This window comes from Flavobacterium sp. 25HG05S-40, assembly GCF_052654735.1.
Window position 1 is genome coordinate 3,286,930 of the sequence record NZ_CP199750.1, and the last position, 115,343, is coordinate 3,402,272.

Annotated in this window: 108 protein-coding genes (2 of these 108 only partly in view); 61 read left to right on the forward strand and 47 right to left on the reverse strand. The window is 36.5% G+C overall.

What is annotated here, in order from left to right; all coding sequences use genetic code 11:
- The 3 genes from ACULEU_RS14365 to ACULEU_RS14375 form a co-directional block, all read left to right on the forward strand.
- A protein-coding gene (locus tag ACULEU_RS14365; protein ID WP_445453256.1) for an outer membrane beta-barrel protein crosses the window boundary here: on the forward strand, positions 1 to 219 show its 3' portion. 429 nt of this gene lie to the left of the window's left edge; only the last 219 of its 648 coding nucleotides appear in the window; its start codon lies off the left edge, out of view; it ends in the stop codon at positions 217 to 219.
- Between the two features lie 45 nt (positions 220 to 264).
- The gene (locus tag ACULEU_RS14370) at positions 265 to 879 is read left to right on the forward strand and encodes a hypothetical protein (protein WP_445453257.1); all 615 of its coding nucleotides are present in this window, start codon (positions 265 to 267) and stop codon (positions 877 to 879) included.
- Between the two features lie 74 nt (positions 880 to 953).
- Complete coding sequence (locus tag ACULEU_RS14375) at positions 954 to 4,148, forward strand: T9SS type A sorting domain-containing protein (protein ID WP_445453258.1); 3,195 nt, start codon at positions 954 to 956, stop codon at positions 4,146 to 4,148.
- A gap of 59 nt (positions 4,149 to 4,207) precedes the next feature.
- Here ACULEU_RS14375 and ACULEU_RS14380 read toward each other — a convergent pair whose 3' ends face one another.
- Positions 4,208 to 5,356, reverse strand: a complete 1,149-nt coding sequence (locus tag ACULEU_RS14380; RefSeq protein ID WP_445453259.1) for a sensor histidine kinase — start codon at positions 5,354 to 5,356, stop codon at positions 4,208 to 4,210.
- A gap of 185 nt (positions 5,357 to 5,541) precedes the next feature.
- Here ACULEU_RS14380 and ACULEU_RS14385 point away from each other — a divergent pair, with 185 nt between their 5' ends.
- The 3 genes from ACULEU_RS14385 to aat all read left to right on the forward strand — a co-directional run bounded on the left by ACULEU_RS14385 (position 5,542) and on the right by aat (position 7,599).
- Entirely contained in the window at positions 5,542 to 6,417 is an 876-nt protein-coding gene (locus ACULEU_RS14385; protein WP_445453260.1) for a flavin reductase family protein, read from the forward strand.
- 2 nt (positions 6,418 to 6,419) lie between these two features.
- Positions 6,420 to 6,794: a DUF3127 domain-containing protein gene (locus ACULEU_RS14390; protein WP_445453261.1), complete on the forward strand. Its 375-nt coding sequence runs from the start codon at positions 6,420 to 6,422 to the stop codon at positions 6,792 to 6,794.
- A 127-nt stretch (positions 6,795 to 6,921) separates the two neighbouring features.
- Complete coding sequence (aat, locus tag ACULEU_RS14395; RefSeq protein WP_445453262.1) at positions 6,922 to 7,599, forward strand: leucyl/phenylalanyl-tRNA--protein transferase; 678 nt, start codon at positions 6,922 to 6,924, stop codon at positions 7,597 to 7,599.
- Here the strand turns inward: aat and ACULEU_RS14400 are convergent.
- Positions 7,562 to 8,122, reverse strand: a complete 561-nt coding sequence (locus ACULEU_RS14400) for a DNA-3-methyladenine glycosylase I (protein WP_445453263.1) — start codon at positions 8,120 to 8,122, stop codon at positions 7,562 to 7,564. The two genes, aat and ACULEU_RS14400, sit on opposite strands and share 38 nt — an antisense overlap.
- Complete coding sequence (locus ACULEU_RS14405) at positions 8,112 to 8,780, reverse strand: queuosine precursor transporter (RefSeq protein WP_445453264.1); 669 nt, start codon at positions 8,778 to 8,780, stop codon at positions 8,112 to 8,114. Before ACULEU_RS14405 ends, ACULEU_RS14400 begins: the two co-directional genes overlap by 11 nt.
- A gap of 104 nt (positions 8,781 to 8,884) precedes the next feature.
- On the opposite strand from ACULEU_RS14405, the gene ACULEU_RS14410 reads away from it, so the two are divergent.
- The 3 genes from ACULEU_RS14410 (at position 8,885) to mfd (ending at position 15,090) form a co-directional block, all read left to right on the forward strand.
- Entirely contained in the window at positions 8,885 to 11,005 is a 2,121-nt protein-coding gene (locus ACULEU_RS14410; protein ID WP_445453265.1) for a M3 family metallopeptidase, read from the forward strand.
- A 128-nt stretch (positions 11,006 to 11,133) separates the two neighbouring features.
- A complete protein-coding gene (locus tag ACULEU_RS14415; protein ID WP_445453266.1) occupies positions 11,134 to 11,724 on the forward strand; it encodes a hypothetical protein in 591 nt (196 codons plus the stop codon).
- Positions 11,725 to 11,727: 3 nt separating this feature from the next.
- On the forward strand, positions 11,728 to 15,090 hold the full coding sequence (gene mfd / locus ACULEU_RS14420; RefSeq protein ID WP_445453267.1) for a transcription-repair coupling factor: 3,363 nt from the start codon (positions 11,728 to 11,730) through the stop codon (positions 15,088 to 15,090).
- Between the two features lie 54 nt (positions 15,091 to 15,144).
- Here mfd and ACULEU_RS14425 read toward each other — a convergent pair whose 3' ends face one another.
- From ACULEU_RS14425 to ACULEU_RS14435, 3 genes are all read right to left on the reverse strand, one after another.
- Positions 15,145 to 17,313, reverse strand: a complete 2,169-nt coding sequence (locus ACULEU_RS14425; protein ID WP_445453268.1) for a M12 family metallo-peptidase — start codon at positions 17,311 to 17,313, stop codon at positions 15,145 to 15,147.
- 81 nt (positions 17,314 to 17,394) lie between these two features.
- Positions 17,395 to 17,754 carry a YraN family protein gene (locus tag ACULEU_RS14430; RefSeq protein ID WP_445453269.1) on the reverse strand — a complete coding sequence of 120 codons (360 nt, stop codon included), beginning with the start codon at positions 17,752 to 17,754 and terminating at the stop codon, positions 17,395 to 17,397.
- Positions 17,755 to 17,817: 63 nt separating this feature from the next.
- On the reverse strand, positions 17,818 to 18,714 hold the full coding sequence (locus ACULEU_RS14435) for a S66 peptidase family protein (protein WP_445453270.1): 897 nt from the start codon (positions 18,712 to 18,714) through the stop codon (positions 17,818 to 17,820).
- 288 nt (positions 18,715 to 19,002) lie between these two features.
- On the opposite strand from ACULEU_RS14435, the gene metG reads away from it, so the two are divergent.
- The 5 genes from metG (at position 19,003) to ACULEU_RS14460 (ending at position 24,621) form a co-directional block, all read left to right on the forward strand.
- The gene (gene metG, locus ACULEU_RS14440; RefSeq protein ID WP_445453271.1) at positions 19,003 to 21,060 is read left to right on the forward strand and encodes a methionine--tRNA ligase; all 2,058 of its coding nucleotides are present in this window, start codon (positions 19,003 to 19,005) and stop codon (positions 21,058 to 21,060) included.
- 7 nt (positions 21,061 to 21,067) lie between these two features.
- Positions 21,068 to 22,498 (forward strand): hypothetical protein, encoded by a 1,431-nt coding sequence (locus ACULEU_RS14445; protein WP_445453272.1) that lies wholly within the window; start codon positions 21,068 to 21,070, stop codon positions 22,496 to 22,498.
- Between the two features lie 62 nt (positions 22,499 to 22,560).
- Positions 22,561 to 23,079, forward strand: a complete 519-nt coding sequence (locus tag ACULEU_RS14450) for a ferritin (protein ID WP_445453273.1) — start codon at positions 22,561 to 22,563, stop codon at positions 23,077 to 23,079.
- Between the two features lie 227 nt (positions 23,080 to 23,306).
- On the forward strand, positions 23,307 to 23,996 hold the full coding sequence (locus ACULEU_RS14455) for an HAD family hydrolase (protein WP_445453274.1): 690 nt from the start codon (positions 23,307 to 23,309) through the stop codon (positions 23,994 to 23,996).
- Between the two features lies 1 nt (position 23,997).
- Positions 23,998 to 24,621: a CatA-like O-acetyltransferase gene (locus tag ACULEU_RS14460; RefSeq protein WP_445453275.1), complete on the forward strand. Its 624-nt coding sequence runs from the start codon at positions 23,998 to 24,000 to the stop codon at positions 24,619 to 24,621.
- Here ACULEU_RS14460 and ACULEU_RS14465 read toward each other — a convergent pair.
- The 3 genes from ACULEU_RS14465 to ACULEU_RS14475 form a co-directional block, all read right to left on the reverse strand.
- On the reverse strand, positions 24,618 to 25,049 hold the full coding sequence (locus ACULEU_RS14465) for a hypothetical protein (RefSeq protein WP_445453276.1): 432 nt from the start codon (positions 25,047 to 25,049) through the stop codon (positions 24,618 to 24,620). The genes ACULEU_RS14460 and ACULEU_RS14465 overlap by 4 nt on opposite strands.
- 190 nt (positions 25,050 to 25,239) lie before the next feature.
- Positions 25,240 to 25,680 carry an HRDC domain-containing protein gene (locus ACULEU_RS14470; RefSeq protein WP_445453277.1) on the reverse strand — a complete coding sequence of 147 codons (441 nt, stop codon included), beginning with the start codon at positions 25,678 to 25,680 and terminating at the stop codon, positions 25,240 to 25,242.
- Positions 25,681 to 25,697: 17 nt separating this feature from the next.
- Complete coding sequence (locus tag ACULEU_RS14475) at positions 25,698 to 26,030, reverse strand: single-stranded DNA-binding protein (RefSeq protein ID WP_445453278.1); 333 nt, start codon at positions 26,028 to 26,030, stop codon at positions 25,698 to 25,700.
- A 394-nt stretch (positions 26,031 to 26,424) separates the two neighbouring features.
- Between ACULEU_RS14475 and ACULEU_RS14480 the strand changes: the two genes are divergently transcribed.
- Genes ACULEU_RS14480 through ACULEU_RS14495 form a run of 4 tightly spaced genes read left to right on the forward strand, consistent with a single transcriptional unit; the run spans position 26,425 to position 30,270 of the window.
- Positions 26,425 to 26,775 (forward strand): hypothetical protein, encoded by a 351-nt coding sequence (locus ACULEU_RS14480; protein ID WP_445453279.1) that lies wholly within the window; start codon positions 26,425 to 26,427, stop codon positions 26,773 to 26,775.
- A gap of 11 nt (positions 26,776 to 26,786) precedes the next feature.
- Positions 26,787 to 29,171, forward strand: coding sequence for a M28 family peptidase (locus tag ACULEU_RS14485; RefSeq protein ID WP_445453280.1), 2,385 nt, complete (start codon positions 26,787 to 26,789; stop codon positions 29,169 to 29,171).
- Between the two features lie 41 nt (positions 29,172 to 29,212).
- Positions 29,213 to 30,028, forward strand: coding sequence for an SDR family oxidoreductase (locus tag ACULEU_RS14490; protein WP_445453281.1), 816 nt, complete (start codon positions 29,213 to 29,215; stop codon positions 30,026 to 30,028).
- Entirely contained in the window at positions 30,025 to 30,270 is a 246-nt protein-coding gene (locus ACULEU_RS14495) for a CBU_0592 family membrane protein (protein WP_445453282.1), read from the forward strand. The genes ACULEU_RS14490 and ACULEU_RS14495 overlap by 4 nt, the downstream gene beginning before the upstream one ends.
- A 29-nt stretch (positions 30,271 to 30,299) precedes the next feature.
- On the opposite strand, the gene ACULEU_RS14500 is transcribed toward ACULEU_RS14495, so the two are convergent.
- Positions 30,300 to 32,354, reverse strand: coding sequence for a M13 family metallopeptidase (locus tag ACULEU_RS14500; protein WP_445453283.1), 2,055 nt, complete (start codon positions 32,352 to 32,354; stop codon positions 30,300 to 30,302).
- A gap of 164 nt (positions 32,355 to 32,518) precedes the next feature.
- Here ACULEU_RS14500 and ACULEU_RS14505 point away from each other — a divergent pair, with 164 nt between their 5' ends.
- The 4 genes from ACULEU_RS14505 to ACULEU_RS14520 all read left to right on the forward strand — a co-directional run bounded on the left by ACULEU_RS14505 (position 32,519) and on the right by ACULEU_RS14520 (position 35,729).
- Complete coding sequence (locus ACULEU_RS14505; RefSeq protein WP_445453284.1) at positions 32,519 to 33,193, forward strand: SCO family protein; 675 nt, start codon at positions 32,519 to 32,521, stop codon at positions 33,191 to 33,193.
- 73 nt (positions 33,194 to 33,266) lie between these two features.
- Positions 33,267 to 33,503 (forward strand): FeoA family protein, encoded by a 237-nt coding sequence (locus ACULEU_RS14510; protein WP_445453285.1) that lies wholly within the window; start codon positions 33,267 to 33,269, stop codon positions 33,501 to 33,503.
- A 6-nt stretch (positions 33,504 to 33,509) separates the two neighbouring features.
- Positions 33,510 to 35,603, forward strand: coding sequence for a ferrous iron transport protein B (feoB, locus tag ACULEU_RS14515; RefSeq protein ID WP_445453286.1), 2,094 nt, complete (start codon positions 33,510 to 33,512; stop codon positions 35,601 to 35,603).
- A complete protein-coding gene (locus ACULEU_RS14520; RefSeq protein ID WP_445453287.1) occupies positions 35,604 to 35,729 on the forward strand; it encodes a FeoB-associated Cys-rich membrane protein in 126 nt (41 codons plus the stop codon).
- Here the strand turns inward: ACULEU_RS14520 and ACULEU_RS14525 are convergent.
- Together ACULEU_RS14525 and ACULEU_RS14530 are read right to left on the reverse strand one after the other, a co-directional pair.
- Positions 35,726 to 36,379: a metal-dependent transcriptional regulator gene (locus ACULEU_RS14525; protein ID WP_445453288.1), complete on the reverse strand. Its 654-nt coding sequence runs from the start codon at positions 36,377 to 36,379 to the stop codon at positions 35,726 to 35,728. The genes ACULEU_RS14520 and ACULEU_RS14525 overlap by 4 nt on opposite strands.
- Positions 36,380 to 36,382: 3 nt before the next feature.
- Positions 36,383 to 38,254, reverse strand: coding sequence for an Nramp family divalent metal transporter (locus ACULEU_RS14530; RefSeq protein ID WP_445453289.1), 1,872 nt, complete (start codon positions 38,252 to 38,254; stop codon positions 36,383 to 36,385).
- A gap of 90 nt (positions 38,255 to 38,344) precedes the next feature.
- On the opposite strand from ACULEU_RS14530, the gene ACULEU_RS14535 reads away from it, so the two are divergent.
- From ACULEU_RS14535 to trhO, 19 genes are all read left to right on the forward strand, one after another.
- A complete protein-coding gene (locus ACULEU_RS14535) occupies positions 38,345 to 40,393 on the forward strand; it encodes a TonB-dependent receptor plug domain-containing protein (protein ID WP_445453290.1) in 2,049 nt (682 codons plus the stop codon).
- A 19-nt stretch (positions 40,394 to 40,412) separates the two neighbouring features.
- Positions 40,413 to 41,549 (forward strand): lycopene cyclase family protein, encoded by a 1,137-nt coding sequence (locus ACULEU_RS14540; RefSeq protein WP_445453291.1) that lies wholly within the window; start codon positions 40,413 to 40,415, stop codon positions 41,547 to 41,549.
- A 262-nt stretch (positions 41,550 to 41,811) separates the two neighbouring features.
- Complete coding sequence (gene hisG, locus ACULEU_RS14545) at positions 41,812 to 42,669, forward strand: ATP phosphoribosyltransferase (protein ID WP_445453292.1); 858 nt, start codon at positions 41,812 to 41,814, stop codon at positions 42,667 to 42,669.
- 13 nt (positions 42,670 to 42,682) lie between these two features.
- Positions 42,683 to 43,972: a histidinol dehydrogenase gene (gene hisD, locus ACULEU_RS14550; RefSeq protein ID WP_445453293.1), complete on the forward strand. Its 1,290-nt coding sequence runs from the start codon at positions 42,683 to 42,685 to the stop codon at positions 43,970 to 43,972.
- Positions 43,965 to 44,978, forward strand: a complete 1,014-nt coding sequence (hisC, locus tag ACULEU_RS14555) for a histidinol-phosphate transaminase (protein WP_445453294.1) — start codon at positions 43,965 to 43,967, stop codon at positions 44,976 to 44,978. The genes hisD and hisC overlap by 8 nt, the downstream gene beginning before the upstream one ends.
- A complete protein-coding gene (gene hisB / locus ACULEU_RS14560) occupies positions 44,975 to 46,066 on the forward strand; it encodes a bifunctional histidinol-phosphatase/imidazoleglycerol-phosphate dehydratase HisB (protein ID WP_445453295.1) in 1,092 nt (363 codons plus the stop codon). The genes hisC and hisB overlap by 4 nt, the downstream gene beginning before the upstream one ends.
- Positions 46,063 to 46,641, forward strand: a complete 579-nt coding sequence (gene hisH, locus ACULEU_RS14565; RefSeq protein WP_445453296.1) for an imidazole glycerol phosphate synthase subunit HisH — start codon at positions 46,063 to 46,065, stop codon at positions 46,639 to 46,641. Before hisB ends, hisH begins: the two co-directional genes overlap by 4 nt.
- Positions 46,638 to 47,351 (forward strand): 1-(5-phosphoribosyl)-5-[(5-phosphoribosylamino)methylideneamino]imidazole-4-carboxamide isomerase, encoded by a 714-nt coding sequence (gene hisA, locus ACULEU_RS14570; protein WP_445453297.1) that lies wholly within the window; start codon positions 46,638 to 46,640, stop codon positions 47,349 to 47,351. Before hisH ends, hisA begins: the two co-directional genes overlap by 4 nt.
- A complete protein-coding gene (hisF, locus tag ACULEU_RS14575) occupies positions 47,345 to 48,097 on the forward strand; it encodes an imidazole glycerol phosphate synthase subunit HisF (protein WP_445453298.1) in 753 nt (250 codons plus the stop codon). Before hisA ends, hisF begins: the two co-directional genes overlap by 7 nt.
- On the forward strand, positions 48,094 to 48,684 hold the full coding sequence (gene hisIE / locus ACULEU_RS14580) for a bifunctional phosphoribosyl-AMP cyclohydrolase/phosphoribosyl-ATP diphosphatase HisIE (protein WP_445453299.1): 591 nt from the start codon (positions 48,094 to 48,096) through the stop codon (positions 48,682 to 48,684). Before hisF ends, hisIE begins: the two co-directional genes overlap by 4 nt.
- Before the next feature lie 231 nt (positions 48,685 to 48,915).
- The gene (locus ACULEU_RS14585; protein ID WP_445453300.1) at positions 48,916 to 50,307 is read left to right on the forward strand and encodes an anthranilate synthase component I family protein; all 1,392 of its coding nucleotides are present in this window, start codon (positions 48,916 to 48,918) and stop codon (positions 50,305 to 50,307) included.
- Positions 50,308 to 50,310: 3 nt separating this feature from the next.
- Complete coding sequence (locus ACULEU_RS14590; protein WP_445453301.1) at positions 50,311 to 50,874, forward strand: anthranilate synthase component II; 564 nt, start codon at positions 50,311 to 50,313, stop codon at positions 50,872 to 50,874.
- Between the two features lies 1 nt (position 50,875).
- Positions 50,876 to 51,868, forward strand: coding sequence for an anthranilate phosphoribosyltransferase (gene trpD, locus ACULEU_RS14595; RefSeq protein ID WP_445453302.1), 993 nt, complete (start codon positions 50,876 to 50,878; stop codon positions 51,866 to 51,868).
- Positions 51,865 to 52,656, forward strand: coding sequence for an indole-3-glycerol phosphate synthase TrpC (locus tag ACULEU_RS14600; RefSeq protein ID WP_445453303.1), 792 nt, complete (start codon positions 51,865 to 51,867; stop codon positions 52,654 to 52,656). The genes trpD and ACULEU_RS14600 overlap by 4 nt, the downstream gene beginning before the upstream one ends.
- An 11-nt stretch (positions 52,657 to 52,667) precedes the next feature.
- Entirely contained in the window at positions 52,668 to 53,273 is a 606-nt protein-coding gene (locus ACULEU_RS14605; RefSeq protein WP_445453304.1) for a phosphoribosylanthranilate isomerase, read from the forward strand.
- Complete coding sequence (gene trpB, locus ACULEU_RS14610) at positions 53,270 to 54,463, forward strand: tryptophan synthase subunit beta (protein ID WP_445453305.1); 1,194 nt, start codon at positions 53,270 to 53,272, stop codon at positions 54,461 to 54,463. Before ACULEU_RS14605 ends, trpB begins: the two co-directional genes overlap by 4 nt.
- Positions 54,453 to 55,229, forward strand: coding sequence for a tryptophan synthase subunit alpha (gene trpA, locus ACULEU_RS14615; RefSeq protein WP_445453306.1), 777 nt, complete (start codon positions 54,453 to 54,455; stop codon positions 55,227 to 55,229). The genes trpB and trpA overlap by 11 nt, the downstream gene beginning before the upstream one ends.
- 124 nt (positions 55,230 to 55,353) lie before the next feature.
- Positions 55,354 to 55,764, forward strand: a complete 411-nt coding sequence (locus ACULEU_RS14620) for a BrxA/BrxB family bacilliredoxin (RefSeq protein ID WP_445453307.1) — start codon at positions 55,354 to 55,356, stop codon at positions 55,762 to 55,764.
- A gap of 155 nt (positions 55,765 to 55,919) precedes the next feature.
- Positions 55,920 to 57,278: an oxygen-dependent tRNA uridine(34) hydroxylase TrhO gene (trhO, locus tag ACULEU_RS14625; protein ID WP_445453308.1), complete on the forward strand. Its 1,359-nt coding sequence runs from the start codon at positions 55,920 to 55,922 to the stop codon at positions 57,276 to 57,278.
- 94 nt (positions 57,279 to 57,372) lie between these two features.
- Here the strand turns inward: trhO and ACULEU_RS14630 are convergent, their stop codons facing one another.
- The gene (locus tag ACULEU_RS14630) at positions 57,373 to 57,786 is read right to left on the reverse strand and encodes a lipocalin family protein (protein WP_445453309.1); all 414 of its coding nucleotides are present in this window, start codon (positions 57,784 to 57,786) and stop codon (positions 57,373 to 57,375) included.
- A gap of 178 nt (positions 57,787 to 57,964) precedes the next feature.
- On the opposite strand from ACULEU_RS14630, the gene ACULEU_RS14635 reads away from it, so the two are divergent.
- The 5 genes from ACULEU_RS14635 to ACULEU_RS14655 all read left to right on the forward strand — a co-directional run bounded on the left by ACULEU_RS14635 (position 57,965) and on the right by ACULEU_RS14655 (position 63,599).
- Positions 57,965 to 59,272, forward strand: a complete 1,308-nt coding sequence (locus ACULEU_RS14635) for a PSP1 domain-containing protein (RefSeq protein WP_445453310.1) — start codon at positions 57,965 to 57,967, stop codon at positions 59,270 to 59,272.
- Complete coding sequence (locus ACULEU_RS14640) at positions 59,256 to 59,741, forward strand: gliding motility lipoprotein GldH (protein ID WP_445453311.1); 486 nt, start codon at positions 59,256 to 59,258, stop codon at positions 59,739 to 59,741. The genes ACULEU_RS14635 and ACULEU_RS14640 overlap by 17 nt, the downstream gene beginning before the upstream one ends.
- A 4-nt stretch (positions 59,742 to 59,745) precedes the next feature.
- Positions 59,746 to 62,061 carry a penicillin-binding protein 1A gene (locus tag ACULEU_RS14645; protein WP_445453312.1) on the forward strand — a complete coding sequence of 772 codons (2,316 nt, stop codon included), beginning with the start codon at positions 59,746 to 59,748 and terminating at the stop codon, positions 62,059 to 62,061.
- Positions 62,062 to 62,155: 94 nt separating this feature from the next.
- Positions 62,156 to 62,854 carry a CoA transferase subunit A gene (locus ACULEU_RS14650; RefSeq protein ID WP_445453313.1) on the forward strand — a complete coding sequence of 233 codons (699 nt, stop codon included), beginning with the start codon at positions 62,156 to 62,158 and terminating at the stop codon, positions 62,852 to 62,854.
- 88 nt (positions 62,855 to 62,942) lie between these two features.
- Entirely contained in the window at positions 62,943 to 63,599 is a 657-nt protein-coding gene (locus ACULEU_RS14655; RefSeq protein WP_445453314.1) for a 3-oxoacid CoA-transferase subunit B, read from the forward strand.
- On the opposite strand, the gene ACULEU_RS14660 is transcribed toward ACULEU_RS14655, so the two are convergent.
- Together ACULEU_RS14660 and ACULEU_RS14665 are read right to left on the reverse strand one after the other, a co-directional pair.
- A complete protein-coding gene (locus ACULEU_RS14660; protein ID WP_445453315.1) occupies positions 63,589 to 63,978 on the reverse strand; it encodes a hypothetical protein in 390 nt (129 codons plus the stop codon). The genes ACULEU_RS14655 and ACULEU_RS14660 overlap by 11 nt on opposite strands.
- 12 nt (positions 63,979 to 63,990) lie before the next feature.
- The gene (locus ACULEU_RS14665) at positions 63,991 to 65,430 is read right to left on the reverse strand and encodes a nucleoside recognition domain-containing protein (protein WP_445453316.1); all 1,440 of its coding nucleotides are present in this window, start codon (positions 65,428 to 65,430) and stop codon (positions 63,991 to 63,993) included.
- Positions 65,431 to 65,613: 183 nt separating this feature from the next.
- On the opposite strand from ACULEU_RS14665, the gene ACULEU_RS14670 reads away from it, so the two are divergent.
- Complete coding sequence (locus tag ACULEU_RS14670) at positions 65,614 to 68,562, forward strand: S8 family serine peptidase (RefSeq protein WP_445453317.1); 2,949 nt, start codon at positions 65,614 to 65,616, stop codon at positions 68,560 to 68,562.
- Positions 68,563 to 68,600: 38 nt separating this feature from the next.
- Here ACULEU_RS14670 and ACULEU_RS14675 read toward each other — a convergent pair whose 3' ends face one another.
- The 11 genes from ACULEU_RS14675 to hemA all read right to left on the reverse strand — a co-directional run bounded on the left by ACULEU_RS14675 (position 68,601) and on the right by hemA (position 77,792).
- The gene (locus ACULEU_RS14675) at positions 68,601 to 69,314 is read right to left on the reverse strand and encodes a 3'-5' exonuclease (protein WP_445453318.1); all 714 of its coding nucleotides are present in this window, start codon (positions 69,312 to 69,314) and stop codon (positions 68,601 to 68,603) included.
- Between the two features lie 66 nt (positions 69,315 to 69,380).
- Positions 69,381 to 69,851, reverse strand: coding sequence for a methylated-DNA--[protein]-cysteine S-methyltransferase (locus tag ACULEU_RS14680; RefSeq protein ID WP_445453319.1), 471 nt, complete (start codon positions 69,849 to 69,851; stop codon positions 69,381 to 69,383).
- A 61-nt stretch (positions 69,852 to 69,912) separates the two neighbouring features.
- Positions 69,913 to 70,293, reverse strand: coding sequence for a c-type cytochrome (locus tag ACULEU_RS14685; RefSeq protein ID WP_445453320.1), 381 nt, complete (start codon positions 70,291 to 70,293; stop codon positions 69,913 to 69,915).
- A 135-nt stretch (positions 70,294 to 70,428) separates the two neighbouring features.
- Positions 70,429 to 71,424 (reverse strand): porphobilinogen synthase, encoded by a 996-nt coding sequence (gene hemB, locus ACULEU_RS14690; RefSeq protein WP_445453321.1) that lies wholly within the window; start codon positions 71,422 to 71,424, stop codon positions 70,429 to 70,431.
- A 12-nt stretch (positions 71,425 to 71,436) separates the two neighbouring features.
- The gene (locus tag ACULEU_RS14695) at positions 71,437 to 72,378 is read right to left on the reverse strand and encodes a DUF4421 family protein (RefSeq protein WP_445453322.1); all 942 of its coding nucleotides are present in this window, start codon (positions 72,376 to 72,378) and stop codon (positions 71,437 to 71,439) included.
- Positions 72,369 to 73,271 carry an oxygen-dependent coproporphyrinogen oxidase gene (gene hemF / locus ACULEU_RS14700; protein ID WP_445453323.1) on the reverse strand — a complete coding sequence of 301 codons (903 nt, stop codon included), beginning with the start codon at positions 73,269 to 73,271 and terminating at the stop codon, positions 72,369 to 72,371. Before hemF ends, ACULEU_RS14695 begins: the two co-directional genes overlap by 10 nt.
- Positions 73,261 to 73,797, reverse strand: coding sequence for a GNAT family N-acetyltransferase (locus ACULEU_RS14705; protein WP_445453324.1), 537 nt, complete (start codon positions 73,795 to 73,797; stop codon positions 73,261 to 73,263). Before ACULEU_RS14705 ends, hemF begins: the two co-directional genes overlap by 11 nt.
- The gene (hemE, locus tag ACULEU_RS14710; RefSeq protein WP_445453325.1) at positions 73,798 to 74,823 is read right to left on the reverse strand and encodes a uroporphyrinogen decarboxylase; all 1,026 of its coding nucleotides are present in this window, start codon (positions 74,821 to 74,823) and stop codon (positions 73,798 to 73,800) included. It abuts the gene before it with no gap.
- Between the two features lie 76 nt (positions 74,824 to 74,899).
- Positions 74,900 to 75,574, reverse strand: a complete 675-nt coding sequence (locus tag ACULEU_RS14715) for a uroporphyrinogen-III synthase (RefSeq protein ID WP_445453326.1) — start codon at positions 75,572 to 75,574, stop codon at positions 74,900 to 74,902.
- The gene (gene hemC, locus ACULEU_RS14720) at positions 75,574 to 76,500 is read right to left on the reverse strand and encodes a hydroxymethylbilane synthase (protein WP_445453327.1); all 927 of its coding nucleotides are present in this window, start codon (positions 76,498 to 76,500) and stop codon (positions 75,574 to 75,576) included. The genes ACULEU_RS14715 and hemC overlap by 1 nt, the downstream gene beginning before the upstream one ends.
- A gap of 29 nt (positions 76,501 to 76,529) precedes the next feature.
- On the reverse strand, positions 76,530 to 77,792 hold the full coding sequence (hemA, locus tag ACULEU_RS14725; protein ID WP_445453328.1) for a glutamyl-tRNA reductase: 1,263 nt from the start codon (positions 77,790 to 77,792) through the stop codon (positions 76,530 to 76,532).
- Positions 77,793 to 78,021: 229 nt separating this feature from the next.
- Between hemA and ACULEU_RS14730 the strand changes: the two genes are divergently transcribed.
- From ACULEU_RS14730 to ACULEU_RS14750, 5 genes are all read left to right on the forward strand, one after another.
- Positions 78,022 to 78,894 carry a helix-turn-helix domain-containing protein gene (locus ACULEU_RS14730; protein WP_445453329.1) on the forward strand — a complete coding sequence of 291 codons (873 nt, stop codon included), beginning with the start codon at positions 78,022 to 78,024 and terminating at the stop codon, positions 78,892 to 78,894.
- Between the two features lie 62 nt (positions 78,895 to 78,956).
- Entirely contained in the window at positions 78,957 to 79,970 is a 1,014-nt protein-coding gene (hemH, locus tag ACULEU_RS14735) for a ferrochelatase (RefSeq protein WP_445453330.1), read from the forward strand.
- A 79-nt stretch (positions 79,971 to 80,049) separates the two neighbouring features.
- On the forward strand, positions 80,050 to 80,589 hold the full coding sequence (locus tag ACULEU_RS14740; protein WP_445453331.1) for a CopD family protein: 540 nt from the start codon (positions 80,050 to 80,052) through the stop codon (positions 80,587 to 80,589).
- Positions 80,590 to 80,716: 127 nt separating this feature from the next.
- Positions 80,717 to 82,129 (forward strand): sensor histidine kinase, encoded by a 1,413-nt coding sequence (locus tag ACULEU_RS14745; protein ID WP_445453332.1) that lies wholly within the window; start codon positions 80,717 to 80,719, stop codon positions 82,127 to 82,129.
- Between the two features lie 135 nt (positions 82,130 to 82,264).
- Positions 82,265 to 83,047, forward strand: a complete 783-nt coding sequence (locus ACULEU_RS14750; protein ID WP_445453333.1) for an enoyl-CoA hydratase/isomerase family protein — start codon at positions 82,265 to 82,267, stop codon at positions 83,045 to 83,047.
- A 26-nt stretch (positions 83,048 to 83,073) separates the two neighbouring features.
- Here ACULEU_RS14750 and ACULEU_RS14755 read toward each other — a convergent pair whose 3' ends face one another.
- The 3 genes from ACULEU_RS14755 to ACULEU_RS14765 form a co-directional block, all read right to left on the reverse strand.
- On the reverse strand, positions 83,074 to 83,727 hold the full coding sequence (locus tag ACULEU_RS14755) for an HD domain-containing protein (protein ID WP_445453334.1): 654 nt from the start codon (positions 83,725 to 83,727) through the stop codon (positions 83,074 to 83,076).
- A 76-nt stretch (positions 83,728 to 83,803) separates the two neighbouring features.
- A complete protein-coding gene (locus ACULEU_RS14760; protein WP_445453335.1) occupies positions 83,804 to 84,793 on the reverse strand; it encodes an acyl-ACP desaturase in 990 nt (329 codons plus the stop codon).
- A 10-nt stretch (positions 84,794 to 84,803) separates the two neighbouring features.
- Positions 84,804 to 85,538, reverse strand: coding sequence for a lysophospholipid acyltransferase family protein (locus ACULEU_RS14765; protein WP_445453336.1), 735 nt, complete (start codon positions 85,536 to 85,538; stop codon positions 84,804 to 84,806).
- A gap of 235 nt (positions 85,539 to 85,773) precedes the next feature.
- Between ACULEU_RS14765 and recA the strand changes: the two genes are divergently transcribed.
- The 4 genes from recA to ACULEU_RS14785 all read left to right on the forward strand — a co-directional run bounded on the left by recA (position 85,774) and on the right by ACULEU_RS14785 (position 89,480).
- Positions 85,774 to 86,778 (forward strand): recombinase RecA, encoded by a 1,005-nt coding sequence (gene recA, locus ACULEU_RS14770; protein ID WP_445453337.1) that lies wholly within the window; start codon positions 85,774 to 85,776, stop codon positions 86,776 to 86,778.
- A 93-nt stretch (positions 86,779 to 86,871) separates the two neighbouring features.
- Positions 86,872 to 87,285, forward strand: coding sequence for a hypothetical protein (locus ACULEU_RS14775; RefSeq protein ID WP_445453338.1), 414 nt, complete (start codon positions 86,872 to 86,874; stop codon positions 87,283 to 87,285).
- A 24-nt stretch (positions 87,286 to 87,309) separates the two neighbouring features.
- Positions 87,310 to 87,861, forward strand: a complete 552-nt coding sequence (locus ACULEU_RS14780) for an RNA polymerase sigma factor (RefSeq protein WP_445453339.1) — start codon at positions 87,310 to 87,312, stop codon at positions 87,859 to 87,861.
- The gene (locus ACULEU_RS14785) at positions 87,858 to 89,480 is read left to right on the forward strand and encodes a hypothetical protein (RefSeq protein WP_445453340.1); all 1,623 of its coding nucleotides are present in this window, start codon (positions 87,858 to 87,860) and stop codon (positions 89,478 to 89,480) included. The genes ACULEU_RS14780 and ACULEU_RS14785 overlap by 4 nt, the downstream gene beginning before the upstream one ends.
- Positions 89,481 to 89,565: 85 nt before the next feature.
- Here ACULEU_RS14785 and ACULEU_RS14790 read toward each other — a convergent pair whose 3' ends face one another.
- Positions 89,566 to 90,306, reverse strand: coding sequence for a lysophospholipid acyltransferase family protein (locus tag ACULEU_RS14790; RefSeq protein ID WP_445453341.1), 741 nt, complete (start codon positions 90,304 to 90,306; stop codon positions 89,566 to 89,568).
- A 73-nt stretch (positions 90,307 to 90,379) separates the two neighbouring features.
- Between ACULEU_RS14790 and trpS the strand changes: the two genes are divergently transcribed.
- The gene (trpS, locus tag ACULEU_RS14795; RefSeq protein ID WP_445453342.1) at positions 90,380 to 91,357 is read left to right on the forward strand and encodes a tryptophan--tRNA ligase; all 978 of its coding nucleotides are present in this window, start codon (positions 90,380 to 90,382) and stop codon (positions 91,355 to 91,357) included.
- A 1-nt stretch (position 91,358) separates the two neighbouring features.
- Here trpS and ACULEU_RS14800 read toward each other — a convergent pair whose 3' ends face one another.
- Both ACULEU_RS14800 and dprA read right to left on the reverse strand, forming a co-directional pair.
- Complete coding sequence (locus ACULEU_RS14800; RefSeq protein ID WP_445453343.1) at positions 91,359 to 92,819, reverse strand: hypothetical protein; 1,461 nt, start codon at positions 92,817 to 92,819, stop codon at positions 91,359 to 91,361.
- A 48-nt stretch (positions 92,820 to 92,867) separates the two neighbouring features.
- A complete protein-coding gene (gene dprA, locus ACULEU_RS14805) occupies positions 92,868 to 93,971 on the reverse strand; it encodes a DNA-processing protein DprA (protein ID WP_445453344.1) in 1,104 nt (367 codons plus the stop codon).
- 103 nt (positions 93,972 to 94,074) lie between these two features.
- On the opposite strand from dprA, the gene ACULEU_RS14810 reads away from it, so the two are divergent.
- The 4 genes from ACULEU_RS14810 (at position 94,075) to ACULEU_RS14825 (ending at position 99,714) form a co-directional block, all read left to right on the forward strand.
- The gene (locus ACULEU_RS14810) at positions 94,075 to 95,013 is read left to right on the forward strand and encodes an HU domain-containing protein (protein ID WP_445453345.1); all 939 of its coding nucleotides are present in this window, start codon (positions 94,075 to 94,077) and stop codon (positions 95,011 to 95,013) included.
- Positions 95,014 to 95,088: 75 nt separating this feature from the next.
- The gene (locus tag ACULEU_RS14815) at positions 95,089 to 95,598 is read left to right on the forward strand and encodes an acyl-CoA thioesterase (RefSeq protein WP_445453346.1); all 510 of its coding nucleotides are present in this window, start codon (positions 95,089 to 95,091) and stop codon (positions 95,596 to 95,598) included.
- A 49-nt stretch (positions 95,599 to 95,647) separates the two neighbouring features.
- The gene (locus ACULEU_RS14820; RefSeq protein ID WP_445453347.1) at positions 95,648 to 97,561 is read left to right on the forward strand and encodes a transglutaminase-like domain-containing protein; all 1,914 of its coding nucleotides are present in this window, start codon (positions 95,648 to 95,650) and stop codon (positions 97,559 to 97,561) included.
- Positions 97,561 to 99,714 (forward strand): hypothetical protein, encoded by a 2,154-nt coding sequence (locus ACULEU_RS14825; protein ID WP_445453348.1) that lies wholly within the window; start codon positions 97,561 to 97,563, stop codon positions 99,712 to 99,714. Before ACULEU_RS14820 ends, ACULEU_RS14825 begins: the two co-directional genes overlap by 1 nt.
- 50 nt (positions 99,715 to 99,764) lie before the next feature.
- Here the strand turns inward: ACULEU_RS14825 and ACULEU_RS14830 are convergent, their stop codons facing one another.
- From ACULEU_RS14830 to atpA, 15 genes are all read right to left on the reverse strand, one after another.
- On the reverse strand, positions 99,765 to 101,024 hold the full coding sequence (locus ACULEU_RS14830) for a murein hydrolase activator EnvC family protein (protein ID WP_445453349.1): 1,260 nt from the start codon (positions 101,022 to 101,024) through the stop codon (positions 99,765 to 99,767).
- Positions 101,025 to 101,045: 21 nt separating this feature from the next.
- Positions 101,046 to 101,831 carry a DUF4292 domain-containing protein gene (locus tag ACULEU_RS14835; RefSeq protein WP_445453350.1) on the reverse strand — a complete coding sequence of 262 codons (786 nt, stop codon included), beginning with the start codon at positions 101,829 to 101,831 and terminating at the stop codon, positions 101,046 to 101,048.
- On the reverse strand, positions 101,831 to 103,186 hold the full coding sequence (locus ACULEU_RS14840) for a tetratricopeptide repeat protein (RefSeq protein ID WP_445453351.1): 1,356 nt from the start codon (positions 103,184 to 103,186) through the stop codon (positions 101,831 to 101,833). Before ACULEU_RS14840 ends, ACULEU_RS14835 begins: the two co-directional genes overlap by 1 nt.
- 28 nt (positions 103,187 to 103,214) lie before the next feature.
- The gene (locus ACULEU_RS14845) at positions 103,215 to 104,225 is read right to left on the reverse strand and encodes a sugar phosphate nucleotidyltransferase (protein WP_445453352.1); all 1,011 of its coding nucleotides are present in this window, start codon (positions 104,223 to 104,225) and stop codon (positions 103,215 to 103,217) included.
- A gap of 66 nt (positions 104,226 to 104,291) precedes the next feature.
- A complete protein-coding gene (locus ACULEU_RS14850; RefSeq protein ID WP_445453353.1) occupies positions 104,292 to 104,585 on the reverse strand; it encodes a GIY-YIG nuclease family protein in 294 nt (97 codons plus the stop codon).
- Positions 104,586 to 104,643: 58 nt separating this feature from the next.
- Positions 104,644 to 105,078, reverse strand: coding sequence for a dUTP diphosphatase (gene dut, locus ACULEU_RS14855; protein ID WP_445453354.1), 435 nt, complete (start codon positions 105,076 to 105,078; stop codon positions 104,644 to 104,646).
- A 2-nt stretch (positions 105,079 to 105,080) separates the two neighbouring features.
- Positions 105,081 to 106,547, reverse strand: coding sequence for an oligosaccharide flippase family protein (locus ACULEU_RS14860; RefSeq protein ID WP_445453355.1), 1,467 nt, complete (start codon positions 106,545 to 106,547; stop codon positions 105,081 to 105,083).
- Between the two features lie 271 nt (positions 106,548 to 106,818).
- The gene (locus ACULEU_RS14865) at positions 106,819 to 108,315 is read right to left on the reverse strand and encodes an AAA family ATPase (protein WP_445453356.1); all 1,497 of its coding nucleotides are present in this window, start codon (positions 108,313 to 108,315) and stop codon (positions 106,819 to 106,821) included.
- A 42-nt stretch (positions 108,316 to 108,357) separates the two neighbouring features.
- Positions 108,358 to 109,188 carry an ATP-binding cassette domain-containing protein gene (locus ACULEU_RS14870; RefSeq protein WP_445453357.1) on the reverse strand — a complete coding sequence of 277 codons (831 nt, stop codon included), beginning with the start codon at positions 109,186 to 109,188 and terminating at the stop codon, positions 108,358 to 108,360.
- Between the two features lie 2 nt (positions 109,189 to 109,190).
- On the reverse strand, positions 109,191 to 109,961 hold the full coding sequence (locus ACULEU_RS14875; RefSeq protein ID WP_445453358.1) for an ABC transporter permease: 771 nt from the start codon (positions 109,959 to 109,961) through the stop codon (positions 109,191 to 109,193).
- Between the two features lie 47 nt (positions 109,962 to 110,008).
- Positions 110,009 to 111,823 (reverse strand): OmpA family protein, encoded by a 1,815-nt coding sequence (locus tag ACULEU_RS14880; RefSeq protein WP_445453359.1) that lies wholly within the window; start codon positions 111,821 to 111,823, stop codon positions 110,009 to 110,011.
- Positions 111,824 to 111,847: 24 nt separating this feature from the next.
- Positions 111,848 to 112,969: a hypothetical protein gene (locus ACULEU_RS14885; RefSeq protein ID WP_445453360.1), complete on the reverse strand. Its 1,122-nt coding sequence runs from the start codon at positions 112,967 to 112,969 to the stop codon at positions 111,848 to 111,850.
- A gap of 1 nt (position 112,970) precedes the next feature.
- The gene (locus ACULEU_RS14890; RefSeq protein WP_445453361.1) at positions 112,971 to 113,633 is read right to left on the reverse strand and encodes a hypothetical protein; all 663 of its coding nucleotides are present in this window, start codon (positions 113,631 to 113,633) and stop codon (positions 112,971 to 112,973) included.
- Between the two features lie 171 nt (positions 113,634 to 113,804).
- Positions 113,805 to 114,665 carry an ATP synthase F1 subunit gamma gene (gene atpG, locus ACULEU_RS14895; RefSeq protein ID WP_445453362.1) on the reverse strand — a complete coding sequence of 287 codons (861 nt, stop codon included), beginning with the start codon at positions 114,663 to 114,665 and terminating at the stop codon, positions 113,805 to 113,807.
- A 96-nt stretch (positions 114,666 to 114,761) separates the two neighbouring features.
- A protein-coding gene (atpA, locus tag ACULEU_RS14900) for a F0F1 ATP synthase subunit alpha (protein ID WP_445453363.1) crosses the window boundary here: on the reverse strand, positions 114,762 to 115,343 show its 3' end. Its footprint extends 996 nt past the window's final position; 582 of the gene's 1,578 nt are visible here — the last part of the coding sequence; its start codon lies off the right edge, out of view; its stop codon occupies positions 114,762 to 114,764.

The window sequence follows — 115,343 nt, forward strand, 5'->3', positions numbered from 1 at the left end:
GCTCCTGAAATTACCGACAACTTCAAGAGTTATTACCTAAATTTTAATTTAGGCTACGGAATAACTTATTTTCTTAACAAGAATAATGCATTATATCTTGATACCGAAATATTTGCAGGAGGCTCAAAAGGAAAGCAAGATGGACTGTATATTTTTGGCGATGGAAGCAAAGTATTAGTTAATGAGATGATAAACTTAGGATATAAACACAACTTTTAAAATATAGGAATTAAACAAATTTAGGAACCACTAATCACCAACATTATGAAACAAACATTTACACTAGCTGTACTCCTATTACTTATAGGATGCAGCAGCGACTCCAACCCGGAGGATGGTTTACCAAAAGAAACACAAACTGGCGCCAATACGTTTGGTTGTTTGATTGATGGGAAACTTTACAAACCCCGATGCGAAGAACCCAGTATCGTTTTTCCTCAATGGGGAATGTCTTTATGGGGCGGTATACCAAATGTTTTTGATTATAACGAAATTGAAGTAAGGGATTTAAAAAGTAAAAACTATTTTGAAATGCTAATTCATATTGATAAATTACATGCAAACGGAATTGGAGAGTTTATTATTAATGAATCAAATGGAGAAAGTAATGTAGATGGATTTAACCAAACCTATTTGCATTGTATAGTGTATGACAAAAAAAGTAGTGGCTATAAAAAATATGTTTCCTATGAAAACTCTGGAATTATTACTATCACTAGATATTCACAAGGTTCCAATAGTCCTTTAACTGGCGCTATTTTTAGTGGGGTGTTTTCAGGTAAATTAAAAAATATAAATGACCCTGATGACGAAATAGAAATTACCAAAGGAAGATTTGATATTAACAGTTTAACCTGTTCATACCAAGGATTTCCATAAAAAAATAGGGTTACCTCGGCAAAGGCAACCCTATAACGTCAATAAATTAATATTAACTAAAATCAAACAAATTTATGAAAAAAAATCTTTTCATGGCTATAGTTGCGTTGTTTTTTACCAGCGCCGTAGCACAAAAAAATCCTGATTCAGACTATGATGAATTGGACAAAATGCTGGGTACTATTGATACTTCGAAAATCAATACCGGTATTTTATATGAGCGAACGCTCCAATTGGCCAACTTGTACAACTTTAACTTGTCAGACAGTTTAAATACAGCGGATTACAGTTATTTTAAACAGGCAATTTTGGAACTCTGTAATGCCAGTAAAAGCAAGAAGTTTATTCATTCCAAAAAATTAGAAGAAGATGTAGAAAGCAAACCATATTTTAACCAAAGTAATGCCGTTCAATTTGGTATTATCAATACTGATTTTAATATCCTTGCTTCTTGGGAAGGAAGCGAATATCAAGGAGTTCAATTGGATTCAGTAACACAAAAGTATAGTCAAGTACCTAACAAAGCTCCTTTTTATATGTTGCATACTACTGTAATTGCACCATTAAAAAATGCCATAGAAGGGGAAAGTGCAGAGTTCATTTTTAATAATGATTTTATGTATTCCTATGGTGAAAAGCCCATAAAGTCATTAACCGCATTTTTTGATTACGGAAAAATCCAACCTCTTATCATCGACGGCGTTTTTAGTCCTGTTACGGTTAATATGAATTATGAAACTACTGGGACAAAATTGATAAGATTTGAAATAGTATATAACGATGGTAGTTCAGTAATCACGAATTCATCAATTTATTTCAGAAACTCAAATATGGCAAATAATGTATTGAGCACTTGCAATCCATCAGATGTTTTGAGGGAAGATTTCTCCACAACTTCTTCTAGTGATTTTAAAGGATATAGAACTAATGACCCGAAAATTATACCAAAGTTTGACTACAGAGTATATTACAGCACCGGAAATACACTCAAAAAATTAATGAAGCCTATCGTCATTATTGACGGATTTGATCCTGGAGATAAACGCCGAATTGAAGATTGTGATTGTGAAGAGGACGTCAACTGTGCCGTGAAGTTTCGGGGTGCAGATGGACAGTTTGATCCAGAATTACACCGATCTATAACCGATATGATAGTTTACTATCAGCAGCAAACAAAAACTCCATTACTAGGAATTTTAAGAAATTTAGGTTACGATGTTATGATTGTTAACTTCCCAAAATATACAACAACTAATATAGAAAATGGGCAACAAGTCACTATTGATGGTGGTGCTTATTATATTGAGAGTAATGCCTTAACTTTGATACAATTTATAAATGAAACAAATGCTAAGCTGGCTATCAATGGCAGTACCAACCACATTGCAATAATTGCTCCTAGTATGGCAGGGCAAATTTCAAGATATGCTCTTTCAACGATGGAAAAAAATAATATCCCTCACAATGTGAATTTATGGGTTAGTATTGATAGTCCGCATCTTGGAGCTAACATTCCAATGGGTGACCAAGGGTTAATTTATCGATTCCAAACTAGTTCTGACCAAGCAATAGATTTTTATCAAAAGGAATTAAGTTCGCCTGCATCTCAACAACAATTAATTGAGTTTCACCGCCAAGTTGGAAATAACGCCAATCCAGATTTTCAAGATGCACAAACCATTTCCCAAGGTATGCCACAAAATAGAGGAAATTCATTTTATCAGGAACATTACAATAAACAAAATAATAATGGTTTGCCTAACTCGCACGGATGGCCTCAAAATTTACGAAAAATAGCAATTGTTAATGGGTCTTTAACGGGTTCAAAAGAAGCCCAAAATAGTAATGGTGAACCACTTGCAGATTTTGCATCTGATGGCGAATTGGTTTTAAGTATTAGAGGCTTTCAAAAAATTAGAGTGTTTGGAATTAGCGTAGGAACTGTTCATGTCGCTTCAATTGAATCAAGATTTTTGCCAAACAGCAGCACACCAATAAAAATTTCTAGATTTCACAAAACCGACAAAGACAGACCTGTTTTTGCAGGAAATATTAATAGTAGAGGGAATATGGATAATGTGCCTGGCGGCTATTTTGATGCTCAAGATCAATTACGAAAATCCGTTTTTAAAGTTAATGAGTTTGCCGATTTCAATATCGGTCTCTTGGGAACTAGAGGCTATTGGAGTTTGAGAGAATTCAATCCAATTCACTCCTTTATACCGACTTTTTCAGCAATAGCACATTTAGAACCCAATCAAAACTGGAATAACGCTGTAAACTACAACTTGGTTTGTCCAACAAATAGAAAAACGCCCTTTGACAGTTATTTTGGTGGTGATAAAAATACCCAACATACCTCCTTTACAAAAGAAAGCGTTGATTGGTTACTAAAAGAACTAAGTGGCTTACCGCAATTACCTGTTTATCCATTAGGAGACAATCTGCTATCGGGACCAGAGTCAATTTGTCTTGACGTCAACACAGTATATACATTCAATAATCCTTGCAAATTCCCATCTGTTGTTACAGAGTGGATTGTGAGTCCTAATTTAGAAATTGTTTCGCAATCAAATTACAGTATTAGTGTTAAAGGTATTGAAAATGGGGAAGCCACCATCGTAGCATCTTTTCAAAACGGAATGTCAACTGTCAAAACAATATTTGCTGGCGGTCCAACCTTAAATGAATTTACTTTTGGAAATACAAATACCACACAGAGTTTCTGTCTTGCTCCAGGAGGAAACTTTTCTTATTCTATTCCTGAACTAAATTCAACAGACTTAGTTATTGCAACTTTTAATGGACAAACCCACGAGGAAAGCACAAATACTGCTAATTGGATGTGGCAAACTTCAAATGCTTTAATAACCCTTAGTGGTTCAAAAAACAAACGTAACATTTGTACTTTTGAAAGTGGGCAAACAAGTATTAGTGTTAGAGCGAGAAACGCTTGTGGATGGAGTGATTGGTATGAATTACCATTTGAAATAACTGCTTTACCACCTTCCTACAGCAAGACCTATACTGTTTTCCCAAACCCTTCAAATAATGTAGTTAATATTGATTTAGCTGATGCGACTAGAGCTCCACAAGTCTCTGACGTTATTACTGGAGAACTTTTTGATTTGTTAGGGTTTTCAAAAGGAAGTATTAGTATTTTAAATAACAAAGCTACATTTTCTGTTAGTGGTTTAAATTCAGGAATATATATTGTTAAAATATTTATAAACGGAGTTCCCGAAAGTCATCAAATTGCTGTTCCTTAATTAAAAAACAACCTTTTTATAAAATCCTATCTCGCTCCACAAACACGAGATGGGATTTTTTATGCCTTTTTAAAAGAAACCTGCATAGTCGTGCCTCTTCCCACTTCGGAGTGTGCTACTTTTATTTTCCCTTTATGATATTCTTCTACAATTCGCTTCGTTAGTGAGAGCCCTAAACCCCAACCTCTTTTTTTAGTGGTAAATCCGGGTTCGAAGACGCGTTTGAATTGACTTTTTGGAATGCCGTTTCCGGTATCTGTAACCATGATTTTTACAAAAAAAGAATCGTTTACAATCACCACCGATAACTTTCCTTTTCCCTTCATCGCATCGATGGCATTTTTTACTAAGTTTTCTATAGTCCAGCTGTGGAGTGCCGGATTTAATGAAACCATAATAGGTTTCTTTGGTGCTTTAAACGAAAATTCCACTTGCTTAGAAAATCTTGATCTCAGATAATCAAATGATTTTTCTGTTTCATTAATAATGTTCATGGGTTCTAAAACAGGTTCTGAGCCAATTTTTGAAAATCTATCCGTGATGGTTTGCAATCGGTTAATATCCTTTTCAATTTCCTTTATGGTGGTTTCGTCTACATTATCCGCTTTCATTATTTCGAGCCAACCAATTAAAGAAGATAACGGAGTTCCTATTTGATGCGCCGTTTCTTTTGCCATTCCTGCCCAAAGTTTATTTTGCGTAGCCATTTTGGTGCTTCGATAAAAATTATAAACGACAGCTCCAAAGAGAAAAATAATCAGTAATAATGCTATTGGATAATATTTCAATTTGTTGAGTAATGATGAATCGCCGTAGTAAAGCAAATACTTAAGTTTTCCTGACTCATATTGAATGGCAATAGGTTCGTTTTGTTTTTTTAATTTTTCCAGAAACTGCTGAAGTCTTGCCGGACTTGAAGTATCGCTTTCGTCAATATTATTGTGACTTATGATTTTATTGTTTTCCGTTAAAATAATTGGGATTGTGGTATTGTTTTCCATGATTTGCCTTGGCAATTCAATATCGGTATCCAAATTAGCATTGTTGATCGTTTTTAAACTCTGCGCCCAAAGCTGCATTTTGACACGCTCTTCATTTTTGAAAATTTGAAAAAAAGAATATGTATTCCACAGAATCATGATCACAATGACAAAGGAAGCCATAATAATAATCCAACGGGTTAGGTTTCTTTTCTCGGAAAATTGCATTGTCAAATTTTTTATAAATATAGACAAAAGTGTGAAAGTTTTAAAAGGACAATACAGATAGTACTTTAGCCCTGATGGAAGTGGTTACCATGTAAAAACGGACAGCAGGAACATGGAAGGCAAGAATGCCCAAACCTTTCGCTCCTGAAATCAATTAAAATTGTATTTTTGGAAAAACAAAAACCATGCTCAGTTTCGAACCTCATACGCTTTCCCCGATGCAGCTTCAGGCTTATCTGCAAAGTGCTGTAGCGCCAAGGCCTATTGCTTTTGCAAGTACCATCGATAAAAATGGAAAGCCCAATTTGTCGCCTTTTAGTTTCTTTAATGTGTTTAGTTCCAATCCGCCGATTTTGGTTTTTTCTCCGGCTCGTCGTGTTCGCAACAACACTACAAAACATACGCTTGAAAATTGTGAGGCCACAAAAGAAGTAGTCATCAATGTTGTGAATTATGACATTGTACAGCAAGCCTCATTATCAAGCACAGAATATCCTGATGGTGTCAACGAGTTTGTAAAGTCGGGATTAACGATGTTGCCTTCCGATATGGTAAAGCCTTATCGTGTTGCCGAAAGTCCGGTGCAAATGGAATGTAAAGTCAATGAAATAATTGCTTTGGGAAATCAAGGTGGTGCCGGAAATTTAATTATTTGTGAGGTGATTAAGATTCACATTCACGAAACTATTCTTGATGATAAAAACATGATCGACCAAAGCAAAATTGATTTGGTTTCGCGTTTGGGCGGTAATTGGTATTCGCGTTCCAATCAAGGGCTCTTTGAAGTGGAAAAACCCTTGTCAACATTAGGAATAGGCGTTGATGCCGTTCCCGATTTTGTAAAGAAAAGTACTGTTTTTGACGGCAATGATTTAGGAAAATTAGGGAATGTAGAAGCCTTGCCAACACCAGAAGAAATTACTATATTTGTACAACAAAATTTTGCCGTAAAAGGTGTTTTGAGTTCGGCTGATGATATGAAAATCCACCAAAAAGCAAAAGAATATTTAAATAATAATGATGCGCTTTCAGCTTGGAAAGTGCTTTTAGCAAAACAATAATTATGGAAGTTACCGGAAAAATTAAAGTGGTTAATCCTGAGCAACAAGTGAGTGCCAGTTTTAGAAAAAGAGAATTAGTTGTGGCTACAGAAGAGCAATATCCACAATTTATCAGCATCAATTTTGTACAAGACAAATGCGATTTGTTGAATAGTTATAATGTAGGCGATGCCGTAAAAGTTGCTATCAATTTAAGAGGAAGAGAATGGGTGAATCCACAAGGAGAAACTAAATATTTCAACGACATTCAAGGTTGGAGAATTGAAAAACTACAAACAGAAGCTCCTGCAGCAGGAATGGCTCCGATGCCACCGGCTGAAGCTTTTGCTCCGGCTACCAACTTTAACGAAGAAGAGCACGACGATTTACCTTTCTAAAAAAGAGAAAAGAATAAAGAGTATAGAAAAAAGATTGTCATTTTAAATGTTAAGCCAAAAGGTAAATTTAGAATGACTTTTTTTATTTTGTCTATTCTCTGTATTCTATTTTCTATTCTCTTCAAAAATGTATTTCCTATCCAAAGAACTATACTTTCCCCCTGTAGACGAAGCCTCTTATGAAGGCATTCTTGCCATTGGTGGCGATTTATCTGTGGAACGCTTGCTGCTAGCCTATCGTAATGGTATTTTTCCATGGTTTAATGAAGATGAACCTGTACTATGGTGGTCGCCTCCCGAAAGAATGGTCGTGGCACCTTCTATTTACAAAGTTTCTAAAAGCATGCGAAATCTGCTGAATCAGAATAAATTTAGGGTAACGTTTAATCAAAACTTCCACGAGGTGATTTTGGGTTGTCAGCAAATTGAGCGACCAGGTCAGGATGGCACTTGGCTTTCTGATGACTTTATAGCATCGTATACCCAATTATACGAAATCGGAATTGCAAAATCGGTAGAAGTTTGGCAAAATAACGAATTGGTCGGCGGATTATACGGCGTAGATTTAGGACATGTCTTTTGTGGTGAAAGTATGTTTTCAAAAGTGCCTAATGCCAGTAAAATAGCCTTTGTAACCTTGATTAAACACTTAAAAGAAAAGAATTATAAACTATTGGATTGTCAGGTTCATAACGACCATCTGGAAAAATTGGGTGCTTTCGAAATTTCGAGAGCAACGTTTATGAAAGTCTTACATTCTGAAATCATTACTTTCGCCTCCAACAATCTTCAACGTGATCATTGACCATTCCGGTTGCCTGCATGTGAGCATAAACCACGGTAGATCCCACAAATTTAAAACCGCGTTTTTTTAAATCCTTACTGATTTCATCCGAAAGCTTCGTCGTTGCCGGAACATCACTCATTTTTTTGACGTTGTTTTCGATAGGTTTTCCATCTGTAAAACCCCAAATATATTTGGAAAAACTGCCAAATTCCTCTTGCACTTTCATAAAAGCTACAGCATTAGCGATGGTTCCTTTTATCTTCAATCCGTTACGGATGATTCCGGCATCTTGCATCAAAGCCTCCACTTTTTTATCATCGTACTGTGCAATTTTTTTGTAGTCAAATTGGTCAAAGGCATTCTGAAAGTTCGCTCGCTTTTTCAAAATAGTATACCAACTCAATCCTGCCTGAAACGTTTCTAAAACCAAGAATTCAAATAATTTGTCGTCATCATAAACAGGATTTCCCCATTCGTTATCGTGATAATCGCGGTACATGTCATCTTTCTCGCACCAAGCGCAACGTATTCTATTTTCCATCGGAAACGGATTTTGGTTCGTGTAAATATTTTTCTATGAGATAGTGACCCAGATAAATTAATGGCGTCAATAAGATGGCCAAAATCAATTTAAAAGAATAACCCGTCATCGACATGTTGATGTATTGACTTGTAGTGATTTTTCCGGTGAGCCAAAAAGCAATTCCGGAGACTATAAAGCTATCTATTAATTGGGAAATGATGGTCGAGCCTGTACTTCGGAGCCATATCATCTTTTTTCCGGTCTTTTCTCTTAAAAACCAAAATACTGAAACATCAATCAACTGCGAAACTAAAAAAGCAATAATACTCGCCATCATTATAAAAATACCTTGTCCAAATACGGCATAAAATTGCTCATCATTAACTGTTTCCGGAGTTTGAAATGCGGGTATTTTTGAAGCTACAAATAGTATCAAAATGCAGTATGCTATAAGTCCAGCTGTTATAAAAGAAAGCTTTCTCACGCCATCACGCCCAAAATGTTCGTTGATAATATCAGTAGTGATGAAAACTATCGGCCAAGGTAAAATCCCGACACTCATGATAAACGGACCAATTTCGATTAACTTTCCGCCAATAAGTTCCGCTACAATGGCATTCGTAATAAATAATCCCGCCAAAATAATATAAACAATGTCTTTCTTCGACTGAAACATGGTTCTCCAATTTTTCCAAATTTATAGAAATATCTGTAATGATTCTAATATGATAAGCATGAATTGAATTTTCACTACTTTTGATATATCAAATACAATTACTCATGAAAAAAATATTTTTTACTTTACTTATGATTATTCCAATTATCGCTGTAACGGCTCAAAAAGGTGACGATAATCCACTACTTAAAGAATGGAAAGGCCCTTATGGCGGTGTTCCTGCTTTTCCCGATTATAAACTGAAAGACATAAAACCGGCTATTGAGTTTGCCATTGAGGAAAAATTGTATCAGGTGGAACAAATTGCTAATAATAAAGAAGCGCCAACTTTTGACAATACTATAGTTGCTTTAGAAAAAGCTGGAAAAAAACTGAGCCAAGTCTATGCTGTCTTCGGGATTTTTAGTGCTAACATGAACAGCCCTGAATTTGAGCCTATCGAGACAGAGATGACTCCAAAGTTTTCGGAATTCAACAACAAATACTATCAAAACACCAAATTATTTGATCGTATTTCTAAAGTGTATTCTGCTCCGGAAACCAAAAACTTAACTGCAGAGCAACAACGTTTGGTTTGGTTGTATTATTCTAATTTTGTTCGTGAAGGAGCCAATGCAGCACCTCAAGACAAAGAAAGAATTGCTAAAATTAATGAAGAATTAGCAGGATTGTTTACCAAATTCAGCCAAAACCAATTGGCCGATGAAACTAATTATTATTTAGAGTTGAAAACGGATGCCGACTTTGACGGATTACCAACCGAATTAAAAAATGCAGCCATTGCCGAAGCTAAAGATCGAAAACTAAAAGTCAAAGGATGTATCGCCAATACGCGATCTTCCATGGAACCTTTTTTAACTTTTTCCACTCGAAGAGATTTAAGAGAGAAAGCATTCAAAATTTTTACAAGCCGCGGCGATAATGACAACGCCAATAACAACAATGCAACTTTGGTACAAATTTTAAAGCTTCGTGCCGAAAAAGCAAGTTTGCTCGGATTCAAGACCTTTGCCGACTGGAGTTTGTCCAACACTATGGCACAAAAACCAGAAAAAACATTAGATTTAATGATGTCTGTCTGGACTCCGGCAGTGGAAAAAGTGCATACCGATGTGGCTGAAATGCAAAAAATAGTAACCGCCGAAGATGGAAAATTTAAAATTGCCGCTTGGGATTATCGCTATTATTCTGAAAAAGTCAGAAAAGCTAAATACGATTTAGATCAAAACGATTTAAAACCTTACCTTCAATTGGAGAAACTTCGCGAAGGAATGTTTTGGGTTGCTGGAGAAATTTTCAATTTAGGCTTTAGACAAGTTACCAATGTTCCGGTTTTTCATCCTGATGTAAGAGTTTGGGAAGTATTCAACACCAATACGAATAAAGTGGTAGGGGTTTGGTATTTTGACCCTTATGCTCGCAAAGGAAAACGTTCCGGAGCATGGATGAATGCTACTAGAGAGCAAAGCAGAGTTGATGGCGATGTGATTACGTTGGTATCTAATAACTGTAACTTTATAAAAGGAAAAGAAGGCGAACCTATCTTAATTTCTTGGGATGATGCCAGTACGTTGTTTCACGAATTTGGTCATGCATTGCACGGTTTGAATTCAAATGTTACGTATCCTAGTTTATCGGGAACCAACACACCAAGAGACTATGTAGAGTTTCCTTCTCAAATTTTGGAACGTTGGTTAGCCACTCCAGAAGTATTGAACAAGTTTGCTTTACATTACAAAACCGGTGAACCAATGCCATTATCTTTGGTAGAACGAAATGAAAAAGCGGCTACTTTTAACGAAGCCTTTTCAACCATAGAAACCATTGCCAGTGCTTTAGTAGACATGAAACTTCACTTATTGCAAAATCCAGATATCGATCCCAAAAAGTTTGAGAAGGAGACATTGGACGCCTTACAAATGCCTAAAGAAATTGTGATGCGTCACAGAATTCCACAGTTTGGACATATCTTTTCTGATGATGCCTATGCTGCCGGTTACTACGGTTATTTATGGGCTGATGCCATCAGTGCCGATGCTACAGAAGCTTTTACAGAAACAAAAGCCGGAATGTATAGTAAAGACGCTGCCAAACGATTATATGAAAATGTATTTAGTATCGGAAATACGATTGATCCCGAAATTGCTTATAAAAAATTCCGTGGCAGAGCCATAACCACCGACGCTTTGATGAGAGCCAGAGGCTTTGCTCAAGCTAAAAAGTAAATTCATAAATACTCCTCAAAAAGCTTCCAAAATTTGGAAGCTTTTTTGTTTTCAGCTACCCAAAATTTACCATGCCTTTAACTACATTTACGTTTACCTTTGTACCTTTGTGCCTCTAATTTGTTTCTATGAAAACCTGTTTCTCAGCCTTACTAATACTTCTTTTTCTTTCGTCTTGTCAGGAAGACCCAAAAGTGCGTGCCATGCAACAAGAAAAGGAAGCACAAAAAAGAGAAGTCATTTTCAATACGATAAGTTCCGGATGGAATTTTAACACCAACGCTTCAAGTGAAGTTGCCCGTAATTTGACCAATGTGTGGAATGAATGGCGCATCTTTATAAACGAACTGGAGCAAAAACCCAAGAGCTCAATCTCTGCTTTTCAGCAAAAAGCGAAAACACTTTCCAAAAGAGCCCTCGACCTAAACAATAACATTCCGATAAAATATGATTTACCCGAGATAAAAAGTAGAATTGCCGTTATTACAACCAAAGTCAATGCTATCAATCTCTACATTCATTTGGATCAAATTCCGGATAAAAAGATTGTACAATTAGTTCAGGAAATCAATAGTGAAATTGCTTCTTTACAGGCTCAAATAGAAGAAATCAAACGCAAAAGCGAAATCAAAATAGAAGATGGCGAAGGAGATATGCTCCGAATGTTAGACACTGCAAGAGCAATTCCAAGTAATCCCAATCCAAAAATCACGAAATAAGTTTTGAGTTTAGCTTCTTTATACAACAGTTACCTCCATGCGACGAAAGTCAAACAAATTGCTGATTCCCTTGAAAATCCTTTAATCAAAATACAGTTAAAAGGACTTTTAGGTTCCTCTTTCTCATTCGTTTTCCAAGCTATTTTCAAGCAAAGTGAAAAACCTTATCTGTTAATTTTTAACGAAAAAGAAGAAGCAGCCTATTATTTAAACGATCTGGAGCAAATGATTGGTGCTCAAGATGTGCTGTTTTATCCTAGTTCGTACCGTCGACCGTACCAAATCGAAGAAACGGACAATGCGAATATCCTGTTGCGTTCTGAAGTGTTGAACCGAATCAATTCGCGTAAAAAACCGGCCGTAATTGTAACTTATCCCGAAGCGCTTTTCGAAAAAGTTGTGACCCGAAAAGAGCTTGAAAAAAACACGCTGAAAGTGGCTGTAGGCGACACCGTCTCTATAGATTTCATTAACGAAGTTTTATTTGAATACGAATTCAAACGTGTTGACTTTATAACCGAACCCGGAGAATTTTCGGTTCGTGGCGGAATTTTAGATGTGTTTTCATTTTCTAATGACAATCCGTATCGTATCGAGTTTTTTGGTAACGAAGTGGACAGCATCCGAACCTTCGATGTCGCAACCCAACTTTCGGTTGAAAAACACACCAAGATTACTATTATTCCCAATCTGGAAAATAAATTTATTCAGGAAAATCGAGAAAGTTTCCTAGATTATATCAGCGATAAAACCGTTTTGTGTATTGAAAATACGGAGTTCCTTACGGCGCAATTAGACAAGCTTTTTAACAAAGCCATAGCAACTTTTGACAAACTTTCGAAAGAGGTAAAACACGCTGAACCGAAACACTTGTTCCTGAATCAGGACGTTTTTTTACGCAAAGCTTTGGACTTTCCCATTATCGAATTATCGAATACGCCTCTTTTTAAAACGACCCAATCTTTCGAATTTCATATACAGCCGCAACCTTCGTTCAATAAACAGTTTGATTTGTTATTGAACAATTTGAGCGACAATCATTTTAATGGATACACCAATTATCTGTTTTGTTCCAATGAAGCGCAGGCCAATCGTTTTCACGATATTTTTGAAAGTCTTGATGAAGAGAATCATGAGAACATCCGCAAGCAATACCATACCATAGTTGCTTCTTTGTACCAAGGTTTCATCGACGAAGAAAATCAAATTGCCTGTTATACCGATCATCAGATTTTTGAGCGTTATCATAAATTCAACATCAAAAACGGCTATTCCAAAAAGCAGACGCTTACCTTAAAAGAGCTAAACTCATTGTCGGTTGGAGATTATGTAACCCACATCGATCACGGTATTGGGAAGTTTGGCGGATTGCAAAAAATTCAAGTAGAAGGCAAAACGCAGGAAGCGATAAAATTGGCCTATGCCGACAATGATATCGTGTATGTAAGCATTCATTCGCTACATAAAATCTCAAAATATACCGGAAAAGACGGAACACCACCCAAAATTTACAAACTGGGTTCGAATGCCTGGAAAACCTTAAAACAAAAAACCAAAGCTCGTGTTAAGCATATTGCATTTAACTTAATCCAGCTCTATGCAAAGCGTCGATTGGAAAAAGGGTTTGCTTGTGCTCCGGATAGTTATCTGCAAAAAGAATTAGAAAGTTCCTTCATTTACGAGGATACTCCGGATCAAATAACCGCTACTCAAGATGTCAAAGCGGACATGGAAAAAGACCGTCCAATGGACCGATTGGTGTGTGGCGATGTTGGTTTCGGGAAAACAGAAGTGGCTATTCGGGCGGCTTTTAAGGCTGTAGATAATAGTAAACAGGTAGCAATTTTGGTTCCGACTACGATTTTGGCCTACCAACATTATCGGACTTTTTCGGAACGATTGAAAGATATGCCGGTTACCATTAGTTATCTCAATCGTTTCAGATCGGCAAAACAAAAGGCGCAAACTATCGAAGATTTAAAATCGGGGAAACTCGATATTGTCATTGGCACTCATCAATTGGTGAATAAAAATGTTATTTTTAAAGACCTTGGTTTATTGATTGTAGATGAAGAACAAAAGTTTGGTGTCAATGTAAAGGACAAACTCAAAACCATTGCTGCGAATGTCGATACGCTTACTTTAACTGCAACACCGATTCCGAGAACCTTACAATTCTCTTTGATGGCGGCACGAGATTTATCTGTAATTACTACGGCTCCGCCTAATCGATATCCCATCGAATCCCAAGTGGTTGGTTTTAGCGAAGAATTAATTCGAGATGCCATTTCGTATGAAATACAGCGTAACGGTCAAGTCTTTTTTATCAATAACCGAATTGAAAACATCAAGGAAATTGCCGGAATGATTCAGCGTTTGGTTCCCGATGCTCGAGTGGGTATTGGTCATGGTCAAATGGAAGGCAACAAACTCGAAGAACTGATGCTTGGTTTTATGAATGGTGAATTTGATGTTTTAGTTGCCACAACGATTATCGAAAGTGGTTTGGATGTTCCTAATGCCAATACGATTTTCATTAATAATGCGAATAACTTCGGCCTTTCTGATTTGCACCAAATGCGCGGAAGAGTGGGTCGAAGCAATAAAAAAGCGTTCTGTTATTTTATTTGTCCGCCTTATTCGGTGATGACAGAAGATGCTCGAAAACGTATTCAGGCTTTGGAACAATTCAGTGAATTGGGTAGCGGATTCAACATCGCTATGAAAGATTTAGAGATTCGTGGCGCTGGAGATTTATTAGGTGGTGAACAAAGTGGTTTTATCAACGAAATTGGTTTTGAAACCTATCAAAAAATCATGAACGAAGCCATTGAAGAGTTAAAAGAAAACGAATTCAAAGAGCTTTATGAAACCGATACTGAAGATGAAAATAAAGAATATGTAAAAGAGCTTCAGATTGATACTGATTTCGAATTATTGTTTCCTGATGAATACATCAATAATATTACAGAGCGGTTGAACTTGTATAACGAATTGAGCAACATTAAAGATGACAATGCTTTGTTGGCCTATGAAATTAAACTTATTGATCGTTTTGGACCATTACCAAAAGAAGCTGTGGCTCTCTTAAACAGTATCCGAATAAAATGGATTGCTACCCAAATGGGAATTGAAAAAATCATTATGAAGCAAGGCAAGATGATTGGTTATTTTGTTGGCGATCAACAATCGGAATATTACAATTCGAAGCAATTTAGAAAGGTGTTGCAATTTGTACAACAACACGGCAACATTTGTAAAATGAAAGAGAAAGAAACTAAAAACGGGCTCCGATTGTTACTCACTTTTGAAAATGTAAAGTCGATTAACAGAGCTTTAGAATTTATGTCGTTGTTAAAACAATAATAAAAGTCTCTCATTCAAAAAAACGAGAGACTTTTTATTCATCTATTTTTAAAACTACATTTTTAGGATCTTGAAATTGGCTTCTCTATCGTTTATCTTCATTTTAAAGAAATAAGTTCCATTTGCAAATTGTGAGAGGTCTACATTTGTAGTCAACTCGTTCATTTTTTGGAGGAATAATAATTGTCCTTGAACATTATAAACGGCAAGTTCTGTTATAGCATCTTTAGATTTTATAGCTACCGTTCCGGTAGTTGGATTAGGCGAATAACTGTAATCTAAGAAATCGCCCTCTTCTACTCCCAATGTTCCTGTACAGATTATTAATCCGTTCCAACCTGAAGCAACCAATCCTTGATCAGAGAAAAACTTAACCGTTAAAGAACCATCGGTAGCGGTAGAATTAAACATTCCTGGATTTGAATTTCCGGTTAAACCACCTGTCAATTCAGGATAAAATTCATCAGGTCCATCGTAAATGTACAAATAATCATAATCTTCCTCTAAATCAAAACTTGAGAAGCTAATTCTGATTTTTAAGCCCGGATTATTTGGTGTTAACGTTCTTGTCCAAGATTCCATATTAGTATACTCACCAGATAATCCCCCAGAATCAGTAAAGGGAGTACTTGAGCAAAAATTATTTGCTGCTGTAACCACTACTTTTTCTCTGATAGCTGATTCTAATTCGGCACACAAAGGTCTAACTCTTATTTTATGATAGGCATTAGCATTTAATCCGCTTATTGTAAACGAGTTAGAAGTTACTGTATTCCAGTTAATAGAAGAAGATGCAAATGGAGTTACTGCTACTTGCCATGACGTTGCTGAGCCAATATCGGTCCAAGTGAAACTTACGGATGTTGGAGTAACATTGGTAGTCGTAATATCTGTTACCGTATTAGGACAGCTTGTTAAGCAATCGGAACTTAAACATGGACTGGAATTGACATTATTTAATATGGCTTGAGCTGGTTGGGGACCAAAACCATTACTAAAGCTAATCCCTACACCACTCACTAAATGACAGTAACTCATTATAGTTCCTTTTTCTGTTGTTGATGGAATCGGTCCAACATTACAACTTCCTTCTGAGAATCCTGCTTGTGTTCCACAACCATCGATAGAGGTATTATTACCATTCCACACACAGGCATGCGTATGTCTAGATCCTAAAAGATGTCCGAACTCATGTGTTATTACTTGCACTGTCCAAGAATAGACAGGTACTGTACTAAAATTAAAATTGACATCAGAGTAGCTATAATTATTTTGAGAACAAAGTCCGTCTATTGTAACTGCGACACCTCCAAGTCCTCCTTCATCAATTCCGACCAATTGTCCCAAATCTCCATCAAAAACAGGAGTGGTTTGTGAAAAAGCATTCAAATAAGCAAATGAACTATCACCGATACCTTCGTACGGATCTTGATCTGTCCAAATGTATATTGACTTTAAACTTACTGTTATATTGTCATTAGCATATATGGTTTGTACGTTATTAAAAACCGAAGTCATCCAATTAGTAGTTGTGGTGGTATTACTATTGTTTTCGGTAAACAAATTATAATCTACTTCAAAATAAAGGGAAACACAGCGATCACTGAGGCCATTTCTGTTGTCATTCTTACTGCTAACCGGAAGTGAATCATCTTTAAAATGGCAATCCAAATCGTTTAACACTTTCATTTTGGCATCAGAATAGACAATATAATCGGTTTGGTTATTTTGCTTATTCAATTTGCCTACAACAATATTTCCCAACGCTGCACTTGAAATGATTCCGTTAAATTCTCCATTAAAAAAGTTAAATGACGAAACGGATTGTGTTTGTCCTTCAATAATTCCTCTGTAATAGACTCCTTTTTGATATCCGATATGGCTCTCTTTATTGGTGTCCACGTGAAAACCTTCTGCAAAAGGATTCACTTTATACAAAAGCACTGCAATCGTTTGATTTTGATAAGGAATCTGTAATTTGATAGTTTCATACTGATTTGTAACAACAGTATTTATTTTTCCGAAGTCAAGAGTAGCCAAGGTAGCGCCATCAACAACTTTATTTACTTCGGCATCATTGCTGTTTTGTTTTGGTTGCAATACTGAAATGGATTTAAAATCAGCATTCATTCTTTGCAATTCCTGGACTTTTTCGCCCACTTTATGCTGCGCAAACAATGTTGTTACACAAAACAATAGGATTAAGAGTAGTTTCTTTTTCATAGTTTTCAATTAATTTCTTTATAAAGTTATTGAAATTCAGCGTAAAACAAATTTTTATAACATTTTTTAAGAGTTGTTTATTCAAAAATGATAGAACGCATCCTCAATGTGCTCTATTTTATAATCTTTATCTTCTTTAGCAATGGCAATGATATCAAACCGAACCTCAACGTCTAAGTCATTAGAAATTACATATTCATTTACGGCTTTGACCAGCAGTTGGATTTTCTTAGGTTTGACAAAATCCTGAGGCAATCCAAAATCAATAGAAGAGCGGGTTTTAACTTCTACAATGGCGAGAACGGCTTCTTTTTGAGCAATAATGTCAATTTCCGCCTTTTGAAAAGTCCAATTAGTTTCCAAAATTTCATAGCCGTTTTTTTGCAGATACTCCACCGCCATTTCTTCTCCTAATTTACCAAGTTCATTGTGTTCAGCCATTTTTAGATTGTTAGATTTTTAGAAAGTTAGACTTCTTAGATTTTTTTAATTAGTCTAAGATGTCTAATCAAAAGTCACTTTACTTTCCTTTGCATTCACTTCTATAGCAACTTGTCTTCCAAAAATCAGCGCGCGATTGTCTCTGATGTGTCCAGCCGGAAAATTGTAAATGATAGGAATGTTTAATCCTTTGACGGCATCTTCTATAATTTCTAGGGCATTTCTTCCCCATGGAATATCATTGTCTTTCATTTCGGTCATCGCTCCCACGATAATTCCTTTTAAACTTTGGAGACAACCGTTGCGTTTTAAATTCATCATCATGCGGTCAACATGGTACAAATACTCGTCTAAATCTTCTATAAAAAGGATTTTATCATTACAATCAATCGCTGATGCTGAGCCTAACAAACTGTACAAAATGGAAAGATTGCCTCCAACCAGTTCGCCTTTGGCTTTACCCAAATGATTCAAGGCATCACAGTCTAAAGTATATTGTAACGTATCTCCAAACAAAGCTGCACAAAGCGAATTTTTAGCATCATCTGTTGCTCTTGGAATGGCTACTGGCATTGTCCCGTGAATAGATTCGATACCCATTCGGTTTAAATGACTGTGTAAAACGGTCACATCGCTAAAGCCGATAATCCATTTTGGATGCTGTTGAAATTTAGTAAAATCGAGTTTGTCAATCATTTTTACCGTTCCGTAACCACCGCGAACACACCAAATGGCTTTGATGTTGGGATTGTCCATTTGCTCCTGAAAATCGGCAGCACGTTGGTCGTCGGTTCCGGCCAATTGATAATAATCAAGTCCAATAGTTGATCCGATTTTAACCTTCAAACCCCAACCTTCCAACAAATCTATAGTAGGTTTTAAATTATCATCAATATTTTTTCTTGCTGTGGAAACGATGGCAATCGTGTCGCCTTTCTGTAAATAGGGAGGTGTAATCATCTTCTTTTGGGAATAAAGATTTAAATAGAATAAAGATACTAGAATAAAGAATATGGACTTTTTGTTCATTTTGGAAAATGATATCGACAAATATAATCAAATTGTTGTTTAAGAAAACCAATGCCCTAGCCCAGATAGTAGTGAAAATCCTTTTTTGAAATGCATTACAAGTGTTGGAGTTTAAGAGCTGAAGTGTTGCATTTCAAAAAAGATTGAAACGGATAGCTGGAAATAGCTTCAAATAAAAAAGCGATTGCTTATTTTTGCAAATTATACACTGAATTTATCATGTCAGAAAATCCGAAAAGATATACTATCACAGCCGCATTGCCTTACACCAACGGACCCATCCACATTGGTCATTTAGCAGGCGTTTATGTTCCGTCCGATATTTATGCCCGATATTTAAGATTGCAGGGAAAAGATGTTGCTTTCATTTGCGGAAGCGATGAACACGGCGTAGCCATTTCGATGAAAGCCAAAAAAGAAGGCATCACGCCACAACAGGTTATTGATAAATACGACGGAATTATTCGGCAATCGTTTCTTGATTTCGGAATTTCTTTTGATAATTATTCGAGAACTTCATCCAAAATCCACCACGACACGGCTCAGGAATTTTTCAGAAAATTATACGACAATAACGACTTCATTGAAGAAGTTACCGAGCAATTGTATGATGCCAAAGCCAATCAGTTTTTGGCCGACCGTTTTGTTACTGGAACCTGTCCGAAATGCGACAATCCGGAAGCTTATGGCGACCAATGTGAACGTTGTGGCTCGACTTTAAATGCTACCGATTTAATCAATCCGAAATCCACCATTACCGGTGAAACACCGATTCTGAAATCAACAAAACACTGGTTTTTGCCTTTGGACCGTTATCAGGATTTTTTAACGAAATGGATTTTAGTGGATCATGCAAAAGACTGGAAAGTGAATGTTTTAGGACAAGTTAAATCATGGTTGGATGACGGTTTAAAACCGAGAGCCGTAACCCGTGATTTAGATTGGGGAATTGACGTTCCCGTTGAGGGCGCTGAAGGGAAAAAATTATACGTGTGGTTCGATGCGCCAATTGGTTACATCTCCGCTACCAAAGAATGGGCAGCAAGAGAGGGCAAAAATTGGGAAGATTATTGGAAAAAAGACGACACCAAACTAGTACACTTCATAGGAAAAGACAATATCGTCTTCCATTGCATTATTTTTCCAGCCATGTTAAAAGCCGAAGGTTCTTTTATTTTGCCTGATAATGTTCCGGCCAATGAATTCCTGAATCTGGAAGGAAACAAACTCTCTACTTCAAAAAATTGGGCCGTTTGGTTGCATGAATATTTATTGGATTTTCCGGATAAGCAAGATGCACTGCGTTATGCTTTGACAGCGAATGCTCCGGAAACTAAGGATAATGATTTTACCTGGAAAGATTTTCAGGCTAGAAATAATAACGAATTAGCAGCTGTTTTCGGAAATTTTATTAATCGTGTGGTTGTTTTAACCAACAAATATTATAACGGAATTGTTCCTGCTCCAAACGAATTAACCGAAATTGACGAGCAAACTTTGGTTGAATTAAAAGCGTATCCATCGGTAATTTCGAGTTCAATAGAACGTTACCGATTCCGTGAGGCACAAGGAGAATTAATGAATGTAGCCCGTTTGGGAAATAAATATTTAGCCGACGAAGAACCCTGGAAAATGGTAAAAACTGATCCGGAAAGAGTGCAAACTCAAATGTATGTGGCACTTCAGATAGCATCAGCCTTAGCCATACTATCGGAACCATTCTTGCCTTTCACTTCAAAAAAATTAACGAAAATGCTCAATATTGAAGTTAATAATTGGAATCTGGACTTTGAGCAATGGAATTTGACCAAAGCTGGTCACCAAATTGGCGCTGGAGAAATATTATTTGCCCAAATTGAAGATGCTGAAATCGAAAAACAAATAAATAAATTAGAAGCTACCAAAACGGCCAACGCTATGGAAAACAAAGTTACCGAACCTCAAAAAGCAACAGCAACTTTTGAAGATTTTGCCAAACTAGACTTGCGTGTCGGCACTATTGTTGAGGCCGAAAAAATGCCCAAAGCCAACAAGCTTTTAGTCTTGAAAGTCGATACTGGTTTGGATATTAGAACTATTGTTTCTGGAATTGCGGAACATTTTTCGCCCGAGGAAGTAATCGGTAAACGCGTTACGGTTTTGATTAATTTGGCTCCAAGAGCTTTACGTGGCGTGGAAAGTGAAGGGATGATTTTGATGACCAACAACGCTGAAGGGAAATTGGTTTTTGTAAATCCGGATGCCGATGGTGTGGATAATGGGGCATTGATTAGTTAATTTATATATGAAAAATCCAATTTACTTACTCATCTGTTTAATTTGCTTTAGCTCCTTTTCTCAGGAAATGGTCAAAAGTGTCAATCTGGGAATTAGCAAAAATGCTCAAGTATTTCAGGTTGTACAAGAAGATAAAAAACAAGTTGCTCTCTTTTTTAGTGCTAAGATAAATGCACTTTCTGTCCGTTTTGATGAAAACTTCAATGTGATTGATTCTCTTAAAACCAAGAAGCCTTCATCCAAAGAATATGACGATATTGTTGGCTACAGTCTAACGGGTAATAAGTACTATGCTTATTGGTCGGGATCGGGGAATGTTTTGGCCCAATGTTATGATTTTGATGCTAATCAAGTAACCGAAACCTCAATACCCATAATTCTTGAAAAAGAAAAAATCATTAAAAAGATTACAGTTAACAATGTTTTTTACATAGTCAGTATTATAAAAAATACCGATATTCTAAACTTTTACGTTTTGAAAGATGGTCTTATAGAAAAGAAAAGCATCGACCTGACTTCACAAAGTTTCCTTGGAAGAGATGATAAAACTACCACACTTTGGGATTTGGTTTCAAGTTCAACAAATTTTGAGAAGCCGTATTCTTTCCAAACAATTGCTAATGAAACTCCGCCATCATTAGCCCTAAGCGCAAACAAACATAAAGTATATGTTAAAGGCAATTCGCTGATCTTTACACTAGATGACAACTGTCGGTTCACGCAAACTTTTACTGTTAATTTAACCGATTTTTCGCTTAACATCAAAATGTTTGCACAACCCACTTTTCAAGGAGGTGATGTTTTTTCTTATGACTCCAATTCATTCTTATTAGATGATAAAATAATCTTGATGAAAAACAATTATGATTTTATGAAGATTACAATAAAAGATAGGGAAGATAAGCAAATCAAAGAATTTCTTGTCAATGATCAGGAAATCAGTTTTAAAAACTCTGACATACACCAAGAAAACGGAAGCGCAAAAAGCCTCCGTATATTAGACAAATCGAGCCAATTGCTTAGGAAAATAAACGGTAACAACCCTGCTATCTCACTGTATGAAAACGACGGGAAAATTTATATGATTATAGGCGGTGTTTCGAATATACAGCAAAACAACGGGATGATGTTTGGAGGAGGAATGATTGGAGGATTTTCAGGCGTAATAATCGGTGTTGCCTTAACTTCAAACTACTCCTTAAACAATCTAAATTCATACAAACAAAGAAAAGTAGTATACATTAACTGTCTTTTTGACAAAGATTTTAACCACGTTAATGGTGAGGTCCAGAAAACTGCTTTTGATAAAGTAAGGGCATTTTCGGAAACAAAAGAAAATCTTACGGCTCCTGTTCTTTTCAAATTAAACTCGAATTTATATTATGGTGGCTTTGACAAAGAAGTGGGGAACTATTTATTTTTTAAGTTTAAGGATTAAAACCGAAAAGAGTTTTAAAAATAAACGGTTTATTTTTTAACTTTATGAAAAATTAGAAAATTATGTTATCAAAAAATATTGAAACTGCTTTGAATAAGCAAATCCGCATTGAAGCCGAATCTTCACAAGTATATTTATCCATGGCTTGTTGGGCAGAAATCCAAGGTTTGGAAGGTGTTGCGCAATTTATGTACAAACAATCGGATGAAGAACGCATGCACATGCTGAAACTGGTTAAGTATGTCAACGAACGTGGTGGTCATGCCGTTGTAACCGATTTAAAAGCTCCCAAAACTACTTTTGGAACCATGAAAGAAATGTTTGTGGAATTATACAACCACGAATTGTTTGTTTCGAATTCAATCAACGAACTGGTTCACGTGACTTTTGACGAAAAAGATTATGCGACACATAACTTTTTACAATGGTATGTTGCCGAACAGATTGAAGAAGAAGCTCAGGCAAAAACCATTTTAGATAAAATCAACCTGATTGGAGATGATAAAGGCGGATTGTATTTATTTGACAGAGACATCCAACAAATTGCCGTGACAAGCTCTGTTGGCATAAGTACTAATTAATCCGAATGCACTCGCTTTGAGTAATAAAGAAAAACATAAATCCAAAAAGAAGCAAGAAAAAGTACTTCTTAAACTTCACAAAATGGCCGAAAACTGTAAGTCGGACTGCTGTGAAAAATATAAGAAAAAGGAAAGCAAACGATGCAAACGCTGCCCTATGTTTGACTTGCTTAAAAAATATAAAACTCCTTCTTAGTGATGGAGTTTTTTTTACTAAAACCACTACTATGAATCTAAAAGTAATCGCTTTTGATGCTGATGATACCTTATTTGTAAACGAACCCTATTTTCAGGAAACGGAACAGAAATTTTGTGCCTTGATGAGTAATTACCTGTCGCATCACAGTCTGTCTCAAGAATTATTTAAAACTGAAATTGCCAATTTGAATTTGTATGGCTACGGCATCAAAGGCTATATTCTATCCATGATAGAAGCCGCAATGAAAATTTCAAACAACACCATTTCTATAGAAATTGTTGAGAAAATAATTGAATATGGAAAAGAATTGCTGGATAAACCGATTGAAATTCTCGACGGTGTTGAAGAAACTTTACAAGCCCTAAAAGGAAAATACAAACTCATCGTAGCGACCAAAGGTGATTTGAAAGACCAACAAAGCAAATTGCATCGCTCTGGTTTGGGACATTATTTTCACCACATTGAAGTCATGGCTGACAAACAAGAACTTAATTATCAGAAACTGTTAAACCGATTAGAGATAGAACCTAATGAGTTTTTCATGATCGGAAATTCTTTAAAATCTGATGTCTTACCTGTTTTGGGAGTTGGCGGTTATGCGGTTCATATTCCGTTTCACACTACTTGGGAACATGAAAAAATAAACCATACTGTAGAGCATCCTAACTTTAGAACTTTGGAAAATATTTCAGAAGTTTTGGATATTTTATTGCACTAAAATGAAGCAGTTGTTAGACCTCAACACATGGAACCGCAAGGAACACTTTTTGTTTTTTAAGCAAATGGAGGAACCCTTTTTCGGTGTTACGGTTCCAATAGACTGCACCATAGCATATTCCAAAGCTAAGGAAATGGGAATGTCTTTTTTTGCCTACTATCTACACAAAACTTTGGTCGCTGTAAATAATACAAAGGCTTTTCGTTACCGAATTATTGATGATGACGTTTTTATTTTTGACCAAATTGATGCCTCGGCTACCATCCTTCGCGAGGATAAAACGTTTGGCTTTTCATTGATGGAATATTCTGAAGATATAGATAAATTTGCTAAAATTACTCAAAAAGAAATCGCTCGAATTCAAAACACAACTGGACTCATAACACGAGATTTTTCTGAAAATCTAATTCATTTTTCAGCAGTACCATGGGTAAACTTTACTTCCTATTCTCACGCACGAAGTTTCACTTTCCCTGATAGTTGTCCCAAAATATCGTTTGGCAAAATGATGGAGGAAAATGGTAAAAAAACTATGCAAATGTCCGTTCACGTGCACCACGGGTTAGTTGACGGATTCGATGTTGGTTTATTTATAAGCGCTTTTGAAGAATTGATGAACGCCTAATCAAAAACCGTCCAGTTAGAACCATCACTGATTACCATAAAGGTTCTGTAATGGTTGTTATACATAAAAATAGTGGGTACTCCACCACTTGTTAAAGGTCGGAAGAAAAAATTACCGGCACTTGTAGTCAATTTAGCCGTATAGGTATCATTTATGTTTCTCAAATAATAAATCCTCCCTGGATACGTTACCGGACTCGGTAATTGAAACTCCTGATCTGTATCTAATGGGTTTAAGGAAATATAAACACCATCCGCAATTGGTGTTATTGCCGCACTTCCGTTTAACGTAATTGCTTTTACAGAAAGATTTCCGTTGATGTCCAAGGTGCTCAAAGGATTTGTAGTATTAATGCCCACTTGAGCAAAACCAGTAGTAACAGCACATATAGCTGTAATTAAAATCATCTTTAATTTTAATTTGTTCATGGTTTCGTTTTTATTGACCTTTTAAAAGTAACCAAATTGTTGAACAAATGTTAATCAGTTATTTTAAGATCATCATCGAAAACGTTTTCGTGTTGACAACTTTGTTGTTTTTACGTTAAATTTTTACAATATAAATAAAAAAGCGGCAAAGCTTAAACTTCACCGCTTTTAAGATTTCAGAAATTGATTATCAAAGCGCATTCAAGATTGTTAAAATAGCATCACCATATTTTTCAGTTCTGGATTTTCCAAAACCTGATGCCTCCTCTAATTCTTCCAGTGTTTGAGGATTCGTTTTGGCAATCTGAATTAAATGTGAATTATGACAAATACTATACAACGGTTTATTTACTTTTTGAGCCAAACCCTTTCTCCAATCACGCAAAGCATTGAAAACATTTTGCTCGAAAGGTAGCAAATCTTCTTCTGGAAATTTAGTTCCCTCTTTATGCTTCTTGTCGGATTTCGCAATATAGAAAATTGCTGCAGACCAATAATCAGTCGTGCCACTTGTGACAAAATTAGTAGACGTTAATTTGACTTCTACCGAATCTAAGAATTCATTCATTCTATCCTGATCATACTGACAAAATTCTTTTGCCAAACGGATATTAAAGACTTTGATATTCATTGCTTTAGGAATAGAAATTATTTTCCAATCAGCAGCACATCATTGGCAACCACTTCAGTGATATATCTTTTATTTCCGTCTTTGTCGTCATAACTTCTGTGCGTTAATTTTCCTTCGATAGCTATTTCCTTGCCTTTTTCAACATACTTTTCGATGATGTCGGCTAATTTCCCCCAAGCTGTGACACGATGCCATTCGGTTTGTTCAACTTTTTCACCCTTGTCGTTGGTGTAACTGTCATTAGTAGCGATAGTAATGTTGGCTACTTTTTTGCCTCCGTCAAAGGTTTTGATTTCTGGTTCTTGTCCTACGTGTCCGATTAATTGTACTTTGTTTCTCATTGCATTCATGGCGTTTAAAATTAAAATGTTATTGTTAAAAATAGTTTTGTTGTTTGAGATACTTGTGTCAAATCAACAGTGCAAAGTTGCGGCAGTCAGCAAAAAGTAGTCGGTAGTTATACGTTTACTTTCGGTTGTAATTGCTTGTAAACGTTTGTAAACGGAAATTTATTCTTACATTTGGTTTAAAGAACAAGCTACCTCTAACGATTTAAGTATTATTTTAAAAAAAGTGGAGTTGATGGTTTATGAAGTAAATCAATTATTATAAAAACAAACCTGACCAATCCTATTTAGCCCCGATGGGAGTGGTACCTGCCTGCAAGCAGGCGGAGTAAAGCGGACAGCGGGAACACGGAATCCTAAAATACCCGAACCATTCGCTCCTAAAAAATATATGGCCATGGATAAAACCTGTTTAGAATGTGGTGAAAAAATTGTGGGTCGTGAAGATAAAAAGTTCTGTAGCGATGGCTGCCGCAATGCCTACAATAATAAAATCAACAAAGACAGCACTAATTATATGCGTAACATCAACAACAAGTTACGCAAAAATTACCGTATTTTGTCGGAGTTGAATGTAGATGGAAAATCCAAAACCACGAAATCTAAAATGCTCAGTAAAGGTTTCGACTTTGATTTTATGACCAATGTATTGCATACCAAAACCGGAAATACCTATTATTTTATTTATGATCAAGGCTATATGCTCTTGGATAATGATTTTTATATGTTAGTTAAAAAAGACATTTAAGCCCTACTCCAATGAAAAAAAACTACACTCCCATTTATTCCCTACTAGTGCTCGTGTTGTTGATTTTTGGCGTTTTCTATTTTATGATGCCTCAACACTATGACGAAACCGAAGCGCCGCTTTCAGAATTTTCAACCAAAAGAGCCTTAGAAACCATAAAAGAAATTGCAAAGCAACCGCACTTTGTAGGCTCAAAAAATCACGAAGTTGTTGCGACTTATATTCAGAAAGAACTACAAAACTTAGGTTTGGAAACCTCAATTCAAGAAGGTTTTACCATGACTGAGAAAGGAACCTTGGTCAAATCAAAAAACATTTTAGCCAAAATAAAAGGTGCAAAAAATTCTAAAGCTTTATTGCTGCTTTCCCACTATGATTCGGCACCACATTCCTACTCCAAAGGCGCGAGCGATGACGCCTCTGGTGTAGCAACTATAATGGAGAGTATAAGGGCGTTTTTACACAATAAAACGATTCCTAAAAATGACATCATTATCCTTTTTACCGATGCGGAAGAATTGGGATTGAATGGTGCAGCTCTTTTTGTAACAAAACATCAATGGGCTAAAGAAGTAGGCTTGGCACTGAATTTCGAAGCGCGAGGAAGTTCTGGACCAAGTTATATGTTGATGGAAACCAATGACGGAAACTCGAAAATGGTGGATGCCTTCAAAGCTGGAAATGCAACATATCCTGTGTCGAATTCGTTGATGTACAGTATTTATAAAATGCTTCCGAATGACACCGATTTAACCGTTTTTAGAGAACAAGGAAAAATTCAGGGATTTAATTTTGCTTTTATCGACAGTCATTATAATTATCATACGGCTCAGGATTCTTATGAAAATTTAGACCCAAAAACGTTAGCGCATCAGGGAAGCTATCTGTATCCGTTGCTAAGTTATTTTGCTAACGCCGATTTGACCGATTTAAATTCGACGAACGATGATGTCTATTTCAATGTGCCTTTTGGTTTTGTAAGTTATCCATTTGCTTGGATTCTTCCGATGCTGATTATTGGCTTTGGCTTGTTTTTCATTTTTGTGTTTGTAGGTTTAGGCAAACGGGCACTGCGTTTGGATGAGATGATAAAAGGATTTATTCCGCTTTTTGGAGCATTGCTAACAGCGGGTTTGGTAACTTATGTTGGCTGGAAAATGTTGAAGAGTTTTTATCCGCAGTACAATGATATTCTTCAAGGATTCACCTATAACGGCCATGATTACATTTATGCTTTTGTAAGTTTTACATTGGCGATTTGTTTTTTATTCTATCAAAACAACGGCAAACGAAATCCCGAAATGAGCCAGATGACCGCGCCGCTATTCATTTGGTTGCTTATCAATGTTGGGATTGCCATAAAACTCCAAGGTGCCGGATTTTTAATGCTTCCGGTCATAGCAAGTACTTTGATGCTTGGTTTTTATGTACTGACGCAAAAGTCGGGTTGGATCTTAAATTGTCTTTTAGCGCTTCCGACTTTGATTATTTTGGTGCCGTTTATTCAGATGTTTCCTGTGGGTTTAGGGCTCAATATTTTGATAGGAAGTGCTATCCTTACGGTAGTAAGCTTTACCTTATTACTACCTCTTTTTGGCTCCTTTGCAAAAAAAGGAATCTGGGCAATGGTATTCCTTCTCATCGGAATCGGATTCTTTGTCAAAGCGCATCAGGCTTCGGGTTATACAACTACAAAAGCAAAACCCAACAGTTTGGTTTACCTCTTAAATTCCGACACTAAAAAAGCCCATTGGGCAACCTACGACACGAATCTTGACGAATGGACCAAGACCTATTTAGGTGAAAAACCTAAAGAAGGCTCGGCTTTAAATTCGGTTAAATTATATAGCAAATATGGTTCTCAGTATGCTTTTATGGCCGATGCACCGCTAAAAAATATTCCAAAACCAACTATTGAATTTTTACGCGACACCATCAAAGGCAATCAACATGTATACAAAATCCGAATCACTTCAAACCGACCTGTGAATCGCTATGATATTTTTGTAACCAATGCTGTCCAAATCAATAATTTCAGGGCAAACGGAGTGGAATCCGTAGATTTCGAAAGCAATATTTCTTCCAAAACCACGGGTAAATTAGTGACGTATTATATCGTTGATAATCTTCCTTTAGAAATGGAATTCTCAATCAGTAAAAATAAAAAACTAGATTTGGAATTGTTGGAGAGTTCGTTTGACTTATTTTCCAATCCATTGGTGAAAGTAATCCCACGAAAATCAGGAATGATGCCGATGCCTTTTGTTTTAACGGATGCGGTGATTATCAGGCAGAAAATAAAGCCAACGCCAAAAGTAACAGAAGTTGCACCAACATGGAGACGCTATTCAATACCAAGAGACAGCACCAATGTCGCTGTAGATAGTTTACGATAAGAATTCATTAAATACTAAACCCTAAAAATAATCATGAATTCGTGGCTAATAAAACAATACAAATAAGCATTTTAGGCTGTGGTTGGCTTGGTCTGCCATTGGCAAAGTCCTTATTGAAAAAAGGCTTTTCGATTAAAGGCTCAACAACCACACAAGAGAAAATTTCGATTTTGAAAGATGCCGGAATTCAGGCTTTTCAAATTGCGTTATCTGAAGAAGAAATCTTTGGCGATATGGATTCTTTTCTGAAACATTCTGAAATTTTAATTATTGATATTCCCCCAAAACTGCGTGGCAATTCAAAAGAAAACTTTGTTCAGAAAATTCAAAATCTAATTCCGTTTATAGAAGCATCTTCGGTTCAAAAGGTCATTTTTATTAGTTCGACTTCAGTGTATGCTGATGATAATGCGGTTGTTTCCGAATCGACAAAACCACAGCCTGATTCGGAAAGTGGTCGGCAATTGTTGGAAACGGAGTATCTTTTGCAAAAGCATTCCCATTTCAGAACTACTGTTGTTCGCTTTGGTGGATTGATTGGAGAAAATCGGCATCCGATTCACTTTTTAGCCGGAAGATCATCCATCGAAAATCCGGAAGCACCTATCAATTTAATTCATCTGTTAGATTGTATTGGTATCATCGAAAAAATTATTGATGCCAATTGTTTTGGAGAAACATTCCATGGTGTTGCGCCATTTCACCCAACCCGAAAAGCGTATTATACCCAAAAAGCCATCGAATTACAACTAGCATTACCTCAATTTACTGAAGAAAAACCATCCATTGGAAAAACCATTGTAAGTGATAAAGTCCAAACCGTTTTAAAGTATACTTTCCTAAACACGAACTTATGAATACGACAGATATCATCGGAACCATTGGTGTTGGTTTAATTCTGCTAGCCTACTTTTTGAATATCTTTTCTCTGATTCCAAAAGACGGTCTCTTTTTTTATAGCCTAAATATTGTTGGTGGAGCAATTGCTTGCTATTCCTCTTATCTGATTCGGTTCTGGCCCTTTGTCGTACTTGAGGGAACTTGGGCATTAATTAGTGTCATTGCTTTAGTAAAGAGCATAAAAAAACCTCAAGAATAACTTGAGGTTTTTTATTGGCATGAATTCGATTACCAGATTCTAACTCTCTTGTCCGGTGCAACATACATTCCGTCTCCCGGTTTAATATCAAAAGCGCTATAGAATGTGTCTAAATTTAACAATGGCACATAAGCTCTGTACATTCCGGGTGAATGCGGGTCGGTTTTTACCTGATTTTTCAATGCTTCATCACGCATTTTACTTCTCCAGATAGTTGCCCATGAGATGAACAAGCGTTGTTCCGGAGTGTATCCGTCAATTAGTCCTGGGTTTTTATTTTCTCTCAAATACAATTGCAAACCGTCATATGCAGCGTTGATTCCGCCTAAATCTCCTATGTTTTCACCTAAGGTAAATTTACCATCTACATGAATCCCGGGCAAAGGCTCTAAAGCAGAATATTGATCGGCTAATGCATTTCCTAAGTCGGTGAATTTTTTCAAATCATCCGCAGTCCACCAATCTTTTAAATTTCCTTGAGCATCAAATGTAGCTCCCTGATCATCAAATCCGTGAGAGATTTCGTGACCGATAACTGCTCCGATGCCGCCATAGTTTACCGCTTCGTCAGCTTGGTAATTGTAGAACGGCGGTTGTAAAATAGCTGCTGGGAAAACAATTTCGTTATAAGACGGATTGTAGTAAGCATTTACCGTTTGTGGTGACATTCCCCATTCGGTTTTATCAACCGGTTTTCCAAGTTTGTCTAAATCTTTTTTCCAATCCCATTTCCCTACATTTTTGATGTTATCAAAATAACTTCCTCCGGACTCCGGACTCTTAACGTCCAATGCCGAATAGTCTTTCCATTTATCAGGATATCCAATTTTGATCGTTAGGCTGTTTAATTTTTCAATAGCTTTTTGTTTTGTTTCCTCGGACATCCATTCTAATTTGGTAATTCTCATTTCATAAGCACGCATCACGTTTCTAATCATACGAAAGGCTTTGTCTTTTGCTTCCGCCGGGAACATTTTTTCAACATACAATTTTCCTAAAGCTTCTCCAACCGTTCCGTTAACCACCTGAAGTGCTTTTTCGTGACGTGGTCTTTGTTTTAAAGCACCTGTTAAAGTCTTTCCATAAAACTCCCAGTTCGCTGTTTCAATATCAGTTGATAATTGTCCGGCTGCGCCTCTTAGTAAATTCCAACGCATGTAGGCTTTCCATTCGTCTACTTTGTTTTCAGAAAAAATAGTTTGTAAAGCAGCAAGATATCTTGGTTGAGAAACAATCACGGTGTCAATTTTTGTGATTCCGATACCTTTTATGTAATTGTTCCAATCAATAATTGGGGCCGTTTTTTGCAAATCTTTAATAGCAATTGGATTGTATTGCTTTTTGGGATCCCTTCTTTCTACTCTGTCTAATCTAGGACGTGACATAGCGGTTTCAAGGGCTAACACTTTTTCAGCATCACTTTTTGACTGATTTGCACTCATTCCTAAAAAGCCAAGCATACGTTCAACGTGTTCTTGATATTTTTGTCTTTTCTCTTTAGAGTCTTTGTCTTCGGAGATGTAATAATCTTTGTCTGGTAATCCTAAACCTCCAACTCCAAGCGTCACGGCATTTCGATTACTATTTTTATCATCGGCACCAATTCCGAATCCAAAGAAACCAACGCCACCGCCTTTGGCTTCCTCCTCCATCATTAGTTTTTGCAAATCTTTAATCGTTTTTACGGCATCAATTTTGGCTAAATAAGGTTTAATTGGAGTTATTCCCTGCTTGTTTCTGGCAACAGTATCCATAACTGATTTGTACATACTGATGGCTTTTCCTTGGTCCGTATTTGGAGCATATTTAGGATTTTTGGTCGCTTCATTTAAAATTTTCAAAGCGTCTTTATCTGTGTTTTGACGTAATTCGTCAAAGCTTCCCCAACGGGTTTTGTCTGCAGGAATTTCGGTGTTTTTTAACCATGTACCATTAACAAACTGAAAAAAATTATCTTTTGGACTAACCGATTTGTCCATTAGCCAAACTTTAATACCTGGACTTTTTTCCTGTGCATTGATTTGAAAAGCGTTTATGAGCACAAATGCTGTCAACAATGTTTTTGAGAACGTAATAACCTTCATAATTTGTTACTTTTTTGTTAGTTGATACAAATTTATTGTTTCTGATGAAAGAAACTCTTTTTTAACAAAAATATATGTCTTTATTGCATGGCTAATGTTACAAACAATAACTTCCTTTTGTATTTTTGCATCACTTGTTTAAAACAAATTGTAACAAAATTAAAATGCTACATCTGATCAAAAAATACCGAATTTTCATTGGCACTTTTCTAGTTTTTTCGATTATAACCATATCATTGTTTTACAATGTTTTGAAGCCAGCCAAGAAATTACCAATTTATAATCCTGCTGATGTTAACCCTGAATTAGTCGATTCTACCGTTCAATATATTGCCCGAGAGCACACAATTGGCGACTTCTCTTTTGTCAATCAAAACGGAAAAACAATTACCCAGAAAGAATATGAAGGTAAAATTTATGTAGCCGATTTTTTCTTTACAACCTGTGGTTCCATTTGTCCCATTATGACAACAAATATGGTTGATGTTCAAAAAGCCTTTATCAACAACCCTAAAGTCATGATTTTATCCCATACGGTTACTCCGGAAATTGACAGTGTTCCAGTTTTAAAAAAATATGCCCTAGAAAAAGGTGTGGTTGACTCCAAATGGAATTTGGTTACCGGTGATAAAAAAGACATTTACAGCATGGCACGAAAATCGTACTTAGCCGTTAAACTTGGTAAGCCAAGTGAATTATATGATATGGTTCACACTGAAAATTTTGTTCTGGTTGATGCTGAAAAAAGAGTTCGTGGTTTTTATGACGGCACCAAAAAAGAAGAGGTCCAACGTCTGATTGAAGACATTCAATGGCTATCGGATAACGATAAAAAGTAGTAAACTGATATTTATCATTCAATTTTCTATTTTTATAGCTACTTTTGTAATCTAAATTCAATCTAAATAAGAATTGAAAACCACCGTTGATTTATTACGAATTGGAGACAAGGCAACTATAACCTATGTTGATTTGGACAAAATCCCGCTAAAGCTTTTAGAAATGGGGTGTTTGCCCGATAACGATTTAGAAGTGATACAGATTGCACCATTTGGCGACCCCATTTATCTCAACGTAAATAATGGTTCTCATTTAGCCATCCGAAAAGAAACTGCTCGGGAAATTGAAGTTGAACTCCACGTGAAATAGTCAAAAATGAGCATTCAAAATATTACTGTAGCGCTTATAGGAAACCCCAATACCGGGAAAACTTCGGTATTCAATCAGTTGACCGGTTTGAACCAGCAGGTTGGGAATTATCCTGGAATTACAGTTGAAAAGAAAATAGGCTTCTGTAAATTGACCAATAATATCAAGGCCAATATTCTGGATTTACCCGGAACGTACAGTTTGAATGCCAGTTCTATTGATGAAAATGTGGTCATCGAATTACTGCTCAATAAAAACGACAAACTCTATCCTGATGTTGCTGTTGTAGTGACCGATGTAGAAAATCTGAAACGAAACCTGTTGCTTTTTACCCAAATAAAGGATTTAGAAATTCCAACCCTTTTGGTCATCAACATGACCGACCGAATGAAGGCCAAAGGAATTTCGCTCAATATTACACATCTTGAGGAAAAGCTAAAAACCAAAGTCGTTTTGGTCAGCACACGAAAAGGAATTGGGATTGAGGATTTAAAAATCCAGATTGCTGATTATAAATCGTTGTCAACGGAACCCTGTTTGAATGCTTCGAGTATTGATGTTGATTATTTTGAAAAACTTCGCCAAACTTTTCCGGATCAGTTGCTTTATAAATTGTGGTTGGTGATTACTCAGGATGTGAATTTCCTGAATTTAGAGCGCGTTGAAATTCAAAATGAATTTACCAAATCCCATTCAGAGCTAAAACGCTTACAGCAAAAAGAGACGATCAAACGCTATCAGTTCATCAACGATACCTTAAAAATTGGGCAAACCATAGATAAAGAAAAAGCCACTGATTTGCGTTCGAAATTGGATAAAATCCTAACCCATAAAATATTTGGTTATTTAATTTTCTTTGGAATTTTGCTTCTGATTTTTCAGTCTATTTTTGATTGGTCGAGCGTTCCTATGGATTTTATTGACGCCACTTTTGCCGATTTGGCGGCTTATACTAAAAACCAACTTCCGGCAGGAGAATTTACCAATTTGATTAGTGACGGCATCATACCCGGAATTGGCGGTATTGTCATTTTCATTCCCCAAATTGTATTTCTGTTCCTCTTCATTTCGGTGCTCGAAGAAAGTGGTTATATGAGCCGTGTAGTATTCTTAATGGATAAAATCATGCGTCGTTACGGACTTTCCGGAAAAAGCGTGGTGCCTTTAATTTCGGGTACTGCCTGTGCTATTCCTGCCATCATGAGTGCCCGAAATATCGAAAACTGGAAAGAACGACTCATTACCATTCTAGTAACTCCTTTTATTACGTGCTCAGCGCGCTTACCGGTTTACGCCATCTTAATTTCCTTGATAATTCCAGAAAAAAGAATTTTAGGCATTTTTAGTCTACAAGGCGCAACGCTGATGCTATTATATCTTTTAGGATTTGGAATGGCTATCTTTTCGGCTTCTCTGTTGAATACTATTCTAAAGCTTAAAACCAAATCGTATTTCGTAGTAGAAATGCCTAATTACAAGTTACCTTTATTCAAAAATGTAGCTATTAATGTTATTGAAAAAACAAAATCTTTCGTTTTTGGTGCCGGAAAAATCATTTTAGCCATCTCGATTATCCTTTGGTTTTTAGGGTCTCACGGTCCGGAATCGACTTTTGGTAATGCCGATAAAATTATTAACGAGCAGTATAAAAACACTTCGGATAAAACAACCCTTCAGAATCATCTCGATACGTACAAATTAGAAAACTCTTATATCGGAATCCTCGGAAAATCGATTGAACCTGTTATTACGCCCTTGGGTTACGACTGGAAAATTGGGATTGCTGTGGTGACTTCGTTTGCCGCAAGAGAAGTTTTTGTTGGAACTCTGGCAACTATTTATAGTGTGGGAGATAATGACGACGACAGTACTATAAAAAATAAAATGCGTGCCGATGTGCGCCCGGACGGAAGTAAAATTTTCAACTTCGCAACCGGTGTTTCGCTGTTGCTTTTTTATGCTTTTGCAATGCAGTGCGCTAGTACTGTTGCCATCACCAAAAAGGAAACCAATTCATGGAAATGGCCTTTGATTCAGTTGGTTTTCATGAGTGGCTTTGCCTATCTAACCGCGCTGATTGCGTATCAATTTTTAAAATAAATGGCTATTCAGGAACTATTGGTTTATTTGGCTGTTGCCATCGCTTTGGGTTTTTTAATCCGAAAGTTTTTTTGGAAAAAGAAGTCAAAGAAAAACTGTGGCGATGACGATTGCGGTTGTCACTAAACCATTTTCATAAAAATATTTCCCGCTATCTTATTTGAAATTAGCAAATCGCTACCATTTACCCTGACGTTTAGCGACAAGTCAAAATCCTCAATCGAATTCACTTTGATACTAACACCCAAAGCAATGCTGTTTTTATCCAGATATTTTAAAAATTCCGCAGAAGAATCTTTTACTCCGACACAAATTCCGGTTTGATTTTCCTTTAATTCAGACAGCAGCAATTTGTCTATTTTGACGATTTTTCCTGTGGCATCCGGAATAGGGTCTCCATGAGGATCTTCGGTTGGATTTCCTAAAAAATCATCCAATTTATTGATTAGTTTTTCAGACTTTATATGTTCCAACTGTTCGGCGATATCATGAACCTCATCCCAAGGAAACTGTAAAGTATCGACTAAAAAAACTTCCCATAAACGATGCTTTCTTACTATCATTTTGGCCAAATGACTTCCTTTATCTGTCAATAAAACACCTTGATATTTTTTGTAAACGATTAGTTCCTTTTCAGCGAGTTTCTTCAGCATATCGGTCACCGAAGACGCTTTAGTTTCCATTTTTTCCGCAATAGCATTTGTGCTAACCTCAACCTCTGATAGCGAAGTAAGATGATAAATGGTCTTTAAATAATTTTCTTCTGAAAGCGTCATAAGCTAATTTTTTACGATAAACAAAGGTATATTTATTTTATGACGGACATTATCTACCGTTGTTCCAAAAACCAAATCCTTGAAAGCGGTGTGACCGTGAGTTCCCATGATCAACAAATCATAATCGCCTTCATTAATGATTGCCGGAATCACTTTACCGGGTTTTCCAAAACCTAATTTGACCTCGATATGAAATCCTTTTTCTTCTAAAAGTCTTTTATAATCCAATAATAATTTTTCATCCATTGTCGTTTCGTGGTCACTGATGGTATTGCCATAAAATAATGCTCCTACGGTTTCCACCACGTGAATTAAAGTATATTTCGAATCTTTCTCACCAATGTCAAACGCATGATTTAAGGCTTTTTCATCCGCAGCAGAAAAATCTACCGAAACCGCAATACTTTTTTTAGCATAACTTTTCTGAGTATTCAATTTCACAATCACATTATGAGGCGAATGATTTTCTATCGTTTGTTTTGTAGTAGTAAAAAGCGGTTTGAAAACAATATAAAGCAACAGAACTAAAAACCCAAGTGCCAACGGAACCACCGTAAACCACAACACGATGGGATTGTCTGAAGTCTGAAGCCATTCCTGAATTTGATTTAGAACCAATTTGGCATTCAACGAAACGATAATAGTGGCAATAATCCAAGAGGCTATTTGTGTTGCTCTGCTGATATGAAATCCTTTCATTTTACTTTTATCACTAACAAAATGGATGAGCGGAATAATGGCAAAACCCAATTGCAAACTCAAAATAACCTGACTAAAAATTAGCATTTTTCCAGTGACACTTTCGCCATAAATCATAATGATTACAACCGCAGGGACAATAGCTATTAATCGTGTAATGATACGTCTTACCCATGGTTGAATTCTCAAATTCAAATACCCTTCCATCACAATTTGTCCGGCTAACGTTCCGGTAATAGTGGAACTTTGTCCTGCGGCAATCAACGCAACCGCAAACAAAATCGGAGCCCATTTGTTTCCTAACATTGGTGCCAAAAGTTGGTGTGCATCCTGAATTTCGGCTACTTCAAACAATCCATTTTTATGGAAAGTCGCTGCCGCTAGAATTAAAATCGCAGCATTTACAAAAAAGGCCAGATTTAAGGCTATTGTAGAATCAATAAAATTGTATTTCAATGCCTGTTTGATTCCGGTTTTGCTTCGGTCAAATTTTCGCGTTTGCACTAAAGAAGAATGCAGGTACAAATTGTGTGGCATTACGGTAGCTCCAATGATTCCAATTGCAATATAAAGCGCGGCATCACTTGGCATTGACGGAACCAATCCGGACAAAACTTGTGTTACATCGGGTTGGGCAAATAGCATCTCAAAAACAAACGAAAATCCGATGATAGCAACTAATGCAATAATAAACGCTTCCATTTTTCGCATTCCTTTGTTAATCAAAAACAGCAATAGAAAAGTATCCAGAACAGTGATCATTACCCCTTGTATCAACGAAATATCAAAGAGCAAATTCAGACCGATAGCCATTCCGAGAACTTCGGCCAAATCGCAGGCAGCAATAGCCACTTCCGCCAGAAAATACAGAATATAATTGATAAAAGGAGAATAGGTTTCACGCGATGCTTGAGCCAAATCACGCTGGGTTACAATTCCCAATCGCGCACTCAAACTCTGTAAAAGCAACGCCATAATGTTACTCATCAATAAAACCCAAAGTAAGGCGTAACCAAATTGACTTCCGCCGGCAATATCTGTAGCCCAGTTTCCGGGATCCATATAACCCACACTGATTAAATAAGCCGGACCAAGAAATGCCAAGATTTTTCTAAAACCAGTCTTTTTATTTTCGGTAGCAATCGACTGATTTACTTCTTCTAAAGATTTACTCATTGATTTATCCATTTAAAAAACAAATATATAGAACATTTTTTGTTTTATAAAAACTATTTTTTAGTTTTGTCTAAATTATAATTTTGCCTAATGAAAAATATTTTTGGTTTACTAGCGTTCTTGCTTGTCCTTTGTGCTAACGCGCAACAGAAAGACAGCCTTTCCAGCCCGAAACCGGAAAATACTTTAGATGAAATAGTAATCTCTGGAACACTCAAACCTGTTACTCGATTGGAAACTCCGGTTCCTGTTGAAGTCTACAGTAGTGCCTTTTTGAAAAAAAACCCCACCGCAAATGTGTTTGAAGCCCTACAAAATGTAAACGGTGTAAGACCTCAACTGAATTGTAATATTTGCAACACTGGAGACATTCATATCAATGGATTAGAAGGGCCATATACGATGGTTACAATTGACGGAATGCCAATCGTAAGCGCTTTGTCGACCGTTTATGGCTTGTCGGGAATTCCCAATTCTCTTATCGACCGAATCGAGATTATTAAAGGTCCAGCTTCGAGTTTGTATGGCAGTGAAGCCGTTGGAGGTCTGATTAATATCATTACCAAAAAAACTAAAAACGCCCCATTATTTACTGCTGATTTATTTTCGACTTCTTGGCTCGAGACCAACATCGATTTGGGTTTTAAAGCTTCTGTAGGTAAAAAAGCAACGTCGATTTTGGGCCTGAATTATTTCAATTACAGCAACGCCATCGACAACAACCATGATAATTTTACCGATGTCACCTTACAGGATCGAGTTTCTATTTTTAACAAATGGGATTTTATCCGAAAAGATAAAAAGGAATTTACCGTTGCCGGAAGATTTTTTTATGAAGACCGCTGGGGTGGCGAAATGCAGTGGAATAAGCTTTATCGAGGCGGAAACCAAGTGTATGGTGAAAGTATTTATACCACGCGATTTGAATTGTTAAGTAAGTACCAATTGCCGATAAAGCAAGACATGTTTTTATCTTTCTCGGCCACATCGCATGACCAAAATTCGGTTTACGGAACTATGCTGTATTTGGCACAGCAAAAAATAATCTTCGGACAATATCTTTGGGACAAAAAGCTAAACAGGCACAATCTGTTATTGGGTGCCGCAACCCGATATCAATATTATAACGACAATACTACCGCAACCCTTACTTCAGAAAAAGCAACTATCTACAGCCTTTTTGTTCAGGATGAAATCAAATTAACTGAAAAACAAACGTTGCTATTGGGTTCGCGTTACGATTACAACAACAATCACGGTAGCATTTTTACGCCTAGAATAGCTTATAAATGGAATCCGACTAAAAACGATGTTTTCAGAATTAATGCCGGTACCGGATTTAGAATTGTCAATCTGTTTACCGAAGAGCATGCCGCTTTAAGCGGTTCTAGAGAGGTTATTATTACTGAAAACCTTAAGCCTGAAAAGTCGTATAACATCAATTTGAATTACTTAAAGAAAATCCGATTGGAGGACGCTACTTTTTTGAGTTTTGAATTGTCTTCGTGGTATACCTATTTTACCAATCAAATTATTCCCGATTATGACAGCAATCCGAATCAGATTATTTATCAAAATCTCAAGGGCTATTCCGAAACACTCGGAGTAAGTGGCAATATTGATTTAGTAACTCCGTACGGAATCAAAGTCTTACTCGGTGTAACCTTTATGGATTCCAAAAATGAAAGAGAAGGCATCGTCACAAGACCCGTTTTAACGGAAAAATTCAGTATGAATTGGGCGGTAACGTATGACATTCCCGATTGGTTTCTGTCAGTTGATTACACCGGAAACTTATACGGTTCCATGCGATTGCCCCTTCTTGGACCTCTTGATCCCAGAGATGAATATTCAAAGCCGTGGAGTTTGCAGAATATCCAATTTACTTATAAAAAATTCCGTAATTTTGAACTCTATGGTGGTGTCAAAAACATTTTAAATTGGACACCAAACAAGGGAAATCCGTTTTTAATTGCTCGAGCCAATGATCCGTTTGATCAAAATGTGCAATTTGACATGAATGGAAATGCGGTTCCAACTGCCGAAAATCCGTATGGTTTAACTTTTGACCCAACCTATGCTTATGGTCCAAATCAAGGCACTCGAATTTTCCTGGGTCTACGATTTCATATTGATTAAAATAAAGTAGTTTTGTGAAATGCAACACTACCATTATATTTTTACAGGTTCTGGATTATCCGCTTTAATGACCGTTTATGAAATGATGATTTCGGGGAAATTCCAAAATCACTCTATTTTGCTTATTGACGAGAACCCGAAGAAGACCAATGATAGGACTTGGTGCTTTTGGGATGAAAACGATGCTTTTTCAAAAATTACTACTAAAAAATGGAACTCAGCTTTATTTGCCGATGCGCAGTTTCACCGTGATTTAGAACTGCATCCTTATCATTACAAAATGGTGCGCGGATTGGATTTTTACAGTTTAGTTTTTGATTTGATTTCAAAGCAAAATAACATTCATTTTCTACATCAAAAAGTAATCGATTTTCAAGAAATGGGGAAACATTGTGTCGTAAAAACCGAATCACAAAGTTTTACCTGCAATCAAATTTTAAACTCAATTTACACACCCGAATTGGTCAAAAATCAGTCAAAATATCCCTTATTGCAACAGCATTTTATAGGTTGGTTCATCAAAAGTAAAGAGGCCGTTTTTAATGAAAACCAAGTAACTTTCATGGATTTTTCAGTAGAACAAAGAGGTAATACACGCTTCATGTATGTGTTGCCGACTTCTCCAACAGAAGCTTTGCTGGAATATACACTTTTTTCTGCCGATTTACTTCCGAAAAAAGAATACGAAACTGAAATCAAAAACTATATTCAAAAGCTCGGCATTGCCGAGTATGAAATCGTAGAAAAAGAGCAAGGCAACATTCCTATGACATCGTATCCGTTTTGGAAGCACAATTCGAAAAACATCATCAATATTGGCTCTGTAGGTGGCTGGACGAAAGCAAGTACAGGTTATACATTTAAAAACACGATTAAAAAATCGAAGCAATTGGTTGGATTTTTATCATCAAAAAGTGACTTTAGAAAATTCCACAAAAAAGATAAATTTTGGTTTTACGACTTATTATTTTTAGATGTGTTGTACAAAAGAAATGATCTAGGTTCAAGCGTATTTTCATCCTTGTTCAAAAAAGGAAATCCCACTTTGATTTTTAAATTTTTAGACGAAGAAACGTCGTTTTCAGAAGATTTACAAGTGATGTTGAAATGTCCGAAAAGCTTATTTATTAAGGCCCTATTTGGAAGATTATTCTAATAATTTTTTGCTTCTACAAATGTTAAACTTTATCAAAAGTACTATTTCATACAAAAGTTATGTATAGTTTTGTCCCACCAAAATAAAACAATGAAAACGATTAGTGCACAATTCCATCATCATCATTCTTGCAACCAGGCGAGTTAATGATGTATTGTACCTAATCAAATAACATAATTAAAAACCCGTCTGAGTATATCAAGACGGGTTTTTTGTATTTATACACTTCGTGATATACTCAGATTTTATTCCAAATTAAAAAATGAGTACCTTAAAAATTGCAGTCCAAAAAAGTGGGCGACTGAGTGAAAAATCACTCCAACTTCTTGAAGAATGTGGCATCAAAATTTCTAATGGCGAACGAAAACTGAAAGCCGTCGCCCAAAACTTTCCGATTGAAATTCTCTTCTTGCGCGATGACGATATTCCGCAATACGTTGAACAAGGCGTTGCCGATATCGGAATTCTCGGCGAAAACGAAGTCTGGGAAAAAGACAAAGAAATTACCATCCTCCAACAACTTGGTTTTGCGGGTTGTCGTATGTCGTTAGCCATACCAAAAGACGAAATCTACACCGATTTAAACTATTTTGAAGGCAAACGAATTGCCACGAGTTATCCCAAAATTCTGATTGATTTTTTTGCCAAAAAAAACATTTCTGTATTTGTTGAAGAAATTAGCGGAAGTGTTGAAATTGCAACGAGTATTGGTCTAGCCGATGCCGTTTTTGATATTGTTAGCACCGGAAGTACTTTATTGATGAACGGATTGAAAGAAGTAGCCACCGTTACTAAAAGTGAAGCCGTTCTAGTTTCAAATCCAAATCTATTGCCAGAAAATCAAGTCATTTTAGATAAATTATTGTTCAGAATGCAAGCCGTTCGAGAAGGAAAACAGAACAAATACATTTTGCTCAACGCACCAAACTCAGCCATCGAAAAAATTTGTTCGTTGTTACCCGGAATGAAATCCCCTACCATTTTACCGCTAGTCAACAAAGATTGGAGCAGTTTACACTCGGTCATCAAAGAAGACGATTATTGGGAAATTATTGAACAACTCAAAAATCTTGGTGCCGAAGGAATTTTAATTATTCCGATAGAAAAAATGATTCGATAAAATATTAGAAACTATGAAAACTTATATAAATCCAAATGCAGAACAATGGAACGAATTGGCAAAACGCAAAACCGTTGCCACTGCCGAATTAAACGAAACCGTGAAATCTGTTTTTAACGACATCCAAAAAAACGGAAGCAAAGCGGTAAAAAAATATACCAATTATTTTGATGGTGTGTCAATAGAAAATTTCGCAGTAACGGCATCAGAAATTGAAAATGCGGTTGCCCAAATTCCATCCGAATTGAAAAAGGCCATTCAAGTTGCCGCTTATAATATTTCGAAATTTCACAATTCACAAAAAGAAATTCCGACTAAAATTGAAACTACTTCGGGAGTTTTTTGTTGGAGAGAAAGTCGTGCCATCGATACCATTGGCATTTACATTCCGGGTGGAACGGCACCGCTTTTTTCAACGGTTTTAATGTTGACGATTCCGGCTACAATTGCCGGTTGCAAAAACATCATTTTGTGTTCGCCACCCGACAAAAACGGTAACATCAATCCAGCAATTTTATATGCAGCGCAATTGACAAGCGTAAAGCAAATGTATAAAGTGGGCGGAATCCAAGCCATCGCTGCCATGACTTTTGGAACCGATGAAATTCCGAAAGTTTCTAAGATATTCGGACCAGGAAATCAATACGTAACTGCTGCCAAACAATATGCGCAACAACTAGGAATAGCTATCGATATGCCTGCCGGACCAAGTGAATTATTAGTAATTGCTGACGGAACTTGTGATCCTGATTTCGTGGCTTCCGATTTACTTTCACAAGCGGAACACGGCGGTGATAGTCAAGTAATTTTGGTTACAAATTCAGAAGAAATTGTTGCGAAAGTTATTGAAGCAATCGAAAATCAGAAAGCCATTTTACCACGAGAAGCAACGGTAGAAAAAGCATTAGAAAACAGTCGAGCTTTGATATTTGAAGACATTAAAACAGCAATTGAATTCAGTAATTTTTACGCACCAGAACATTTGATTTTAGCTATTGAAGATGCTGAAAATAAAATTGAATTCATCGAAAATGCAGGCTCCGTTTTCATCGGAAATTACAGTTGTGAAAGTGCCGGAGATTATGCTAGTGGAACCAATCATACCTTACCAACAAATGGTTATGCAAAAAATTACAGTGGCGTTTCATTGGACAGTTTTGTCAAAAAAATCACGTTTCAAAAGCTGACTTCACAAGGCATTCAAAATCTCGGACCAACAATAGAAATTATGGCTGCTGCCGAACAATTAGACGCACATAAAAACGCCGTTTCCATCCGATTAAAAAAAGTACAAAATGGATAATATCACTAATTTAATTCGAAAAAATATTCTCTCGCTGACGCCATATTCGAGTGCGCGCGACGAGTACAAAAGCAATGAAGGCATCTTTTTGGATGCGAATGAAAATCCGTTTGGGAAGTTAAATCGCTATCCTGATCCGTACCAATGGAGATTGAAACAAATTTTAAGCAGTCAGAAAAAAGTCGGAATTGAAAACATATTAATTGGTAACGGAAGTGACGAAATCATTGATTTGGTCCAACGCGTTTTTTGTGAACCCAATGAAGACAAAATCATCATTTGTCCTCCAACGTATGGTATTTATGAAGTGTATGCCAACATCAATAATATTGAAATTATTTCGATTCCATTAACCGAAGATTTTCAATTAAATACCGAAGCGATTTTAGCACAAAATGTCAAAATTTTATACTTGTGTTCGCCAAACAATCCGACAGGAAATTCTTTAGAAAACTTGGAATACATCATTGAAAATTTCAACGGAATTGTGTTTTTAGACGAAGCATACATCGACTTTAGTGAACAACCATCATTGGTTTCTAAAATCAAACAATTTTCGAATTTAATTGTATCACAAACATTCAGTAAAGCGAGAGGCTTGGCAGCAGTTCGCGTTGGAATTGCTTATGCAAATGAAGCCATAATTTCAGTGATGAATAAGGTGAAACCACCTTATAATGTGAGTCAATTGAATCAAGAAGCGACAGTGCAATCATTAGCTAGCGATGACGAATTTAAATCGAATGTACGACTGATAAAATCGGAACGTGAGTTGCTGAAACAATCACTTTTGGCATTAGATTTTGTTACTAAAATTTATCCTTCAGATGCTAATTTTTTATTGGTCGAAATGGAAAATGCAACCGCTATTTACAACAGTTTAATCAAACAACAAATCATTACACGCAACCGAAGTTCGGTCGTTGAAAACACCATTCGAATTACCATTGGAACACCAAGAGAAAACCAACAATTAGTGTATGCTTTAAATTTAGTTATGTCATGAAAAAAGTATTATTTATAGATAGAGACGGCACGCTAATCATTGAGCCACCAATCGATTTTCAAGTGGATAGTTTGGAGAAATTGGAGTTTTATCCACAGGTTTTTCAGTACTTATCACGCATTGCCAAAGAACTGGATTATGAGTTGGTCATGGTAACCAATCAAGACGGAATGGGAACTAATTCGTTTCTAGAAAACACGTTTTGGCCCGCACACAATAAGATGTTACAAGCCTTTGAAAACGAAGGTATTCAATTTTCGGATGTGATTATTGACGTGTCGTTTCCGGAGCAAAATTTGCCAACAAGAAAACCAGGAACTGCTTTGTTGCAACAATATATTAAAGGTAATTATGATTTGAAAAACTCGTTCGTAATTGGAGATAGAATTACCGATATTCAATTAGCAGAAAATTTAGGAAGTCAGGCGATTTTTATTTCGGCTACAGCCAATGAACGAGCTACTTTATCAACGACTTCTTGGGAAACGATTTATCAATTTCTAAAAGAACAACCTCGAGTCGGAAAGCTTATCCGAAATACCAAAGAAACCGAAATTGCGGTTGAAATTAACTTAGATGGTAACGGAAAAAGCAACATCAACAGCGGTTTAGGATTTTTCGATCACATGTTAGACCAAATTGCCAAACACGGAAACATTGATTTGAACATCAATGTAAAAGGCGATTTATATGTGGATGAACACCACACAATCGAAGATGTCGGAATTGCTTTAGGCGACGTTTTTGCACAAGCTTTGGGTTCTAAAAAAGGAATTACTCGTTACGGTTTTTTACTTCCGATGGACGATTGTTTGTCGCAAGTTGCATTGGATTTTGGTGGTCGTTCGTGGTTGGTTTGGGATGCCAAATTCAACAGAGAAAAAATCGGAGAAATGCCAACCGAAATGTTCTCACACTTTTTTAAATCGTTTTGTGATGGTGCCAAATGCAATTTGAACATCAAAAGTGAAGGCGAAAACGAGCACCACAAAATAGAATCCATTTTTAAAGCATTTGCAAAAGCGATAAAAATGGCAGTACAAAAAGACGGAACAAACGGCATACCAAGCACAAAAGGAATTCTATGATAGCACTAGTAAAATTCAACGCAGGCAACATCACTTCGGTGAAAAACGCGGTCGAACGATTGGGTTATTCTTGCATCGTAACCGATGACGAAACGATTTTGAAACAAGCTGCGAAAGTAATTTTTCCTGGTGTTGGCGAAGCAAGTTCGGCGATGAATTATCTCAAAGAAAAAGGTTTGGATGAAGTCATAAAAAACCTAACACAACCAGTTTTAGGAATTTGCCTTGGTCAACAGTTGATGTGCCAATTTTCGGAAGAAGGAAACACAGAATGTTTAGGAATTTTTGAAGCGACAGTAAAGAAATTTGAACCCAAATTAAAAGTACCACACATGGGTTGGAATAACATTTCAAAGATAAATTCTGAATTGTTTAACGGAATATCAGCCGATGAAAATTTCTATTTTGTACACAGTTTTTATGCCGAAATCTGTCAGGAAACCACAGCAATTTGCAATTATATCGTTCCGTTTAGCGCTTCGATGCAAAAGGATAATTTCTATGCTACACAATTTCATCCTGAAAAATCATCTAGCATAGGCGAACAACTTTTAGTAAACTTTTTAAAATTATGAGAATTATTCCAGCTATAGATATCATCAACGGAAAATGCGTCCGATTGACCAAAGGCGATTATGCCACGCAAAAAATATATAACGAAAATCCATTAGAAGTCGCTAAATATTTTGAAGATAATGGCATTCAATACTTGCATTTAGTCGATTTAGACGGCGCAAAATCGAACCAAATTGTCAATCACAAAGTATTATATCAAATTGCGACAAAAACTAATTTAAAAATCGATTTTGGTGGTGGATTGAAACAACGAAATGATTTAGAAATCGCTTTTGAAAACGGAGCCAATCAAATCACTGGTGGAAGCATTGCTGCAAAAAATCCAACTGAGTTTTTAGATTGGTTAACAGAATTTGGAAGTGACAAAATCATTTTGGGTGCAGATTGTTTAAATAGAAAAATTGCCACTCATGGTTGGCTAGAAAGTTCAGAACTTGATGTTGTTGATTACATTTCTGACTACATTTCAAAAGGAATTTCAACAGTTATTTGTACCGATATTTCCAAAGATGGAATGCTTCAAGGAACTTCTAATGAATTGTATTCTAAAATTTTAGAAAAGACAAAAGTCAACTTAATTGCAAGTGGTGGCGTTACAACTATTTCCGATTTAGAACTTTTAAAAACTATAGGTTGCGAAGGCGCAATCATCGGAAAAGCATTATATGAAGGCACAATAAAAATCGAAAATCTACGCGAATTATGTTAAAGAAAAGAATCATTCCGTGTTTAGATATAAAAGACGGACGCGTTGTAAAAGGCGTGCAATTTCTAGAATTAAAAGACGCTGGAAATCCAGTAGAATTAGCTTCGTTTTATTCTAAAAATGGTGCGGACGAATTGGTGTTTTTAGACATCAGTGCGACTTTGGAAAAACGAAAAACATTAGCCGAAATGGTCACGCAATTGTCCAAAGAAATCAATATTCCGTTTACTGTTGGTGGTGGCATTCAGTCGGTTGAAGATGCGCGATTGTTATTGCAATCTGGCGCGGATAAAGTTAGTATCAATTCGGCTGCCGTTTTAAATCCGGATTTGATTACTAAAATTTCAGACCCTTTTGGAAGTCAGAGTTTGGTGGTTGCCATCGACATCAAAAAAGTAGAAAATGAATGGTATGTTTATATCAAAGGCGGAACAGAATCAACAGGAATTTTAGCTATTGATTGGGCGAAAAAAGTGGAAGAATTAGGTGCTGGAGAATTACTAATAACTTCAATGAATAACGATGGTTCCAAAGATGGATTTGCATTAGAAATTACAAATGAAATTAGTAAAGTGGTTTCCATTCCAGTTATCGCTTCTGGTGGCGCAGGAAATTCGCAACATTTTATAGATTTATTTACCAAAACTGAAGTCAGCGCCGGATTAGCGGCAAGTATTTTTCACTTTAATGAAGTGCCGATTTCCGAATTAAAAAACGTTTTAAAAACTCAAAATATTCCCATCCGATGAAGGTAGATTTTTCAAAAAACAACGGATTAATTCCAGTAATTATTCAAAATAACGAAACGCAACAAGTTTTAATGTTGGGTTACATGAACGAAGAAGCCTTGCAAAAAACACAAGAAGAAAAGGTAGTAACTTTTTTTAGTAGAAGTAAAAACAGCCTTTGGACGAAAGGTGAAACGTCTGGAAATTTTCTAAAAGTGATTTCCATACAAGAAGATTGCGATCAAGATGCATTGCTAATTCAAGTAATTCCAAACGGACCAACTTGTCATAACGGGACGACTTCTTGTTTTGCAACAGAACCTCAAATTTCTTTTCTAAAAGAATTGGAAAACGTCATTGAAAATCGAATTTCAAACCCAAATTCAGAATCGTATGTTGCCTCACTTTTTCAGAAAGGAATCAATAAAATGGCACAGAAAGTAGGTGAAGAAGCTGTGGAATTAGTAATTGAAGCCAAAGACGATAATCAAGATTTGTTTATTGGCGAAGCAGCCGATTTGTTGTTTCATTATTTGATTTTGCTTCAAGCTAAAAATCTGAAATTAAATAACATAGAACAAGAATTAAAGCGCAGAATGAAGAAATAACGTCCTATAACAAATGTTAAATTTTAAAAAAGACTACCATTGCAACAAAATAATTCAATACGTTTGTACCATTATGATGAACAAAACACAAAATACAAATTGGTGGCACATTACTAACTCCGTTTTTGGAATTGGTTGGTAACTGCTATTTGTAAATCTCTACAATATCGTCAAACCCGCTTTTCCAAGCGGGTTTTTTTATGTCAAATTTTTTCCTAAAAATCAATTATCATGTTATATAATTTTCAAACCAAAGTAATCAAAACCCTTAGCGATACGCATACGCCAGTGGGTTTGTATTTAAAAATCCGCGATCAATTTTCCAATAGTTTTTTACTGGAAAGCTCCGATTATAAAAGCAAAGAAAACAGCTATTCGTACCTATGTTTTGATCCAATTGCCTCCTTTATTGCTGATGCAAATGAAACTACAATCACTTTTCCTGATAAAAACGTTACAATAAAACCAACCTCAGAAATTGAAATTGCTACTGAACTGAATCAATTTGCCAAATCATTTTCGGTATCAGATTTAAACCTAGGATTTGAAACGATGGGATTGTTCGGTTACACGAGTTACGATGCAATTCCTTTATTTGAAGCCATTACTTTTACCAACAACGATTTCGATTTGCCTTTGATTCAATATCATTTGTTTCGTTATACGATTGTGTTCAATCACTTTAATAACGAACTTTTTTTGTTAGAACATTTGCAAGAAAATGAAATTTCTAATTTGGATAAAATTCAGGAAATCATCAACAATCGTTCGGTTACGCAATTCAAATTTTCACTTCAAAATGAAGAAGAATCTAATTTCACCAACGAAGCTTTTTTAGAAGCAATTAAAAAAGGTCAAGAACATTGTTTTGTTGGCGATGTGTTTCAAATCGTACTTTCTAGAAAATACAAACAACAATTTAAAGGAGACGAATTCAATGTGTACAGAGCGTTGAGATCGATTAATCCGTCACCGTATTTGTTCTATTTTGATTATGGAAATTTCAAATTATTTGGTTCTTCGCCCGAAGCACAACTAACCATAAACGACCAAAAAGCCATCATCAATCCAATTGCTGGAACATTCAAACGAACTGGAAATGATACCGAAGACGCACTTTTAGCCGAAGCACTTTTGGCCGATCCAAAGGAAAATGCCGAACACATTATGTTAGTCGATTTGGCTAGAAACGACTTGAGTAAATCGAGTAAAAAAGTAGTAGTCGAAAGTTTCAAAAAAATCGAATACTACTCACACGTAATTCACATGGTTTCTAAAGTTAGTGCCGAATTACAACCCGAATACAATCCGATTAAAATTCTTGGCGACACTTATCCAGCTGGAACTTTATCGGGTGCGCCAAAACACAAAGCGATGCAATTAATAGATCACTACGAACCACAATCTCGCGGATTTTATGGCGGAACGGTTGGAATAATTGGACTCAATGGCGGATTTAATCATGCGATTTTTATTCGTTCGTTCGTCAGTAGAAACAATCAATTGACGTATCAAGCAGGTTGCGGAATTGTAACAAAATCAGATGTTAACAGCGAATTGAATGAAGTTGAAACTAAACTTTCTGCTCTTCGAAAAGCGATTCAACTTGCGCAAAATATATAATTTATGAAAGTATTAGTAGTAGATAATTACGATTCGTTTGTGTACAACATTGTGCATTTACTTTATGAAATTGGTGTCACAGAAATTGATGTTGTAAAAAACGATCAACTCGATTTTTCGTATATCCATCAGTACGATAAAATTGTGCTTTCGCCTGGACCAGGAATTCCAAAAAATGCTGGAATGATGCCGCAATTATTATCTGAATTTGCTTCCACAAAAAGCATAATCGGAATTTGTTTAGGTCATCAAGCCATTGCAGAACATTTTGGTACCCAATTAATCAATCTAAAAGAACCACTTCACGGAGTTGCTTCAGAAATTGAAATTGTAGAAGAGGATTATTTATTTAAAAATCTTCCGAAAAATTTTAAGATTGGACATTATCATTCGTGGGTTGTTTCGGAAGCGATTTCAGATGATTTAGAAATTCTTGCCAAAGACGAATTGGGAAATATCATGGCAATAAAACATAAAAAATACGATGTCCGCGGATTGCAATTTCATCCTGAATCAATTCTCACAGAAAACGGAAAAACGATACTTACTAATTGGATAAATAATTAAAATGAAAACAATATTAGAACCTTTATTCAAACATAAAACCCTAACGAAAGACGAAGCCAAACAAGTGCTAACCGACATCGCTTTAGGGAAATACAACCCAAGTCAGATTGCTTCTTTTTTGACGGTTTTTATAATGCGAAATATTACGCTGGATGAACTTTTAGGATTCAGAGAAGCATTGTTGAACTTGTGCCATAAAATCGATTTATCGGCTTACAATCCAATGGATGTATGTGGAACTGGTGGCGATGGAAAAAATACGTTTAACATTTCAACTCTAACTTCTTTTGTAGTTGCTGGTGCAGGAATTCCAGTGGCGAAACATGGAAATTATGGCGTTTCTTCCATTTCTGGTTCGTCCAATGTTTTAGAAACTTTGGGAGTTGTTTTTCAAACCGATGAAACTATTTTGAAACAACAAATTGAAGAAACCAACATTTGTTTTTTGCACGCGCCATTGTTTCATCCTGCAATGAAAGCGGTTGGTCCTATTCGTAAAGAATTAGGTATTAAGACTTTCTTTAACATGCTTGGACCATTAGTAAATCCTGCTTTTCCAAAGGTTCAAATGACAGGCGTTTTTAGTTTAGAATTGGCGCGAATGTATCAGTATTTGTTGCAAGAGGAAAACAGCCAATACACCGTAATTTATGGTTTGGATGGTTTTGATGAAGTAACGCTGACCGATAAAACCAAGTTGATTACTAACACAGGTGAACGCTTTATAGAAGCTAAAGATTTTGGTTTCAAAAACATTGCTTTTTCCGAATTGTATGGAGGCGAAACTCTAGAAGAAGCAGCCTCAATTTTTACCACAATTATTGACGGAAAAGGAACTGAATCACAAAACAATGTAGTTTTAGTAAATGCTGCTTTGGCGATTCAAACGTATCATCCAAATCTGAATTTTGAACAAGCCTTTGCTCAAGCTAAGGAATCACTTTTCGGATTGAAAGCTAAGAATTCGTTTAACCGATTAAAAGAAATTCAATGACTATTTTAGATACAATAAAAGCGCAAAAATTAAAAGAAGTTGCCAATTTAAAAGCGCAATTTTCTACTTCATTTTTAGAAGAACAACCGTTGTTTAATTCGGCAACGCATTCTTTGAAAAAAGCTATTGAAAGTTCGGTAACTGGTGGAATTATTTCCGAATTCAAAAGAAAATCTCCTGCTAAAGGCAACATAAATTTGGATGCCAATGTTATTGAAGTTACGCAAGGTTATGCTAACGCAGCAGTTTCTGGATTATCGGTTTTAACGGATTCAGATTTTTTTGGAGCAAGAAAAAATGACTTTGAATTAGCTCGAAAAAACAACACTATTCCGATGTTGCGAAAGGATTTTATAGTCGATGAATACCAAATTATTGAATCGAAAGCGATGGGCGCGGATGTGATTTTGTTGATTGCTAAAATTTTGACCAAAAAACAAATGCAATCTTGTACCAATTTGGCACACGAATTAGGAATGGAAGTGTTTCTAGAAACCCAAAATGAAGCCGAAATTTTGGAAAACATGGATTTGAATTTTGATTTAATCGGGATTAATAATCGCAATCTAAATTCCTTTGAAGTTTCAATTGAGAATAGCATTAGATTGGCGCAATTGTTACCCAAATCCAGTATTAAAATTGCTGAAAGTGGAATCAATTCTTTAGAAACCGTCCAGCTTTTACAAGCCAATGGATTTAATGGATTTTTAATGGGAGAATATTTTATGGTAGCCGAAAATCCAGCAGAAAAATGTAAAAATTTAATACAGCAATTGGTATGCAAATAAAAATCTGCGGCATGAAATTTCCAAAAAATATACTTGAAGTCGGTGCCTTACAACCCGATTATATGGGATTTATTTTCTACCCAAAATCGAAGCGTTATGTTGGTGCAGATTTTTCAAACAAATCATTAGAAAAATTACCTGAAAACATTAAAAAAGTTGCGGTTTTTGTAAATGAAGATGTTAATCGAATTATTGAAATTCAAAAGCAATTTTCGTTTGATTTTATTCAATTACACGGAAATGAATCGGTTGCTGAATGTGAAATTTTAAAAGAAAATAATATTAGTGTTATCAAAGTATTTTTGATAGATGAGTATTTCAATTTTAATGAAGTTGTGGCTTATGAATCGGTTTGCGATTACTTTTTATTCGACACAAAAACACCTAAATATGGTGGAAGTGGGAAAACATTTAATTGGGAACTATTAGAAAATTACAATTCATCAAAACCCTTTTTTTTAAGCGGTGGACTGTGCATTCAAAACATTGGTCAAATTAAATACGCTAATTATCCGATGTTAATGGGATTAGATTTTAATAGCAAATTAGAAGATATCAATACTAAAAAGATTACTGAAGAAGTTAGCGAATTAATAGATAAAATAAGAGGACGATGAAAACGACTTTACAGCCTGATGAAAACGGATTTTATGGCGAATTTGGCGGCGCCTTTGTACCCGAAATGTTGTATCCAAACGTATTGGAACTGCAACAAAATTACTTACAAATCATAACAACAGAAGACTTTCAAAAAGAATTCAAAATATTATTAAAAGATTATGTTGGACGACCAACACCATTGTATTTTTCGAAGAATTTATCGGAACAATTCCAAGCGCAAATTTATCTGAAAAGAGAAGATTTGAATCACACGGGCGCGCACAAAATCAACAATGCCATTGGTCAAGTTTTGTTAGCCAAACGACTCAACAAAAAACGAATTATTGCTGAAACTGGCGCTGGACAACATGGCGTTGCAACTGCGACTGCTTGTGCGTTATTAGGATTGGATTGCACGATTTATATGGGCGAAATCGACATTGAACGCCAAAAACCCAATGTGGAACGTATGCGATTATTAGGTGCAAAAATTCAGCCTGCAACTAGCGGAAGTAAAACGTTAAAAGACGCTACTAACGAAGCCATCAGAGCTTGGATAAACGATCCGGTTGGAACGCATTATATTATTGGTTCGGTTGTTGGTCCGCATCCTTATCCCGATTTGGTGGCGCAATTTCAATCGGTGATTAGTGAAGAAATTAAAATCCAATTGAAGCAAAAAACAGGCGATGAAAACCCTGATTATGTTGTGGCTTGTCTTGGCGGCGGAAGCAATGCGATTGGTGCTTTTTATCATTTTATCGACAACGGAAAAACACAATTAATTGCTGTAGAAGCTGGTGGTTTAGGCGTTCATTCTGGTAAAACTGCAGCGACGATTGCTTTAGGTAAAAAAGGAATCATTCATGGAAGTAAAACCTACTTAATTCAAACCGATGACGGTCAAATTGTTGAGCCGCATTCGATTTCGGCAGGATTGGATTATCCCGGAATTGGTCCGATTCACTCCTATTTGCATGATACGAAAAAAGCTGAAGTAGTTTCGATTACCGATGATGAAGCGATGCAAGCAGCGTATGATTTGTCTCGAAAAGAAGGCATTATTCCAGCAATTGAGTCGGCACACGCATTGGCCTATTTGCATAAAATGACATTTAAAACTACCGATGTTGTGGTCGTAAATTTATCTGGCAGAGGCGACAAAGATTTGGCAACCTTACAAAATTATAGTAGCGATGAAAAATAGAATTCAATCCTTATTTGAAACTAAAAAAGAGAATATTTTGTCGTTGTATTTTACGGCAGGTTTTCCAAATTTGAACGATACGCTTACCATTTTAAAACATTTAGATGAAAGTGATGTTGATATGATAGAAATCGGGTTTCCATATTCCGATCCTTTAGCCGATGGACCAGTTATTCAAGAAAGTAGCGGTACGGCAATTGAAAATGGAATGACTTTACATCTTTTATTTGAACAATTGCAATCGCTTCGAAAGATCACTCAAAAACCAATTGTATTGATGGGTTATTTGAACGTGGTTTTACAATTTGGAGAAAAGGAATTCATAGAAAAATGTGCTGAAGTTGGTGTTGACGGAATTATTATTCCTGACATGCCGTTGCATTACTATCTCTCAAATTTTAAAGAATTATGTGAGCGAAATCAAATTTCAAATGTGTTATTGGTAACACCCGAAACCTCGAAAGAACGCATTAAACAATTGGATAGTTATTCATCGGGATTCATCTATCTGGTTTCGTCCAATAGTATTACCGGAAGCACCAATGCGATTACTTTTCAAACGGATTATTACCAACGCATTCAGAACATGAAGTTGCAAAATCCGCATTTAATAGGTTTTGGCGTTCATGATAAAAAGACTTTTGAAACGGTCTGCAATTATGGCTCGGGTGCGATTATTGGTAGTGCTTTTATAAAACATTTGAAAGAAAATGGAACAAGCAAAGATTCGATTGAACAATTTGTGAATGGAATTCTGAAAATGTAATGCAGTTGCTATAAAACAATAACAAATCTTTATAACACTCTCGATTCTAAAAAACAGAAATCTCCTTACCTTTGCAACAGATTTTTAAATCTAAATCATAAGTCTAAAATATAAAATTATAATTATGTATCCAGAAGAAATGGTAATACCTATGCGTGCTGAACTTTCAGAAGCTGGTTTTCAAGATTTATATAGTGCACAAGCTGTAGAAGAAGCCATAAAAGCGGAAGGCACCACACTTGTGGTTGTGAATTCGGTTTGTGGTTGTGCGGCGAGAAATGCGCGTCCCGGAGCTAAAATGAGTTTAGACGGTACCAAAAAACCCGATCATTTAGTAACCGTTTTTGCCGGAGTTGACAAAGAAGCGGTAGATGCTGCGCGTCAGCACATGTTTCCTTTTCCACCCTCATCACCAAGCATGGCTTTGTTCAAAAACGGTGAATTGGTACACATGTTAGAACGCCATCACATTGAAGGACGTCCTGCAGAAATGATTGCAGAAAATCTAAAAGACGCTTACGCAGAATTCTGTTAAAGAACCTTTACTTTTCAATTTAAAGTCTTCCAAAACGTAATTTTTGGAAGACTTTTCATTTTCAAATCAACACATTTTCAAATTTTCAAATTATATTTGCCCGAATTCTTCCATTTAGAGTTTAAAAACATAATTCTCACTTAAACGTTTATAGCATGCAACTGTATAACACCTTAAGCGCAGAAGAAAGAGCCGAGCTTATTGATCAAGCTGGCAAACAAAGACTTACTTTGTCTTTCTATGCGTATGCCAAAATTGAAGATCCCAAAAAATTTCGCGACGATTTATTTATCCAATGGAACCGTCTTGATGCTCTAGGCCGAACCTATGTCGCCAAAGAAGGTATTAATGCGCAAATGAGTATTCCAGCGGAAAACATGGAAGCCTTTCGTGACACTTTAGAAGCTTACGATTTCATGAAAAACATCCGCTTGAATGTGGCTGTGGAACACGATGACCATTCGTTTTTGAAACTAACCGTAAAAGTTCGGGACAAAATTGTAGCCGACGGTCTAAACGATGCCACTTTTGATGTGACCAACATTGGTGTGCATTTAAAAGCCAAAGAATTCAACCAAATTTTAGAAGACCCAAATACGATTGTGGTTGATTTCAGAAATCATTACGAAAGTGAAATTGGCCACTTCAAAGGCGCTATTACTCCTGATGTAGAAACGTTTAGAGAAAGTTTGCCAATCATCAACGAACAATTAAAAGATTTTAAAGAAGATAAAAACTTGGTGATGTATTGCACCGGAGGCATTCGTTGCGAAAAAGCATCAGCCTATTTCAAACACCAAGGATTCAAAAATGTATTTCAATTGGAAGGCGGAATCATCAATTATGCGAAGCAAATCCAAGAAGAAGGTTTGGAAAGCAAGTTTATTGGAAAAAACTTTGTTTTTGATCACAGATTAGGCGAACGAATTACCGACGATATTGTTTCGCAATGCCATCAATGTGGCAAACCGTGTGATAATCATACGAATTGTTCTAACGACGGTTGCCATTTGTTGTTTATTCAATGTGATGACTGCAAAGCTGCGATGGAAAATTGCTGTTCCACCGAATGTTTAGAAATCACCCATCTTCCCTTGGCAGAACAAGTACAATTGAGAAGCGGCAAACAAGTGGGTAATAAAGTTTTTAGAAAAGGAAAGTCGGAAAATCTCAAATTCAAACATTCGGGTGCATTGTCCGACACGTCCTTGGCAAAAGCCGAGAAATCAACAGATATCCGTCAGAAAATCAAAATCAAAAAAGTCCTGATCGGAAAAGTAGAGCACTACTATGTAAAAGCAGGCGTTGGTCTTTTTATCATTGAAAATCAAGAATTGCATGTGGGCGATAAAATCCTGATTTCAGGACCAACAACCGGAAATGAAGAATTAATTTTAGAAACCATGTTGGTCAACGGAACTGAAAATACTTTTGCAAAACCAGGCGACAAAGTAACTTTTGCAGTACCTTTTAGAGTGCGTTTATCGGATACATTATATAAAATTATCAGCTAATAAATCTTTTCAGGAAGAATTGAATTGTTGGCACCAGCAGGAAACTTCAATTAAAACAACATAAAAAAAGCCGAATTACTTCGGCTTTTTTTATTTAGCTTTTGGTATAAACTTCAACCACGGATTCATCATCCCCATCATCATCAAAATCATAACTTACTTTGACTTTTAAAGTAGTTGCTGAAAGCTCGATAATTCGGGCAGTATCGGATAAGCCATCCGAAGTGACGGTAATGTTATTACCAGATCTCGTGTACGTAAACGATGCTACATCTGGAACACAATCCCAAATATCTACACTAGCGCCCGTCCCATCGGTATTAAATTGAATGTAATCTTTACCACATGCTTCATGATCGTCATAAGGAATTGTTTCTCCGCTTACTTGGTATTCTTTGTAGAACCATCTTCCGGTAAGTTCACCAGAAGTTGTTGCTCCGTCATCGGAAGAGCAAGAAAAAACAAGCCCTGATAATGCCATCAAGGCTACTAATTTTACTTTTTTCATTTTTAGATTTGTTTCATTAAGTAAGCGAATATACCCAAAAAATGGAATAAAAAAACGACTTCAATTAATAGATAAAAGAATTTTTAAAACTTCAAAAAATACTATCTTTACACTTTTAACGTTAATGAGAGTAGCCCGGATGCATATTTAGGGCGATCGACATATCTATATACACATTATGGCTTGTACAAGTTGTTCAACATCTGATGGCGGTGCGCCTAAAGGATGCAAAAATAATGGGACTTGCGGCACCGATAGCTGCAATAAATTAACGGTTTTTGATTGGCTGTCCAATATGAGTCTGCCCAATGGAGAAACTCCGTTTGACTGCGTGGAAGTACGTTTCAAAAATGGTCGCAAAGACTTTTACCGCAATACCGAAAAACTAACCTTAAGCATTGGAGATGTTGTGGCCACAGAGGCTTCACCTGGACATGATGTTGGGATTGTTACGTTAACCGGTGAATTGGTAAAAATCCAAATGAAGAAAAAAGGTGTAAATCACACCAGTCCTGATATCGCTAAAATTTACCGAAAAGCATCTCAAAAAGATATCGATATTTGGAGCGAAGCTCGTGACAAAGAAGGACCAATGCAAGTGAAAGCTCGTGAATTGGCGATTGTTCACAAATTGGAAATGAAAATCTCCGATGTAGAGTTTCAGGGCGATGGTTCTAAAGTAACTTTTTACTACACTGCCAACGACAGGGTCGATTTTAGACTGTTAATCAAAGACTATTCGCGTGTTTTCAATACCCGCATCGAGATGAAACAAGTAGGTTTGCGTCAGGAAGCATCCCGTTTAGGCGGCATCGGTTCTTGCGGAAGAGAACTTTGTTGTTCCACTTGGCTAACCGATTTTAGAAGCGTGAATACCTCAGCAGCCCGTTACCAACAACTTTCTTTAAATCCACAAAAATTAGCCGGACAATGCGGAAAATTAAAATGCTGTCTGAACTATGAGTTAGACACTTATATGGATGCCTTAAAAGGATTTCCGGATTTTGAAACCAAATTGAAAACCGAAAAAGGCGATGCTATTTGTCAAAAACAAGATATTTTTAAAGGGCTAATGTGGTTTGCCTATACCGATAATTTTGCCAACTGGCATGTGTTGAATATAGAGCAAGTCAAAGAAATAGTGGCTGAAAACAAGCAAAGCAGAAAAGTAAGTTCGTTGGAAGATTTTGCACTGGAAATGGTTGCTGAACCTGAAAAAGACTTTAACAATGCTATGGGACAAGAGAGTTTGACCCGATTTGACCAGCCTAAAAAGAGCAAAAACAAAAACCGTAACAAAAACAAAAATAAAGTTGCGATTCAAAGTTCATATCAAAATCAAGGACAACCTCAAAACCAAAATCCAAAACAAGGACAAAATCCAAAACAAGGACAGCCACAAAAACAAAATCAAGCCCAAAATCAAAAACCAAGGCCACAAAACAAAAAACCTGTAATCATAAAAAAGAATGAAAATAAAGAATAGCATCCTTTTTATTTTAGTGTTCCTTTTGGTTATTTCTTGTGATGAAAAAAGAGTTTTTGACCAATATCAATCGGTTGGGAATGCCTGGCATAAAGACAGTGTAGTCACTTTTGAACTGCCAAAATTAGACTCAAAAAAGCACTACAATATGTACGTGAATGTGAGAGATAATGATGCGTATCCTTTCAATAATCTGTTCCTGATTGTATCGCTGGAACACCCAAATCATCAGGTAAAAGTAGATACTTTGGAATATCAAATGACCAATCCCGATGGCACACTTCTTGGAGAAGGCTTCTCGGACATCAAGGAAAACAAGCTTTTTTATAAAGACAAACAAAATTTTACCCAAAAAGGAATTTACAAAATCCATATCCGACATGCTACACGACAAACCGGAAAAATTGAAGGTGTTTCGTCTCTTTCGGGCATTACAGATGTTGGCTTTAGAATAGAATCTACCGAATAAAATTATGGCACAAAAAAACAACAAAGCTACCGTCAAAGACATCAACTACTACAAAAATAAATTTTGGAAATTATTTTTCTATAGTATGGGTGTAATGGCACTCTTTTTTGCGTTGGCATCGTGGGGCTTTTTCGGAAGTATGCCTTCTTTTGAAGACCTGGAAAATCCCGAATCCAATTTGGCTACCGAAGTTATTTCTTCGGATGGTGTTACAATTGGTAAATTTTACAACGAAAACCGAACGCCAATTAAATACCAGGATTTACCACCACACTTGGTTAAGGCACTGGTAGCAACCGAAGACGAACGATTTTATGAGCATTCCGGCATTGACGCCCGAAGAACTTTTGGAGCGGCTTTAAAATTAGGTTCCGATGGAGGTGCAAGTACTATTTCACAGCAGTTAGCCAAACAATTGTTTCATGGTGAAGGTTCCAAATTCTTTCTGTTTCGTGTCATTCAAAAAGTAAAAGAATGGATTATCGCTATCAAGTTAGAACGACAGTATACTAAAGATGAAATCATAGCCATGTATTTCAATGTGTATGATTTTAATAATTACGCCATCGGAATCCGTTCGGCCTCCAAAACGTATTTCTCCAAAGAACCTAAAGATTTAACGATAGACGAATCGGCTATTTTAGTCGGCATGTTTAAAAACTCTTCGTTATACAATCCGGTTAGAAATCCGCAAGGCGTAAAAAACAGAAGAAATGTGGTGCTTTCTCAAATGTTGAAGTCAAAAATCATTACCGAATCTCAAAAAGAAAGTTTAAGTCAACTACCGATAAAACTCGATTTCAAACTACAAACGCACAAAGAAGGAATCGCTACTTACTTCCGAGAGTTTCTGCGCGAGTACATGAAAAACTGGGTCAAAGAAAACAAAAAACCTGATGGCACGGATTATGACATCTACACCGATGGATTGAAAATTTATACTACTATCGATTCCAAAATTCAGGAACACGCCGAAGAAGCCGTTCAGGCACACATGAAAAACCTGCAACAGGAATTCTTCGCACAGCAAAAGGACAATAAAAACGCGCCTTTTATCAACATCACAGCCGAAGAAACTAAAAAAATCATCAACCAAGCCATGCGTCATTCGGAACGGTGGCGCGTGATGAAAGATATGGACAAAACAGAAGACGAAATCATCGCATCTTTTGATATCAAAACGAAAATGAGAATCTTCTCTTGGAAAGGCGAAATTGACACGTTGATGACACCTATGGATTCAATTCGATATTACAAACATTTCCTTCAGGCCGGACTCATGTCTATGGAACCACAAACCGGACATATCAAAGCGTGGGTTGGTGGAATTGATTATAAATATTTCCAATACGACCACGTGGGTCAAGGTGCCCGACAAGTAGGTTCTACGTTCAAACCGTTTGTGTATGCTACCGCAATCGAACAATTAGGAATGTCACCTTGTGATTCTATCATCGACAGTCCATTTATGATACATAAAGGAAGACACAACGTTACTGCCGACTGGGAACCAAAAAATTCTGACCGTCAATACCGCGGCATGGTAACGCTAAAAAGAGCTTTGGCACTTTCTATCAACACCGTTTCGGCTAAACTGATTGACAAAACCGGACCAGAAGCTGTGGCTGCTCTAACTAAAAAACTTGGCGTAAAATCAGAAATTCCGGCACAACCTTCTATTGCGTTAGGTGCTGTCGAAATCACTGTGGAAGATATGGTGGCTGCTTACAGTACTTTTGCCAACCAAGGCGTGTATATTAAACCGCAATTCATCAGCAGAATAGAAGATAAAAATGGCGTCGTCCTTTACGAACCCGTACCGGATACCCACGATGTTTTAAATAAAGATATTGCTTATGCCGTAATTAAATTATTAGAAGGCGTAACCGAAAGTGGCTCAGGTGTTCGTTTGAGAACACAAGGTGGCGGCAGTGGCGACAATCGCTGGACAGGCTATCCGTACATGTTCACGAATCCAATTGCCGGAAAAACAGGAACCTCGCAAAATCAGTCCGACGGTTGGTTTATCGGAATGGTGCCTAATTTAGTAACCGGAGTTTGGGTGGGATGCGAAGACCGTTCGGCGCGTTTCAAAGGCATCACTTACGGACAAGGAGCAACGGCTGCTTTGCCAATTTGGGGGTATATGATGAAAAAGTGCTACGAAGATAAAGATTTGCTCATCTCCAAAGACCCTTTTGAAAGACCCAACAATCTCTCCATAAAAGTGGATTGTTACGAACGTAAAAGAGATACCATTCCCGACTCTACTGCTGTTCCAATCGAAGAAGAACAAAATACAGAAGAATTCGGATTGTAAAATTTAGTAGCTCATCCCGCTTTCCACTATATCTTTTGCTTTTGCAAAAGGATGCCGTTGCAATCGGGGCTAAAAAAACAGAACAAAACTAACCATGATTAACAAAAAAGTAAATTCCGTTCAAGAAGCACTGCAAGGCATTGAAAATAATATGACCATCATGCTCGGTGGCTTTGGCCTTTGCGGTATTCCCGAAAACAGTATTGCCGAATTAGTAAAAAAAGAAACCACAGGTCTAACCTGTATTTCCAACAATGCCGGTGTGGATGATTTCGGATTGGGCTTATTGCTTCAAAAAAGACAAATTAAAAAAATGATTTCTTCCTATGTGGGAGAAAACGCCGAATTCGAACGTCAAATGCTGTCCGGAGAACTCGATGTTGAACTGACACCACAAGGAACCTTAGCCGAAAAATGCCGCGCCGCACAAGCCGGAATTCCAGCTTTCTTTACACCAGCAGGATACGGAACCGAAGTGGCGGAAGGAAAAGAAGTCCGCGAATTCAACGGTAAAATGCACGTAATGGAGTTAGCCTTCAAAGCCGATTTTTCTATAGTCAAAGCTTGGAAAGGCGACGAAGCCGGGAATCTTATTTTTAAAGGTACCGCCAGAAACTTCAACGCTTGTATGGCTGGTGCTGCTAAAATTACGATTGCCGAAGTAGAAGAATTAGTTCCGGTTGGCTCACTTGACCCGAATCAAATACACATTCCCGGAATCATGGTGCAACGCATCTTTAAAGGAGAAAAATTTGAAAAAAGAATCGAGCAACGAACCGTTAGAAAAAGATAATTTGAAAATGTGATAGTTTGAAAATTTGAAGATGCTCGTTTTAGTTTATTTTCAAATTTCCAAATTTCCAAATTGAATCAGTAAGATTATGCTAGGAAAAGAAGAAATTGCAAAACGAATTGCAAAAGAAGTAAAAGATAAATACTTTGTTAACCTTGGTATTGGTATTCCAACCTTGGTAGCCAACTACGTTCGCACCGATATTTCGGTAGAATTCCAGAGTGAAAACGGCGTACTCGGAATGGGACCTTTCCCATTTGAAGGCGAAGAAAATGCTGATATCATCAACGCGGGAAAACAAACCATTACAACGTTGCCTGGCGCGAGTTTCTTTGACTCGGCTTTTAGTTTCGGAATGATTCGCAGTCAAAAGGTCGATTTAACCATTTTAGGAGCTATGGAAGTAGCCGAAAACGGTGATATTGCTAATTGGAAAATTCCGGGAAAAATGGTCAAAGGAATGGGTGGCGCGATGGATTTAGTAGCCTCTGCAGAAAATATTATTGTGGCGATGATGCATGTCAACAAAGCCGGTGAAAGCAAAATTCTGAAAAAATGCACCTTACCTTTAACCGGTGTGGGTTGTGTGAAAAAAGTAGTAACCGAATTAGCCGTTTTAGAAATCACACCCAAAGGATTTAAACTATTGGAACGCGCACCCGGAGTTTCAGTAGAGCACATCATCGCATCCACCGAAGCTGATTTGATTATTGAAGGCGAAATTCCGGAGATGGTTATTGATTAAGATACGCCAACAACACTTCAGAAGCATTGCCAAAAGTATTGGACGATTCTGTGATCGTTACCGCTCTTTTTTTATTCAGTTTGTAGGTCAAATCAAATTCGGTTGTAAACAATATAGCCGACAGAAACGGATTGTTAATATAAGGTATCAAAACATCCCGAGTGGCATCAATGGTGTGGATTTCAATTTGTTCTTCTTGTTGTAACTTGTATTTGAGTTCCATTTTCAGAATCCCTTCCTCAACAATTGGGCGCACATAAATATTCATCAAATCGGTATTTCCGATAGTTTTCGCCATGGTTAATTTGGCAAAAGTACCATCAGCAAAACTGGTTTTTACTTTGTTATAGAAATCGGTGAATGATTCAGAGAATGACATGTTATTTAAATTTTAAAAAAACCAGCTTGCTACAAAAATAGCGGTAATCACGCAGATTAAATCTACTAAAAGCATGGTTCCTAGTGTGTATCGCGTATTTTTAACATTGATGCTTCCAAAATAAACTGCAATTACATAAAACGTGGTTTCGGCACTGCATTGGAAAATACAACTCAGCCTTCCCGTGAAAGAATCGGGACCAAAAGTACGCATCGAATCAATCATAAAGCCACGCGATCCACCAGAACTAAAAGGTCTGAGCATCGCAACTGGTAAAGAATCTGTAATTTGTTTACTGACACCAATATTGGAAAAGGCAAAAGAAATTCCGTCACTAATAATTTCGAATAAACCGCTATTTCTGAAAAACGAAATCGCTACCAACATTCCCATCACATAAGGGAAAATCTTAACTCCGGTTTGTAATCCTTGATTCGCTCCTGTTACAAAAGCATCAAAAATAGTGGTGTCCTTTTCGACAAATTTTTTCTCATGAATAAAAGAAAAAATCAAGGTAAACGCGATTATTACTACCAACATTAAACCAGAAAGATTAGAGGTAAAAGCATTTTTACCAATCAAATCCAACGTGTTTATATAGAACAACAGTCCGATAATGGCCCCAATGATACCCATCAGTGCTGCCAACAACGAAACACTTTTGAAATTGATTTTCTGACGGATTCCCACAATTAAAAACGCTGCAATACTTCCGATAAAGGACGTGATAATGCACGGTAGCATAACGTCGGCCGGATTACTGGCATTTTCTGCGGCTCGATATCCAATGATGGAAGTTGGAATTAAAGTTAATCCTGCAGCATGGAGACACATAAACATGATTTGGGCATCACTGGCTTTATCTTTTTCGGGATTGAGTTCTTGTAGACTCTGCATCGCTTTCAACCCAAACGGTGTGGCAGCCGAATCTAGTCCTAGAAAATTGGCAGCAAAATTAAGGGTCATATAGGATATCGATTCGTGATTTTTAGGAATCGATGGAAATATTTTAGAAAATACCGGACTCAGTCTTTTGGCTAATTTTTCGGAGGCACCAGAGTCTATCAACAGCTGCATCAGTCCACAGAAAAAAGCGAGGTAAGCTATTAAAGGCAGAATTAAATCGAGTAAACTGTTTTTACACGTTGGCAACAATCCATCCGATTTTTGAACTCCGGAATAAATTTTAACAGTCTTTGCTTTATAAACATACGTAGTATCAGCGTTCAGCGTGTCTTTGTTGATAATCATTGTTTGCTCTGGAGCTTTCTTGATACTATCCATTACAAATTTTGGTACTTGCTCTAGATATTTTTCAGAGATTAAGATGCGGTCATCCTTCTTTCCGTTCAAAACATTATCAATAGTATAGCTGTTTCCAACGCTTAAACTGAATACAACAAATACAATTGAAGCAACAAAAATAGCCAGCCAAAATCTACTTAAAACCATAGGTTGTTTTTTGGTAAATATAGCATTTCTCAATTTTGAATAAAACAATTCCAATTTATTTTATTTACGAAGTAGTAAACAATAGATAAAATTTTGTGAATATTTAACAATAAAACCTATGATATATTTGTTGATTATATATATTTGCTCGCTATTATTAACACAACCCATTTCTCTAAAATTATGAAAAAGAAATACTTATTGTTATTTGCTATCCTCTTTGTCTGTGGTTCTCTATTGGGTCAAACCAAAGAAGATATCCAAAAAATCACGGCAGCATATGATATGACTAAGCTTAAAGAAAAAGAAGCTTATTACCTCAAAAAATCCCGTGAAGAAAAACAAAAAGCATTGGCTGTAGCTCGAGCTAAAAACTGGCCAACGTATACTATAAAAGAGGACGGAAGTATTTCTGAATTAATGAAACTGACTCCAACCGGTTTTCCTATTTATTATGCAACTACCAACGTAAATGCTGCAAAAGCCACTAGAGCCAATCATTTAAATACTGGTGGTTCTCTTGGACTAAATTTAAATGGTCAAGGAATGACTGTTAGAGAATGGGATGGCGGGAATGTAAGAGCAACTCACAATGCTTTTGGTGGCAGACTAACGGTTGTTGACGACGCTTCTACAACAACTGCCTTTCACTCCACGCACGTAGCAGGTACTTTGATTGCTGCTGGCTCTCCTGCATCCGTAAAAGGTATGGCGTCACAAGCTAACGCAAGAACTTTCAATTGGACCGATGACGAATCAGAAGCAATAGCTGAAGCACAAGGAGGCATGTTGGTTTCAAATCATTCCTATGGTGTGCCTATTACAAATAATGGGACAACAATTCCGGCATGGCTTATTGGTTCTTATTCTTCTGATGCTGTTGCTTGGGATGATATTGCTTATGATGCTCCTTATTTTTTAGCAGTAATGTCAGCTGGAAACGATGGGCAAAATGAAGATAATACTGAACCTCTTAGTTTTGGTTTTGACAAATTAGTTGCCAACAAAACAGCCAAAAATAATTTAGTCGTAGCTAGTTGTGATGATGTTACTGTAGCAACCGATGGAACCGTGAATCCTGCCAGTATTAATATCAGTGGTTTTAGTAGTGAAGGTCCAACGGATGATTTTAGGGTTAAACCAGACATTACTGGAAATGGATCCAACCTTACCTCAACAAGCAATGTTAGTAATACAGCAACAGGTGCGTCTTCGGGAACCTCAATGGCGTCTCCGAATGTTGCGGGTACTTTACTATTACTTCAACAACATTATAAAAATTTAACTAATAGTTTTATGCGTGCTGCTACCTTAAAAGGTATAGCTTGTCATACTGCTGACGATGCCGGTGAAATAGGTCCAGATCCAGTTTTTGGATGGGGTCTATTAAATGCTAAAAAAGCAGTTGAAACCATTACCAACAATGGTATTACTTCATGGGTTTCCGAAGAAAATTTGAATAGCAACCAAGTATATACTATGACTGTGAATTCTCCTGGAGGAATTCCGTTAATGGCATCTATAACCTGGACAGATGTTCCCGGAGTAGCCAATAATGGTAATTTATCTGCTAATGATGCCACCCCGGCTTTGGTAAACGATTTGGATATTAGAATTACACGCAACAACGCTACTTACTATCCTTGGAAATTATCAGCGGACCCCAATAGTCCTGCCATTAGAACAGAGGGCAATTCGGTTGATAATGTAGAACAAGTAAAAATTGATTCACCAGCTGCTGGTCAATACACTATTACCGTAAATCACAAAGGATCTTTAGTGACTGGAAGTCAAAAATATTCTTTAGTAATTACAGGCTTGTCTTCTGCTTTTGCAATCAATTCTACATCCGATAATTTAACGGTATGTTCTAATCAGAACGCAGTGTATACCTTTAACTATACACAAGCGCCAACAAGTTCAGGAACCACAACTTTTTCCGCTGTAGATTTGCCTGCTGGAGCATCTGCTTCGTTTTCTCCTGCTTCTTTGAATGCAAACGGACTGGTGACTATGACAATTTCAGGTTTATCAAACATAACTCCAAATGAATACTTTGTTGGTATAAAAGGAACGAGTGCTGCGGATACTGAAACAAGATACAAATCTTTAAAAGTGTATAACAGTAATTTTCAGGCGGTGCAGTTACAAAGTCCAACCGAGGGACAACAGGCAATCTCCACTACAGCAAACTTAACATGGGTAACTCAGCCTAATGCTCAAACTTACAATGTTCAAGTCTCTACAAATCCAAATTTTTCAAGTTTTTTAATCAATGAAACTACAACAGATAATGAATTTCAAATCTCTGGACTTAGTGAGGCTACACGTTATTATTGGAGAGTGATTCCCGCTAATTTTTGTGGAAATGCTTTAGATTCAAATGCGACTATAGCTACTTTTGCTACGGGTACATTGGCTTGTAACAACACTTTTACTGCTACTGATTATTCTAATAATTTTATTGATAGTGTTCCGAATTCTGAAGCATTTGTACCTCTAACAATTACAGGCGGATACACTATTGGAGATATTAATGTTATCATGGACATAACGCACACGTGGATTGGAGATATAAAAGTGACACTTGAAGGTCCGGCTTCCATCGGAAGTCCGATTATCACTTTGTTAGATATTCCATGTGGTGATAATCAAAATATCAATTGTACGATGGATGACGACGGAGTTTCTCCGTCTTGTACTGGCATTCCTGCTGTATCCGGAAATATAGCTCCTGTGGATTCTTTGAGTTCGTTAAACACTTTGCCTGCTGATGGAGAATGGATTTTAAGAGTTTTTGATTTTAATAATGAAGATGGTGGAACTATCAACAACTTCAGTATTAATTTGTGCAGAGTGCAAAGTGCCTTGTCTGTTGGTGATAATCCGATTGTGAACAGTAGCGTTTATCCAAATCCATCGCAAGGAATTATCAATGTTGCTATTCCTGCATTAACGGATAAGGCAACCATCAAATTATTCGATTTACAGGGAAGACAAATTTTTTCAAAAGAAACTACTCAGGTAACCACTTCTTTCGGAATTGAAAATCTTCAGGATGGCATTTATATGGTGAATATAGAAAATGAGCAAGCTTCTGTAACCAAAAAAATAATTCTGAAAAGAAACTAAAAAAGTACTAAAAAGGCTTCCCGTTGGGAAGCCTTTTTTTATACATGAATAATTTCATCGTCAATTAATAACTCTTCTCTGCGCAGTCTAAGGAAGATTTGAGCTACAGCAATGACATCCTTTTCACAATAGACAACGATTCTGTCAATATCCTTTTCTACATAATATACATGAGCCACTTGGCTTCCGTCAATATCTCCTTTTGGCGATGGAATTCCTAGGATTTTGGTCAGAAGTTTTAAGGAAGTAAAGTGCTTGTAGTCCCCAAATTTCCATAACTCTAGAGTGTCCAAATGCGGAATTTCCCATGGTTTTTTACCAAATAAATTGAGTTTATGTGGAATGGCGATTTGATTGATGATCATTCGGCGTGCTATAAACGGAATGTCAAATTCTTTAGCATTATGACCGCATAAAACGTGTGCTGCTTGATTAAAATGAGTATCCAATAAACTAGAAAAATCCTTTAAAATCTTTATCTCGTCACCAAAAAATGACGTAACTCTGAAGTTTCGAATGTCTCCTTTATTCACAAAATAACCTACAGAAATGCAAACAATTTTACCGAATTCTGCCCAAATTCCGGCGCGTTCATAAAAATCTTCCGGAGTGAATTCTTCGCGTCTTTGATACTGTGTTTTTTGTTCCCAAAGGTCTTGCATTTCGGTATCCAAGTTTGTAAAATTTTCGCTTTCAGGAACCGTTTCAATGTCGAAGAAGAGAATATTATTGAGGTTTATCTTTTCAATCATCTTATTAAATTTAAGAATTTACCGACTTAAAATTAAACTAATAAATCTAAATATGAAAGAAAAATTTTAAAAAAGTGATTGTTGTTTGGACGAACTCTCGTGTTCCAACAACCATTTTTTGCGCCACAAACCACCGGCATATCCCGTAAGAGAACCATCCGTTCCGATGACGCGATGACACGGAACAACAATCCAAAGTGGGTTTCTACCATTGGCCGAAGCTACGGCTCGAATCGCTTTTACATCGCCTAGTTTTTTGGACAGCTCGAGATACGAAATGGTTTTTCCAAAAGGAATGTTTACTAATTCCTGCCACACTTTTTGCTGAAATTCGGTTCCTTGTGGATTGATTTTAAAATCGAAATGGTGTCGTTGTCCTTCAAAATACTCCTGAAGTTGAGAAACGCAACACTGCAATTCTTTCGGAATTTGGGTAGCTATTTTACCTTCACTTAGAATAGATATTTCGGAAATACCGTTGGCATCGCCAACAATTTTGGTGATTCCGAGTGGTGAATCTATATACGCCGTTTGCATTTGATAAAGTTAGTAATTTAACCACTAAGAACTCGAAGATAGTACGAAGTTTAAGTGGAATTTACTTTGAATAGCTATAGATGTAGTCTTCTAAAGCTTGGAGTTCTTCATCGCTCATTGTTTTGGTTATGGCAAAATTAGTTTTCATAATGTCATACTGACTTGGATCGACGATTGGCTCCGCCTCTTCTTTTAGAAAAGCAACAATACTGCCTTTATTTTCTTTGTAGATTTTGGCAATTTCCGCTATACTCGGACCAATGATTTTTTGGTCTGGCTTGTGGCAGGCAACACAGTTGCCTTTACCTTCAAAAAGTTCTTGTCCTGATATTTTTTTGGTTGTTTCAGTGTCCGTTGATTTTCCGAAATTTTCCTGATTGTCTTTTTTGCAAGACACTAATGTGAACAGTACAATGATTAATAATGAATAGCGATTTTTCATAGTTTACAAAAATTCAATACGTTTTTCTTTTAGCCCCGATTGCAGCAATTACTTTGTAATGCGGAAAGCGGGAACATGGATTGCTGTAAATGCCCGAACCACTCGCTCCTCCTTTTGACTGCACTCAGGATAATACTATTTATTCAGCAAAATTGCTGCTTCTTTGGCAAAATAGGTCGAAATCAAACTGGCTCCAGCGCGCTTGATGCACATCAATTGCTCCATCATAATTTTGTCGTGGTCGAGCCAACCTCTTTCGGAAGCGGCTTTAATCATGGCATATTCACCCGAAACATGAAACACGGTCACCGGAACATTCACGGCATTTTTTACTTCGCGAACGATGTCCAAATAGGCAATTCCGGGTTTTACCATGACCATATCGGCGCCTTCTTCTACGTCCATAAGCGCTTCTTTGATGGCTTCGAGACGGTTCGCATAATCCATTTGATAGGTTTTTTTGTCTTTCGGCACTTCAATATTGGATTCTCTTGGAGCGCTATCTAAAGCATCGCGAAACGGGCCATAAAACGCCGAAGCATATTTCGCTGAATAACTCATGATACCCACATTTTGAAATCCGGCAGCATCCAAACCTTGACGCAAACGCAACACACGTCCGTCCATCATATCGCTTGGTGCCACAAAATCGGCTCCAGCCTGCGCATGAGAAACGGCCATTTTTACTAAGGCTTCATTGGTCGCATCGTTAGCAATATCTCCGTTTTCGATGATACCGTCGTGTCCGTAAATCGAATAAGGATCTAGTGCTACATCAGGCATTACAATCATTTCGGGACAAGCTTTTTTGATGGCTTTGATGGCATTTTGCATTAATCCGTTCGGATTCCATGCTTCTTTTCCGGTGTTGTCTTTTAGGCTTTCATCGACTTTTACGTAAATGTTTACGGCTCTTATTCCGAGCGCGAAAAGTTCTTGGACTTCAGCCACTGTTAAATCGATGGAGCGACGGAAAATTCCGGGCATGGAGGCAATTTCAGATTGATAGTTTTCGCCTTCTGCGATGAACATCGGGAACATAAAATCACTTGGACTTAATGTAGTTTCGCGCACTAACGAACGAATACTTTCGTTAACGCGTAATCTTCTGCCTCTTTGTAGTGGAAACATATTTTGTGTGTGTTAAATTCCTATTTTTTTGTTGGCTTTATCGTAAAGCTGCGTCAATTTTTTGGGTGCCTTGAAGCGATATCCTAGTGTAAATTTAAGCGTATTTATTGCGTCATTCAACCGAATTTGCGTGTTAGTGTTTTGGTTGAATTTTGAAAAATTATAGTTCACAAAGGTAAAAAAAGTGTCCGTATTGTATCCTATTTTGAAATTGGAACTGACTTCTGCAATACCGTATACATCACCATCGACACTATTCAAACCGTATCCTGCCGACAATCCGGCTGAGAGCAGTAGTTTTTCGTGAATCACCCAATTGTAAAAATAAGAAGGAGCCAATGAAAAAATAAAAATATCGCTGTGATTCCCAGCTGATGGACTGTTCAAGTCAATATTGGTGTAATAAATCGAAAAATTAGGGATAAAACTTCCAGCGCTGGTGGTTTGCCATTCCTTTTGATTGGCCAACGTTTTGAACGAAAACTTGTCGTTGAAGATATACGATGTGGTTCCGCCAATCTTTGTGGTACGCATTTTTGGGAAAGCAGTTTCGGTAGCACCATCACTGATGTAAAATCCGGTTTGGTTGATAAAAGTAAACGACTGCATCCATTTTTTGAGATAAAAACGGGTACTGATTGTAAAGTGTTTGGAACCGCTGTTGTCTTTGTTTTCAGTTAAAAAAGAGGGCGAAAAACCATAACTAATATCAATCAATTTATAGCTCACATTGGCTCCGATTTGGGCTCTTTTGTTGGGCTCTAAATTGAGGTAATTTGTAGTATTGTTGGCATTGTAAATGATTTCGAAACTATTAGAAGTATCCAAATAATACAAACTTGAAATAATAGATTCCTCGTAGGTTTTGAAATGGGCAGACTTGATGGTGTCATTTTGTGACCAAGCACTAATGACGGTAAAAAAAGCAATTATATTAGGCCTTTTCACACCCATTCTACCGGATTCATTAATGTCTTGATTAATTTTTCTTCTGCACTTCCCGCTTCCGGATGATGGTCGTATACCCATTGTACGTGTGGTGGTAAACTCATCAAAATCGATTCGATGCGACCGTTGGTTTTTAAGCCGAATAAGGTGCCTTTGTCGTGCACCAAATTGAACTCGACGTAACGACCACGGCGGATTTCTTGCCAGGTTTTTTGAGCTTCGGTATATGTCAGTTCTTTTCTTCTTTCTACGATGGGAACGTAGGCTTCGCAGAAACTGTTGCCGACTTCAGTTACGAAATTGTACCAATCTTCCATTTTTATATCTTCAGACTCCTTGCAATAGTCAAAGAATAATCCGCCAATGCCTCGGGCTTCGTTGCGGTGTGCGTTCCAGAAGTAAGCATCGCATTGTTTTTTATACTTCGGATAAAACTCGAGATTGTGCTTGTCGCAAGCGGTTTTGCAGGTTTGATGAAAATGTTGCGCATCTTCTTCAAACAGATAATACGGCGTTAAATCCTGACCGCCACCAAACCATGAATTAATCACAGTTCCCGCATCGTCGTACATTTCGAAATAGCGCCAATTAGCATGAACCGTTGGCACCATTGGGTTTTTAGGATGAATCACTAAACTTAATCCGCACGCAAAGAAATCAGCTTCGCCTACTCCAAACATTTTTTGCATGGCTTCGGGTAATTTACCGTGAACGGCTGAAATGTTGACGCCACCTTTTTCAAAAACGTTTCCATTTTCTATCACACGTGTTCTTCCGCCTCCGCCCTCGGGACGTTCCCAAATGTCTTCGCGAAATTGGGCCATACCATCTACTGCTTCTAGGGTTGAAGTGATTTGGTCTTGGAGGTTTTGGATATATTGATAGAATTTATCTTTCATTGTATAATTCATATAATTCCATATCTAATGGAGATTCTTCTGGTGGTGTATATTCATTTAGAAGTGTTTTCTGCCATTTGAAATCACTTTTTTGAGCTACTTTACAACTTCCAATATTTGTTTTGTGTGCAATAATTTGAAACTTTTCAAAACCTAAAACTTCAAAACCATATTTTGATGTTAAGGCAATTGCTTTTGACATCCAACCTTTATTTTCATATTCAGAACTGATGCAATAGGCAAACTCACCTTGTTTGGTTTCCCAATTTATTTTTTTTATGATTATTAAACCCGCAATGTTTCCGTTTATAATGTCTTTTATTCCAAAAGTAAATTCTGATTTAGATTTATTTTCGTTTCTTTTTTCTTCAATGTATTTAATACTCTCTTCTAACGATTGATTTTTTGATAGAGTAATTGGAAAATAACGTTTAAAGTTATCAAAATTCATAACCATCATTTCAGATAAACTTTTTGCGTCTTCCGCTTGTAAAGTGATTATATGAAATGAATCTGATTGTATCATCTACTGGTTATATTCCTTAACCGCTTCAATAAAAGCTTTGGCGTGATCAACCGGAATATTGGGTAAAATTCCGTGACCCAAGTTTACGATGTAATTGTCTTTTCCGAATTCATCAATCATTTCGTGCACCATTTTTTTGATGGTTGGGATGGGAGATAATAATCTTGACGGGTCGAAATTTCCTTGTAATGTGATTTTTCCTCCTGATAAATAACGAGCATTTCTGGCGGAACATGTCCAATCTACACCAAGTGCTGAAGCTTTTGATTTGGCCATATCGTTTAAAGCAAACCAGCATCCCTTTCCGAATACGATTACTTTGGTGTCTTCGGCTAAGGCGTCTACAATTTGATTGATGTATTTCCAAGAGAATTCTTTGTAATCTTCGGGAGAAAGCATGCCGCCCCAAGAGTCAAAAATCTGAATGGCGTTGCAACCTGCTTTTACTTTTTCTTTTAGATATAAAATAGTCGTATCGGTGATTTTTTGTAATAATGTATGCGCGGCAACCGGATTGGAGAAACAGAATCCTTTGGCCGTATCGAAGCTTTTAGAACCTTTGCCTTCGACTGCATAACAGAAAATCGTCCATGGCGATCCTGCGAAACCAATTAGCGGCACCTCATCGTTTAGCATTTCTTTGGTTAGTTTGATGGCGTCAAAAACGTAACCTAACGTTTCATGAACATCGGGAACAAAGGTTTTGTTGACATCTTCCATGGAGCGAATCGGATTCGGAATAATAGGTCCTAAGTTGTCTTTCAACTCTACGTGAATTCCCATCGCTCTAGGAACCACCAAAATATCCGAAAACAAAATCGCGGCATCCGGTTTTACAATTCGGATAGGCTGTACCGTGATTTCTGCAGCTAACTCAGGCGTTTCGCAACGGGTAAAGAAATCGTATTTGTCTCGCAAGGCGCGGAATTCGGGTAAATATCTTCCGGCTTGACGCATCATCCAAACGGGTGGACGTTCTACGGTTTCGTTGTTTAAGGCTCTTAAAAAAAGGTCGTTTTTAATCATTGTCTTTTATTGCTTTAGGCTTTAAGCACAAGGCTTTAGGCTTTTTTAAGTTATTTTATTGCTTACAGCCTATAGCTTACTGCTTATAGCTGAAAAATTCTACACATTTCATTACTACACTTTCAACGGTCGGCTGATGGGCAATAATTATATTAGATGTTACTGTTTTTAAAGCTTCGGCTGTTGTGTTTCCGATGCAAAAACAGGCTTCATTTTCAATTTTATTTTCCTGCAAATAACTTTCGACTGCTGACGGACTGAAAAATAATATGCCGTCGGGAATAAAAGCTATTTTATGCGTTTCTGTTAGGGTTTGATAAACTTCAACCTCGTCTAAAACTATTTGGACTAATCGCAATGCATCGGGCAAAACATCTCTGCGGATATTTCCACAGAAAAACGTAAAGCTGTTTTTAGAATATTGGTTACAAATTATCGAAGCCAATTCGGCAGCATAATCGGAATATTCAATAATCTCAAAATCATTTTGTTCTAATAATGCTTTTGTTTTTTCGCCTACACAAAAGCATTTTTTGGTTTTAATTTCTGCTGCTTTAGTATTTCTAAGAACGCTTTCTACTGCATTTTGACTGGTAAAAATAACATACTCATTTATATCATCCACTTCAAAATCCCTAATTTGGATTCGGATAAAGTTTTTATCTAGTACTGAAAAATCCACATTCAACAATTGCTGCTTTTGTTTTTCAGAAAGCTTTTTTGTTGAGACTATGTGAATTGGATGTTGCATTACTTCTTCAACTGCGTTTTAATTTCAGTCATCAACTCAGCACCTCCATTTTCTAAAATTTCTTGGGCCGAATTGAATCCTAATTTTTTCCACTCAGATATATCCACCTTTTTATCAACTTCCAGTTTTTGTTTTCCATCAATGGACAACAAAACTCCTTTGAAATCTATAGTGTCTTCTTCTTCATTATATCGTGCTAAAGCTCCGATTGGCGCTGTACAACCACCTTCTAATGTTCGTAAAAACTGCCTTTCGATATAGGTGCAAATTTCGGTTTCAATATCATTTAATTGAGAAACAGCGTCTATTGTAAAATCGTCATTTTCCATAGCGACAATAACCATTGCGCCTTGTGCCGGTGCCGGAATCATCCAATCTAAATTGATAAAACTATCAGGTTTTAAGTTAATGCGTTCCAAACCAGCTGCCGCAAAAACAGCTCCGTTCCAATCGTTATCCTTTAATTTCTGCATTCGGGTATTGACGTTTCCGCGTAAATCAACGACTTTATGATTTGGGAATTTATGCCACCATTGTGCCTGACGACGCAAACTTCCTGTTGCTATTGTGGCTTCTGAAGTAAGAAAATCGGTGTTCCCTTTGTACACCAAAATATCCAAAACATTGGCGCGTTCTAAAACGGCTGCTTGAACAATTCCATTGGGTAGCGCAGTAGGCACATCTTTCATCGAATGTACCGCAATATCTACTTTGCCACTAATCATAGCAACATCTAAAGTTTTGGTAAAAATTCCGGTAATTCCGAGTTCGTAGAGTGGTTTATCAAGAATGATATCTCCATCTGATTTTACGGCGATGATTTCGGTTGTATAACCTAAATCCTGAAGCTTTTTTTGAACCGTATGTGCCTGCCAAAGTGCCAATTCGCTATCGCGGGTTCCTATACGTATGGTTTTATTTGCCACCTTTTCTGGGTTTATTTTACAGTAATCAATTATGAAAAGAATGATTTTTCTTGTTCTAATTGGAATACTTTTTCGATCCATTCGATTCCTTCATCAATAGAATCGCCATCTTTTAGATGGTTTACAAAATGATTCGTAATTTTTTGGATAATTCTGTTGCTGATTAATTCCGCTTGTTCTTCGTCGAAGTTGGCTAACTTTTTGCGTTGCACATTCAATTCGCCTTCTTTGATGGAGTTTAGTTTTTCTTTCAAAGCCTGAATGGTTGGCGCAAATTTTCTGTTTTTGGTCCATTCCATAAAGTCGGCTACAATTTCTTCAATAATGGCTTCGGCAGCTGGAATGTGTAGTTTTCGGTTTTCTAACGTTTCATCTGTAATCTGAGAAAGGTGATCTAAGTGAATTAAGGTAACGCCTTCAACATCGGTTACATTTTCATGAACGTTTTTCGGAATTGATAAATCTAAAATCAACAACGGTTTTTTCAGATTCAGTATGGCTTTGTCCACCGTTGGATTTTGAGCACCTGTTGCTACTACGACAATGTCCGCTTTTTGTAGTTCCAGTTGCAAATCGGCATAATCTTTTACAATTACGTCTAGCTTTCTGGCTAGTCTCTCGGCTTTATCTTTGGTTCTGTTGATTAACGTAATATGATCGTGTTTGGTATGCTTCACCAGATTTTCGCAAGTGTTTCTACCTATTTTTCCGGTTCCGAAAAGCAATATGTTTTTATGGGCAATGTCTTTTACATTTTTGATAATGTATTGCACAGAAGCAAAGGAAACCGATGTAGCACCTGTAGAAATGTTTGTATCTGTTTTGATTTTTTTACTGGCCTGAATAACCGAGTTGACCAATCTTTCTAAAAAAGCATTGACCAAGCCGTTGGATTTGCTTTCTACAAAGGCTGATTTTATTTGGCTGATGATTTCAAAATCCCCTAAAATCTGACTGTCTAAACCTGTTCCTACACGGAACATATGATTGATAGCTTCCTGATTTTTATAAATGTAAGCCACTTCTTGAAATTCTTCTACAGTTCCCTGACTGTTTTCGCAAAGTAACTTTATTAATTGGTATGGATGATTGGCGAAACCATAAATCTCTGTTCTATTACAGGTTGAAGTAACGATTAAAGATTCGATTCCTTCTGCTTCTGCTTGCATGAGTATCGTTGATTTGGCTTGCGCGTCTAAACTGAATTTTCCACGCATGGTAGCATCTGCTTTTTTATAACTCAACCCTAAGGCGTAAAAAGAAGTATGTTTCGACATATTAAAATTTTCCATAGATACACTTTCCTTAAAAAGTTCAACAAAACTATTACTAACTACTTTATAAAAATAACGCTGTAGGGACTTTTTGTGTCGCTGCGTGATATTTTAATCGCTATTTATCTTTTTAGCGTTATTTATTATAAATTTGCAATGATATCAAGTGTTTCAGAATCGCTTATGTAGATTTATTCTAAATAAGAAATTCACCTGACTTCAAAAACATATACGAAAAAATATCGCTATGGGTTCTCAAGAAATAATAACAATTGAAAATGACTTTACTCTTTTTCGTTTTCAAAACGATGGAAATGAAAATTTTCATGTGAAAAGACCTGTGGCTCAAGGGCTGATTCAATTTCACTTTGGGATTAAAGGGAAGGCAAAATTTGTCTTTAATCAGGGAAATTATGCGTTGGATTTGAATGAAGAGAAGTCGTTGTTGTTTTACAACCCACAAAAAGAGCTGCCGTTGGATTTGGATTTAGGTCCCAATTGCTGGGTTATTTCGGTGATTATCTCTATTCAAAAATTTCACAGCTTGTTTTCTAATGATGCCAATCACATTCCTTTTTTGAGTGAAGAAAATAAGGATCGAAAATACTACAATGAAGGCGACATCAGTCCATCGATGGCGATTGTGTTGAGTCAGTTATTTCACTACAACCTTAATCCACAGATAAAAAATCTTTATTACAAAGGCAAAGGTTACGAATTGCTAAGCTTGTATTTCAACCGTTCTGAGGATCCGAATGCGGAACAATGTCCGTTTCTGATTGATGAGGAAAATGTGTTAAAAATTAGGAAAGCCAAGGAAATTATCATTACCAATATGGCCGAACCGCCGGGCTTGGAAGAACTTTCAGAAAAAGTGGGCCTAAGTCTTAAAAAACTAAAAATGGGTTTCAAGCAGATATATGGCGATACGGTTTATGGGTACTTATTCGATTACAAAATGGATTATGCGCGACAATTATTGGACAGCGGTTCGTATAACGTCAACGAAGTCGGTCTTAAAATTGGATACAGCACCGGAAGTCATTTTATTGCTGCTTTTAAAAAGAAATTTGCGACAACACCAAAAAAATATCTGATGTCCTTAAATCAAAATACATAAACACTACTATTTCGTATATCTATCACAAATAAAAAAATTACTTAAAACATAAAATTGCAAAAATGAAAGGAGTATTATTAGTCAACCTAGGTTCGCCGGAAAGTCCAACCGCGAAAGATGTAAAGCCTTATTTAGATGAATTTTTAATGGATAAATACGTTATCGATGTGCCCTTTCTATTGCGTGCGTTGTTAGTTCGTGGTATCATCCTAAAAACCCGCCCAAAAAAATCGGCAGAAGCTTATGCCAGAATTTGGACCAGTGAAGGTTCTCCTTTGATTGTAATATCGAAAAAAATGCATCAAAAAGTAGCTGCAAAAGTAGCTATTCCTGTAGCTTTAGCCATGCGTTACGGAACGATGACCATTCAAAAAGGATTACAGGAACTCAAAGACAAAGGCGTAACCGAAGTAATGCTTTTGCCTTTGTATCCTCAACACGCTATGGCTTCGACTACAACTATTGTTGTTTTAGCTGAAGAGTTACGTCAAAAGTATTTCCCTGAAATGCGTTTTACCAACGTACCGGCATTTTACAACAAACCCGATTATATTCAGGCATTATCCAATTCCATCAAAAAACATTTAGAAGGATTTGAATATGACCATTTATTGTTTTCATATCACGGTATCCCAAAACGTCATATTCGCAAAACCGATGTAACCAAATCACATTGTAAAATTGATGGTTCTTGTTGCAACACACCGTCGCCGGCACACGAATTTTGCTATCGTCATCAATGTTATGAAACGACCAAACAAGTAGTAAAATTATTGGGGATTCCGGAAGGCAAGTACAGTCAAACTTTTCAATCCCGACTGGCAGGAGATAAATGGTTAACTCCGTATACCGATGTCGAAATCAATAAAATGCCCGAACAAGGCATTAAAAAACTAGCGGTCGTAACTCCGGCTTTCGTTTCTGATTGTTTAGAAACTTTGGAAGAAATCGCGATGGAAGCCAACGAACAGTTTATGCATCATGGTGGTGAGGAGTTTATGGCTGTTCCGTGTATGAATGATGAAGAAGAATGGTGCGGAGTAGTGGCGAATTGGATTAAAAACTGGGCAAAATAATTTTTCGCAGCCAATTCACGAATTGTGTTATTGTTTACTTTTAAATAATATTCGTGTATTTGTGGCTAATTAAATAAAAATGGAATACTACAATTACCTAAAATCATTGCACCTCATCTTCGTAATCACTTGGTTTGCGGGTTTGTTTTATATCGTTCGGTTGTTTGTATACCAAATTGAAGCCAACGAAAAGCCTTCGCCAGAGAGAGAAATCCTGTTGCAACAATACAAAATAATGACCTACCGTTTGTGGTATATCATTACGTGGCCGAGTGCGGTTTTGGCTGTAGTTTTTGCCATTTGGTTATTGCTATTGATGCCAGCATGGTTACAAATGCCGTGGATGCACGTTAAATTAGGATTTGTCGTTTTACTGGTAGCCTACCAAATAAAATGTCATTTGATTTATAAAGAATTACAAAATGATGTCTTCAACTATTCCTCCAATTTTATGCGGTTGTGGAATGAAGGCGCGACCATTATTTTATTTGCCGTAGTTTTTTTGGTAATTTTAAAAAATGCCTTTAATTGGATTTACGGTGTTATCGGAATTGTACTGTTTTCTATTCTGATCATGCTCGGTTTTAAATTTTATAAACGAATACGAGAAAAAAAATAGTTCTCAGTCTCGGTTTACAGAAAAATTGCTGAATACTGTGACTGAATACTGTGACTGAATACTGAACACTATGCTCAAAGGATTCAAAATGTCAATGCTGTCACTTCGAATTAGGATTTTCCTATCAATGATTATATTGATATTAATTGCCTCTGTTTTGATGGCTTCTATTTCGATTATACAGTTTAAAAACGAAGCCAAAGATTACCATCAGGAACGTTTAGATCGAAAGGAATTTGCGATTAAAGAACATATTAACTACTTACTTTCTAATACGACTTATCCGTTGACAGAAAGAAATCTGCCACTGATTTTTAAAGACAAAATTCACGAACTGGCCGACATTCATAATCTCGAAATCAATATATACGGACTAAACGGAAAATTGTTAAAATCGTCTAAAGCTTCCTTTTCCGTGGATAAAGTAGCGCCTCCTATTCCGAATTATGTGCTCAAACTTGTGCAGTCATCCGTAGAAAAAAGATATGTAGACATCAAAAGTGTCAACGGTATCAAGAACCGTTCTTCTTACAGTCAGATTAAGGATGATAAATTTAAGCCATTGGGAATCTTGAACATTCCCTATGTAGAAGACGATGGATTTTATGAAACCGAATTGCGACAGTTTTTACTACGCTTAAGTCAAGTGTATTCTTTCATGCTGATTATTGCTTTTGCTTTGGCCTATTTTCTGTCTAGTTATATCACGAAATCACTGAAAACCATTTCAGACAAAATCAATGAAACCAGCTTGAATCAAAAGAACGAAAAAATCGTTATTGAGGCGAATAGTAGAGAAATCAACTCACTAATAAATGCCTACAACCAAATGGTGGACAAACTGGAAGATAGTGCTACTATGTTGGCGCAAAGCGAAAGAGAACAGGCCTGGCGGGAGATGGCGAAACAAGTAGCTCACGAAATCAAGAATCCGCTGACACCTATGCGTTTGACGGTGCAGAGCTTCCAACGAAAATTTGATGCCAATGACCCGGAACTCAAACAAAAACTGAATGATTATTCGAAAACCTTGATTCAGCAAATTGATACTATGAGTGCTGTAGCTTCAGCATTTTCCAACTTTGCTTCGATGCCTGCCCAACAAAATGAAACTTTAAACGTAGTGCAGGTTGTCGAATTGGCCTTGGATATTTTTAACGAAGATTTCATCGTTTTTGATAGTAATAAGCAATACGTCATCTCCAAAATAGACCGAACGCAATTGATCCGAATTATCACCAATTTGGTAAAAAATGCCATTCAGTCGATTCCCGATGAACAACTGGAAAAACACATTTTAGTTTCGGTAAATGAAGAAGGCGACAATGTAATTATCTCTGTGAAAGATAACGGAATCGGCATTAATGCCGAGAATAGAGAACGCGTTTTCGAACCAAAATTTACTACCAAAACAAGCGGAATGGGACTAGGTTTGGGAATTATCAAAAATATCATCGAAAATTACAAAGGAACTATTACTTTTGAATCAGAACTTGGGAAAGGATCAACTTTTATTGTTTCACTTCCAATTGTTAAATAATTATAACGTATCCATTTACCACGAATTCACGAAGGTTTTTTTGGGCTTTTATTAGACTAAACTCTCTTAAAAGAACATTTCGACTAACCTTTTACTAAAAATTATTCGTGCATTAGTGGCCAAAAAAAACAATATATGACTTTTGAAAACATTCTTGTTACCACAGAAAATAACATCGGACAAATTACCATCAATCGTCCGTCAAAATTAAATGCGCTAAACAAAGCCACGATTCAGGAACTACACGATGCCTTTGAATCACTTGAAAGCAATGAAGAAGTACGCGTTATCATTATTACCGGAGAAGGTGAAAAGGCTTTTGTTGCCGGAGCCGACATTTCGGAATTTGCCAACTATTCGGTTGAGGAAGGAGCGCAATTAGCGGCTCAGGGACAGGAATTGCTGTTTGATTTTGTAGAGAATCTAAGAACTCCCGTTATCGCTGCCGTAAATGGTTTTGCTTTGGGTGGCGGATTAGAATTGGCGATGTCCTGTCATTTCAGAGTGGCTTCTGACAATGCCAAAATGGGATTACCTGAAGTTTCTTTGGGTGTCATTCCGGGTTATGGTGGTACACAGCGTTTACCCCAATTAATTGGGAAAGGTCGCGCCATGGAAATGATTATGACCGCCGGAATGATTTCTGCAGAAGAAGCTTTTCGTTCCGGATTAGTAAATCATGTAGTCCCTCAGGCCGAGCTTTTGGACTTTACCAAAGGCATTGCCACAAAAATAATGAGAAACTCTCCGTTTGCCATTGGCAGAGCGATAAAAGCGGTTAACGCTAACTTCAAAGATGGTATCAATGGTTTTGAAACAGAAATCAGAAATTTTGGTAAATGTTTCGGAACCGAAGATTTCAAGGAAGGGACGACCGCGTTTTTAGAGAAAAGAAAAGCGACGTTTAAAGGGAAATAAAAAAGAGAACCAATTGGTTCTCTTTTTTATTGGGCTCCATCCCACTCTGCATAAAACTGCGCCAGAAAGTGTTCCATGTAGTGGTGCCGTGCTTCGGCTAATTTCTTTCCGGTTGGTGTATTCATTTTATCCTTTAGCAATAATAGTTTCTCATAAAAATGGTTCAGTGTCGGAGATGCTGAATTTTTGTATTCTTCTTTACTCATTTCCAGTTTTGGTGGAATATCAGGATTGTATAAGGCTCTGTTTTTAAATCCACCATAATTGAAACAGCGTGCAATTCCGATAGCGCCAAGAGCATCTAATCGGTCGGCATCCTGAACGATTTCGAGTTCCTTAGAATGGAATTTCTTTTGAAAATTACCGCCTTTAAACGAGATGTTTTCAATAATATGAATCACATGCTGAATCGTAGGCTCGGAAACATGTTCCCTTTCTAAAAAAGCACGAGCAGTTTTGGGTCCAACGGTTTCATCGCCATCGTGAAACTTACTATCGGCAATATCGTGAAGCAAAGCGCCAAGCTGAACAACTGTTATATCACAATCTTCATCTTTGGCAATTAGAAGGGCATTTTTGTATACTCGTTCTATGTGAAACCAATCGTGTCCGCCTTCGGCATCGGCTAGTTTTTCTTTTACAAAGGCAATTGTGGTCTGTATTAATGGAGTGGGATTCATGTTTTTTAACTAAAAATGTTGTCTTGAAAGGAACAAGACAACATCTATTTTTAATTTGTATATAGTGTACTCTGAATTATTTAATTAAAGCCGGTTGCACCCATTTAAATACATAATTCTCATCGGGCAAAATTAATCGTTCTGAGACTTTTGCCATACGTGCCGGTAATTTCATTAGATAATCTCTCGCTTTTTCGGCTTCGTCGGTAAGACTAGACATCTTATCAATTTCCCATTTATCAATCAGTTTTTGAAGAATTTCCACATAGTCATTCGCCGTATAAACACCAAGCTTTTGAGCTGAATTAGAAAACTCTTCGAAAGCTTTACCGATTTTTTCACCTGATTCTCTTAGGAAATGTGCAGGCATCGTAATTTTTTGCTTCATCATATATTGAAACGCCAACATCATTTCTGAAGGATCTACTTTGAAGATTTGTGTTACAAATTCGCTATATGCGGTATGATGACGCATTTCATCACCGGCAATTAATTTGCAGGCTTTTGATAATTTTTTATCGCCATAATCTTTAGCAATCTGAGAGACTCTATTGTGAGAAACATAGGTTGCCAATTCCTGAAAACTAGTGTAAACGAAGTTCTTGTAGGGATCTTTTCCTGTTCCGATATCGAAACCATCATTGATTAAATGCTGTGTTGTGATTTCAACTTCACGCATATTTACTCTTCCTGATAAATAAAGGTATTTGTTGAGCAAATCTCCATGACGGTTTTCTTCACCTGTCCAATGACGAACCCACTTTGACCAGGCATTTCTCCCTTCGTTATCAATTCCTTCCACTTCCATTAACCAAGATTCGTATGTTGGAAGTGCTTCTTCGGTAATCGTGTCACCAACCATAGCTACCCAAAAATCATAAGGCAAGTCTTTGGCGATTTCTTGTAATTCTTTAACCTCTTCAAAGAATGTATCGCTTTGAGCATCTGGAATAAGGTCTGATGGCTGCCAAATTTTTTCAACCGGAATCAAAAACTCATCAATAAACCCCTCGACTTTGTTCTCCAGAAACTGCATTACTTCCAGACGGACATTTTTTATAGACATGGTATCGAAATTAAATTTTAATAGATTGGGTTACTGATCTTTCTGTTTTGTCCATTATTTCTTCAAATGAAAATCCGTTAACCGGAATAGCTTCGTGAATGATAAACTGTAAACGATTTCCCAAACCCATAGGGAAGGCACCAAATTTAACCATTTTCCACGAATTATTAATAGTAATGGGTACAACAAATGCTGACGGTGCGTTTTTACATAAGATTTTTAGTCCGCTTTGGGCAAATTCTTTGGGCTTACCGTCTTTACTTCTTGTGCCTTCCGGGAAAATAACGGCTGAACGTTGGTGCTTTTCAATATAATCAGACAATCCTTTAATCAAGGGAATGGCTTGTTTTGGGTCTTTCCGATCAATTAAAACAGAGCCTCCATGACGGAGATTATACGAAACACTTGGAATGCCTTTGCCCAATTCTTTTTTGCTGACAAATTTGGCATGAAAACGACGTAAATACCAAATGATACCAATAATATCATACATGCTTTGGTGATTGGCCACAAAAATTATCGGGACATTTTTCGGAATGGTATCTCGGTTTTCAAAGGTATAGGTTGTACCTAAAATTCGGGTGCAGAGCGTCAAGCAAAAATTCAGATAATCTACACTCTTTTTGTGAGCCTGATAACCAAAAATATTGAAACAAACCCATTGAATAGGATGAAAAACAACCAAACACAATCCAAAACAAAGATAAAAAACCACCGAAATTGGATACGAAATAAGCTTTTCCATAAAATAAAAATAGACTACAAAAATAACGAAAAATAGAGTTTTGGAATACAAATCAACGTTAAATATCCTTTTTTAATCCAAAGAAAATGTATACTTTTTGTATACCATTTTATTTTCTAATCCTTCTACCTTTAGTCTTATTGATAGGGCTGAAATAATTTGTTCAAAACTCCTCTAATTTGTATCCTATGACATCAAAAAAAGCATTATTTTTATGCCACAAAATTTATAAAAAATGAGTTCAGAAAAAGAAGCGAAATTAAAAGCATTACAATTAACGCTAGATAAATTAGACAAAGCTTACGGAAAAGGAACCGTAATGAAAATGGGGGATAAAGCTGTAGAAGAAGTAGAAGTAATTGCTTCTGGCTCGCTTGGTTTAGACTTAGCTTTAGGTGTAAATGGATATCCAAGAGGAAGAGTTATCGAAATATATGGCCCGGAATCGTCGGGTAAAACAACCCTGACATTACACGCAATTGCTGAAGCCCAAAAGGCGGGTGGAATTGCAGCGTTTATCGATGCTGAGCATGCTTTTGACAGAAATTATGCTGAGAAGTTAGGTGTTGATATTGAAAATCTGATCATTTCGCAACCGGACAATGGTGAACAAGCCTTAGAAATAGCCGAAAACTTAATCCGATCTGGTGCCATTGATATTGTAGTTATTGACTCGGTTGCAGCCTTGACTCCGAAAAGTGAAATTGAAGGAGAAATGGGTGATTCTAAAATGGGATTACATGCCCGTTTAATGTCACAAGCCTTGAGAAAATTAACCGGAACCATTAGTAAGACACATTGTACAGTATTCTTCATCAATCAGTTAAGAGAGAAAATTGGAGTAATGTTTGGTAACCCGGAAACAACAACCGGTGGAAATGCCTTGAAGTTTTATGCTTCGGTGCGTTTAGACATTCGCCGTTCATCACAAATTAAAGATGGCGAGAATGTTATTGGAAATAGAACTAAAGTTAAAGTGGTAAAAAACAAAGTTGCGCCGCCTTTTAAAACAGCAGAATTTGACATCATGTATGGCGAAGGTGTTTCCAAAACTGGTGAAATTCTTGACTTAGCTGTTGAATTTGAAATCATCAAGAAAGCAGGCTCTTGGTTCAGTTATGGCGACACAAAATTGGGACAAGGAAGAGATGCTGTGAAAGTCCTGATAAAAGACAATCCAGAATTGGCCGACGAATTGGAACAAAAAATAAAAGACCTCATCAAAGAGAACAACGCCTAAAAATATAAACCCGAAATTTTTTTCGGGTTTTTTTATTACCTTAACGCAACCCTTTTTATAAACAAACATCATAGCAACAAATCGATTATTATTATGAAAAAAATAGCCTCACTTTTAGTACTTCTTTTTTTATTTAACGCCTGTTCACCAGACGAGGGCATTCAATATCATCTTGAACTCACACCGATAGAAAGTGTTGATATTCCAACAGAATTTACTTTGGGCGAAACCTATCCAATTACCGTTCGCTATACAAAGCCAACTACTTGTTATTATTTCAATAGCCTGTATTATGACAAAGATTTAAACGTAAGAACTATTGCTGTAGAAAGTGCCGTAGAACAAAGCGACAATTGTTTTGATTTGAGTGGCGCTGATGCCGTTGCCGAGTACACTTTTAATTTTTATGTAACGAGCAATGGTTCCTATATTTTTAAGTTTTATCAAGGTAAAAATGAAAGCGGAGAAAATATATTTTTAGAATATGAAGTGCCTGTGTTAGATTAATTTTAATAAATCAATTATTGAAAATTGGATTTAAAACAACTCATAAATGATTGCCAAAACAACGATAGAAAAGCACAAGAACAGTTATACCGATTATACTCGTCAAAACTGTTTGCTGTATGCTTAAAATATTCGCGCAATTATACTGAGGCACAAGACAATTTACAAGATGGGTTTTTATTGATTTTTAACAAAATTGGACTGTATTCGTTTAAAGGTTCTTTTGAGGGTTGGCTGAAACGAGTGATGATTAATCATGTGCTGCAACAGTATAGGACACAAACTTTTTTGAGCTTAGTTAATGAAAATGTTTCTGATGAAGCCGAAATTGAAATTGATGATGAAGATATTTCTCTTGATTATTTGCTGAAATTAATTCAGGAATTACCCGATAGATATCGATTAGTTTTCAACCTGTATGTCATTGATGATTATTCGCATGCTGAAATTGCTGAAATGCTTTCGATAAATATCGGAACGTCTAAATCCAATTTATCGCGGGCACGAATGATTTTAAAAGAAAAAATAGAACAATATCGAAATGAAGAAAACAAAATAGTTCCTTCTGCAAAATGAGTGAAAGAAAAAACATAGATCGACTGTTTCAAGAAAAATTCAAAGACTTCGAAGAAATTCCTTCGGAAGAAGTTTGGGTAAATATTGAAGCACAACTCGATGAAAAAAAGAAAAGAAGAGTAATTCCGTTTTGGTGGAAGTTATCTGGCGTTGCTGCTGTGTTTTTAATTGGATTCTTAGTGTCAAAATCGATTTATGATGACAACGTCACTCCAGTAAATCCAATTGTAAAGGAAAGCAATTCAAATCCAGCAGAAAAGTCAAAAACTGACGACATCAACAAAAAAGATTTGAAAATAAACAGTGGTGTTACAACTGAAGATGCGGTTGTAGATAAAAGCAATTCCACTAAATCAAATCAAAATTCAGCCGATGACACACCTAGAAAAAATCGCTTTAACAATAATGAAGATGCGGTTGTGATCAATCCAAAAGAAACAAAAATCAATACTGCCTCTGGAAAAAATCAAAAAACTCAAAAGACTCACAATGCTTCTATATCAGGTGTGGCTGACAGAAAGCCGACACGTAAACGTTCCTTGAAAAATAGTGGCAGTACTGACCAGAACCAAACTCCACTCACTGAAGCTACATTAGAAAAAACAAATAATTTAACTGCAGAAAATCAGAACAAAAACAGTCAATCTACAGCTAAAAATGATATAGTTCAAAACGATTCTCAAGAGAAAACCAATAAAGAAACATTACCATCTATTGATAAGAAAGCCATCAATTTTGATGACTTAAAAGGGACTACTACTTCAAACATTGCAACGAAAGAAGTAGCCCCAAAAGCAAACGATACTGCTACTGCTATAACCAGTGTCGCGACTAATGAATTGGAAGAATTGCTAAATGAAAAAGAAAGCAAATTGAAAAAGGAATCTAAGAGAAGCAGGTGGCAGCTAGCCTCAAATGTTGCGCCTGTTTTTTTAGGTTCTGTTTCAAACGGTTCGCCAATTGATTCTACACTATCCAAAAACTCAAAATCGTATAACACGAATGTTGGTTTTGGTATTGGTGTAAGCTATGCTGTAAACAACAAATTCTCCATTCGGACAGGATTGAACAAGGTCAATTTGAGTTATGACACTAACGACATTTCCTTTTTTAGGGGAATGCAAGCGAAAACATTATCAGGTGTTCAACACAATGCCGCAAGTGCCATGATACATGTTGAGAGTAATAGTGCTGCCAATACAACTCCGTCTTCAGAAATTGAATTGTTGCCTTTTGAAACTACGTTCGTAAACAAAAGTGTCGGCTCTTTGAAACAAGAAATGGGCTATCTCGAAATGCCTGTTGAAATGACCTACAATGTTTTGGATAAAAAATTTGGGATCAAAATTATTGGCGGTTTCAGTACGCTTTTCCTTCAAGAAAATAGTATTTCCATTATTTCCGAAAACAGAGATACTGCCTTAGGTAAAGCCAATAATTTAAATGATGTTCATTTCAGTACCAATTTCGGGTTAGGTTTCCGATATAGTTTCCTGAAATCTTTTGAGTTTAATGTTGATCCTACCGTAAAATATCAAGTAAATACTTTTAATGGAAATGCTGGTAGTTTCAAGCCCTATCTGTTTGGAATTTACAGCGGTATTAGTTATAAATTTTAGTTTGTTACTTGTTTAAAATTAGTTAAGTGATGTTATTATTTTCGAGTAATAACTGGAAAAGAGTTCCAAATTTTGGGACTCTTTTTTATTTTTCAAAAGCGTGAAGCTGCTTTAAAATAACTTGACGAACGGATTCTTTTAAGGTTTTTTTGTACTCTGGAGTGACATTTTCTGTATCAAAAAAACGATGGATTTTAACACGCATTTCTCCCGGACTTCCACTGAAAAATGTGTATGAAAAACGTTTTTTGTTGTCTGCAAAAGTTAGTGGAACTATCGGAATATGATGCTCTATGGCTAATCGGAAAGCACCGTCTTTAAACTCATCTAGCATTACGGATTCGTCGTCAGGAACACCGCCTTCAGGAAAAATACAAATACTTAAACCCTGATTCAAACGTTGCTGTGCGCTTTCAAAAACGGCCATTCTGCTTTTAGAACTTTTTCGATCCACCAAAATACAAGTGCGTTTGTAGAAAAATCCGAAAAGCGGAATCTTGGCCAATTCTTTTTTACCTACAAAAACAAACGGATTTTTAACTACTGAAAGCATCAGCATAATGTCGGTCATCGAAGTATGATTGGCAACAAACATATAGCTTTTGCCTTCTATGATTTCCTGCTCACTTTCCACTTTCGTAGAAAAACCCATGCCAAAAAGGATCACTTTTGCCCAAATTCGAGCCATCACAAAAAAATAGGGATACCATTTTTCGGAAAGAATCGAAATAAAAAGGAAGGGAAACATGACCAATATCGGAATCGCCATCAAAATGTAAAACCAAATACGATAAAGTGTCCAAAATACAATTTTCAATGCTCTCATGTTGTCAAATATACTGAAAGGTGTGCAATTTTTAATACAAAGGTTTAACTTTGCGGCTAGAAAAAAATTGAAGATGTCAAAAATACTAACCGGAATTCAGAGCACAGGAACACCTCATTTGGGAAACTTATTAGGGGCTATTATTCCAGCTATTGAACTGTCAAAAAATCCTGCAAACGAATCGTTTTTGTTTATAGCTGATTTACATTCTGTTACACAAATAAAAAACGGAGAAGAACTTCGTCAAAATACGTATAGCACTGCTGCTGTTTGGTTAGCTTGCGGATTGGATATTAAAAAAGTAATTTTTTACCGTCAGAGTGATGTGCCTCAAACGGCTGAATTATCTTGGTACTTAAGTTGCTTTTTCCCGTTTCAACGATTGACTTTAGCACATTCTTTCAAGGATAAAGCAGATAGATTAGAAGATGTAAATGCGGGCTTGTTTTCGTATCCGATGTTGATGGCAGCTGATATTTTATTATATGACGCTAATTTTGTTCCTGTTGGAAAAGACCAATTGCAACACATCGAAATTACCCGTGATGTTGCTTCTCGTTTTAACCATCAAATGGGAGAAACTTTTGTGATTCCGGAAGCTAAAGTTCAGGAAGAAACTATGTATATCCCTGGAACAGATGGTCAAAAAATGAGCAAATCGCGTGGCAATATAATCAACATTTTTTTAGATGATAAAGCTTTGCGTAAGCAAATCATGACCATTGAAACCGATAGCACTCCATTGGAAGAACCTAAAAATCCGGATACTTGTAAAATATTTGGACTCTATAAATTATTAGCAAATAGCGAACAAATTGCCCAAATGAGAACGAAATATGCTAATCTCAACCGCGATTTTGGTTATGGTCATGCCAAACAGGAATTGTTTGAGTTAATCATTACCAACTTCAAAACGGAAAGAGAAAAATACAATTACTACATGAGCAATCTTTCAGAAGTGGATGCATTGCTCCAACAAGGGGCTTTAAAAGCCGGAAAAGTAGCGGATGGCGTCTTGCAGAAAGTTAGGATTAAGCTGGGTTTTGAGTAAATTATTCTCTGTTTTGACTTAAAGGATTTATAGTAGCGCCAGGCGACTCAATATCCAAACCATCATTAGAATAAAAGATAACAGCATCGTTTAGGAATCCGTAATCCGTGTGGAGAATTTCTTTGGCAGACGGAACTAATTCGCTGAATCGATATTCAACAATGGAATGATTTCTAATAAAAAGATGATTGCTTTTGGTTTGAAAAGTAGCCCATTTTTTCCCTAAGTAAATATTGAAAATGGTTTGGCTGTAATCACTGTTGAAGTTAATTTCCAGATGCTCTCCAGCTTTAACATAATGGGCGCTTCTCGGCATTTTTATAGAATCATACATTACCGTATTCTCTAGCAAAACCATATCGTATTTAGTTTTATTAGTTACCGTAATAAAGTGATTACTGTCTCCCGTTGGCGGATTCTCATAAAAAGTTTCAAACGGATTTTCACCAGTTTTCAGCGATACATCTTGCGTCATTTGTTTAATATCTGACGCTTTATATTCCGCCAAGAAAACCATAAAACTGTCTATATTAAATTTCATGTTGGTGTAATATCTATCCAGTTGTCGCGGTTCAGGTGTATATTCGATTTCGTCCTCATAAACCACATCATCATTGGTTTCGAAATTATTAAAATTATTAGTGCTGAAAAAAACCACTACTCTTATAAAAACGAAAAGTCCCACTACAATATATACCCAAGTCAGGTTTCGCCTTTTCGGAATATGGGTACCAAAATTAGCATCGGAAATGTTTTTGTTGCTCTTGATTTTTTGTGTAAAATCGGAATCAAAAGCGACATAGTTATTCATGGCAGCAAAGGTTCTGTTAGCCAATTCTGAACTATAATCCATTTTGTATATTGCCGTGACGGTCTCTAATAATTGCTTTACTTTTTGCTCTATCTCTTCATTTTTAATACTGCTTAAAAAAGTGAAAAAGGAGCTATTTTTGATGTAAAGAACCCTAGATAAATTTCCATAAGGTGGTTTTAAAGCAGTGATTGCATCATCTAATTTGTCTAAAACATGTTGTCGTAAAGTGAAAATTAAATGGTCTGGGAAATAGTCTTTGGATTCTACCAAGAGCTCCAGTTCCTCGAATTTATTGGTCTCGAAATTTTGTATAAAAAACGTGTTCAATTCTTCGGTAAAGAAATTTTGGACAAATGCTTTCACCTTCTCTGTCTCAACAGCTGGAATTTCATTGATAAAATAGGATCTAGGATACTCTTTTTTGGCAAAAAAATTAAATAGAATTCTATTGTTTAGAATCACTTGAAATGCCTCTGAATGTGTTTTAAGGATTTTTAGAAGCTGTGTAATATCGGAATCTTCAATTTCCGGATGTGTCTCTTTTTGAGCCACTAATTCTTTTTTAATTTGTGTGTATTCTTCTTTGGAGAAATTTCCAATCTTTGATTTGTCAAGCGCAATCAATTCTAATAAGGCAATACTATTCATCTTCTTAAAGTGTAGCTATAAAAACAAATGTAGTAGATTCTTTTGAATTTAAACGGCTTCAAATAATTTTCCGGGCAACGGTCTAATTACGCCTTTCAATTCCATGTTCAAAAGTAAGGTCGAAATCCTAAAAATTGGAAATTCACATTCGAGAGCTATAATGTCCAAAAGTTGCTTTCCATTTTTAAGAAGATAATCGTAAACTTTTTGCTCATCGGCATCCAATTCGACGAACAACTGCTTTTGAACGGGTTTGACTTCTTTGATTCCGAGTTCCCAACCAAGTACATACACCAAATCGGCAGCTGATGTCATTACATTTGCATTTTGCGTTTTAATCAAAGTATTGCAGCCTTGACTGAATTTATCCGTGGTTCTTCCCGGTACGGCAAAAACATCTCTGTTGTAATCATTGGCCATCGTGGCCGTGATCAAGGAACCTCCTTTTTCAGCACTTTCGATCACAATTGTGGCTTCGCTCATTCCGGCTACTATTCTATTCCGACGTACAAAATTCTCTTTTTCAGGATTGGAATTACTCCAAAATTCGGTTAGAAAACCCCCATTTTCCTCCATTTTAGCAATGTACTTCTTGTGGGTTTTGGGATAAATCTGATTCAATCCATGTGCCAAAACACCAATCGTTTGCAGTTTGTTATCTATTGCGGCTTGATGCGCTACTATATCAACACCGTACGCAAAACCACTGACGATTATCGGATTGAAAACGGCCAAATCTTCTATTAGTTTTTTACAAAACGCAGTTCCGTAAGAAGTGATTTCTCTTGTACCCACTATGCTAATCATCTTTCGATTTTCAAAATTAAAATTTCCCGATGCGAAGAGTACAATAGGTCCGTCAATACAGTGCTTTAATCGTTCTGGATACTGCTCATTTTTATAAAACAAACAATTGATTTTCTCCTTTTCAATAAACTCCAATTCCCGTTCGGCTTTATCGAAAACCGTTTTATCTTTAAGCTTTTTCACCAAAGAATCGCCAATTCCATCTATCGTTTTTAGCGTTTTACTTGTAGTTTTAAATACATTTTCTGCTGAACCGCAATGGTTTATCAATTTTTTAGCGACAATGTCGCCTACGCCTTCTATCTTTAAAAGGGCTAAAATATGGAGAAGCTCAGTTGAATTCATGGTAAGTAATTTACTACGCAAAATACTAATTTTTTCTGCTGATTGTTAATAAATTTTGTGAATAATTTTTTGATAGTGCTATTGTTTCTCTAAATTTGTTCGCATGAAGATTGAGCAATACATTTCCCAGTTATTATACCGATATCAATGTGTTACCGTACCAGGATTTGGTGCGTTTTTAACAGAATTCCAGTCGGCGCAATTGGATGAAAACGCGCATTCTTTTTACCCGCCAAAAAAGATGATTTCGTTTAATCCGTTTATTAAAAATAACGATGGTTTACTGGCAAATCACTTGGCAGAATCGGAAAAAATATCTTATGAAGTTGCTGTGAATGCCATTCAGACTGAAGTGTCGCTTTGGAAAACAAAAATTCAGGAATTCGGTAATTTTTCTATTAAAAACATTGGCGATTTTTCATTGAACTCTGAAAGAAGCATTGTTTTTGTTCCTGTGGATCAAATCAATTATCTCAAAGAATCTTTTGGGTTGAGTTCCTTTGTCTCTCCAGCCGTAAAACGTGAAGTTTATAAAGAGCAGATTGAAGAATTGGAAGAACAAGCACCAATTATTTTTACGCCTGAAAAAAGACGAAATTATTCCGTTTTGAAATACGCTGCTGTTTTCTTGTTGACCGCAGGAATTGCCGGAACTGTAGGCTATAAATTCTACGAAAAGAAAATTGCCGAAGAAACCCTTTTGGTACAAACCAATGTTCAGAAAAAAGTAAATCAAAAAATTCAAGAAGCTACTTTCTATATCTCCAATCCGTTACCGTCAGTAACCCTTACCGTTCCCGCCGAAAAACTACCTTATTGTGTAGTAGCCGGAGCCTTTAGGATTGAAAGCAACGCAGAAGAGCAATACCAAAGACTACTAAAATTAGGCTTTCAAAAGGCCAAACGATTGGCGCCAAACAAACACGGATTGTTTCCTGTACTCTACGGAAGCTATTCCTCTTATAAAGAAGCACACCAAGCTATGAAAGATATTCAGAAACTGGACAACAAAGATGCTTGGCTTTTAATTGAAGCATTATAAAAATAGTCCCTTCTTGTTTTTTTGTTAACGAGAAGGGATTTTTTAGTTACTGTCATTACCTTTGCCAAAAAAAGTATGAGCCCAAAATTTCCCTCTGAATCGCTGACCATTTTAACCGATTTGGTTTTACCAAGCGAAACAAATCCCTTGAATAATCTTTTTGGTGGCGAATTATTAGCCAGAATGGACAGAGCCGCAAGTATTGCCGCCCGAAGACATTCGCGCAGAATTACTGTTACTGCTTCTGTAAACCACGTTGCTTTTAATCGTGCCATTCCTCTTGGAAGTGTCGTAACGGTAGAAGCCAAAGTATCACGTGCTTTTACTTCCTCTATGGAAATCTTTTTGGATGTATGGATTGAAGACCGCGAATCCGGAGTAAGATCAAAAGCCAATGAGGCGATTTATACTTTTGTTGCCGTAAACGAAATGGGGAATCCAGTTCCGGTTCCGCAAATTGAACCACAAACCGATGAGGAAAAATTGAGGTACGACGCCGCTTTACGCAGAAAACAACTGAGTTTAGTACTCGCCGGGAAAATGAACCCTCACGATGCTACTGAATTGAAAGCTTTGTTTGTCTGATAATTTCTTTATTTTCAAAAAAGTAGTATATTCCCAAAAAATATAACCCATGAAAACCACTTTGAAGTGGATTGGTTTGTTATGCTTTTTGGGGAATACCGTTTTTTCTCAAAAGAACATAGATCCAACTCCTGAAGATGTTTCTCTTGCTAAAAAATTAAGAGAAAAGTATTCAAAAGATGATATTGCCATTTTAGAAAGTACGGACAACATCAGTTTCGATTTCAATAAAAAAGAAGGCAAAGTTACCGTGTTTCATAACGCCAAAGAACATTTAATGAACATCAATCACAGGGCTGATATTCATAAATATGAATTCTATGATAGTGAAACCCAAATCGAAACCTTTTCGATGAAGTACCGCAATGATAAATCCACATCGTTTTTTGTTAAAGACGAATTTTACAAGGACAAGGATTTGTTTTATAATGATGCTCGAGTGAAATATATGACGGTCGATTTTCCGGTTCAAGGATATACGTACCGTTATGAAATGGAGAAAAAATATAAGGATGTAAAGTATTTTATATCACTTTATTTTAATGATGAATATCCAGTTCTCAAAAAAACCATCTCCTTCAGCATTCCAAACTGGTTGGAAGTGGAATTAAAGGAATTTAATTTTGAAGGCTATCAAATCAAGAAAACATCGCGTCAGGAAAACAACATGACCTATGTTACCTACACTTTAGAAGACGTTCCAGCGGTGTATAAAGAGGAGGATGCTCCGGGCAGAAGTTATACGTATCCGCATGTTTTGGTGCTGGCAAAATCGTTTACAGATAACGGAAAACAGACTACTTTATTCAAAACTAGCGACGATTTGTACAAATGGTATAAATCATTGTTGGCCATGATGAAGGATGACACCAATGTAATGAAAGCGAAGGTTGCCGAACTTACAGCCAATGCCAAAACAGACGATGAAAAAATCAAAAACATCTATTATTGGGTTCAGGACAACATCCGTTATATCGCCTTCGAAGACGGAATCGCCGGTTTTAAACCTGACGAGTCCAACAACGTATTTGAAAAACGATACGGCGATTGCAAAGGAATGGCCAATCTTATAAAACAGATGTTGAAAATGGCTGGCTTTGATGCTCGTCTTTCATGGATTGGAACCAAGCATATTGCCTATGATTACAAAACTCCTTCCTTAGCTGTAGACAATCACATGATTTGTACGCTCATTCATAAAGGTAAAAAGTATTATCTAGACGGAACGGAAAAATTCAATTCTCTTGGCGAATATGCAGAGCGCATTCAAAGCAAGGAAGTGATGATTGAAGATGGTGACAAATGCCTCATTGAAAAAATTCCGGCGGTTACTAATGAAGCTAACAAAGAGCAGTTTAAAGCCACCTTATCCATACAAGATGAACGATTAACCGGTAATTGCAACCACAACTACAGTGGTGAAAGTCGTGCTCAATTTTTGAATATCTATAACAATTTTGAAACCAACAAAAAGAAAGAACGTTTGGACGGTTATATCTCAAAACAAGATAAAAACATTACAACTTCAGATCTAAAAACCACCGATTTTCAAAACAGAGACGGGAAACTGAATCTCGATTACAAAATCAATATTGCTAATAAAGTTTCTTCTTTTGACAACGAAATGTATATCGACTTAGAATTCATGAACGAATACAAAGGTTTTGTACTGAAAGATAGAAAAGTGGATTATGAAATGGATTATAAAACCCACTACGAATCCCAAATTAATCTGATTATTCCCGATGGTTATAAAGTAACCCGACTTCCTTCCAATCTTTCCATCAAGGAAAACGATTTTGACATCAACATCACTTTTGACAAAACCGAAAAGGAAATCATTTACAAAAAATCATTCATCTTCAAAAACGGACGAATCAAAGCCAGTGAAATGGATAAATGGAACGATTTTATCAAAAAAATGATTGAAAACTATAACCAACAAATAACCATCAGTAAGTAATGAAAACCAAACTACTAGTACTATTGCTTTTTGTTTTACAATTTGCAGCAGCTCAAGAAAAAAATGAAGTGAAAGATTTTTTCTGGGGAAAGAATGATGCCTTCCAAAAAGCAAACACCATTCCGGATAAATGGAAAAATGAATCGGCCGTAATTCTTCATAAATATGAATATTATGATTATCATAAGTTTGGTGTGAATGTAACGTATACATCAGGCATCAGAAAAAGAATAAAGTTATTGGATCAGGCTTCGGTGACCGAGTTTTCACAATTCTCTTATAAAAGCAAATTCTACTCCAACAAAGCCATGGGGAATTTTTGGCGCAGAGGAACCACATTTGTTGGCATAAAAGTGGTGAAACCGGATGGAAAAGAAGTAGAAATTAATGTTGAAAAAGAAGCCAAAGAAGTTGATGGCGAGCAAAAAATAGCGATTCCAAACCTTGAAATTGGAGATGTCATCGATTATTATTTCTATAGTGTCGAACCCTTTAAATCGGCTTTAGATTACAGTTTCGATCCTGTGGAAACACCACTTGGCGATGTGTATCCCACAATGGATTTAAAAATTGTACTGGAAACGGAAAATGACTTCTTTGTTAATTTCAACACCTATAATAGCGCTCCTGGATTGAAGGAAATTCCAACGAACAAAGGTGGTCAAAGACGTTACGAATTATCTGAAAAAGACATCAACAAGAACGAGTTTCCCCGATGGTTCTCGCCTTTGGCAGAAATGCCTTGCTATAAGTTTCAGGTAATCTTTGCGCGTTCCGGAAAGTTCGAAAAGCTTGCGGATGGATTTTTGTCTAAATCAGAAAAAGAGGTAAAGAAAACCGTTTCTAAGGATGATATTTTTGATTATTATAACACTAAATTCGTTCCCGGTGGCAACTTAGATCCAATAAAAGAGTTCCTAAAAGGCAAAACCTTTGCCAATGATGAAGAAAAAATCAGAGAAGTATATTACTTCTGTCGTCATGACTTTTTTACCAAATATATCGAAGCATTTGTAGCCAATGACGCCAAGATTTTTTATCCGTTTGAGTATTATGAAAGAGCCGTCTTTCTGAGAGATGAAGTATCGTTTATCAATTATTTTATGTACTTCCTTAAAAAGAACGACATCAACTACGACATTATAGTAGCAACTGAAAGATATAATGGCTCTATTGACGATTTGCTTATACAATCTAATGTGAAAAAACTATTGCGGGTAAACACGCCAAACCCCGTTTATCTTGAATACTTTTCTCCTTTTACAAGTGCGGATCAATTTGATTATTACGTAGAGAATTCTAAAGCGTATGTTCTTGAGGTTTCAAAAGGGAAGCGAGTGACAGATGCTTCAGTTGTAATGCTACCACCGAGTACTTATCAAGAGAATTGCACCAAAACCAAAACGACCATACAACTGGATGATTTTGCAGGATACAAAGTGAAACGACATTCTTCCTTTTTGGGTCATTTAAAAGAAAGTGAGCAAAGAGAAAAGCTCAATTTTTATGATTATGTCTATGAAGATTATACAAAATATGGCTCCACTCCGCTAATGGATTATGTAAAAAACAAGAAGAAAAAGGAGCAATATACCAATGAAATGAATGCTATAATCAACAAGCAGAAAGACAAACAAAAGGATGAATTTAAAGATACAACCTCAAAAGAATATGAAGTAGAGATTGATGAGTATAAATTTGATATTCAAAGCACAGGTCGCTATGGCAAAAAATCGGCTTTGGAATTTAATGAAGAATTTTTGATAAAAAACAATTGGATCAAAAAAGCCGGAGATAAATATTTGATGGAATTGGGTAAGTTTCTAACTTCTCAAATCGAGATTACCCAAAAAGAAAAAGACAGAAAGAACAATATTTATATGACGTATCCACGTTCATTTGACAATGAAATTATTTTCGAAATTCCGGCAGGTTACACGGTTTCCGGTTTGGAAAAGTTTAATAAGAAAGTAGAAAATGAAACGGGTGGATTTACGTCAACGGCTGAAGTGAAAGGCAATACACTAGTTATCAAAACCTATAAATACTATAAAAACTATAATGAGCCCAATGCGAATTGGAATAAAATGATTCAGTTTTTGGATGCTGCTTACCAATTTACTCAGGAAAAAGTACTGTTGAAGAAAGCGTAATTTCATCTTTCTATATATTAAAAAGCCCCGAATTATCGGGGCTTTTTATTTTATCTTCCAGACAACCATGAAGTTGGATTAAAGTATACGGAGTTTTGAGAGACTAAAAACTTAAGAATGGTTTGTCCATCAGGATCGGTTCTGATTTTACCTAAGGTTTCTTTGGCCGATACTTTATCTCCCACCTGAACGTTCACAGAGCTTAGGTTTTGATAAATAGTGAAAAAGTCTCCATGTTTGATTAACACTGCCTTTTTAAGCGGCGTTATTTGTTGTACTTGAGCTACTTCTCCCGAAAAAACGGCTCTGGCCGTGGCGCCACTTTCGGTAGAAATTTCGATACCACTGTTGTGTACCATCAACGATTTGAAAACAGGATGCGGTTGATCACCATATCCAAGTGAAATAGCTCCTTTTTCTACCGGCCATGGCAGTCTGCCTTTGTTAGACTTGAAATTATCGGAAACTATTTTTCCTTCTGGTGTTAAAACAATTTTTGTAGAAGATTCGATAGCTTTCTTTTCAGCGGCAGTCGTTTTTGGATTTGATTTTACACTTGCAGCAGCTGTCTTTTTGTTAGCCGCAGCAATGGCTTGGCGAACAAGTTTTTGGATTTGTTGGTCAATTTTTCTAGTTTCCTGTTGCTTTTTCTTGATTTCAGCCGTGATTTTCCCTTTCTCCTTCTGAATCTGAGCGGCTATTTTTTCTTGCTCTTTTCGTTCTATTTCAAGAGCTTCTTTTTCTTTTTCATTCTCAACAATCAGTTTTTCCTTTTCTTTTTTCTGAACTACAATTTGATTGGTGTAACCAGTTAACTGCTTGGTTTTATCTTCTATTTCGCGCCCTTGCATTTTACGGTAACTTGCGTACTGTTTCATGTACTGCGCTCGTTTATACGCTTGCAAAAAATTCTCCGAGGATAATAAAAACATGGCCTTGCTCTGATCAGAACGGCTTTTGTATGACTTTAAAATCATAGCCGCATAATCTTTGCGCAGCTGCTCTAAATCTTTATTGAGTTGATTGATTTTTAACTGATTGATATAAATATCATTATTGAGTAATTTGGTTTGCTTTTCGGTGGTTTTGATTAGTTTTTCTTTCAACCCGATTTTCTCCTTCTGAATCAACAATTGCCCTATAACTGATTTTTCTTTGGTCTTAACAGACTTTAACAGTTGCTCTTTTTCCTGAATTTCCAACTGAATTTTGGCTTTGCGGTCCTCAAGTTGTTGTTGCGTTGGCGGTTGACTCCGCATTTTTAATGTGAGGCAAAAAAATACTGCTATTGATAAAAGAAATTTTGGCATGTGCTGATTATTTGGTCTTTGCTATTCTATAAAAATTCGGTCATATCCCTCAGGAACACTATAAGGAAACGATAATTCTTCATTAAATGTGGCCGAGTTATAGTCGATGTTGATAGTTGTTTTTCCTTTCTTCTGAAACGCATTAATATTGAGCTTAGCCGGCAAAAAGAGGGAAGCTAATTCTTGAAAGTTGGGATAATTAACTTCAAAAGTACGTTCCTTTTCGGGCTGCATAATTTCCTGCTTTTTCAGTAAAAAATGCTCTGCTTCAAAGAAAAAAGATTTCTCATCTGTTCCTTCCTTAGCATTTAACTTATAGAATTTATCCGTTTCCGCAAACGAATAGTTTCCTTTTGATAAATCGTCAATCGGGTTTCCGGTAAGCATATTTTGAACTTTTTGATAATCTAAATCGGTTCCGAGCCATTGACTCAATTTAAAATAATCGCCTTCAAAATACGTTCCGTTTAGTTTTTCATAATACTTTACTTCTTTGGGTGTGATTAAAGCCTTGGCCATCGTAATCCCGAGAACGCGAATGCTTACTAAAATCTGTTCGTCTTTTTTTATTTTAATTTCTGCAGAAACACTCTGTGAATCATCATCGTGTTTGTATTTGGCACTGGCTCTAATGTATAACGTTGTATAATCACTTTTATTACTGTAGTGTTTCTGAATTACTTTTCCCGAAGTTATTGCTGTGTCAGCCACTGAAGCGTTCGTGGGCGTTTTAGTATCCACAAAAACCTGCTTCGGTTTACACGATGCAAAAAATACAACCAACAGCATCAATATTCCCTTTTTCATTATTTCTTTTGCTTTTTAATAAGTTCATTGGCCTTGATAAAATATTTCTCTTTCTTGGTTGCATCACCCAAACCATTATAGGCTTCCCCTAATTGAATATTGAAATTAATTTCTAAAGCGTCATCATCCACCACAAAATCCAAGCCTGATTCTAAAAAACTTATGCCTTTTTTAAAGTTCTTCATCTGATTGTTTGCCAATCCGGCGTAATAGTAAAACTGTGGCTGTGTCGGAAAGAGTTGTGTGAGTGTATCGGCTTTTTGGGCCAAAACATCAAACTGCTGATTTTCGGTGTAGGCCTGCATCAATAAAAGCTGTGTCTCCACATCATCTTCGGCATTTTTCAGATGCATTTCAAAATACTTTATCGCTTGAAGCCAATTGGATTTGGAATAATGAAACTTCCCTATTTCTTTGGCAACTCGCACCTCTTTGTCGTTATCAAAATAGGAAATCGCTTTGTCTAAATCGGTTTCGTATTTTGGATTGTTTTTAGCAAATATCAAAAACTCATTCAGCATTCTGTGTTTGATTTTAGAGTCTATTTTTTTACTCGGAAATACGATATTCATGGCTTTTACAGCATTATCACCGTCATTATTATTGAGATGAAATTTGAATAAACTCACTTGAGCCCAATCGGAAGTTGGAATTTCCTTTTCTAATTTTTGCGCTATCTCCAAAGCCTTTTCTTCCTGATTGCTCTGCGAATACATATAAATCAAGGCAATGTAATTAGACTCTTCCTTAGGAAACTTTTTGATTTGATCTAGCAAATTGAATTTTTCTGAAGATTGGTATCTTGAGTCCTTAAGAATATCGGCTTTGTACAATTCGCGTTTGTCCGATTTCCCGAACTTATCGTTCAATTCGTTGATTAAAGTCAGAGCTTTATCAAATTGCTGCGTATTCATATACAACGAAGTCAAATCCTCTTTGTAATCTTCTTTGAAGGTTACCAACTTCTCTACAATAGGAATGGCTGCATTATAATCGCGTGTTTGATAGTAGACATCATATATTCCGACCCAAGCCCAACGGTTGTTGGGTTCCATTTTACTGGCTTTTTCAAAGTTACTCAACGCCTCTTTATACTTTTTTTGAGCGAAATAATTCTTGCCTAATTCGAAATATATGATGGGATTGTCAGGCTGAATAACCTTGCCTTTTTCTAGTGCATCAATAGCTTTGTCATAGTTTTCGATGCTTTTTTGCTTGATAGCTTCAAAGAAAATATCTTGGAAACCGTCGTCTATTGTAACTACATCGTTGTTAGGCTCGGTTTGAGCTACAACACTATTGGGAACGCATAACATTCCGAGAAACAATACATAAACAATTCCTAATTTTTTCATTTTTGGCTGAATATGATTCAGTAACTAATTATTCTAAAGTAGAGTAATCTCCGATACTGATACTCGTGAAATTACCATCAAAATTGACATGATTTCCAATCATCGCGTTGTCTAAGTTAGCATTTTTGATGTGTACATGCGTCTGAACTAAACTGTTTTTGATGGTTGAATCTACAATATGCGTTCCTTTTCCAAGAGAAACATTGGGACCAACAGTAGCATTAATCAAAACTACATCTTCGCCAATATAGCACGGTGGAATGATGGTGGAATTTTCCTGTTTTACATCATAATCAATCAAATGTTCGCCATCATTGTGCAAAAAGCCTAACATTCTCGAATTCGTATCCACAGTCACATCCTTGTTCCCGCAATCCATCCACTCATCTACTTTGCCTGGTACAAATTTCATGCCCTTTGCCATCATTTGTTTGATACCGTCATTAATTTGGTATTCGCCACCATGAATGATGTTGTTGTCCAAAACAGACTGCAGCTCATTTCTTAGAACGGAAATTTCCTTGAAATAGTATATTCCGATAACGGCCAGATCCGAAACAAACTCTTTTGGTTTTTCTACCAATTCCACTATTTCGTTCGCTTCATTTAGGTTAATCACCCCAAAAGCTTCAGGTTGATCCACTTGTTTTACCCAAATCACACTGTCGGCTGTGGTATCTAAATCGAAATCGGCACGAATCAAAGTGTCGGCATACGCAATCACTGCCGGACCACTTAACGAATCTTTGGCACACATAATCGCATGACCCGTTCCGAGTGCTTCGTTTTGATAATAAATGGTTCCTTTTGCGCCTAATTTCTCGGCGATAGCGATTAAATCTTCCTCTACTTTTTTGCCAAAACTTTCATGAATGATGAAAGCAACCTCGTCGATAGGCTGATTCAAAACACTGGCTATATCTTCTACCAAACGGTGCACAATTGGTTTTCCTGCAATTGGGATTAATGGTTTTGGAATGGTTAAGGTATGTGGGCGAAGACGTGAACCACGACCTGCCATAGGTACTATTATTTTCATATTCATTGCCCGCGTATGCGGGTATCTTTTACATACCTGCTTCTCAGGTATCTTGGTTACTATTTATTATTTTCCTCTTATTATATTAAAATTGAAATTCCAATTTACACTAACATCCATCCAAGTTGGATTCATAGCATCAATTAAAGTTACTTTCCAATCTCTTTTCCATTTTTTTAGTTGCCTTTCACGTTTTGTGGCATCTAATCCGTTTTCCCATTCCTCAAAATACATCAACTTGTCACAATTATATTTAGCTGTAAATGAATTTGGGTAGACTTTTAGTTTGTGTTCTTTTACTCGTTCCATTAAATTATCAGTAACTCCTACATAAATAACACCTTGAGGTTTATTTGACATTATATAGACATACCTTAATTTCATTTTATTTGTCGTCAGATTCCTGCCTTCGCAGGAATTACTTCACCCCAGTGCTCCCAAATCCGCCTTCGCCTCTTGCTGTTTCAGATAAGACATCCACTGAAATCCATTCGGCGCGTTCGTGTTTGGCAATAACCAATTGGGCTATTCTTTCGCCGTTTTCTATGACAAAATTTTCATTGGATAAATTTACTAAAATCACACCAATCTCACCACGATAATCCGCATCAACTGTTCCGGGAGAATTCAACACCGTAATTCCCTTTTTGGCAGCCAATCCGCTTCTTGGACGAACTTGTGCTTCATAACCGATGGGAAGCTCCATAAAAAGACCCGTTTTAACAATGGCTCTTTCTAAGGGTTTTAGTTCTATTGGCGAGGTTATATGGGCTCTTAAATCCATTCCGGCTGAGGCAATGGTTTCGTAATTGGGTAATTCGTGTTCCGATGTATTGATGATTTTTATGGTCATTTCTAATTGGTTTTTCTTTTAAGGATTCGGACTAAGGTCTCTTTTTCACTGTAATAAATGAAATATAAAAATACGGCTAACAGCACAAATTTCACAGGATAATTTTCTCTTACAATCGGAATGTAAAACGATAACGCCGAGAATACAATCGTTAATCCCAAATAACTGAAGATTTTAGTAAAGTCATACGGAATCGGATACTGTTTTTGTCCCAATTTATAAGAGATAACCATCATGCTTCCATAAGCCGCAAGGGTTGCAATAGCAGAACCATAGTAGCTCATGGTCGGAATCAGAAGCCAGTTCAAGAGCAAAGTAATAATAGCACCTACAATCGAAATATACGCGCCAACTTTTGTTTTGTCAATCAGTTTGTACCAAACCGAAAGATTCGTGTAGATACCAAGGAAGAAATTAGCCAAAACAATCAAAGGCACTACATCTATAGCGTCCCAATACGCTTCATCGGGAACCAAAGGACGTTTTAACAAATCGATAAATACAATGACGAACAGACAGATAAACGACCCGAAAATCACAAAGTACTTAGTAATGGTAGCATAGGTTTGTGGTGCGTTTTCATCGCTGGCATGGCTGAAGAAAAAGGGTTCAATCCCCAAAGTATACGCCGTTCTAAACAACACCATAAACATTCCAATCTTGTAACAAGCAGCATACGCTCCGATATCTGACAAAGGAACGTGCATCCAGTCTAACAGAATTTTATCAAAATGCTCGTTGACTGCAAATGCTATTCCGGCAATTAAAATCGGTAGTCCGTAGGTAATCATCTTTTTCCACAAGACTTTATCAAACGTCCAGGATATTTTGGTGTAATTCGGAATCAGAACGACAAAAGTTGCCAAACTTGCCACTAACAGCGCGATGAAAATATACCCAATTTGATAGTTTTCGAAATAAAGAGTGCTTAGAAATCCGTTCGGGTTTTGGGCAGCTAATTGGGGTAAAAAGGCCAGAAAGAAAATGGTCAGTAATAAATTGATGGAAACATTTCCCATTTTTATGGCGGCGTATTTCATTGGCTTTTTCTCGGCTCGCAGCTTTGAAAAGGGTATTATGGCTAAAGCATCCAATACTAAAATCCAAATGGTATACGTGATATATTCTACATTAATTCCGGACCAATGAGACAACGTATTTCGGAGCAATAATCCTAGAACTAAAAACCCTATTGAAGTCCAAAAGAGCGAAATTGTAGCCGTAGAAATAACCCTTTTCTTGTTTTCCTGTGTGTTATAAAATCGGAAGAAAGCGGTTTCCATGCCGTAGGACAAGACCACATTGAAAAAAACCAAATACGCAAAAATCACCGAAACCTCACCCATTTTGCTTTTATCGGGTAAATACATCACATACACCGGATTCAGAATAAAGCTGATTATTCTGGGAAAAACTGTTGCCAGTCCGTAAATGAGTGTTTGTTTAAAGAGGTTTTTATATAAACTCAAAGTGTTAACTATTGCTTAGGAATTGTAGCAAAAGTAACTAATTCTTTGGTTTATGATAGGCCGTTTTCGTCTAAAATTTTTACGAAATGAAACCCTTTGGGTCCAAATCCCTGATTATATTAAAATCGATGCGCAGGAAAGTTTGTCGTATAGGCATCAAGAACAATATTGGTACATCCTAATGATTTGGCTTTAGCCTCTACAAAGTCGCAAATCATACTGAGGAAGCATGTCGTCCAGAGAAGTGAGTTCTTTGATTTCTATTTAATTCTTATTCTTTATCTACTGAAAAAGTTACTTGTTCTTGAGTGTCTTTTGGTTCTGGTATATCTTCCTCAGTAATTGTTTTTAATGTTTTCTTTGAAATTTTTGAGAGTTTAATTATTCTGTTGGCCTGATTTTGCACACATTTTTCAAACAAATTTCTAACTACTCTTGCGTTTCCGAAGCTGTCATCTTTTTTATCAACCAAAAGATCGAAAGTATCTGTTAGTTTTTCCTGAGCATTTGTATCAAGTATAAAATCGGCTTGTTTACAGAACCCTTCGAAAATCTGAAATAATTGCTCGGCTGTAAAATGATCAAAATAAAAATATCGGTTAAAACGAGAGCGTAATCCCGGATTAGACTCGATAAATGCTTTCATGGGTTCTGTGTAACCAGCAACAACCACTGACAAATCTTCGCGGTGGTCTTCCATTCTTTTAAGTAAAGTATTGACTGCTTCCGAGCCATAATCATTACCCATAATGTGCTGGGTCAAAGCATAGGCTTCATCAATAAAAAGAACGCCTCCCAGACTTTCCTGAACTACTTTATCAACCTTAGTCGCCGTTTGTCCAACAAATCCAGCAATCATTCCTTCCCGATCGGTTTCATACAATTGGCCTTGAGATAAAAACCCCAAATGCTTGTAAATTCTGCTTAACAATCTTGCTACCGAGGTTTTTCCGGTTCCCGGTGGCCCTAAAAAAACAGTATGTAATGTGATGTCAATATTTTTGAGCCCTTCTTTGTCTCTCTTTTTTTGGACTTCTAAAAGATTAATAAGTTCTTTAACATCATTTTTTACTTTTTCCAATCCAACCAGTTGGTGAAGTTCTTTCAATACTTTTTCAAGTGAATCATTATCTGGAACTGTATTTATAGCACTGTTTTCTTTAGAAAATGTGGTCGATGCTAGCATTTGATCCATCGCTTCTTTTTCAAAACTTAGGTTAAATGCCAGTTTCGCAAAACTATTAATGGCATTAAGTACTTGCTGAAGTTTATCGCTTTTGGTTTGTGATAGCGTTGTCACTAAAAAACTTTGGTTAGCTTTGTTATCTGAAGTAATTAAAATATTTCGCTTTCTAATTGCTTCCAGATTATTTATGAAATCAGGATTCGTAACTAATCTATTTAATGTCTGTAAGGCATTGGCATCAGCAAACTGACGATTTCTTAAAACATCAAAATAATAGGCCAGTACAAAACGGGATTTTTCATCTTCTCTTGGTAACTCTTGGCTATACAGTGATAGTAGATCTGACAGGAAAAAATCTTCTGCTTTATATTGATTTTTGGCAGCACTCCTAGCATTAACCAATGCATTCAAATTCCTGAGCGTCTTTTCGTCTGCATTTAATTGATCGCATAGAGATAGAAGTAAAGTGTTTTCTTCCATCAGAAGCTGAACAAATTTTTCGTCAAAAAAGGCTTTCTTTGGACTAATTTCTGCTTCAAGATATTCTTTTATAAGTAAAAAGGAATCTTCTAGAAATGACATTGGATTTCTCTTTTTCAAATGTATTATGCTTTGGTTTTAAGTTTAGGAATTCATCATTTGACGAACAATTTCATCGTACAATTTGTCATGCTTTTCACCGTAGTCTTTCCAAGCTATGCCCATTTCCCTTAAGTCATATTGAGCCACAACGGTTCCATACTCTTTTTTGTCTCCATTAATCGTTGGGTGTCCTATAACATAAATAGATTGAGCCAATTGTAAGGCCAGTTCTATATCATGTGTAGAAAAAATTACTGTATTGTATTCTGAAAGACTGCACAATAGGTCAAAGGATTGCTTTACTTCTTCAATATTTCCTACATCGAGACCTGAAAAAGGCTCGTCTAGAACAATAAATTTGTCTGATGAAAATAACTGTTCAATAATGGCTGTTCTTTGTCTTTGCCCACCGGAGAGTTCGTTTGGATATTTCTCTGCACAATTCTCTAATCCCCATTTGTGGATGTAGTCTTTGATTTTTTTATCCTTTTCTGATTCAGATAACGGGCTCTTTCTTAGAGCATAATTGAGCGTTTGAAGAACCGTTTTATGTCTGAAAAGAGTGTATTTTTGATTCACAAATCCGATATCACCTTCTTTGGCCATTTTAGCTGCTGTGGGATCAGTACTTTCGAAATCCTTAATTAAAATTTTTCCTGTATGTAAGGGCGTTAATCCGGTAAGAGCTCTAAAAAAAGTTGATTTTCCTCTGCCTGATCTTCCAACAAATGCTATTATCTGACCTGTTGCGGCAATACCGGTCCTTACAACATCTTTCTCCGTGATATTAATATCTTTGATGATTACATGGTCATCATAAGCCACGCTCAGATTTTCAACATATAATATTGTTTCTTTAAATGAAAAATCCATGGTTATATTTTTGAATATCTAAAAATTGCTTTTCTTAAAAAGTTGATACTCCAGTCGAGGAACAATCCAATTAGAAGAATAATTATCTGCAATGCAATGATTCTTCCATGATTCATGAATTTATCGGAATTCTTTATCAAAAACCCTAAACCTCCGGAAGCCACCACAATAGATTCTACTGTAACCAACATCATCCAAGTAATAGCTAAATTTTGTCGGATGGCGTCAATTACATAATCAATTCTTCCTAAAACAATGACTTGCCAAAGAACTTCCCATCGGTTACACTTAAGTGTTTTGGCATGGTCAAACTCTTCTTCAGGAATGTCTTTAATTACTGCTATAAGTGATGTTGTTAAGAATGTCGTTAAAAAAATAACCATGATCCATATCTGCATATTTCTCGCATCATGAATAACTAGCGTGATGTAAAATGACAAACCTGTAAAAGGTAGGAATCTGAATTTTGTTACAAACTCTGACACTGGTTTTAATAGTGGAATGGGCCAAGAGTAAGCGAATAGCAAGGCAATTGTTGTAGCCAAAAATATTGAAATGAAACAAAGTATCAATGAATTCCATATATGCACTACCAATCCTTCTTTGTACAATCCGCTGAATCCATCAAAAACTTGTGCCGGAGAAGGGAAGAGATGTTTTTGTCCTGAGGTTCCTACGAACCAAATTAGAAAGATAAGAGCAACCCAAGCAGCTAAAATTATAGTAGTTTGGGATTTACTTATTTTTTCAAACGGGGTTACAATTTTTATCATATCAGAGATAAAAAAGCTGTCATTACTGACAGCTTTTTTGTTTTATATTATTTTAAGAAAGTAATTACTACTCTTCTGTTTTTAGCTTTTCCTGTTTCCGAAGAGTTATCAGCTATTGGCTCGCTGGCTCCTTTTCCGTCGATTAATTGAAAACGACTTTCAGGAATTCCTTTTTGTTTCAAATAATCTACTACGGCTTGTGCTCTGTTTCTTGATAGAGGAACGTTTGCAGCATCACCTCCAACGTTATCCGTATGACCCACAATCGTTAATTTAGAGTTTTCAGCTTGTATTAAAAGGTTATAAATTCTTTCCAAATCCTTATTAGAATTGCTTTGAATAGAAGCGCTTCCTGAAGCAAAATTGATTTTCCATTCTCCCGAAGCCATTACTTCAGTCGCTTGTGAAGTATAATCTGCTTTGTCAGCAGCTGTCGATTCGATGTCATTGATGTTTTTCATGAAGAAAAGATTCACTGCTTCATCATAAGGAACCACTCTTCCTACGTTTTCATTAAATCCGAATGGGTTCAACTCGGTCAGATATGTTCCAACTTGGTTATAAACAGATTTGTATCGGTTAACGCCATCGGTCATTCCAAAGTATTGCATTCCGTCTGCATAGTTAAATACTTTTGAACCACCCATATTATAAGTTAAACCATTCTTAGTTCCTTGTTGTCCTTGGAACATTTTATACCAATATTCTGGTGTTTCCATCTTGTAAGTATCCGTAATGGCTTGTGACGCTCTAACCCTCCACTCGTCATAATTTTTCATTTGATTAGAGGCAGTCAAAGCAGATTTCAAGATATTAGAAACTATTTCAGGGTTTTTGGTAGCCCATTCTTTCACTCCGATTAACACCGTTGGCATTTGGTTGTTGAACTCTTTTGTTGATACAATGTCGATAAATCCAGATAGCTTATCAAAAACTAATTTATCACCAGGTGTCCAAGTCGCACATCCATCGATTTTTCTATTTACTGATTTACCGGTTAATTTACCGTTAGACACTTCTTTTAAAGAAACGGACCAACCAGTTGTCTGAGATTTAATCAACTCTTCTGCTGACTTAATGTAATCATCATTTTCTGAAGGATAAATATTTACAGCATCTGCATCATAAGTAGTTGGATCTGGGTTTACTTTTAAACCGTTAGCAAAACAGTAATTTACGGTTGTTACCCAATCCCCATCTCCCAATACTGCAGATATAACAGCTCCTTTCATGCTTTTTGGATTTGATTTCCAGCTTGGAGGCCCAATCAATTTGTCTTCTCCATAACTCATTCCTACGGCACCCATCACTTGCAAATGGTATTTGTCTTTTCCGTATTTTTCATCCAAAGCCTTTTGTACCGAGCTGATATAAAATGGTGCTCCATCACCCATAATCATTACCGCGAAAGCACTTTTGTCAGATGTTGGAAATGCTTCTCCTCCATCAAATTCTTCAATAAATTTCATTTGCATATTGCGCAACTCCGACAACCAATCCTGACGGATTATTTCAAGATTAACTCCATTTTTCTCCATCAGAGAACCTTTGGTTGTTTTTGGACCACCATTGGAAACAATCATTCCAGACTGAGCATTCCAAGCATATCCGGCAATTCTAACTAATGGCTTGTCGGCAACTTCTGTTGATATTTCTTTTGATGGTAACGCAATTTTTGCTGCGTTGGTTACATTATTTACATCCGTATTGTTGAGTTCAATTCCGGTAAGCTGTTTCGATACCGCTGTTCTCAAACCCGGAGACAAAGCATAGATTGCTCCTAAAATTCCCCCAATCCCAATAATAACGATAAGTAATTCCGATAAAGTGGTTAATTTGGTTGTTCTTAAAATTTTTCCCATTGTATATGTATTAGTTTGATTTTATTAAAAAATATCTCCAAAACCACCCGCATTCTGTTTGTCTTCCTTAGACATTTTGTAATTTGGACTGGTGTACTTTGTTGAGTCTGGAATAGTATTCTCACCTGTTTTTATTTCGTCTGCTAATGAATCTAAACGAGAGTATAGCTCATCATTATCAACAGAATATTTAGAAGTCAGTGCATCGATGTCAATTAAATTTTCAGAAGTTCTGGCAATATCCTGAGCTATGGTTGAGGTAACCACTTCTAAAGCATACTCCAATTCCCAGTCCTTCGTAAACATCATGGCGCTTTTTGCGCTTTCTGTAGCCGCTTTTGCATTTTTAGCAAACTCATATTCTTTGCGTAACATAGTAATGGTAGTATCAAAATCAGATATTTTGATGTCAATAGCGGTACCGGCAAGAGTCAGTTTTCGGTCCATTTTCCCCAATACATTAGCTCTAACTCCATACTTTTGGATAAAGCTTTTGCTTTGTTCGTATTGATTGGAGATACGCTGAGAATCGCTTAGTTTTTTTGCCAATTCACTTTGCAAAGCAACATATTCATCGGTGTCTTTAGCGCCAATTCCGTTTATTTTTACCATTTCATCCATAGCCGATTTTAGCTTTTCTGATTGGCGTTGCAAACTCAATACATCTTCTTGAAACTCTTTAGCTTCTTTTTCAGATTTAGAAGCTTCTATTTCCATTTCATTTTTAAGACCTTTTAATTTTGCTTTGGTGTTTTTAAAAACATCACGATTCTTCAACATTTTATTTTTCTGCTCTTCTAATTCATTGAATGGATTACTTTGAATAAGAGCTTTGTGAAGATTTTTGGTGGCAAAACGCAGCCCTTTCATGATTACCGGAAACATCATTACCAAAAACACAAGGAAGATGGCTGTAGCTGACAAAGCAACAACTTGACCTAACATAGTGAACAGTGGCGGAATGATGTAAGTCCATATTAAATAGCCTCCGGCGCCTAGGAGCCCAAGAGCTAAAGCCCAAAAAAGACCCTTTTCTCCTTTTTTCAGCTGATTGGCATTTAAAGCAATTTCTCCTTTGGATTCGTCAAAGTGCTTTAATATGGGTAATTCTAATAAGGTACTTTTTTCTTGTTCGTATTTATTCATATTACAAGTATTGATTAATTCCTGTTACAACTATATTAATGGACTCTTGAATTTTTTGCTTAGCCATATTATTGGCCTCTATTTTTAATTGCAATTCCAAAAACTCTTGTGCATTATCGTTATCGATTCTGCTAAGTTCCATTTTTTTGGATTCAAATTCCTTTTGAAGGTTTATAATTTGTGTTTCCAAATCCGTTATTTCTTTTGACAACTTTTTTTTATCCTCAGTGATTTTCAGATTTAAATCCGATTTTTTTGAATTTCCAATTATATTATACTTCTCATATACCTTTTCAATCTCAGTCAAATAGTATTTAGCTTTGTCTAACAGAAACTCTTTAGTTAAGTCAGGATTAATAGTCTTTCCCATGGTAAACGCCATCTGATAACTCTGCGGATTCGTAACGCCAACAGCATTAACCGATTTGTACATTTCAAAAAAGTCAAACCCTTGCGAATTTAATCCTTCAAATCCTTTCTGATAAACCTCTAGAACCTCAGGTAAAAAAACATTTGAGGAAGTGTTTACAGCAATAGGATTGTTAACTGAGTCAGGAAACTTATTGGTTTGAGGAAAAGAAGCTGATGCTTCTACATTTTTTGGCTGGTTGTGGTCTTCTTCATTTATAAAAAGACTTTTCCAGTTAAAACTATCTTTACTCATAGGGTTGAATTTTATTTGCTTGAATTGTACGTAGGAATTATCAAAAAGTTACTATTAAGCTATAAAAATATAAAAATTCCCCTAGTAAAAAAGTTTTAAATTTATATTATTACAAATAAAAAAAAGAGCCAACAATTGTTGACTCTTTTTTAGAATATGTTGAATTAAATATTATCCTTTCAAAGCTTCTGCACCACCAACAATCTCTAAGATTTCGTTAGTAATTGCAGCCTGACGGGCTTTGTTATACGTCAGTTTTAATTGATTTCTCAATTCGGTGGCGTTGTCTGTAGCTTTATGCATTGCAGTCATACGCGCTCCGTGTTCTGAAGCAAACGAATCTCTGATAGCTTTGTATAATTGCGTTTTCAATGATTTCGGAATCAAAGTCAATACAATTTCTTCTTTGGAAGGTTCAAAAATATAATCTCCAGTTGAAACCGGTACATCTGATTTAATCGGTGCTAACGGTAAAAACTGTTCTACTTGAACAATTTGAGTCGCCGCATTTTTAAACTGATTGTATACCAATTCAATTTTATCGTAATCACCCGAAGTAAATTTATCAGTCAAAAGCTGCGCAATATCCGCTACGTTTTCAAACGTTAATTGGTCAAAAACCTCGCTTCTGTTGTCAATAACGTTTGCCGTCTTTTTGAAGATGTCGTTTCCTTTTTTACCTATAGCAAAAATATCCACTTGTTTTCCGGCATAGCTGTCCGCAAGTTCTTTGGCTTGTTTGATGACATTGGTATTAAAAGCTCCAGCCAAACCTCTGTTTGAAGTGATAACAACGATTAAAACCTTGTTTACTTCACGTTGTGCAGTGAACTCGCCTCCCGCATCACCATCAAGTGTAGCGCTGACATTTTGCAAAAGCTCCGTTAATTTTTCGGCATAAGGGCGCATCGCTGTAATAGCATCTTGAGCTTTTTTCAACTTTGCAGCAGAAACCATTTTCATCGCCGATGTAATCTGCATCGTAGATGAAACGGAACTTATTCGATTACGTATTTCCTTTAAGTTTGCCATTTTATTTTAGTCTAAAGTCGCAAGTCATAAAGTCAAAAGTTTGATAGTACCAGATAAACAGGCTTTAGACTTTTGACTTTAGTCTTTTGACAGATTTTAGTTATATTGAGCCGAAAGTTCCTTAGCTACTTTCTCTAAAACATCCGTGATATTGTCATCCAATTTACCGGCTTTTAAAGCGTCTAAGATATCTCTGTGCTTGTTGTTTAAGTAATCAATGAAACTTCTTTCGAATTCTTTTACTTTGTTTACAGGAACATTTCGCAACAAGTTTTTAGAACCTGCATAGATGATAGCTACCTGATCTTCTACAGTATACGGATCGTTTACCGCTTGTTTCAAGATTTCAACGTTTCTTCTTCCTTTTTCGATTACGTTCAAAGTAACCGCATCAAGGTCAGAACCAAATTTGGCAAACGCTTCCAATTCACGGAATTGTGCTTGATCTAGTTTTAACGTACCCGCTACTTTTTTCATCGATTTAATCTGAGCATTACCTCCAACACGCGATACCGAAATACCTACGTTAATTGCCGGACGAACTCCCGAGTTAAATAAATCACCATCCAAGAAAATCTGTCCATCTGTAATCGAGATTACGTTGGTTGGGATATACGCAGAAACGTCACCCGCTTGTGTTTCAATGATTGGTAAAGCCGTTAACGAACCTCCACCTTT

Coding starts and splice junctions, on each gene's coding strand:
- ACULEU_RS14370 (WP_445453257.1), top strand. CDS start 265: ATGAAACAAACATTTACACTAGCTGTACTCCTATTACTTATAGGATGC.
- ACULEU_RS14375 (WP_445453258.1), top strand. CDS start 954: ATGAAAAAAAATCTTTTCATGGCTATAGTTGCGTTGTTTTTTACCAGC.
- ACULEU_RS14380 (WP_445453259.1), bottom strand. CDS start 5,356: ATGCAATTTTCCGAGAAAAGAAACCTAACCCGTTGGATTATTATTATG.
- ACULEU_RS14385 (WP_445453260.1), top strand. CDS start 5,542: ATGCTCAGTTTCGAACCTCATACGCTTTCCCCGATGCAGCTTCAGGCT.
- ACULEU_RS14390 (WP_445453261.1), top strand. CDS start 6,420: ATGGAAGTTACCGGAAAAATTAAAGTGGTTAATCCTGAGCAACAAGTG.
- aat (WP_445453262.1), top strand. CDS start 6,922: ATGTATTTCCTATCCAAAGAACTATACTTTCCCCCTGTAGACGAAGCC.
- ACULEU_RS14400 (WP_445453263.1), bottom strand. CDS start 8,122: ATGGAAAATAGAATACGTTGCGCTTGGTGCGAGAAAGATGACATGTAC.
- ACULEU_RS14405 (WP_445453264.1), bottom strand. CDS start 8,780: ATGTTTCAGTCGAAGAAAGACATTGTTTATATTATTTTGGCGGGATTA.
- ACULEU_RS14410 (WP_445453265.1), top strand. CDS start 8,885: ATGAAAAAAATATTTTTTACTTTACTTATGATTATTCCAATTATCGCT.
- ACULEU_RS14415 (WP_445453266.1), top strand. CDS start 11,134: ATGAAAACCTGTTTCTCAGCCTTACTAATACTTCTTTTTCTTTCGTCT.
- ACULEU_RS14425 (WP_445453268.1), bottom strand. CDS start 17,313: ATGAAAAAGAAACTACTCTTAATCCTATTGTTTTGTGTAACAACATTG.
- ACULEU_RS14430 (WP_445453269.1), bottom strand. CDS start 17,754: ATGGCTGAACACAATGAACTTGGTAAATTAGGAGAAGAAATGGCGGTG.
- ACULEU_RS14435 (WP_445453270.1), bottom strand. CDS start 18,714: ATGATTACACCTCCCTATTTACAGAAAGGCGACACGATTGCCATCGTT.
- metG (WP_445453271.1), top strand. CDS start 19,003: ATGTCAGAAAATCCGAAAAGATATACTATCACAGCCGCATTGCCTTAC.
- ACULEU_RS14445 (WP_445453272.1), top strand. CDS start 21,068: ATGAAAAATCCAATTTACTTACTCATCTGTTTAATTTGCTTTAGCTCC.
- ACULEU_RS14450 (WP_445453273.1), top strand. CDS start 22,561: ATGTTATCAAAAAATATTGAAACTGCTTTGAATAAGCAAATCCGCATT.
- ACULEU_RS14455 (WP_445453274.1), top strand. CDS start 23,307: ATGAATCTAAAAGTAATCGCTTTTGATGCTGATGATACCTTATTTGTA.
- ACULEU_RS14460 (WP_445453275.1), top strand. CDS start 23,998: ATGAAGCAGTTGTTAGACCTCAACACATGGAACCGCAAGGAACACTTT.
- ACULEU_RS14465 (WP_445453276.1), bottom strand. CDS start 25,049: ATGAACAAATTAAAATTAAAGATGATTTTAATTACAGCTATATGTGCT.
- ACULEU_RS14470 (WP_445453277.1), bottom strand. CDS start 25,680: ATGAATATCAAAGTCTTTAATATCCGTTTGGCAAAAGAATTTTGTCAG.
- ACULEU_RS14475 (WP_445453278.1), bottom strand. CDS start 26,030: ATGAATGCAATGAGAAACAAAGTACAATTAATCGGACACGTAGGACAA.
- ACULEU_RS14480 (WP_445453279.1), top strand. CDS start 26,425: ATGGATAAAACCTGTTTAGAATGTGGTGAAAAAATTGTGGGTCGTGAA.
- ACULEU_RS14485 (WP_445453280.1), top strand. CDS start 26,787: ATGAAAAAAAACTACACTCCCATTTATTCCCTACTAGTGCTCGTGTTG.
- ACULEU_RS14495 (WP_445453282.1), top strand. CDS start 30,025: ATGAATACGACAGATATCATCGGAACCATTGGTGTTGGTTTAATTCTG.
- ACULEU_RS14500 (WP_445453283.1), bottom strand. CDS start 32,354: ATGAAGGTTATTACGTTCTCAAAAACATTGTTGACAGCATTTGTGCTC.
- ACULEU_RS14505 (WP_445453284.1), top strand. CDS start 32,519: ATGCTACATCTGATCAAAAAATACCGAATTTTCATTGGCACTTTTCTA.
- feoB (WP_445453286.1), top strand. CDS start 33,510: ATGAGCATTCAAAATATTACTGTAGCGCTTATAGGAAACCCCAATACC.
- ACULEU_RS14520 (WP_445453287.1), top strand. CDS start 35,604: ATGGCTATTCAGGAACTATTGGTTTATTTGGCTGTTGCCATCGCTTTG.
- ACULEU_RS14525 (WP_445453288.1), bottom strand. CDS start 36,379: ATGACGCTTTCAGAAGAAAATTATTTAAAGACCATTTATCATCTTACT.
- ACULEU_RS14530 (WP_445453289.1), bottom strand. CDS start 38,254: ATGAGTAAATCTTTAGAAGAAGTAAATCAGTCGATTGCTACCGAAAAT.
- ACULEU_RS14535 (WP_445453290.1), top strand. CDS start 38,345: ATGAAAAATATTTTTGGTTTACTAGCGTTCTTGCTTGTCCTTTGTGCT.
- ACULEU_RS14540 (WP_445453291.1), top strand. CDS start 40,413: ATGCAACACTACCATTATATTTTTACAGGTTCTGGATTATCCGCTTTA.
- hisG (WP_445453292.1), top strand. CDS start 41,812: ATGAGTACCTTAAAAATTGCAGTCCAAAAAAGTGGGCGACTGAGTGAA.
- hisD (WP_445453293.1), top strand. CDS start 42,683: ATGAAAACTTATATAAATCCAAATGCAGAACAATGGAACGAATTGGCA.
- hisC (WP_445453294.1), top strand. CDS start 43,965: ATGGATAATATCACTAATTTAATTCGAAAAAATATTCTCTCGCTGACG.
- hisB (WP_445453295.1), top strand. CDS start 44,975: ATGAAAAAAGTATTATTTATAGATAGAGACGGCACGCTAATCATTGAG.
- hisH (WP_445453296.1), top strand. CDS start 46,063: ATGATAGCACTAGTAAAATTCAACGCAGGCAACATCACTTCGGTGAAA.
- hisA (WP_445453297.1), top strand. CDS start 46,638: ATGAGAATTATTCCAGCTATAGATATCATCAACGGAAAATGCGTCCGA.
- hisF (WP_445453298.1), top strand. CDS start 47,345: ATGTTAAAGAAAAGAATCATTCCGTGTTTAGATATAAAAGACGGACGC.
- hisIE (WP_445453299.1), top strand. CDS start 48,094: ATGAAGGTAGATTTTTCAAAAAACAACGGATTAATTCCAGTAATTATT.
- ACULEU_RS14585 (WP_445453300.1), top strand. CDS start 48,916: ATGTTATATAATTTTCAAACCAAAGTAATCAAAACCCTTAGCGATACG.
- ACULEU_RS14590 (WP_445453301.1), top strand. CDS start 50,311: ATGAAAGTATTAGTAGTAGATAATTACGATTCGTTTGTGTACAACATT.
- trpD (WP_445453302.1), top strand. CDS start 50,876: ATGAAAACAATATTAGAACCTTTATTCAAACATAAAACCCTAACGAAA.
- ACULEU_RS14600 (WP_445453303.1), top strand. CDS start 51,865: ATGACTATTTTAGATACAATAAAAGCGCAAAAATTAAAAGAAGTTGCC.
- ACULEU_RS14605 (WP_445453304.1), top strand. CDS start 52,668: ATGAAATTTCCAAAAAATATACTTGAAGTCGGTGCCTTACAACCCGAT.
- trpB (WP_445453305.1), top strand. CDS start 53,270: ATGAAAACGACTTTACAGCCTGATGAAAACGGATTTTATGGCGAATTT.
- trpA (WP_445453306.1), top strand. CDS start 54,453: ATGAAAAATAGAATTCAATCCTTATTTGAAACTAAAAAAGAGAATATT.
- ACULEU_RS14620 (WP_445453307.1), top strand. CDS start 55,354: ATGTATCCAGAAGAAATGGTAATACCTATGCGTGCTGAACTTTCAGAA.
- trhO (WP_445453308.1), top strand. CDS start 55,920: ATGCAACTGTATAACACCTTAAGCGCAGAAGAAAGAGCCGAGCTTATT.
- ACULEU_RS14630 (WP_445453309.1), bottom strand. CDS start 57,786: ATGAAAAAAGTAAAATTAGTAGCCTTGATGGCATTATCAGGGCTTGTT.
- ACULEU_RS14635 (WP_445453310.1), top strand. CDS start 57,965: ATGGCTTGTACAAGTTGTTCAACATCTGATGGCGGTGCGCCTAAAGGA.
- ACULEU_RS14640 (WP_445453311.1), top strand. CDS start 59,256: ATGAAAATAAAGAATAGCATCCTTTTTATTTTAGTGTTCCTTTTGGTT.
- ACULEU_RS14645 (WP_445453312.1), top strand. CDS start 59,746: ATGGCACAAAAAAACAACAAAGCTACCGTCAAAGACATCAACTACTAC.
- ACULEU_RS14650 (WP_445453313.1), top strand. CDS start 62,156: ATGATTAACAAAAAAGTAAATTCCGTTCAAGAAGCACTGCAAGGCATT.
- ACULEU_RS14655 (WP_445453314.1), top strand. CDS start 62,943: ATGCTAGGAAAAGAAGAAATTGCAAAACGAATTGCAAAAGAAGTAAAA.
- ACULEU_RS14660 (WP_445453315.1), bottom strand. CDS start 63,978: ATGTCATTCTCTGAATCATTCACCGATTTCTATAACAAAGTAAAAACC.
- ACULEU_RS14665 (WP_445453316.1), bottom strand. CDS start 65,430: ATGGTTTTAAGTAGATTTTGGCTGGCTATTTTTGTTGCTTCAATTGTA.
- ACULEU_RS14670 (WP_445453317.1), top strand. CDS start 65,614: ATGAAAAAGAAATACTTATTGTTATTTGCTATCCTCTTTGTCTGTGGT.
- ACULEU_RS14675 (WP_445453318.1), bottom strand. CDS start 69,314: ATGATTGAAAAGATAAACCTCAATAATATTCTCTTCTTCGACATTGAA.
- ACULEU_RS14680 (WP_445453319.1), bottom strand. CDS start 69,851: ATGCAAACGGCGTATATAGATTCACCACTCGGAATCACCAAAATTGTT.
- ACULEU_RS14685 (WP_445453320.1), bottom strand. CDS start 70,293: ATGAAAAATCGCTATTCATTATTAATCATTGTACTGTTCACATTAGTG.
- hemB (WP_445453321.1), bottom strand. CDS start 71,424: ATGTTTCCACTACAAAGAGGCAGAAGATTACGCGTTAACGAAAGTATT.
- ACULEU_RS14695 (WP_445453322.1), bottom strand. CDS start 72,378: ATGGGTGTGAAAAGGCCTAATATAATTGCTTTTTTTACCGTCATTAGT.
- hemF (WP_445453323.1), bottom strand. CDS start 73,271: ATGAAAGATAAATTCTATCAATATATCCAAAACCTCCAAGACCAAATC.
- ACULEU_RS14705 (WP_445453324.1), bottom strand. CDS start 73,797: ATGATACAATCAGATTCATTTCATATAATCACTTTACAAGCGGAAGAC.
- hemE (WP_445453325.1), bottom strand. CDS start 74,823: ATGATTAAAAACGACCTTTTTTTAAGAGCCTTAAACAACGAAACCGTA.
- ACULEU_RS14715 (WP_445453326.1), bottom strand. CDS start 75,574: ATGCAACATCCAATTCACATAGTCTCAACAAAAAAGCTTTCTGAAAAA.
- hemA (WP_445453328.1), bottom strand. CDS start 77,792: ATGGAAAATTTTAATATGTCGAAACATACTTCTTTTTACGCCTTAGGG.
- ACULEU_RS14730 (WP_445453329.1), top strand. CDS start 78,022: ATGGGTTCTCAAGAAATAATAACAATTGAAAATGACTTTACTCTTTTT.
- hemH (WP_445453330.1), top strand. CDS start 78,957: ATGAAAGGAGTATTATTAGTCAACCTAGGTTCGCCGGAAAGTCCAACC.
- ACULEU_RS14740 (WP_445453331.1), top strand. CDS start 80,050: ATGGAATACTACAATTACCTAAAATCATTGCACCTCATCTTCGTAATC.
- ACULEU_RS14745 (WP_445453332.1), top strand. CDS start 80,717: ATGATTATATTGATATTAATTGCCTCTGTTTTGATGGCTTCTATTTCG.
- ACULEU_RS14750 (WP_445453333.1), top strand. CDS start 82,265: ATGACTTTTGAAAACATTCTTGTTACCACAGAAAATAACATCGGACAA.
- ACULEU_RS14755 (WP_445453334.1), bottom strand. CDS start 83,727: ATGAATCCCACTCCATTAATACAGACCACAATTGCCTTTGTAAAAGAA.
- ACULEU_RS14760 (WP_445453335.1), bottom strand. CDS start 84,793: ATGTCTATAAAAAATGTCCGTCTGGAAGTAATGCAGTTTCTGGAGAAC.
- ACULEU_RS14765 (WP_445453336.1), bottom strand. CDS start 85,538: ATGGAAAAGCTTATTTCGTATCCAATTTCGGTGGTTTTTTATCTTTGT.
- recA (WP_445453337.1), top strand. CDS start 85,774: ATGAGTTCAGAAAAAGAAGCGAAATTAAAAGCATTACAATTAACGCTA.
- ACULEU_RS14775 (WP_445453338.1), top strand. CDS start 86,872: ATGAAAAAAATAGCCTCACTTTTAGTACTTCTTTTTTTATTTAACGCC.
- ACULEU_RS14785 (WP_445453340.1), top strand. CDS start 87,858: ATGAGTGAAAGAAAAAACATAGATCGACTGTTTCAAGAAAAATTCAAA.
- ACULEU_RS14790 (WP_445453341.1), bottom strand. CDS start 90,306: ATGAGAGCATTGAAAATTGTATTTTGGACACTTTATCGTATTTGGTTT.
- trpS (WP_445453342.1), top strand. CDS start 90,380: ATGTCAAAAATACTAACCGGAATTCAGAGCACAGGAACACCTCATTTG.
- ACULEU_RS14800 (WP_445453343.1), bottom strand. CDS start 92,819: ATGAATAGTATTGCCTTATTAGAATTGATTGCGCTTGACAAATCAAAG.
- dprA (WP_445453344.1), bottom strand. CDS start 93,971: ATGAATTCAACTGAGCTTCTCCATATTTTAGCCCTTTTAAAGATAGAA.
- ACULEU_RS14810 (WP_445453345.1), top strand. CDS start 94,075: ATGAAGATTGAGCAATACATTTCCCAGTTATTATACCGATATCAATGT.
- ACULEU_RS14815 (WP_445453346.1), top strand. CDS start 95,089: ATGAGCCCAAAATTTCCCTCTGAATCGCTGACCATTTTAACCGATTTG.
- ACULEU_RS14820 (WP_445453347.1), top strand. CDS start 95,648: ATGAAAACCACTTTGAAGTGGATTGGTTTGTTATGCTTTTTGGGGAAT.
- ACULEU_RS14825 (WP_445453348.1), top strand. CDS start 97,561: ATGAAAACCAAACTACTAGTACTATTGCTTTTTGTTTTACAATTTGCA.
- ACULEU_RS14830 (WP_445453349.1), bottom strand. CDS start 101,024: ATGCCAAAATTTCTTTTATCAATAGCAGTATTTTTTTGCCTCACATTA.
- ACULEU_RS14835 (WP_445453350.1), bottom strand. CDS start 101,831: ATGAAAAAGGGAATATTGATGCTGTTGGTTGTATTTTTTGCATCGTGT.
- ACULEU_RS14840 (WP_445453351.1), bottom strand. CDS start 103,186: ATGAAAAAATTAGGAATTGTTTATGTATTGTTTCTCGGAATGTTATGC.
- ACULEU_RS14845 (WP_445453352.1), bottom strand. CDS start 104,225: ATGAAAATAATAGTACCTATGGCAGGTCGTGGTTCACGTCTTCGCCCA.
- ACULEU_RS14850 (WP_445453353.1), bottom strand. CDS start 104,585: ATGTCAAATAAACCTCAAGGTGTTATTTATGTAGGAGTTACTGATAAT.
- dut (WP_445453354.1), bottom strand. CDS start 105,078: ATGACCATAAAAATCATCAATACATCGGAACACGAATTACCCAATTAC.
- ACULEU_RS14865 (WP_445453356.1), bottom strand. CDS start 108,315: ATGTCATTTCTAGAAGATTCCTTTTTACTTATAAAAGAATATCTTGAA.
- ACULEU_RS14870 (WP_445453357.1), bottom strand. CDS start 109,188: ATGGATTTTTCATTTAAAGAAACAATATTATATGTTGAAAATCTGAGC.
- ACULEU_RS14875 (WP_445453358.1), bottom strand. CDS start 109,961: ATGATAAAAATTGTAACCCCGTTTGAAAAAATAAGTAAATCCCAAACT.
- ACULEU_RS14880 (WP_445453359.1), bottom strand. CDS start 111,823: ATGGGAAAAATTTTAAGAACAACCAAATTAACCACTTTATCGGAATTA.
- ACULEU_RS14885 (WP_445453360.1), bottom strand. CDS start 112,969: ATGAATAAATACGAACAAGAAAAAAGTACCTTATTAGAATTACCCATA.
- ACULEU_RS14890 (WP_445453361.1), bottom strand. CDS start 113,633: ATGAGTAAAGATAGTTTTAACTGGAAAAGTCTTTTTATAAATGAAGAA.
- atpG (WP_445453362.1), bottom strand. CDS start 114,665: ATGGCAAACTTAAAGGAAATACGTAATCGAATAAGTTCCGTTTCATCT.